Source organism: Confluentibacter lentus (genome assembly GCF_002806995.1).
GTDB lineage: Bacteria > Bacteroidota > Bacteroidia > Flavobacteriales > Flavobacteriaceae > Confluentibacter > Confluentibacter lentus.
Window position 1 is genome coordinate 1 of sequence record NZ_NIHE01000009.1, and the last position, 115,343, is coordinate 115,343.

Consider the following 115,343-nt stretch of genomic DNA (forward strand, 5'->3'; position numbering starts at 1 on the left):
ATCGAGAACTTGGGTTGTGTTGCTTCTCGATACAATTTTCTCATGCTTCGAAAATCACTCGAAGTGACATGAGGGTTGTTAATTATATGTGAGTTAGTTTGTCAGTTCGATTGCGTAGCGTATCGAGAACTTGGGTTGTGTTGCTTTTGGATACAATTTTCCAAAGCTCAGTGAAGTCTCCAAAATTGGTAGCCATTATTAATGATATAAAGTTACAAGCTTTGTATAGCAAGTTCTTTCAGCCTTTTATTTTAACTTTACAAAAAAATGAGTAAAATAATAATGAAACATATCATTGCATTATTGGTTATAGCCTTGCTATTAAGTTGCGGTCATAAAAAAGAAAAAGCAGTACCATTAAAAACGGAAAGCAACACCGAAAACAAGGTTGAATTAAAAACCGTTTCTGGTGAGGTTACGGACATAAAATTTGGGAAAGATGGTTATACGGCAAAAATAATAACCGCTAACAATAGCATTTATTTTGTAACCATTAGCCGTTCGAATTTAAATAATCCTGAACAATATAAATCTATTCAGATAGGGGAACAACTTAGCATATCAGGCGATTTTTGGATTATGGAAGGCGATAACCAAATGACTGTTAGGGAGATTTTGGAATAAAAAAAACCGCAGATAAATTTCATCCACGGCTTTTAAAACACACTAACATAATAAAATAAACGCTCACATCTGGGTTATACAGAAGATTTGGAATTCCTATTTACAAGATACCATTAAGACTATAAAACAGTTGTTGGCATTCTTGGTGCCTATAATTATAATTTTTGAAACGCCTTATCATATAAGGTGTTTTTAAGTTTTTGGTATTTTTCAAGATGGTACTGAAAACTTTTCCGAAGTTGTTCATACTCTCTTAAATAGGCCATGTCACATTGTATGTCTTCACATTCCGTTACTTTGGTGTAAGTGTTGGCATATGATAAAACGGTCTTTAAAAGTTGTTTATTCGCTTCTTTACGTTTAGAAAATAGGCTTAACGTATTTTTAGGAATCTCATTGCCATCAATGGATTGGGCATATAAGTTTAAGAGCTTATCTACTTCACTATCTATGTATTGAAGCTGATTTGCCCAGCCTTTTAGTTCTATAAAATTGTATTTGTGCAATACCTCTACATCGGAGTCGTGATTTTCAATTTTTTCCATTAGTAGTAAGTTAAATTTTTTTCTTGTGCCTGTTGGCTAACTTCAATCACCTTTAGTGCTATATCTCCACTCGGGAATTCCCAATGGACAATATCATTTACCGAATACCCAAACAAGGCGGCTCCCATGGGCGTAAGGATGGAAACCTTGTTGTTTTTTATATCTTTCTCTGAAGGTTGTACAATCTGAATGGTTTTTTCCCAATTGTCTGATGCCACTGTAACAATGCTATTTAAGCGTACCACATCATCAGGCATCTCTTCTTCGTCTAGAATGTGCGCCGTTTTTAACTCTTCTGTGAATTTTCGCAATGATTTTTGAATTTCATGATCTCCTACATATCCAGAAATGTTAAGAATGCGTTTAATATACACATACTCCTTTTTTTCTAACATTAGACTTCCGTATTTCATTTTTATCTTTATTTATGGGAAAATCCCGCGTTGTACATAAGCTTTTTCAATTCTTGTGATGGCAATGCAATAGGCCGCTGTGCGCATATCGATGCCTTCATTTTTGGCATATTCATAAACTTTATCAAAGGAATTTTTTAATTTCTTTTCCAGTTTATCCATAACTTCATCTATAGGCCACATGTCGCCACTTCGGTTTTGTAGCCACTCAAAATAGCTAGCAATAACACCTCCTGAATTACATAAAATATCAGGTATGATGGTGATCCCTTTGGCTAAAAGAATTTTTTCACCTTCTACATCTGTAGGCCCGTTGGCACCTTCAGCTACTAATCTTGCCTTGATGTTTGGCGCACTTTCTTTAGTTATCTGATTCCCCAGAGCTGCTGGAATACAAATATCACAGTCCACACCAAAGAAATCATGCTTGTCTATAATGGATGCTTCTGGAAAACCTGCAATGTTTCCTTTGTTGGATGTGCTATAATTATATAGCTTTTCAACCTGAATGCCTTCAGGGTTATAGAGGCTTCCAAAAACATCTTGAACCGCTACTAGTTTAGCGCCTTCTTGTTCTAAAAAGTAAGCCGCCCAATATCCAACATTACCGAAACCTTGTACAATAAAGCGTTTTCCTTGAAGAGTTTCATTTTTGCTGTTTAACCAGAATTTAATATTCAAATACACACCAAATCCTGTGGCTCTATCACGGCCTTCCAATCCACCACTTTCTATAGGTTTACCTGTGACCACATGTTGGTTTGCCGAACGTTCGGCCGGTGGTCTGGTACTCATATAGGTATCAGCAATCCAAGCCATGGTTTGGCTGTTCGTGTTAAGATCGGGAGCTGGGATATCGTGCTCTGGCCCTATATTATCTGCCAAGGCAAACGTGAACCTCCTGGTGATACGTTCCAATTCACCTTGCGAGTATTTTGAAGGATCTAACTGGATACCGCCTTTACCGCCACCATAAGGTAATCCGGCAAGCGACGTTTTCCACGTCATCCACATAGCAAGGGCTCTTGCGGCATCAATATCAACTGTTGGATGGTAACGTAAACCGCCTTTGTATGGTCCCAGTGCATTATTATGTTGCACACGATACCCTCTAAATATCTCAACGTCCCCATTATCCATTTTCACTGGAAAATGTATGACAAGCTCATTGTTAGTGATGCTTAAAATCTTACGGATGTTTGGGTTTAAATGAATGTGATTGGCTGCACGGTTAAATTGCTCCATCACATTATCCATCATCCCTCTTTTTAATATGTTTTTAGTTTTAGAATTTAATTCTTCTGTCATTATTTCCATGATGTTGTTCTTATAAATTTTAATTAATGTTACAGCAACTTAATTTCATTTACAGCCAAAGCTTTCTCCAAACTAATACTTATTGTAGGTGTGGTATTAAAAAACTTTTTACCATCTTTCCTTTTTACAGTTATTCTGGTATGGCCATCTTTTATTGCTTTTACTTCGGTTACGACAACTTCTTTACCCAAAGCTGCCTTATAATTGGCAACACCATTTCGGGTAATTACAAAATTGGCCCTTGGAAGTTTGATGTATTTATACTTTGTATTTGAAGGATTTCCTATTTCTATAACATCTCCTTTTGTTACACTTACAGTATTATTTGGTTGATTCTGTGAATGCATACTTAACGATACTAAGGCTATTAGCGCTGCCATTACATAATTTCTCATAATTGATTTTTTAAATTAAACTTAAATGTTATTATTACTTTTATTTAGTCAGAAAACATGTGTTGTTTTCCAGTCTTCTGTACATACAATTAGTTAACAATGAGTTAAAATCAAGGTTAACTTTTCTATTAATGATTTATCTGTTGTTGATAATCTAGGTTTTGACTTGTACCTATTTTAGTGGATGACTTAGGTTTTACTATCAATTCATCATATTCACTGCATGACCATACCAAGTTTTTTTGATCTGTAAGGACACAAGTTGCTACGTGCATACAGGAGGGACATATATTAAATTGTTTCGCCTTCATAGGTATATATTGTTTTTTAACCATTAGGACAATATATATGCCAGTGCGTGCCACAAATAGTGCTGAACACATTGAACGCCTTTAAACACAAGGGATTTAAAGTTTTTATGGTTTAAAAGAGAAAGTAAAGGAGTGGTACATAATTACCCAGTCGAGGTAATATGTTCCGATGATATGTCTTTAATAAGTTTAGGTTATTCTGAAAGCTTTTGACGGATTGTTTTTCTATCAATACCAAGAATTTCAGCAGCTTTGGTTTTGTTGTTATTGGTACTATTTAATACCTTTTGAATGTACTGTTTCTCCATGTCCTTTAGCGACATGAGTTTTTCACTTGAAAAATCAATAGTATACTTAAAGTAGTGGGGTAGATGTTCTACGTCTATTATTTTATCACACATAATGACGGCACGTTGAATCACGTTTTCCAATTCCCTTATGTTTCCGGGCCAATCGTAACGTTGCAGTATATTTAATGCTTCCGGACTTATTTTTACAAAGCGGTCTTTATATTCTACGCCATATTTAAATAGAAACTTATCTACCAACAACGGAATATCTTCTTTACGTTCCCTTAAAGGCGCTACATGGATTTCAACAACCGTAAGCCGGTAATACAAATCCTCCCTAAACGTTTGTTTTTTTATTAGGTCTCTTAAGTTGCTGTTGGTTGCTGCAATAATGCGCACATCTACTTTCTCGGTTTTTTGGGAACCCACTTTTACAACTTCTTTTTCCTGTAAAACACGTAATAATCTTGATTGAACTGCTAACGATGCATTGCCAATTTCATCCAAGAAAATGGTGCCTCCATGGGCGGCCTGAAAATAGCCATCCCTATTGGAGTCCGCTCCTGTAAATGCCCCTTTAACATAGCCAAAGAGTTCAGCTTCCAACAGGTTTTCGGGAATGCCCCCACAATTCACCGAAATAAACGGAGCTCTGGCATATTTACCTTGATAATGGATGGCACGCGCCACTAATTCTTTACCGGTACCACTTTCCCCATGTATAAAAACAGTCGCTTTATTGTCCTTGACCCGTTCAATGATTTGAATGACTTTATCAATTTTTTCGGATGAGCCTATAATGTCACCATATGCTTTTTTGTCTTCTGGCTTAAGGACGGTTTTAGAATGCCTCTCACTTTTAGATAGGCTGTTATCCATAGCAGACTTTAGCTCTTCTTTTGTAAAAGGTTTTGTAAGATAGTCCACTTTAGATTTTATGGCCGCTAACGAATCTTGTATGGAAGGGTATCCCGTAACCACAAGTTTAGGAAGCTGTGGGTAATGTTCGGACACAAATTTAATGAGTTCAAAACCATCAATCTCAGGCATTTTTAAATCCGTAATAAGTAAATCAATGGACGTATCCCTTAAAATAGCGACAGCTTCTTTTACCGAAACGGCTTTATAAGTATGATAATTCCATGATTGCAAATGACGATGTAATAACTCCAAAATATGGATATCATCATCTACAACCAATATGTTTTCTTTTCGGAACTGCATCATAGTAACTTTGGTAATGTGACTGTAAAGGTAGCCCCTTTAAGTGAATTATTCTCTGCCAAAATAGTGCCCTTATGGCTCATAACGATTCCATGAACAACACTTAAGCCTAGGCCTGAACCTTCACCAACAGGCTTTGTACTATAAAAAGGTTGAAATACTTTTTCTAAAGCCTCATCACTTAACCCTGTTCCTTCATCAGAAATTTTAATAATCACATCCTTTTTGTTTTGTGAGGCGGATATGGTTACCAATCCGTTTTTTGGTGAAAAATAGATAGCATTAATTAATAAATTAAAAATTATTTGGGTCAATTGAACTGAATCAGCTCGCAACATGATGACGTCGTCATCAATCGTGACAATGTATTTTACATCGTTTTTCCGAAACGTTAATTCCAATAAATTTATCGCATTTTTTATAATGGGTACAATGTTTAAACGTTTCATTTCCTGTGGCATTTCACAAGCAAAAAACATTAATTTTTTAACAACTTCTCGCGAAAAAATGGCGCTATTGATGATTTTGTCTAAATCAGCCACAGACGCTTCATCTGCTTCTAATTTTGACTTTAACAATTCTGAAAAGCCTAAAATATTAGCAAGAGGGGTATTAAGTTCGTGTGCTATACCGGCGGTTAGTTCCCCCAAAATAGCCAATCTATCGGCTTTCTCCATTTGACGTTTTAAGGCTATTTCATTATTCCTGATTTCAATACGTTCTAATAGATCACCGATTTTTAACGCCACATTATTAATTAAAAGTTGTTCTTCTTTTAAAAAAATATATTGGTTATTAGCTTCTTCTGCATAGGTTACAAAAATGCGTCCACTTTTTTTATTAAAAACCAAAATATCACTATGCATGGAAACTGCTTCCCTTTTGTCTAAAACCTGGCTGATGGGATGTTGCGTGTCAATGATAACTTCTATTTGTTCAGGAAACTGAAAGGCCTCCTTTAAGCACGAAGCGATGGCCTTTAATGTATTGTCAACACTTTCCGCATGGGCCATGGAAATAATGGATGATACTTTATAAAGACAGGTTAATTCTTTAATGCGCTCTTTTAATGCCGTTTCGGTTGAGTTCATGATGCCATAATTGAATAAGTCTTGGTACTGTAGTTGCTAACTTCAGGTTTTATGAAAATAATCAAAAAAAATGGGATGGTGTTTAAACTTTTATAGACTTTTTTTATTGATTGATACATAGTGCTTTCAATACTCCTGCAATTTATATGGTTTTGATGAATAGGTGTTTGTGTTAACTATCTGGAATTTAAGAATATATTAACGCTCTATGGGATATATTTTTTTATGTTTGCAACATAATCTTCTAGGTTTGCTATGGTATTTAGAAATTTTAAAAATAGTAGTGTTTTTCTAAAAAGCAGTCAGGCTTTTGGCTATTGTTTTACAAGTCAAAGATTCTTTCAAAACCATAAATTGAAAATCATCTTCCTGACTTTTTAAGCACGGCGAGGGTGCTTAGTACAGTCCGATAACCTTAATACATATTTTTTACGATACCAATTGTGGGAACAGTTGTTAGATACCTCGTGGTTTAAGGTTTGGTCTGCCATATAACAAAGTCATGTTTAACATTAAATTTTAAAAGTAATGGCAAGAGGCAAAACTTTAAAAGCTCCTAAAGTTGATTTAAAGACGAAGAAACAGGAGAAAATTAAAATGAAGCTGGAAGCTCAGCAAACTAGAAAACGCAAATAGACCTATTGGCAAACCAAAATAAGATTCAAATATAATAATGTTAACCCTGAAGTTTAAGTGTGTTAGCTTCAGGGTTTTTTATTGCATTCAATGTATATTTAAAGCTGTAAATAATATACTTTTAAAAACCATTTGGTTTAAGATAATATGATTTATATTTTTTAATTATCTTAGTTTTTGAGCCGTGAAACTAAATAGACGGATTCTTGTGCTAATCACGAAGAATATTCATTAAACATGTAAGGCAATGACAAAAGCAGAGATAGCAAAAGCCTTTTCAAACGGCACCTTTGATAAAACATACGACCATATTGCTGAAGATGCTATTTGGGAAGTTGTGGAAGAAAACATGTTTGTTGGAAAGAAAGCCATCGTTGAAAATTGTAATCTGGTAGCTGCTTATTTTAAATCCGTAACAACCAACTTTAAAACATTGCATGTTATTTCGGAAGAAAATAAGGTGGTTATTACTGGTACGGCAGAGTTTATAAGGGAAGGAAAACGTGTGTCGTTTGTGTCTGCTTGTGATGTACATGAGTTTAACGACCAAAATAAAATTGAAAGAATAACGTCTTATTGTATTCAAAGTCAATGATGCACACAATGACCTTACAATGGTAATAATTCAAAAAGCCTTCATTATGGAATAAAAAAAATGTGCCATTTCAATTAAGGAAATGACACACTTTTATTAACTAAATTTACTAACTCAAATTTTTGATTATTCCCAACCTGGTGTTTGGGTTAAACTACCACCATTTCTAAGAATTTCATTTGTTTCAATAGGTAACAAATACATTTCAGGTAAAAATGTTCTTTGTAACAATAAAACGGGTGTATAGGTTTTAACATTGCCATCTTTAAAGATATCCATGCCATAGATAGGTCTGTTTTCTATATCTTCTGCTATTTTCCATCTTTTAACATCCCATAGTCTATGTTCTTCAAATGCCAATTCAATTCTACGTTCATTATAAATTTTCTGTCTTAGATCATTACCAGTAACTGTTGCAGGTATATTGGGCATACCAACTCTATTTCTGGTTTTAGAGGCATATTCCCTAGCTGTCGCTTCGTCACCAAGTTGAAATTTAGCCTCTGCATAGTTAAGATAAATTTCACCTAAACGGAATATTATCCAAGGGTTGGTATAATTTGTTTGCCAACTAATAGGGGTATTATCATCTGGCATAAACTTTCTCATGATATAGTTTGATCGTGGATTGTCACTACTTTGTTTATAGTTATCATATCCGTAAGTGCTACCATCTGGTGATACCCACATTTCGAAAGTGTCTCCATGGTATTGGCTTTCGTCATGTATTATGGAAGCGTCTAAACGGGGATCTCTATTAGCATAAGGATTTTGAGGATCATATCCTGAAGCAGGGTTTATGGTTTTTGTATAAGAAGCACCAGAACCTGAATAGAAAAACGGAGGCTCTCCATTAGTCATTTCATAATCATCTACTAAGTTTTGAGATGGACCATTACTAGACCACCATCCACCATAAGCACCATATCTGCGTCCTAAATTGTGCATAGGCGCTTGGTGAAAGTTAGTCGTTGAAAACTGTCTAGAAAAAATGATCTCGTTATTAGCTGAGCCACTTGGTTGATTAAACAAAGTAGTGTAGTCTGGATGTAAAGTATAACCAGTTAACAAGTCTTCGGCAGCATCCGCTGCTTTTTGCCATTTTGCAAGATCATTGCTAGGGTTGAATAAAGGAGATGCAGCATATAAAAGCATACGGGATTTTAATGCTTTAGCAGCATCTGCGGTAGCTCTACCAAAATTACTGTCAGTAGATGCGTATTTAGTAGTTAAATCTGGAATAGCTTCGTTTAGCTCGTCTTCAATAAAGGCTACACACTCATCAAAAGTATTTCTTGTAAAGCTATACTCATCACCTAAATTATAGGTTTGTGTAATGATGGGGACACCACCAAACCTCTTGATAAATTCAAAATAAATATAGGCCCTTAAAAATTTTGCTTCAGCAACTAATTGTGCTTTATTACTAAATGTTAGAGTACTTTCATCCATTTTCTCTACAAAAAGATTGATTTTTCTAAGATAACTAAAACCAGTATTCCAATAATAAATGTTACCACCTCCTGTCCAATGATTGTTGGCTACACTACCAATATTATCAGGATTGATGTTACCTCTAGAATAATTCCCTATATCCCATGAAATACTATTAAATGCCTCATCGGTAGCTTTCGATTGCATGTGTATTTTGTACCCATGCTGTATGGAATTATACAATTCAGTATGGTATGCAGCTGTAAGTTTTGCATCATTCCATACTGCAGCTTCGCTAATTTGATCAATTGGCGCCAGGTCGAGAATGTCATCGCTACATGAATAACATGCGCAAATCACTGTGATTAATAAAATTAATTTTTTCATTTTCTTTCTTTTTTTTAAAATTTAACATTAACCCCTACGTTTATAGTTCTTAGTTGTGGATAAACCAAGGCACTTGTACCTTCAGGGTCAGACCATTTATTTTCTTTAGCCCAAGTAAGTAGGTTAAAGGCACTGGTGTAGAAACGTACGCTATTTACGCCCACAGAAGTCGATATTTTTTCTGGTAATGTCCAACCAAGTTCTAAACTTTTTAGCCTAACAAATGTGGCATCGTATAAAAAGAATGTATTGGTTCCTGGTGAGAAACCATCCGCTCTAGGCATGGTACCATTTGGATTGTCTGGAGTCCAACGATTAGCTGCTCTTGCAACAAAACCATTAGTAAAATCCGCATTCCCTAAGTTAGCAAAAGAACCATCATAATTGTAAACATTTGTTTGTCCTTGGAAGAAAAGATTTAAATCTAAATTACGCCATTCAAAATTCATGCTCATACCAAACACAATTTCTGGAGTGGCTGTTTTATCAAATCTGTATTGATCATCTTGGTTAATAACACCATCTCCATTATAATCAACAATTTTAATATCACCAAGTTGTGAACCATTTTGGTGAGGATATGAATCCAATTCTTCTTGTGTATTAAAAATGCCGTCTGCCTGATAAATTAAATTGGCTCCTACAGGATTACCAGTGACGCTTCTCCATGGGGCATTAGGGTTTGGAGTTTCATCTAAAAAGACTACATTACTTCTTACATATCCCATATTTGCAGAAACATTATATGTTAAATCTTTAATAGTGTTTCTATGACTTAATACAATTTCAAAACCTTTATTATCAACTTTTCCAATATTTTCAGGTGGTAATCCAGGAAACCCTAAAATGCTTGGTATGGAAAGATTTCTAGCTGTTAAAATTTCACTCCTTTTTTCCATGAAATAAGTAAAATCAAACCCTAACAATCCATTCCAAAGAGAGCCGGATAAGCCAACGTCTGTTTTCCTACTTACTTCCCAAGTTACATTAGGATTAGGTAACACATTGGATGTTACGCCAGGAGCATCACTGCTACCAAATACATAATTACCTCCTAGAGAAAACAATTGTAAATATTGATATTGCCCGATTCGGTCGTTACCAACTTCTCCATAAGTTGCTCTCACTTTTAAGTTGCTAACAAAAGGAAGTGCCTCTTGAATAAATTTCTCTTGAGATAAAACCCATCCACCTTCTATAGCTGGGAAGAAACCATAGCGTTTACCTTGAGGGAAATTTTGAGACCCTTCATAACGGAATGAGAACGCTAATAAGTATTTAGATTGAAAGTCATAATTAAAACGACCAAAATAGTTATTTCTAGCTGTAGCCGTAGCATTACCACTATTATTTTTGTCATCAGGATCTGTACTTCCCGCATTAATTTGGTTAATGGCAGGACTTACAAAATTTCTACGGTATGCCTCGGCAAAACTAGAGGTATTTTGTTGTGTTTCTTGACCAACCATAGCCGCTACATGATGATCTCCAAAAGTATTATCATACGAAATCCTGTAGTTGAACAATTTAGTTGTATATCTGGTATATCTATCCCAAAGTTCTACGGTTGAAGCACCTGTACCTTGTTTTAAATCGTATTCTTGTGTATTTACATTATACTCATGATACGTATATGGTAAATTAAATCTTTTTTGGAATACATGGCTTAAATCATAGTTGTATGATGCATCAACTCTTAAACCTTTTACAAATGGTACTTTGTATGTAGCAGTAAATGTAGAATATATAGGCTCATCATAAGTTCTATCATAACCTCTATTTTCCAATAACATTGGGTTTTCACCAAATCTACCTGGTGCAATCAATCCGTTTGGATATCGAGAAACCAACAACGGGCTAGCTTGTAATAAATTTACAAAGTTAGTATTATTGGGAACGATTGAATATTCTTTTTTGGTTAAAATAGCACTTATATTGGCACCAATACTAAGATTTTCATTAATATCAACATCAATCTTAGCCCTCATATTAAATTGTTTAAAATCAGTAGGCATGTATTTGAAATCCCCATCTTGCGTAATGGCTCCAAAAGACAGTAAATATCTAGCCGCTTCCGTTCCACCAGTGACTTGCATGTTAAGACGTTGTTGAAGTGAAAAATCTTTTAATACATCTCCCATCCAATCGGTGTTTGGAAATAAAACAGGGTCTGAACCATCGCTGTATTTCTGGATAGCATCAGCAGAATAAAAAGGAGTGTAGTTGCTAGTAGGTCTGCCAGCTCTGTAAAAGTGGCCTTCATTGTAAACTTGAGCATAGGTTGGAGCATCAAGCATATCGGGAACTTTTGTCGGGCGGCTAAAAGCACTGTTGTAAGTCACGGTAAATTCTGGTTTTCCTATTTTACCTTTTTTAGTGGTTACTAAAATAACACCATTTCCACCACGCGCCCCATAAATAGCGGCTGAAGCATCTTTTAAAACGGAAATACTTTCTATATCCTCTGGGTTAAGCCTACCTATTAAACTACGTTCTACACCATCTATAATGATAAGAGGTGAATTGTTACCTGTTGTTCCATTACCACGAATTAAAATGTTGGCATCATCTCTACCAGGCTCACCAGAGCGTTGTACTGCCACTAAACCAGGTAATCGACCTTGAAGTGTTGCTGTAACGTTTGGATTTGGTGATTTTGTTAGTTCTTCACCTTGTACATCAACAACAGATCCTGTAAGGGTTATTTTTTTCTGAGTACCATAGCCCACTACAATGGTTTCTTCAAGACTAACGGCATCACCTGCCAATACGACATTGATAGTAGTTCTGCCGCCAATATCTACTGTTTGGGTTGTGTAGCCTAAATAGCTTATTATTAATTGGCCATTGCTAGGTGCAGAAATTGTATAATTTCCATCAAAATCGGTAGTTGTTCCTGTTGATGTTCCAGCAACAATGATGGTGGCACCAAGTAATGGTTCGCCAAGTTCATCTTTTACTGTTCCAGAAACTTGAAATTGAGGAGTTTCAGTTTTTATAATTGGTTGAGGAATTTTTTCTATAGGCAATTCTTCAGAATAAGAAATAACTATTTGTTTTTCAACTACTTCATATTTAGTGTTTGTGTTAGCAAATAGCAAATCCAAAATGGTATTAATAGGTTGATTTTTTACTTTAATAGTTGTTAGCTTAGTAATGTCTAGTTTTTGCGGATTGTATAGAAATCGGAATTCAGTGGTGCTTTCTATTTCATCAATAACACTAGCAAGGGTTACACCTTTCATGTCTAGGGAAATTTTAGTGTTTTGACCATACGTGCTGCTAGCTTGTACTTGAAGCATGGTTATGATTAGAAACAGAAAAAAAAGATTGATTTTTAATTTAAAATTAGGAATAGACCAATAGTCAATTCCATTAGGATTGAGTTTTTTCATAATTAGTTAAATTTGTTTTAGTTTAGTTCGATTCAATTATTTTAATACTCAAAAATTGTGGTTTTTTCAGAGTATTATTTTTGGCTTAAGTTTTTATATCATAGGCAATTATTATTTAGTTATTGTTATAGTAGTTCCTTTAATGGTGTAATTAAATGGCATATAAGTTTGAAATGTTTTCAAAATCTGACTAAGGCTTTCAGTTTCAAATGTGCCAGTTAAAAATTCTTTATTTAGGGCTGTATATGTGTTATTGATGGAAACGTTGAAGTGGCGTTCCAGTTTTTTAAGAATTAAATCAAACCTATCCTCAACGAAAAATAGTTTGCCTTCTGTCCAAGCAGTATACTTTAAAATATTAACTTGTTCTACATTAATATTGTTTTCTTGAAAATGGGCACGTTGCCCCGGTTTGATACGTATGGTTTTATTAGGGTTATAATTTTCTGAAGCATTGTAAACATCAATAGCACCAGAAACCAAAACAGATGATGTGTTGTCCTCGTTTTTATAACTTGACACGTTGAATTTAGTTCCCAGAACACGCGTGTTCATTTTTTCGGTAATTACCGTAAATGGGTGTGCCGCATCTTTTTTCACTTCAAAAAAAGCTTCTCCATCCAGATAGACATCTCTGTTGAATTTATCCAAGAATTTGACGGGGTATCGTAATGAAGAGCCAGCATTTAGAAATACATGTGTGCCGTCAGACAGTACTATTTGGAATTTTTTTCCATAAGGAATGGTTAATTTATTATAAACAAGTTTTTCTTCCTCGTGATGGCCTTCGTTAGAATATAATAGAAGATTTTGCTTTTGGGCCCCAACTTTTTTACCTTTTGAATTAGTAATTGTTTCTGAGTTAATTTCGTTAAGGGTTTTAATACTGCCATCTTCTAATTCTAAAGTTATGAGATGATCCGTATTTATTACAGGTGTTTCACTTTGCTTTGTTGCTATATAATAACCTCCATAAGATATTGAAAGGGAGATTAATACGATGGCAACAAGTTTAAACCAATTAATGTTGAAACTCTTTGCAGGCTGGTTTTCGGGCCGACCCAAAACGGTTTTTATTTTATGATAAGCTTGTATTGAACTTGGTTCTTGCAAAGCAGCATAAGTGTCTCTAAGGTCCCGTAAATAAGCCTCAAATGCTTTTTTGTTTTTTTTATCTTTTAAAAAAAATTGTAAATCTTCCTCCTCTTCAGGTGTTAGGGAATCACTTAAAAATTTATCGTAAAGATTGTACATATACGTTTTAAAAAAATGATGGTTGTTTGTGTGTTTACGCATAGGGTTTTAAAATCCCGTAATTTTTTTAATATTTTTTTTTTGATAACAAGTACTAGGCTGTTGGATTTACTGATACAAAAAGTGGGTTTTTAAGTGTTATTTATTATGATTTATTTTTTTAGGGCAAAAAAAGTATCATTAGAGGTCAAATATTAGGAAGAAACACCTTTTGATAATTTGTACTATTGTGAATGTCTTCTTCTTGATTTATGACGATTAAGCAAATATTGTACAGACGTGAAGGTAAAATGTGGTGAAAATAAACGATTTCAATTTTCAATGGATTCGTCAATGGAAAACGAAAAATTAGTTACGGCTTTAAAGCAGGGTGATGAATTGGCCTTTGAGTTTTTATTTAATCGCTACTATAAATCTTTAGTCGCATTTATTACAACTTACACAAGGAACACAGAGCTGTCTGAAGACATCGTACAGCAAAGTTTTATTTTATTATGGAATAAGAAAGAGGATTTGCAACTTAAAGGATCTCCCAAAAATTATTTGTATACTATAGCATACAATCAATTTGTGGATCAGTATAGGAAATCTAAGCGTAATAATGATTTTTTAGAAGAATTTAGGCTTGAGTTTTTACGAAATTCAATTGACGAAAATGAAGAGCTTATGGAAAAGCGGATTGAAAAGCTAAAAACAATAATTGAAAAGTTGCCGCCTAAGTGTAAAAGGATACTTATTATGAGTAGGCAACAGGGACTTAAATATAAAGAAATTGCATACAAGTTGAATATTTCCCCTAGGACAGTTGAAGAACAAGTTCGCATTGCATTCAAAAAAATAAGAAAAGCATTTGAAGAAGATAACCTATTTTTGTTCTTTATGTTCAAAAAATAGAAGTATTTTTCGCGTATTGCAAAGCGCTGTTTTTTTAGTGTTAATTTTAAGTAAAAACCTTTATGAAACTTCATTTTTTAGATAGAAGTTGTTTAGATAATACGTCTTTTAGTACTCAGGTTAATAAAATGCCATATTTTTTAAAAATATGGCATTATCACCCAGAGCTAGAACTTGCTCTTAATTTAGAAAGTGAGGGGACCCGTTTTATAGGTGATAGTATAGAAAAATTCGAACCTGGTGATCTCATTTTAATTGGAGAAAACTTGCCACACATGTGGTTAAATGATGAAAAATATTTTAAAAAGGACTCCAACCTTTTAGCGAGAAATATAGGGGTTCACTTCAAAAAAAACTATTTAGGAAACACCTTTTTTTCAACCCCAGAAATGTCACATCTTTTGGAGCTTTTTAACAGAGCCCAATATGGGATTAAATTTTTGGGTGTAGACCAAGAATTAATTGATGAGATTCAAGAAATGGCCAGATTGGAAGGGTTTAATAAATCTATAAAGTTTTTAATAATTCTAGATAAATTGGCAAGGCATAAAGAGTATAAGTTTTTGGCCAGCCAAGGGTATGTCAATTCATTTAAGATAAATGAAAATGAGGCTCTAGATAAAGTATATGCTTATATATTTAAAAATTTCAATAAGGCAATTACTTTGCAAAATGTCGCTGAAATAGCCCATATGAATGCCTCTGCCTTTAGCCGGTTTTTCAAACGGGTAAACAATAAAACATTTTCTCAATATGTTGCAGAAATAAGAATTGGCTATGCCTGCAAACTATTGATAGAAAACAAATATAACATTACCGAGATTTGCTATGAATCTGGGTTTAACAATATTTCTAATTTCAACCGAAAATTTAAGTTAATTAAAAATTGTACCCCGTCAGTATATACCAAGCAGCATAATAAAGTAGAGAGTGCATTTTCTTGAAAATTATAAGTGTATGGGAATAGTGGATTAATGGGCTTCTTAATGCACATGAACATCCATTTGTTTTAGAGCTACCTGATTAGCCTTATATTTTCCAATAACTCGAAGCTTGTAGTTAATAATCTAGATTTAGCAGTGTTTTTTTAAACAACTTTATTTTAAACAAAATGCCTACAGGTTTTTGTTTACAATAGATATAAAATATGGCACTATAGCCAAGTGTTAATAAATTACTCGTAAGGTTTAAAACAAAAAAACTACTTTTACACTATTAAAAGAATTATTGATTATGGCAGAACATATTGAAAAAGTAAAATGCTTGATTATTGGGTCTGGACCTGCAGGTTATACAGCAGCTATTTATGCAGCAAGAGCAAATATGGCTCCGGTTTTATACCAAGGTACACAACCAGGTGGGCAATTGACCACTACAAATGAAGTAGAGAATTTCCCAGGATATCCAACAGGAATTACGGGGCCAGAAATGATGATGGAATTACAAAAACAAGCAGAGCGTTTTGAAACCGATGTGCGACATGGCTGGATAACCAAAGTTGATTTTTCAGGAGATATCCATAAAGTTTGGGTGAACGATGAAAAAGAAATACATAGTGAAACAATTATCATTGCAACAGGTGCATCAGCAAAATATTTGGGATTGGAATCAGAACAAAAATATTTAAAATTAGGCGGCGGTGTGTCGGCTTGTGCTGTTTGTGATGGTTTCTTTTATAGAAATCAAGAAGTGGTTATTGTTGGAGCAGGGGATTCAGCTTGTGAGGAAGCGCATTATCTATCCAAGCTTTGTAAAAAGGTAACGATGATCGTAAGACGTGATGAATTTAGGGCCTCTAAAATCATGGCAGACCGCGTTAAAAAAACGCCTAACATTGAGATTTTGTTTAATACTGAAACCGATGAGGTTTTGGGTGACGGACAGGTAGTCACAGGTGTTAGGGTATTTAATAATATAACCAATGAAAAACATGAGATTCCAGCAACTGGATTTTTTGTTGCCATAGGACATAAACCTAATACCGATATTTTTAAAGACTATTTAGAATTGGACGAAACGGGTTATATCATTAATGTTCCAGGGACATCAAAAACCAATGTTGAAGGTGTATTTGTGTCTGGAGATGCAGCAGACCATGTTTATAGACAAGCGGTTACTGCAGCAGGCACGGGCTGTATGGCGGCCTTGGATGCTGAACGTTATTTAGCGGCAAAAGATTCCACTTTTGAGGTGTCTACATCGACTTATAATTAAAAAGCATATTTTTTATATGTAAAAGCCGAACTATGTTTTCGGCTTTTATTTTTATAATTATTCTTTTCTTTACCTAATAATAAAGCTTTAATCAAATACAAAATTATAGGTCAGGGCAAATAGTGGACTGTTCATAATCGTTAGTTCATAAGAACCTAAAGGGCTTCCAAGAAAAATATTGGAATTTGCATCCCCATTTCTTTGCGTATAATAAATGTTATATGAATTTTTTCTAGCGTAAAGATTATAAATGGTAAATGTCCAATCGCCTACCCAACGTCTATTTAATTTTTTACTATACTTTACTTTCCATGAAAAATCAAGTCGGTGATAAGGTTTCATGCGTGCATTATTGCGCTCCAAGAATATAGGTATGTCAATGCCTTCTAAATCAAAATAACCATTGGCGACAGAGTAAGGACGACCAGTTTGTGCCGTAAAGTTGAAGCTCCAAGTATTATATTTATCACTTTCAAGATTTACGGTACCATTAAAAACGTGAGGCCTATCAAAATCAGAAGGATACCATTGGTTATCATTAATTCTATCACTTAATTTTGAGCTATTTGTTTTTAGAAGACTTCGAGACCAGGTATAGTTAAGCCAGCCATTAACTTTTCCATTGGGTTTTTTCAAGCTAAACTCAATACCATAGGCCTTACCTTGGGCTTGTACAACATCACGCTCTAAAAATTCTTCTAAAAAGAAATCGGCACCTGGTTTGTAATTCAAATTGTTTTGAATGTTTCTATAATAACCTTCAACACCAAGCTCCAAATTGTTATCGTCTAAATTTTGATAAACACCAAGACTGTAGGTATCACTTTTTTGGGGTTCTATATTGGGGTCTGTGGTTTTCCATCGAGATGTTGGCAATGGCGTGGTAGAGTTGTAAATATTTTGTAAATACTGGTTTAAACGAGCGTAGCTAGCTTTAACAGAAATGTTTTCGCCTAGTTTAAAATTAGCCCCCAATCGAGGTTCTATGGCACTATACGATTTAATCTTTTCACCTTTACCAAATTCGGTGATGTCTATGATTTCTTCTGTATTTTCATCAAAAGTAGCTTTTGTATATGGGCCAACAAATGAAAAATTAGTGAATCGCAATCCACCAGACAATGTTATATAATCAGTGGGGCTCCAATTGATATTGGAGTAAGCAGATAATTCATAACTTGTTTCATCGTCTAGGTTTACGGGTAGAATGCTGTTTCCATTGCCAGGATCCAGTTTGCCGGGTTTTATTTTGTATCTGTTGCCTTGAATGCCTACATAATAATTTAATTTATCATCTACTTTTTTAGAATATTCAGAAAAGAGACTTAGAAAGTTAATTTGCGATTCATACTCAATAACATTGTTATTATCCCTTTCGGGGAATAATGTTTTTGGCGTATATCTACTATGTAATAATACGGTTCTTAAATTAGAATTGTCAGTAAAAGAGTGTGTCCAGTTAAGTGTATTGTTGAAGGTTTTAAAATCATATTGATTGCTTTCGGCATTAATATTCTCTATTTGGGAAATCAAATCAAGCTGGTAAAAATCCTTACTGAAAAAATTAGTAAATGAAATTTGGTCCTTATCCGTTGGTAAGTAAAGTAACTTTATGGTATGATCATAAAATCGAGCTTTGGTGTTTTCTAGTCGTTCCGAAACAATAGGCAATAAAAAGTCGGTAAATCCAGCTCTTGTCCCAGCATATAATAAAAGCTTGTCCTTAATTAAGGGTGCTTCCACAGATAATCTGCTTGAAACAAGTCCTATACCACCACTTAGCTTTAACTTATCAACATAAGGGTTTTTTACCTTAACATCTAATACGGAAGTGATCCTTCCTCCATAACGTGCTGGGATATTGGCACGATACAAATCTGTTGAAGCAATGGCTTCGGGCGTAAATACAGAGAATAAACCAAATAAGTGGGTTGGATTAAATACAGGGGCATAATCGTATAATAGAAGGTTTTGGTCCAACGAGCCACCTCGAACGGATAAGCCGTTGCTCACTTCTCCAGCATTATTAACTCCAGGTAATAGGGTCATGCTTCTCAATAAATCTACTTCGCCCACGGCTGCGGGCATTTTATTGAGTTCTAGTGCTGTCATTTGTACAGCTCCCATTTGTGGGGTTTCCAAACGCTCGCTAACACGTTTGGCCTTTAACACAACTTCAGATAGTTGCTGTTCTTCCTCGGCCAGTGTTAAACGCAATCTTTTGTCTTGGTCTAGAGTGATTTCTCTTTCAACTGTTTTAAAACCGATGAAAGACACTTTTATAAAATAAGTATCTTTTGGCAGATTAATTGAAAATTCTCCATTGGCATCGGTAACACCTCCACATGCACAAGGTGTTATAATGATTTGGGCATTTTCAAAAGGTCTATTGTCGGTTTCATTTAATATTTGAAAAGAGAGTGTATTTTCTTGGGCTGAAAGCAACTGAGTTGTACCAAGGATAATTATTAATACAAACCAGCTTCGGATTTGATTAATCTGTTTTGGTATTATTCTATCCATCCTTCTGGTTCTGTTGAGGTTCTATATCTGCTTTCTTCACAAGGAGCCACTAACTGTATAGGCAATGGGATGCCAGGATCGCCTTCTTTTTCTTGTATTGCAAGTCTTTGACCGCCTACTGGTGTATCTACTATCATGGTACGATCTATCATAACGGTTTTTGTGGTGGCCGAGGATGCTGTAAATCGTCCTAAAACATATTCGTTTGGATCTTCTGGATTATACATGTTACCTATAAGCGCAGCAGGCAAAGGGGCATTAAAACCACTATTGTTATCAATTAAATCTTTAATGGTTTTGTAATAATTATAAGCCTTTGGAGTCAGTGAAAATTGTTGTATTTCTACTAGAATTTTTGTTTTTCTAGTTAATAGAACATTGGCTATAGGTAAAGAAGTCGTTGTGGTTCCATTTGAAAATTTATCTGAAAAAATCTGGATTTTACTCCCATAATCTATTTGCCAACAATCAGAATTACACCAATAGGTATAATAACTTGAGTATCCTGGTATAAATGGGTCAAATGCGATGCAACCATTTCTAAAATACCCTTTATCACAAACTTTACAAAATTGAGCTTTATCATAGGTTTTAAAGCGCCAGTAATAATAATTGGTTTCGTTTTCAGGATCATCAAAGGTTATTAATACCTCATGTCCGGGAACGTATTTATTATAATCTTCAACAAACTCTAATTGCTTATCGTATTTTACGTTCAGCTCTTTTATAGGAACCGAAGGATTTATGGTTTCAATTTCTGAAAGATATTGGCTTCCATTGGGTAAATTCACTTCTAAAAACCAATTTTCTCCTAATTCTCCCTTGAAATTAGGAGGTGGAATGTATTGTGCATTATCTTCAACCAAAGGTGTTTTTTCTTCAGTATTAGCGTTTACAAAATATACGTTAGCGCCACTGACAAAAAGATTTCTATAATATTGAGCTACATCTGATTCTGTAATTGTTACATAAGAAGAGCCCTCGGTAGTTCCAACAAAACCTTCGATATAAATTAATCCTTCAATAAATTGATACTCTGGACTAACTGGATTTGTACAGGTTAATAATGAAAAAGGGATAAAAAATAAGGCTATTTTTTGAAATAGGTTTGGTTTAGTTGGCATATAAAGAATAAATCAATTTTTCAAATATAGGAAAATAGAAATGAGATACTGTACGTAATATCTGTTAAAAAATTGATTTGCTTGTTTAATTTTTTTTTGAAAGAGTTTAAAAGTTAAAAATATGCGCTAATAAGAATAGAAATACTTTTTTTATTACAGTTAAGTTTTAATTTTTTAATAAAATGTGTTTTCTTTGAACCCAATTTTAAAATGGGATGTGGTCTTTCGACAAGCTCGGGATAAACTGTATCTAGAATAGTTGGGGCTTCCAAAAACCATGGTTGGCTATGTAATGTAGTTGCCATTTAAAATAAATTTCGGGATGTGGCGCAGTCCGGTAGCGTACACGGCTGGGGGCCGTGTGGTCGCAGGTTCAAATCCTGTCATCCCGACGATTAGGGTATCAAAGGATATCAAAAGAATGGTAATTAAATGAAATTCAGTATTTTAATTTTTTTTTTGAATTCATTTTTATCCATTTGAGTACAAATTTGAAGGTGTCCTATTAGGTGTCCTATTTTTAAGAAATAATTTTTTAAATTTGTATTAGAAGTATTATCTTAATTTCATCTTTACAGCGATTTGGCTTTCGTTTAACTGATTTATTCATTAAAAACGAAAGTAATGACATTTTTAAAAACCTTCAATGTCCATTTTTGGCTAAAGAAGACGGTCTTAAAAAAAGACGGAACATTCCCTATTTATGCGAGGATCACCATAGATGGCAAACGCGCCGATCTAAGTACTCAACAAACCACATTAGAACATAGCTGGTGCACAACTGCCCGTCGTATCAAACCTAAATTTTCAGGAGCCAAGGATATCAATGATGTCCTTGAAAATATCCATTCCAGAATAGTTTTATGCCATAAGCAACTATCTGACAGCGGCGTTGTTGTTTCGGCCCAAGCAGTTAAATTAAGATATTTGGGAAAGGACAAACCTGTTGCTACAATTGATGACCTCATATATTATCATAAGGAGAATGATTTAATCTATTTATCTCCTGGAACGGCCAAAAACTATCCCTCTACAGAAAAATACCTTCATAGGTTTATTTTAAAAGAGTTTAAATCATCAGATTATTATCTAAAGAACATCAATTATTCCTTTGTGGCCAGATTTGAAAGTTACCTGAGAAACTGTACCCCTTTAAGAAAGTCGCAGCCCCTAGGAAATAATGGTATAATGAAACACATGGAACGCTTTCAAAAACTGACGACCTTGGCTTTGAAACATGGCTGGATAAAGGAAAACCCTTTTTCCTTATATCAGTTGAAGTTTGAGGAATTTGATAGTGCATTTTTGGACCAAATAGAAATTGATAGGGTTAAATTGCTCAATTCGAGCAATAGTTCATTAGAAGATACCAAAAACATTTTCATCTTTTCTTGTTACACAGGTTTATGTTACATAGAGGTTAAGAATCTTAATACCAAAAGTATAGTTACAGGAATAGATGGTGAAAAATGGATAATGGTCAAGCGCCAAAAAACAAAAACCCCCGTAAAAGTGCCACTGCTGGATGAGGCAAAAAGAATACTGGAGATTTATAGGGATCATCCCTGTGAGCAGAATGCCCATCAGTTTTTACCCGTGCTTAGCAGTCAAAAGGTTAATAAGCATTTAAAGAAAATCGCGGGGTTATGTGGTATTGATAAAAAACTGTCGTTCCATGTTGCCCGTCATACTTTCGCTACCACAATTACTCTTTTAAACAATGTACCGCTGGTAACGGTTTCAAATCTTTTAAGCCATAAAAAAATTTCCACGACTCAGAAGTATGCTCGGGTTATTGAAACAAAGATTAGCAGAGATATGTTGAAGCTTAAGAAGACCTTAAAGGTAATTAATCTAAAAAGTGAAAAACGTAAAAAGTCAGATAGTATTGGGCATTTGAGAATTGTTTAGCAAATTAATAAAATTCTATTAGATATCCCAACCTGAAAAAAGCAGAAGAATAGGTTAATAAACCTTTCTTGATAAAGCTCTTGAAATTATCAGAACTTACAGTAAAGAGGTAGGAAATAGAATCTGTTTATTATATTCTAAACCAATCAACAGTTGGACGTCTATTTAAAAGAAATGAGTACTTTAATAGGAATAAAGAAGATCATATACCTAGGACTTAGCCAAGCAAAAGGCCAAAAAAAATTTAAAACGCCGGTGTGGTGGAATTGTTAGACAAGCCAGACTTAGGATCTGGTGCCACGAGGTGTGGGAGTTCGAGTCTCCCCGCCCGTATAAAAAAGCCGAAGAATTTCTTCGGCTTTTTTATTTCAAAAACGGACATCTTTTTTACTCGGGTACAAAATAGGTTCAACATTTTACGATTTTCCTATCCATAATTTAGTTTGCAATTATTTGATATTTTTTAATCGTAATTTATATTATGGATACTGAAAAAAATAGTTTCACACTGTTCTTTATACCTTTCCTTAGATCCATTTGTTTAAACTAGGGCACAAACAACTTGATTAAAATTTGTTATATCTTCTTCTTCTTCTTCTTCTGTTTTTGAACTGTTTTAAAAAGTTGTCGATTAAGAAATCTTCTTTCTACTTAAGTGAATAAAATTTAAAATTATAAAAAACATCGAGAGCTTCAACCCTTGATATTTTAAACTTTAAACATAAAGTAAGATACTACAGTTTAGTTTTATGTTGATAAAATTATTTTTTTGTTTAAGTACATTCCAAATACAGTATTAAAGAGAGAAGTAGTTTCTTTTCCAAATGTTTAATTATTAATTGTTTTTGTCTAATAATCCGTATCGATTATTTAGGATTAGACATTAGGGTTTATTTAATCTATTACAACCCTGAATTTCAAATCAGGTTAGCCAAATTATCTCTAAAAATGACAATCATTTTAGGTTTTTTTGCGCCTCTAAAAAAGAAAATAAGCAACATAAAAAATATAAACAACTCATAATTTATAATATTAAATAACAATAAATAATTGTAAAAATTATTTTAAATTATTACAAAACTATCCCATAGTATACTTAAACCAACAGGACGCTACAGGATGCGGTAAAAAAAATGAAAATGTAGTTTTGAATAGTTATTAAGTGAATTAATGAAAAGAGCCACTTATATTAATACTATTTCCTTTATGCGCTTCATTTGGAGTTAAAAATCAAACTTGTTTTAGTAATTTAAAACGTATGAATATAAAGAGTATTTTTTTTTTATAGTAACAGGATTATTGTTTTTTAATTCTATCTCAGCACAAATTACAGCAAAAATAATTGATGACACAGATAATTATCCATTAGAATACGCCACGGCAGCACTTTACAAACAAGAAGATAAATCGCTTGTTACAGGCGTTATTACAAATATAGATGGCGTATTTACTATCGAGAATGTGAAAAATGGTCGTTATTTTTTAGAGATGTCTTTTGTGGGTTATACTACTAAAACACTTCAGGATATTGAAATATCAAAAACTAATATACGTGTAGATTTAGGAATTGTTAAATTAACGTTGGGCAATCAGCTTAATGAAGTTCAAATTAGAGCAGAACGCGCCACTGTGGTTCATAAAATAGACCGTCAAGTTTTCGATTCTAAAAATTTTCAATCAAGTCAAGGAGGTACTGCTACCGATGTTATAAAAAATCTGCCATCAGTAAGTGTTGATGGGTTAGGAGATATAAGTGTGCGAGGTAGCAAAGGCTTTACTGTTTTAATAAACGGAAAACCTACCCAAGGCGATGCCAATACTATTTTGGCGCAGCTACCAGCCAATGCTTTAGAAAAAGTAGAGATTATTACAGCACCTTCGGCTAAGTACGACCCAGAAGGAAAAGGCGGTATATTAAATGTCATCACAAAAAAAGGAGCTACAAACGGTACCTTTGCACAAATTAATGTGAGAGGCGGTTTTCCATCCATAGAACCTTATGATACAAAAGAAGCAGCACAACGTTATGGTATAGATGCCACTTTAAATTCCAAAACAGATAGATGGAATTTGTCCTTTGGCACAAGCTATCAGCGCAATGATAAAACGGGTAGAAGAGAAGGGGCGTTGAATATTTTTAATCAAGCTGAAAACAAGCAGACCTTTACACCATCTAATGGCGAACGTAGTTCGGATGATATAAGTTACAATACTCGTTTTAGTGCAGATTATACACCAAATGAAAATGATGAATTTACATTAGGCTTTTTTGCAGGTAAACACACCATAGATAGATTGGCCGATATCACATATTTTGATAACCATGCTATTTCACCAATAGGAAGCAATAATAGGCTTTATACATTTTCATATTACAACCACAATTTAAGAACTCGTAAAGGCGATTTTGTTTTGGGTAGTTTCGATTATGCACATACATTTAATGATGCTTCTAAACTATCAACCTCTTTTTTATATGAATACACTTTTTTAGGAGGACCAACCTATAATGATAACGTAGATTCGCCAGCATACAATATTATTTATCAAAGTGAATTTAACACAAATGATAATCCATTACATGGTGTTAGATATAATTTAGATTTTAAATTGAAACCATCATCTTTTGGTGTTTTAGAAACAGGCTATCAATTTAGAAACCTAAATCATGATGGTGATTTCAGGTATGAGCGTGATGGTGTTATTGTGCCAGAATTTTCAAGTAGTATCAAATTGAAAAGAACCATCCATTCAGCATACACACAATTAACGGGTATTAAAGATAAATGGGATTATGCTGCGGGTGTTCGTTTAGAGTCTATGGATAGAACTTATACCGAATTATTACTTAGTGATATCAATTCTAACGAATATAACTACAATTTTGTAAAATTCTTTCCTTCGGCATCTTTACAATATTCAGTAAATGATGCTACTAAAATTAAAGCGGCATATAGTAAAAGAATAGAGCGAACTACTACTTTTAAAATGAATAGTTTTGCTGAACGCGAGCATGCCGAGGTTTTTGAACAAGGTGATAACCGCTTATTGCCAGAATTTATAGATTTGGTTGAATTAGGAATTACTAAAGATTTTAACAAAAATACATCTTTGTTTGCCACTGTGTATTACAGGCATGTAGATAATGTTATAAATCGAGTAAATACCTTAGCTTATGAAAGTAATGGTGTTGTAATTGATAGCATTTTAAACCGAGTATATTCCAATGTAGGAAAAAGCAACTCGGTAGGCTTAGAGTTAGGGGCACAATTTAAAGTAACTAAAAATTGGAGTAATTTTATAGGGGCCAATATTTATAATTATGCAATTGATGGATTGTTTGTTTTTAGACATCGTGATGGTATTGCCAGAAACTATAATGTGAATACTAAAAGTACAATCTATTCATTTAATGTAAATTCTATCTATTCATTTTGGAAAAATGCTACGTTACAATTTACATTTAATTATTTATCTGATGCCAATACGGCACAGGGTAACGACTCTAGGTTTTATTCTCCTAATCTAACCCTAAAGAAATCATTCTTAGATGGAAAGTTAGTAGGTACTTTACAATGGCAAAATATAGATATGGGATTATTGAATAGCAACGAGCAAAGCATTGCAACATCACGACCAAACCAGTTTTATACCTTTACAAACTACGTTTATGAAGTAGATATGGTTATTTTAAACTTTTCATACACATTTAATAAAGTTAAGAACAAATCTAAATTTATTGAAAGTGAATTTGGAAAGCGTGAGTTTTAATTTTATTTTAGAAAGTTAAAACAATTAACAACATATAGAAAACACATCACTATAATGAAAGAAAAAACACAGATTAACATTTTAATTTTATTAATTATGATTCTATTTGTTTTTATGAATTGTAAAAATAAAACGAAATCAATTGAAAAAAAGCTAGAGCCAAATAGACCTGTAATTGAAAAGCCATTGAGTATGAAACCGCCCGATGGCATGGTTTGGATACCTGGAGGTACTTTTTTACAAGGTGCGGTGCCGCAAGATAACATGGCGATGAAACATGAAAAGCCTCAACACCCAGTAGCTGTAGATGGTTTTTTTATGGATATTACAGAAGTAACCAACGCACAATTTTCAAAATTTGTTGAACAAACAGGCTATTTAACCATAGCAGAACGTGAGATAGATTGGGAAGAAATGAAAAAACAATTACCAGAAGGCACCCCCAAGCCACATGATTCTATTTTACAGCCAGGATCTTTAATGTTCAAAAAGACAAAAGAATCGGTGCCTAATTTATATGATTTTTCACAATGGTGGCGATGGGCAATTGGTGTTAATTGGAAATATCCAAATGGACCAGACAGTAATTTAGAAGGAAAAGAAAACCACCCTGTAGTACATATTTCATATCAAGATGCACTAGCCTATTGTGAATGGGCAGGAAGGCGATTACCAACAGAGGCAGAATGGGAATATGCTGCCAGGGCAAATAACAATGCCATATTTTTTTGGGGAGACGAACGGGATAAAATATCGGAAAAGGCAAATAGTTGGGAAGGCGAATTCCCCGTGAATAACACTTTAGTTGATGGGTTTGAAAGAACGGCCCCTGTTAAATCATATCCACCTAATGGTTTTGGCTTATACGATATGGCAGGTAATGTTTGGGAATTCACATCAGATTGGTATAATACTGACTATTATAATACATTAGCATCTAAAAAAGATACCATAATAAATCCCAAAGGGGCCGATAAGGCCTATAACCCTAATAATCCATATTTGGAAGAAAAAATAATAAAAGGAGGATCCTTTTTATGCAGTGATTCTTATTGTGCCAGCTATAGAATATCTTCCAGAATGGGAACAAGTATGGATTCTTCTACAGAACACGTTGGCTTTAGAACAGTTGCTACTCCTGAAATGCTAAGCTTAAAGTAAAATTATGATACTAAACTAAGAATACTTCCTAATTTTTTTCCAAATGTTTAATTATAAATTATTTTTGTTTAATAATCTGTATCGATTATTTAGAGCCAGACAGTAATTTGGAATGCCTTGGGATGGGACAAAAAGCAATACTTCAGAAAGCCATTGGAAATGACAAATATGATAGTGATGGTGCCATTGGCATCCTTAAGCGGCTGGACGAACTGACAAAGGATGACATGGTCGTTATCATCAACAATGTTGGTTTTGACACCTTTAAATCAGCCTTACCAACGTATAGTGAAGCTATCGCGCTCAGAGGTCTTTCGGAAAGTTTCGATATCATCCCAATTGAGTATTTTGAAAATGAACAAAAGGCTATTGCGGATAAAAGATTAAGCTGACAGATGGAACGGATTTCAAAACTCAAAAAATCAGTTAAGTAAAAACCAAAGCCACTAATGGTCATTTATGGGATTATTCGTGGCTTTTAGATTGGATTAAAAACCATTGCATCCCATTTCCACTCCATTCCGCTGAGCTACATTTCGGAAAATGCGCTTCATGGCAAAGTCTTGGACACCATGCTACGGTTTTGCATCTTCGCTTTGCTAACCCCTGCCGAAAAAGGCAGGAACGCACGCTCCCAATACAATACCGTAACATGAAGTCCGCTTCCCCGGAACTGTAATGAAAGTTTGGAATTAAAAAGATTATGACAGAAAGCCAAGCCTTGGTTTTTTTAAACAGGATTGTCGGCAACACCTTCCCTGGGCGTTGCTTGCCAATCCTTTAAAACCCAATGCTTGTCCGGGGCCATTTTAAGGGGTTTATAATGGGTGGCGCCCTTGCTTGTTTTTCGGGGCATCGAAAAACAGGCAGGGTATAAGCACTGCTAATATAAACCCATGTGCTCCCGTCGCTTAACTGCTTGTACGCTCGGGTCGCAAATGCGTTTAAAAGAATTGCTAATGCCCTAGTGGAACTTGTCAAGACCTTACGGGGTTTTGAAAAAAAATAAGGTATCTACTTCCTTGAAAACCTAAGGATTTGCCTGCCGGCAGGCAGGTTTTGATACGTCATAGGCACTCCTGATTTTTTTCCAAAAGTCTTGACAAAACCCACGCCATCCATGGTGCTGCGCTTGAGGAAATCGAACAACGCACCCCTTAAAATGTAAAACCGTTTTGGAACAATAGGGGCATAGTATGGACCTTTAAATTTTTTAATCATGAGTACATTAAAAAACAAAGTACAGTTAATCGGGAACGTTGGTCAAGAACCGACCTTTGCCACCTTGGACAACGGTAAAAAAGTAGCCCGCTTGTCTTTGGCAACCAATGAATCCTACAAGGATGCTAAAGGCAAAAAGAAATCAAACACCGATTGGCACAACCTTGTGGCATGGGGAAAGACCGCAGACATTATTGAGAAGTACGTAACCAAGGGCAAGGAGATAGCCATAGAGGGCAAATTGACCTTACGAAGTTACGAGGACAGGGAAGGCATAAAACGCTATGTGACCGAAGTGGTAGTGGATAAACTGCTCCTTTTGGGAAATGCCGATTAATTAAAAAGGAAAAGGGTGTTTCCTTTTACCTAACACCCTCTTTTTTAACTATTTCACATTACTTAAAAATGGAATCAATGAACGACAAAAATAAAGCATTACAGGAAAGCTTGCAACAATTTTGTGGCACGGAACAATTTTTCAAATTGCTATTGATACGGGCTGGGGTTTGAACCTATTATGCCTATACCAGATATATCAAGGGATCTATTAATTGATATAATTCTTGTTGACCATTTGTGAACCTTAGTTTGTTTTAAAAAATGTTAAATAAACTTTCGTTGAAACAAATATAATAATTTCAGTATAAAATAGATTTCTTTTATGGTACTTGGATCTTTTGGAAAAAAGAATAAATTGACATTTATACTGGAACTATTCATTTAAAAGAAAAGATTCTAATTTCTCAACCATTTCTGTATTCTCATAATAAAAAGGAATACGCTGGTGAATATCTGTAGGCAAAATATTCAAAATACGTGTATGACCATTGGTTACTTTTCCGCCAGCTTGCTCAGCAATAAATGCAATTGGGTTTGCTTCATAAAGCAATCGTAATTTACCCTCTTTGTTCTCAGTGCTGTTTGGATATAAATAAATATCCCCTTTTAACAATGTTTCTATGAAAATTGAAGACTATAGAACCAATATATCTAGCAGAATATGGGGGTTCACCTTCTTCTTTTTGGCAATATTTAGTGCAGTTTTTTACGCCTTGAGGAAAATGTGAATAGTTTCCCTCATTAACGGAATAAATGTTTCCTTTAGCGGTGATTTTAATATTTAGATGTGATAAATAATAAGAGCCAATAGCGGGGGTTTAGTGTTAAACCATTTTCACAATTTCCTGTGGTGTATACAAGCATGGTTGAAGTGACATAAATAATATATCCTACCGCGATTTGTGCGCTGCCTGGTTCTAAAAAATCCTTTAGTTCTACAGGGTTTCAATGAGTGTAATTCTTCTGGAAACAGAAAAAATAGTTCCAATAGATACATTAACATCAATATTTGTTGAACCATCTAAATTATCCATTAAATCAACGTATTTTCCGTTATTTGATGCATCGCTGCCATGTAGAGGGATAAAATCTTTAACTTCTTCAGAACCAATACCACAGGCTATATCTCTGTTTTTTATAGCTTGAATGAATTTTTCGTTGGCAAATACATCAAATTTTTGTTGATTTTATCCCTGTATGTTAACATCGCCTGCACCTCCAATAATATCAACCAAACCTGCTTTATTAACTTCGTAGTTTACCATTTTTGCTGCTAACCTGATGCTATTTAACAGCTTGGAGAGCTCTCCAGTTGAGTAAGGAAAAGACGCTTGATTTTTAATAATAAATTCACCTAACGTTGTAATCTTTTCCATAATAATATGTATGTTTTTTGCTGAAAAGAATTATCGTTGAAATTGCTTACTAAATACAAGAAACATAACACCACATAGTAACCATGCTGGCAATGTTACAAATGATAAAAACACATCAAATTGAACCGATATAAAATAGAATAAACCAAAACTTATAGCCCAAGCAAACAATACTGATTTATTGAACTTAATATTGGCAACTTCAGCATAATTTTTAACAATACCTGCTTGTTCATGAAAGAAATGTTCAAAAACTATTACAGCTCCAAAAGGCGCTAAAATAAAACCGTAAAGAGCAACAAAACCTAAAAGTTTCATGGCAAAAGCAGGGAATAAACCAGCAATTGTAGCAATTGTCCCTGCTAGAATAGTAACCTTTGCTGTTGATAGTTTTGGTAAAATAGCTTGGAAGGCTAAACCCGCTCTGTAAATGGTTGGGTTTGCAGTTGTCCAACCTGCCAATACCACAGCAATAATCCCAAAAACACCAATGGCATTATAAGCTAATGGACCTGGTGCTACTGGAGGTGCTTCACCGTTTGATAAAAAGGCTTGTGCTTCGGGGGAATTTAAATATACTGCATATAGTAAACAGGCTGCTATCCACGCGATGTAATGACCTATATACATCCCCGCAGCGGTAGTCCATCCTGAACTTGCTTTTTTTGCAAAACGGAATACTGATAAATCGGACATCCCAATATGCATGGCAGCATTGGCAAACCAAGACCAGATAACAACATGCCAAAACGTGTATTTTATTTGACCAGGAAAAGGATCTCTACCTTGACCCCAAATATCCCAAAATTGAGAATAGCTAGACACACCCAATTGGTTTAAGGCAACAACACCACAAGCTAAAAAAGCCAAAACAATAATAGGGGACATCCAATTGGCAGCTTTAGATACCGTATCATAACCACGTGCTGCGATTATAGATATTACAGCGCCAATAGCTATTACAATAATAACCCAAGTAGCACCATTGGGAAGTGTATCTTCTAGTTTTGGCATAGGCATATCAAATGGGATACCGACAGCGGTAGCAGATACCGTTATCATGGAACCCGCTAAAAAACAAAACAAAATACCGTTAGCTAAGTTGTAGCCAGTAACTAAGTTTTTTCCACAAATTTTTTCTAACTGAAAATATAAAGTCAATCTATTTTTAAAAGCAATTTCAGCAGTTAAATACCTCCAACATAATACGGCCAATAAATTCCCTAATAATAACCCGACTATCAAGTCAAAGGCACTAACACCTGCCGTTAAGAACAGTGGTCCAATCATGAATTCCGTACCAGCAGCATGTTCTCCAGCATACATACCTAAAAAGCTTTTCCAACTTTTTAATTTTGATTGTGGTACGGGTGTTCTTTCAAATTCGCCTCCCGCATTTTCTTCAATTATCTCTTTTTCAATACTTACTTGGCTCATATAGTTTGGTTATATTTAGTTAATTGGATATTGTTTATTTTATTAAATGATTTGGGAAATCTTTTGTGTTTTCGCAACAAAGTTGCTCCATAACTTGTTGTAATTCTGTTTTTAATAACGATATGGTATGGTTGCCACCTTTTTTTCCCAAAGCTGAAACACCATACATAAAGGAGCGCCCCATAAAGGTGAACTTTGCACCACTCGCCATGGCTCTTGCTACATCAGGACCAGAACGGATTCCACTGTCCATCATGACTTCTATTTGATCACCATATTTTTCAGCAATTGTAGCTAAAGGTTTAATAGTTGATTGTCCTGCATCCAGCTGTCGGCCTCCATGATTAGAAACAATAATACCATCTATTCCCAAGCCAATAGCTTCCTCAGCATCATATTCAGAGGCTACTCCTTTTAATACGAGTTTTCCCTTCCACATATCGCGAATGGGTTTTATTTTTTCTTCATTCAACCTGCCGCTAAAGGTTTGATCCATAAATTTACCTAGCTGTTTTAAATCCAATCCTTTGGGCATATATGGTATTAGGGTTTCAAAATTTGGTTGTCCGTGTTTTAAGGTTTCTAGTGCCCAATTTGGTTTGCCTAATACTTGTAATATATTATTTAAAGACATTTTTGGAGGCATTGCCAAACCGTTTCGGATGTCTCTAGGTCTAAAACCAAAAGTAGGCACATCGCATAAAATAACAAGTACAGGGCATTCTGCCGCAGCTGCACGATTTATAATATCGTCTCTTAATCTGTCTTCGGTAGGGTGATACAACTGAAACCAAGCTTTCCCTTCTGTAAGTTCACTTGCTCGCTCAATGCTTGTTGTAGTAACCGTACTCAAAATAAAGGGAATGTTGTGCTCAAATGCTGCCTTTGCTAATATTTCTGGCGAATTGGGCCACATTAAGCCTTGCAGGCCCACTGGAGCTATACCAAATGGTGCATCATATTCAATACCAAATAATTTAGTTTTAAGTGATGAGCCGTTATGTGCCTTTAAGTAGTTTGGCCTTAGTTGTACATCTCTAAGTTCAGAAGTGTTTCTAAGTAAATTTACATCTTCGTTACAACCTCCATCTAAATACTCAAAAGCAAATTTTGGGATTTTCTTTTGAGCTCTAGAACGTAAATCATCAATAGAAGGGTATCGTGTATCAAATTTCCTTGCCATACGCTTATTTTATTATAAAAGGCACATGCTTTTTTAGTGAATAGTTCTTTTTAAGGAATTTAGAACTCAATGCTTTATCTGAAATTGAAATGGCAGCTCCTAAAGCAGAGCCCAATGAAGAATCAGTCGTTCTTAGTTTCATATTCCTAAAATGGTGTGATAGTAGTTTTACAAACAAATCGTTGTCGCTAAAACCGCCATCTATGTATAATCTTTTAATCTTGTCGTCTCCAATAACTTCTTTGATGCTTTTTATTTGTAACAGCACCAGTTCCGTCATTAATTGATGGTAAGCATCTTTAAATTTTGAGTAAGGTATTTTAGTTTCAGAAGGCATATCGCTATCCGTTAAACTTTCCCATTTGAACATATGTTTGAAATCTTTATTAATTTCAGCATAGGTATCATAATCAAATTTCACATGGCGGTGAAAATCTTCAGCAACACCAAAATGCTTATCTAATTTTTTAACCTGAATTTTATATTCATTCCCTAAAAACAAGCGGGTTGCTTTTACAGGTTGACCATTGATACGCATGTAGTTTATAGAATCTTTATCATGTGTATCTTCAATAATTGGATGGTCTGTAAAAGGGTTTAAAGTGATGCTCCAGGTTCCTGTAGAAACCAAAACGAACTTTTTCTTAACACTTCTTGCATAAGGTAATAATGCCGAAGAACTATCGTGAATACCCACACCTATATTGATGCGTTTTCCATTATAGTTCATGTTTACACTTGTTTCACTAGAAACGATAGTGGGCAATATATTGTTCAGTTCTTCTTTGTAAACCCATGCATGGTAATCTTTTTTAGTATAATCCCAAAGTGCCGTGTGGCAACCAATACTGGTATATTCACTTAATGGAATACCCGTAAAAACATAACTAATGTATTGTGGTAGATGCAATGAATATTTGATTTTTTTAAAAACTTCTGGTTTGCTATATTTTAACCAATAAAGTTGTAAGCCTGAATTCAAAAGACTTAAATCGAAACAACCTGTCTTTTTTAAGAATTCTTCTTTAGGACCATATTTTTCTAAAAAGGAATCTATGATACTTTTATCGATAGGTTTTGTATAATTGTATAACGGTGTAAGGACTTCGCCATTTTCATCTAAATGAACAAAACTAGCACCATAGGTTGAAAAGTTTATGGCTTTTACATTGAATTCCGATGCTTTAAGAATGTTCTCAAACACACTTTTTAACCAATGTTGAAGTGCTGGTAAGTTTTCGGTAGGAAAACCATCTTCATCTTCAATTTCATCAAAGTGAATGTATTCTTTATAAACCTCTTTATAATCTTTATCAAATAGAAAGAACTTTTTGTTGGTTTTCCCTATGTCAAATACAGCTGTTACGTATATCATGCCAAACTATTATAAACCTGTTGCTACGCTATTTTTCCCTCTTTCTTTTATTAATGAATTTCTAACATCTAAAGAACGATACGCTTGAATCGGGCTTAACGCACCACCTCGTTCCAATCTCGCTTTTGATAATAATGGACGTACATCGGTTCTATAAGCATCTTGCAAAATTTCCTGGCATTTAACCACGTCATTATTTAATTGCGCCGTTTTCAATAAATCTTGATTAACTAAAAGTGCTTTCGCATAAGCTTCTTGAATGGCTTCTAATGATTGTATTAAATCTTCCAAAGGATCTTTTACGTTGTGACTGGCATCAATCATCCAAGCCAAATCTGGGTTTTGTGGATTGTTTTCCATACCATAAACCAATTCATTAAAAATAAGGAATAAGGCATAAGGTTTGATGCTTCCAACGGTTAAATCGTCATCACCATATTTACTATCATTAAAGTGAAAACCACCTAGTTTTCCTTTTAATTGTAAAATAGAAACAATTTGTTCTATGTTGCTATTTGGAAGGTGGTGTCCTAAATCGACCAATGTAAATGCTTTTTCTCCACACTCGTTGGCCAGCATTAATGATGCTCCCCAATCTTGAATAACGGTACTATAAAAGTTTGGTTCGTATGGTTTGTACTCAATTAATAACTTCCAATCATCTGACACCCCTTGGTAAATAGCTTTTAAACTATCTTGTGTATTTTGAAAAGCCGTTTGAAAATTGTTTTGACCAGGAAAGCAAGATCCATCTGCCAACCAAACGGTTAAGGCTTTTGAACCTAATTTATTTCCAATGTTTATAACATCTAAGTTATGCTGAATGGCTTGTTGCCTAACCGCTTCACTTGTACTACTTAAAGAACCGTATTTATAACTTTCTTTAGCATTTTTCTGGTCTTGAAAGGTGTTGGAATTTACAGCATCAAATTTAATATCCAACGCACTCGCTAATTCTTTAATTGCGCTGTAATCTTGAGGAATGTCCCAAGGGATATGAAGTGAAACGGCACCTGCAGTTTTAGTTAAAGCATGTAAAATACCAACATCTTCAATTTTTTGTTCTAAGTTTGAAGGTTCTCCAAAAAACGAAAAACGTCCAAAACGTGTTCCACCTGCACCCAATGCCCAACTTGGAATGGCCACTTGAAAGTCTTGTAATTTTTTTATAATTGAATTAACATTCACGCCTTTTTTTGACAAGCTATTTGATAAAAAATCGAAATGTTCTTGGTGCGATTGTAAGTCTTTACTATTTGTATCTTGTATTTGATTCGGTACTATTTTCATGAGCTGGTAATTTTATTTTAAATGATAATTACATCTGTATTGTTTAAAAATTTCTATGATAACAAGAAACCCTTTTTAGAAGTTTTTTTAAAAAACTCCCATAAATACTTTTAAAAATATGCTAAGGAAGTTTTCAACAAACTAAAACTAACTCAAAATGTTTTATCTAACAAATGCGTTGGCCATTCCACCATCAACATTTATTATGTTTCCTGTAGATTTATCTAGAATTCCCACGAAAATAAAAACGCCATTTGCAATATCAGCAGGGGTAATAATTTCATTTAATAAATTACGTTTTGCGTAAAATGCAGGTAATTCTTCAACAGTAATACCGTTTGCTTTGGCTCTACCTTCTGCCCAAGCACCTTCCCAAATTTTGCTACCTACAATAACGCCATCAGGGTTTACGGTGTTTACACGTACTTTATCTTTTGCTAATTCTGCAGCCAATAAGCGAACCATGTGTTGTTGTGCCGCTTTTGCGGTTCCATACGCCACATTGTTAGGGCCTGCAACTAATCCGTTTTTACTTGCAATGGAAATATAATCGCCACCTAAGCCTTGTTTACGTGTAATTGCAGAGAATTGCTTTGCCAAATCAAACTGACCTTTTACTAAAATACTGTGTAAAATGTTCCAATCTTTATCAGTTGTATCTTCTAAAGCTTTAGAAATCGCTAAACCAGCACTGTGCACAACTATATCAACACCACCAAACTCTAAACATGCTTTTTTGTAAGCAGAAGCGATAGAATCTGTATTTGTTACATCACAAACAGCATACGTAGAAACGTCTCTTTTATAAGTTGCATTGGCTTCAATTAAACTTTGTTCGTTAATATCGGTTAATACAACAACAGCACCTTCAGCAGCTAATTTATCTGCAATTGCTTTACCAATACCACCACCAGCACCAGTTACAAAAGCAACTTTGCGAGATAACGGTTGTTCTTTTGGCATTCTAGAAAGTTTTGCTTCTTCTAGTAACCAATATTCAATATCAAACGCTTCTTGTCTTGGTAATGATGTATATGCTGTAATAACTTCAGCACCACGCATCACATTGATAGCGTTTATGTAAAACTCACTTGCAACACGTGTAGTTTGTTTGTCTTTTGAAAAACTAAAAATACCAACACCCGGATAAATAATAATTACAGGATTCGGGTCGCGCATGGCAGGACTATTCGACTTTTTACAAGTGTTGTAATAGTCTGCGTATTCTTTTCTATATTGTTCAAAAGCTGGCACTAATTTTTCAAGAATGGCTTTTGAATCGGTTAAATCTTCATTTTTATCTAAAGTAAGAACCAAAGGTTGAATTTTTGTTCTTAAGAAATGGTCAGGACAAGACGTACCTAATGGTGCTAATCTAGCCAAATCATGACTGTTTATAAATTCCAGAACAACATCACTATCAGAAAAATGACCAATCATTCTTTTTTCAGAAGAACATAAACCTCTTAATAAAGGCATTAACTGAGCTGCTTTTTCTAAACGTTCTTCTTTAGGAAGACTTTCTAGTTTTTTGCCTCCAAAAACAGAGCCTTTTTCTTTTATTTTGTTTTCAATATAGTCTGAAGCCATTTCAATAACTTCTAAACTATTCATATAGCATTCATAAGATGTATCACCCCAAGTAAATAAACCGTGGCTACCTAAAACGATGCCGCGAATTCCTGGATTATCAGCTAAACATTTTTCAAGTTGTAAACCTAAATCAAAACCAGGACGTTGCCAAGGCACCCAACCCATATTATCACCCCAAATCTCTTTAGTTACTTTTTCACTGTCTTTAGCGGCAGCAACAGCAATTAAAGCATCTGGATGTAAATGGTCAATATGGGCAAATGGTAACAAACCATGAAGCGGTGTATCAATAGATGGTGCTTTACTGTCTAAGTCATAAATACAATGGTTAAATAGTTCAACCATACGGTCTTCATCACTTAAACCTCCATAAACTTTCTTTAAATCTCGCAATCTATCAGTATACAAACCAGCAATTCCAGAACGTGTTAAAGAACCAATATCACCACCGGAACCTTTTACCCACATCACTTCAACGTCTTCATTGGTTAAAGGATCTTTTTCGATGGTTTTACAGCTGGTGTTACCACCTCCATAATTTGTGATTTTTAAATCGGCTCCTAAAATGTTTGAACGGTATAAAAATAAAGCAACTTGGTCATCACCGAATGCATTTGCTCTTTCATTATCCCAAAGATAATCTACGTATTTAAATTTTTTTTCAAGTGTATTCATGAGAATTATTAAAATATTTCAAAGTAAAATTAAATTATGAGAATAATGTTTCTATCCTGTACTGTACTGTTTATTAATATTTATTTACTATTTATTATTTTCATAAAAAATAACAATATACATACCTTTATTAGTCAAGTTGTATTTTATAAAAGTTTTAAAATTCCATATCTGATAAATAATAATGCTCAATGGTTTAACGCCTTTTTGTATTTCTAGATTTCTTTTAGAGCGCACTAAATAATCAATATTGGAACTTTTGAACACCATATCTCGTATGTTTTAACTCTTAGTTAATTCTATATTGCACTCGATATTTTTCAATAAAATAATACTGAAACTTTATGGAAACTATAAACTACCTAGAAATTAACAAAAATTCAAGAATTCCAATGTATCAACAAATTGTTGATTCAATAATAAATAACATTTCAAATAGGAACATTGTAATTAACGAGAAACTTCCATCTATTAATTTGATTAATGAGGATTTTTATTTGTCACGAGATACCGTTCAGAAAGCCTACAACATATTGAAAGAACGAAACATTATTGTGTCTATTCCACGAAGATGCTATTATGTTACAAATATAGTAACAGCTCCTAAATTAAATGTGCTATTTTTAATTAATAAATTGAGTACATACAAGATGAGAATTCATAATTCTTTTCTTAACAAAATTGGCTCTGGTTATTTAGTCTATTTTTAATCATTTCACTTTTTAATCAGGATAGAGCAGGATAGAGCAGGATAGAAATTGGAGTTGTAACTTTTAATTTTATCACTTATCTATCTTATTTTTCAATTATTTATTCCAAATCAAAAGAAAATATAAATTATATATGTATCAAAACATTTTTTTAAAAGACCTATTTATTTGTTTGTGTTGTATAAATTTTGCTTATGCTCAAAATAATAATAGCCAAGAAAGGCCAAATATTATATTTATACTTACTGATGATCAACGTTTTGATGCTATTGGATATGCAGGTAACAAATATGTTGAAACTCCAGAAATGGATAATTTAGCAAAGTCTGGAACATATTTTAATACTGCAATAGTTACAACTCCTATTTGTGCGGCTAGTAGAGCAAGTATATTAACAGGTCTACACGAGCGGACTCATAACTATAATTTTCAAACTGGGAATGTGCGTGAGGAGTATATGGCGAATTCCTATCCGGTAGTTCTTAAAAATAATGGTTATTATGTGGGGTTTTACGGAAAATACGGAGTTGGGTATGATGGTTTAGAGAAACAATTTGATGCCTTCGAATCATTTGATAGAAATAATGGTTATAAGGACAGAAGAGGTTATTACTATAAAACCATAGGTGAAGATACAGTGCATTTAACCCGATATACTGGACAAAAGGCTTTAGATTTTATTGATAAAACTTCTAATGAAAAACCGTTTTGTTTGTCGTTAAGTTTTAGTGCGCCTCATGCACATGACGGGGCGACAGAGCAGTACTTTTGGCAATCTGAAACAGATAACCTACTATCTAACACAACAATTCCTGGACCTGTACTTGGAGATATTAAATATTTTAACGCACTGCCTAAGGTTGTAAAGGATGGGTTTAATAGATTGCGTTGGACTTGGCGCTATGATTCATCAGAAAAGTATCAACACAGCCTAAAGGGATATTATAGAATGATTTCTGGAATTGATTTGGAGATCAAAAAAATTCGTGATAAGCTAAAGGAAAAAGGTTTAGATAAGAATACGGTTATCATATTTATGGGTGACAATGGATACTTTCTAGGAGAGCGTCAGTTAGCTGGTAAATGGCTAATGTATGATAATTCCATTCGTGTACCTCTTATCATTTATGATCCTCGAGTTCATGACCATCAAGATATAAATGATATGGCTTTAAATATCGATATCCCATCTACTATAGCGGATATTGCGGGTATTCAGGCTCCAAGTACTTGGCAAGGTAAAAGTTTAATGCCAATTGTAAATAAAGAAACAAAATCTATTGAAAGAGATACAGTTCTCATTGAACATATTTGGGACTTTACCGAAATACCTTCTAGTGAAGGAGTTCGGACTAATGAGTGGAAATATTTTCGATATATAAATGATAAAACCATTGAAGAACTTTACAATTTAAAGAAAGATCCTCAAGAGATTAAAAACTTAATAAATGATAAAAAGTATAAGGAAGTAGCTGATAACCTTCGTGCAAAACTTGAGCAATTAATCAAAAAAAATAGTGATAAGTATCGTTCTTCACCAACAGATTTAACTGTAGAGCTTATAAGAGCCCCCAGTAAAGATGTTAAAGTGTTGGATGCTAAACCAGAATTTGGTTGGACGGTACCTTTAACTTCAAAAATTCAATCAGCATACCAAATTTTAGTAGCTTCAAGTGAGAAAATAATAGATGCTAATAACGGCGATGTTTGGGATAGTGGGCAAGTGCGGTCAGGTGCTTCAACAAATGTAGAATATCAAGGAAAACCTCTTGAAAATGGAAAGAACTACTTCTGGAAAGTAAGAATTTGGGATGATGAAAATCGACTTGTTGAATATTCTAACTCTCAGGAATTTTCATTTGGAGAGCACACTAACTACATGATTTCTACCAAAAATAAGTTTGAAATAAGTAAGATTAATCCTGTAATTTTTGAAAATTGCGGTGATTTTTATTTTATCGATTTTGGTAAGGCAGCATTTGCAACCATGAACTTTAATTACAAAGCAAAAAAGCCACATACATTAAAAATTAGAATAGGCGAGCAGCTAGAAGGAAATAGTATTAATCGAAAACCGTTTGAAAGAAGCCATATTCGCTACCAAGAAGTGTTAGTTTATGTAACACCAAATAAAACCAAATATCAAATTAGCATAAAACCAGATGAGAGGAATACTTTACCAGGGAAACCTTTGCCTAATGGTTTTCCTGTTTTAATGCCATTTAGATATGCTGAAGTTGAAGGAGCTCAAGAATTAATAACGATAAATGATTTTGAACAGTTGGCTTATCACACTTATTGGGATGAGAAGGCGAGTAGTTTTAAAAGCTCTAACGATATTTTAAACCAAGTTTGGGACCTGTGTAAGTATTCTATAAAGGCTACAACATTTAATGGTTTGTATGTTGATGGTGACAGAGAACGTATTCCATATGAAGCAGATGCATATTTAAATCAACTTAGTCACTATACTACTGATAGGGAGTATGCCATAGCAAGACGAACTATCGAGTATTTTATGGAACATCCAACATGGCCCACTGAATCGCAACAGCATGTTGCTTTAATGTTTTATGCTGATTATATGTACACAGGTAATACAGAGTTAATTGAGAAATATTATGATAAATTAAAGCATAAAACACTTTACGAATTATCAAATGAAGAGGGTCTTATTACTTCACAAAATGTATCTCATGAGTTTATGTTAAAGCTTGGGTTTAAAGAAGATTATAATAGACCAATTGAGGATATAGTCGATTGGCCTTCTGTTGGATTGGGACAAGATCCTGAAAATTTAGGTGAACGAGATGGTTATGTCTTTAAACCCTATAATACGGTTATCAATGCGTTTTTCTATGAAAACATGAGAATTATGGTAGAATTTGCTAAAATATTGGGAAAAACCCAAGAAGTTTTAGACTTCGAATTGAGAGCTGCTAAAGTTAAAAAAGCACTGAATGAAAAAATGTTTGATAAAGAAAAGGGATATTACATCGATGGAATAGGAACAGATCATGCATCATTGCACGCTAATATGCTGCCTTTAGCTTTTAATATGGTGCCCGAAGAATATATAAATGGCGTAGTAGATTTTGTAAAATCACGAGGCATGGCATGCAGTATTTATGGCTCTCAATATTTAATGGATGGATTGTATAATGCAGGAGAAGCTGATTATGCTTTAGATTTATTAGTGAGTACCAATGAAAGAAATTGGTATAATATGATTCGAGTAGGTTCTACTACTTTAGAGGCCTGGGCATTAAGATTTAAGAATAATTTAGACTGGAATCATGCTTGGAGTGCAGTACCTGCTAACGCAATAACCAGAGGGTTATGGGGAATTCAGCCAAAAACACCTGGTTTTGAGGTAGCTTACATAAAGCCTCAAATGAGTAAGCTAAAATCTAGCGAAATTGAAGTTCCTACTGTTAGAGGTAGTATTAAAGGGCGATATACTTACAATGGAGCAAGCCTTGAAACATATGAGATAGAAATACCAGGCAACATGGTGGCAGAATTTTCATTAAATAATTTAAAAGGTAAAGACATTATACATAATGGTCAAAAAGTAGCATTAGCCTTTAAAACAATTAGGTTAACACCAGGACAGCATACAATTAAATTGGTTATAAATTCTTTTTAATAAGGATTAATTGAAAAGAAGTAACATTTTAGTCAAACGTAAAATGACATATGAATACATAATAAAATTTTAGGTATGAATAAAAATAACTTAGTAAAAGTAAGCCTCATTTTATATTTAATGTTAGCTAGAGGTACTTTTTTATTGGCAGGTAGTGAAATATTAAAACTTTTATAATGATCTTTAAAAATTAGAAAATTGGATTTATTTTTTTTGTTTTATCAGTATCATTTTGTGGAAGCAATTTAGAGGCACAAAACAAAAAGCTGTCTCTTTTAGATTATGATAGATTAATAAAAGTAAAAGAGCAACTGCATACATCAAATTATACTTATGCCTATCCTAAATTAATACATTCAGCTGATGGTATATTAAAAGAAGACCCTTTTTATGTGGTAAACAAAACTCAAATCCCAGTGAGTGGCGATAAGCATGATTATTTAAGCCTCGACCCTTACTCGTGGACAGATTCTGCAAAAACAGATGGGTTACCTTGGATTCGGAAAGACGGTGAAGTAAACCCATTGACAAGAGGCGATAATGTGGATGAACCCAGAAAAGATAAGATGTTTGGCAATGTAAATAAGCTATCTAATGCAGATTTTTTTCCTGATGATGAAAAGTATGCGAAAAAATTAATAGAGCTTCTTGAGTTATGGTTCTTGAATCCTGAAACTAAAATGAATCCTAATCTCAATTTTGCTCAAGGAATTCCAGGAATAAATACTGAACGTGGTATAGGTATCATAGAGTTTGGGGGTGTTTCCAATGTTGCAAACGCAATTGAGATCTTAGAATTGAATAATGCCATAAACAATGAAGATTCAAAAGCATTACGAAATTGGATTGCAACATATTTAGATTGGTTACAGTATAGCGAGTTTGGTGTTTTCGAAAGAACACGTTTAAATAACCAAGAGACACAATATTATGTTCAAGTAAGTAGTTTACTATTGTTTTTAAATAAAGAGGATGAAGCTAAAAAGTATTTAGAATCATTACAAATCCTAGAATTAAAGGTCAAATAGAACCAGACGTTAAGCAATCACTTGAACTTGCAAGAAGAAATCGTTGTCATATAGACTATGAATTTAAAAGGGTTTATGCAATTAGCATATTTAGGAACAAAAGTAAATGTTGATTTATGTCACTAGAAAGCAGAAAATGGTGCTAGCATTCAAAAGGCTTTTGAGTTTTGATACCATATGCAAAGGAAGAGAAAGAATGGACATATAAACAAATTACAAGCCTAGATAAGTCTATTGAAAATCTAAAAGAAACATTTGCTAGAGCTGGAAGTTTTTTAGGTATTGAAAACTATTGTGAAATAGAAAATCTAGAAAATAAAAAAGGGAATGACTTATTCTGTAACTGTAATTAAAAAAGAAACCACTATGCAAAGATTAGCTTTTAAAATGAAACTAAATACTGGACAAAAAGAAGTCTATCAAAAGCGACATGATGAGCTTTGGCCAGAATTAAAGAAATTGCTAAAAGATAATGGCGTAAGCGAATATTCCATTTTTTTAGATGAAGAAACCAATACACTTTTCGCTTTTCAAAAAGTATCTGGTCAAGGTGGCTCACAGGATTTAGCATCTAATCCTTTTGTAAAAAAATGGTGGGATTTTATGGCCGATATCATGGAGGTAAACCCAGATAATTCGCCAGTATCAATTCCTTTGGAAGAAGTTTTTTATATGGAATAATTAAGAATCACAAATATGAAAAAATATATTTTAAAACCTATTAAATTCTTTTGCACATTAATATTTTTAGCTGGAATGTCTTTTAGTTTAAATTCTTGTTAAGATGGTATTCCTAATAAAAACAATATTGGTTTTTCCAAGGCTTAAAAAAACCTCTAGACGAAGTAAAGCAATTTGGAGGTTTGCCTAAGTTATGAAGTAAAACAAAGGTTGACCGATTGAATATCAACAATAGATTTTCGGAAATTGAAGAAACAAATGTAATCCCACAAAACATTATGATTCACACTTTTGATAGCAGCAGAGTAGAACAAAACGATTTTTCTAAATACACGAACTGGTATTTAGAAGAAGGCGACACTCAAATTTTAAACTTCATCCGGGGGATTGTAATACAAGAAATTCGAGGAAGTATTGTCGCATTGAATCACATACAAAGATAAAAATGAAACAAGGCGAAAAGCATGAGTTCACAGGAACTTATAACCTTTTTAAATGTGAAGAAACCGTGTGTGTTTTTCAGGTTTTTAATAGTTCGGTTGTTCATCCGCATATGATAGAAAAAATTGAAGAAGCCGATAATCATTTACGAACAGGGTTTTTAGGAACAGCATTATTGTCTAAAGTTTCAGATAATATAGGTAGAGTAGATTTAATGCATAAGCTATTTTTTAATGAAACTAATCTGTCATGGTTTTATTCTATAAATCAAGGGGCTACTACAATATGGGAGCGTTGGAATAGTTACAGTAAATCAGAAGGGTTTAGTAAAGAAAAAATGAATAGCTTAAACCAATACGCTTATGGTGCCATAGGACAATGGATGTATGAGCGTATCGCAGGAATTGCTCCTCTAGAACCAGGGTATAAAAAAATACTAATTGCTCCACATCCTTGTAAGCCGCTTACTTCTGCTTCAGGGTCACTTAATGCGCCTTATAGAAAAGTCACTTCTTCATGGAAGCATATGGATGGGAAATTTACTTTGGAAATAACCATTCCTTCAAATACAACAGCATTGGTAACGATACCTTTCAAAGATTTGAATGATGTGGCATTAAATTGTTTAAAAATAAGTAATGACAAAAATATAAAAATAAAAGACCAAAAGGTGATGAAGTCACAATAGAAGTTTCTGCTGGAACGTATAATATTAATTCTAAATTTTAATAAAAATGAAATCAACAATTTTTTTATCGCTTTGTTTTTTTAGTTTATGTGGATGCTTATCTTCAAAAAAAGAAGAGAAACAAAAGGTTTTAAATAAGCCTAATTTATTAATAGTGCTTTCAGATCAACATTCCTATGATATGGTGGGAGCCTATGGAAACACACAAGTTATAACACCTAATCTTGATAAGTTTGCCCAAGAAGGCATGTTATTGAAAAATAGTTTTTCAAATCAGCCAGTATGTACACCATTTAGAGGGATGCTTATGAGTGGAATGCATCCTTTAAAAAATGGTGCTTTTTCTAACGATTGTCCTTTATTGCCTAATAATAGTATCCTATTGGCACAAAAGTTAAAAAATGAAGGCTATCAAACCGCGTATATAGGAAAATGGCATCTGCTAGGTGGAGAAAGAGATAGACCTATTCCGCAAGGAGATATGCGTTATGGATTTGATAAATTATTGACTGATAATTGCCATCTAGATTTCAGACCTCACAAATCCTTTTTTTGGAATGAAAATGGAGAAAAAGAGTTTTTTGACGAATGGGAAGTATTTGGACAAACTAAACAAGCCATTTCTTATTTAGATACTATAGATAAAACTAAACCATTTGCACTTATAGTTTCTTGGCATCCACCACATGATTGGGGCAAGATAGAAGGAGAAGACGGAAAAATGCATTATAGATATGAAACCCTTGACGAATTTACGTCACTTTACAATCCAGATTCCATTAAAGTAAGACCAGGGATTAATCCATCGCCAGATTTAATGAAAATGTATCATGGGCATATGTCTATGATTAGTGGTATAGATAAAGCCTTTGGTATGCTAATGACTAAACTTAAAGAAAAGGACTTAGTAGATAATACAGTAACGGTTTTTACCGCAGATCATGGTGATATGTTAGAGTCACACGGTGCTATTTTACCTAAGCAATATCCCTACGATTATTCAAATAGAACGCCTTTTATTATTAAATATCCAAAGAAAATAAAGCACAATACTCAGTCTGATGTGCTCTTTGGTGTTTTAGATTTTTTGCCAACGGTTTTAGGTTTTATGGACATTTCAAGTAAACAGAAATACGATGGAAAAGACCTCTCAGATGCATTACTCACTAACAACACAGATGCTGTAGCATATATTCCAATTTTTAATTTTGAAAGAGGAACTGTGAAAAAACACAGCTGGCGAGGTGTTATTACTAAGGAGTTTACATATGCAATTGCTGGAGGGGAAAACCCATTAGAAATGAACAATGTTTTGTTTGACAGAAAAAATGATCCCTACCAATTGAACAACTTATTTTATAACCCAGAATATAAAAATAAAAGAGAGGAATTAGAAAAATTAGCCTATGATTCTATGAATACATTTAATGACAAATTTTATGTTGAAGCAGATTTTAAAAGGGTTGAACCCAAAGAAACATGGGAATACAATTATTCAAAAAGGCCAATAGATTTTTTTGACAATAATAATTAATACAGATTAAAAAAAATTAAGTCTTATAGTATGTTCCTTTTTTGCTTTGTAATTTTAACAGCTTGTCATGTAGGTAAAGGCAAAAAAGAAGAAATTGCACAGTTAGAAACGTATCAAAGAATATCAAATCAAAACCAAATATTCTTTTATAGCTGTAGATGATTTAAAACCAGAGCTCAATTTTTATGGAGCGACTCATATTAAATCGCCTAACCTCGATAACCTGGCGTCACAAAGCATGGTTTTTGAACGTTCTTATTGTAACATTCCAGTGTGTGGTGCTTCTAGGGTAAGCATTCTTACAGGGCTGAGACCAACCCGAAACCGCTTTGTTGATGCTTACACTAAAAAAGATGACTAGGTACCTAATATTGTATCGCTTCCATTTACTTTAAAAAATAATGGATATACTACTATTTCCACTGGAAAAATCTATCATCATGGGGATGATGATAAAAATGCTTGGAACGAAATTTGGCATCCAAATACGAAAGGAGTAGCTATGCATTAAAAGAAAGTACAAATTTGAAAAGTGAGGACAATAGAGGACCTGCATATGAATTTGCAGAAGATGCTGATTTTGTTTACTCAGATGGTAAAATAGTGAACATAGGCATTTATGATTTAAATAAACTTAAAAAAGCGGGAGAGCCCTTTTTTTTAGCATTTGGTTTTATGAAACCCCATTTACCATTTAATACTCCAACAAAATATTGGAATATGTATGATGAAAACACCATTGATTTATCAGAAAGTTACCTGCAACCAAAATCCATTTCATCTATAGCTTTTCATAATTCTGGAGAATTGAGAGTTTATTACGGTATTCCAAAAAAAGGAGATTTAAGCAAAGAAATAGCCATTAAAATAATACATGGTTGTTATGCATGTGTTAGTTATTTGGATGCACAAATTGGGTGTGTTAGATGAATTAAAAAACCTAGGATTAGATAAAATCACCATAGTTGTTTTATAGGGAGATCACGGTTATAATTTTTGTGAATACAAAATGTGGTGTAAACATTCTACCTTCGAGTCTTCCATGAGAACGCCATTAATAGTTAAAGTGCCTGGTGTTACAAAAGGATTGAAATCTCAAAGCATAACAGAATATATAGATATTTACCCAAGCCTTTGTGAGTTGGTAAATATTAAATCACCTACTCATCTTGAAGGAGAGAGTTTTATAAAACTTATAAAAGAATTAAAAAGAAATAAAGATTTTACGAAATCAAAATATAGAGATGCCATAGCCCTTATTAAAGGAAATATGATTTATATGGAATGGGCTGATGATGAAGGAAAATCTTATAATAGAATGTTATTCGATCATTCAATATACCCGATGGAACTTGATAACCTTGCTGAAAAATCAGATTACAAAGAGGTAGTTTCTTCATTGTCAAATGATCTTCATATAAATGGGGGGAAGATTTTCTAATAAAATAAATATAGCGAGATGTTAAATAGAAAAGATATATATGTATTGGTGCTTATATTAACAATTTGTAATAATATAATAGCACAAAATCTTAAAAGACCAATAATCTTAGTTAAATCAAGTGACAAACCCACTATTCTAAAAAAAATAGAAACTCAACCTTGGGCTAAAAAAACCTATAGCGATTTTATAGAAAAACTTAATCAAGATGTCAATCTACACGAATCTAATGCTGATGCATTTCTTAGAGGAATGCACTTGATTGGGATGACGGAAGAGCAGGAGAAATGCCCCCTTTTATCTTATTTATCATAACATTGGAGATAATTTGGAGTTTTTAAATAAAGATTTGTCCCTAACAACAGAGCCTGAACGCTATAAAGCCAACGCTAGCAATGAATGGATTCAGAATAAAAAATTTAGGCATCCAAGGGGCATTTTTTTGAAGAAGTAAAAACTTCTAAAAATTATTCATGAAATGTAAGAGCACAATTTTTAATTGAGAAAATTTATAATTCACCAGTTTTTATGGGATTACCTATTCCAGGATTTCCTAATAGAGAATACACCAAAGTTAAGGCCCTTCATACTTTTGAAGCACCAAAGCCATATAATGAACTTCCAACTCCAATACTAGTTGCCAGGAAAAAGGGAGAAGCTTGGAAAAAGCCCCTTGTTGTTGCATATGAACCTTTTGATACAAGAATTAATAAAGCAAGTATTATTTCAGTAGAAAAACTAGAGAAAAATGGTGTTTATAAAGGTTTAAAAACACTATTTATACAACAGCTGGGAGTGGCAATAGAGGCGGGTAAGGCAGAGCTGTCATCCTTAGGGCAGTTCTCAAAATAAGGAGTTATTATTGAATAGAAAAAGTATAACCAATAAAATAAAGATATAAAATTTCAGTTGTAATATACGATTGTTACGAATGTAAATTTAGTCTCATTCGGTTAAATTAAATAGTGTTATTTTTTGCTAATAAATTACAACGAATCTCTTTCAATTAAATTAAAAGGTACTTTTAGCTTGTACTTTTTCTTATTTAAAATAATGTTTGCAGCAGTTTCCCCCATTATTTTAAAATCAGTAGATATTACTGTAATTCCCAAAAGCTCTTTAAGAGGTGTGTCATTATAAGAAATAATGCCGATATCATGCCCTAATTTAAATTCATCTTCTCTTACCTGTTTAACCAAATTAACTAAATCAGCTTCTTCAATAGTAATAAACAAATCTCTTTTTTTTAATATCATATCGTCATATACCTTGTCTAATATTTCAAAATCCAATTTGTGTTCGATACAAAATTTTCTAAATCCATGCAAAATGCGTTTAGGGTAAGGATAAACAGCTTTATCTGGAAAAACTAAAATAATTTTTTGATATTTTTTTATTTTGGAAATTCCTTCAGTTAAAGACCAATATATGTCATTTTCAAAATCTTGATAGACTTGTCCTATGGCGTTGTTTAATTCGGGTTTAATATTGTCTAAAATAATTAATCTTTCTTGAGCTATTTTTTCTAAGGCCTTAATGGCTTTATCAGTAAAACTAATATGTTCTAATGAATCTGTTTTGAAATGAGGCATAATTACAAAGTAGTCGTACGCCAACTTGTTTTTTTCTATTAAATTTAAAAACAGTGATTCGTCACAGTGATAAACGTGCAAGTCTGTATGAGAATTAGCTCCAATACTGTTTATAAAATGATTGTAGGTTTTAAGTTTGTAGTTGCTTAATTTATTTATAAGAAATAAAATATTAACTTTAGAAATTAGCTTAGTTTGAGAGATATAATAGCCTTTGCCTCGTATAGAGGCGATAACGTTTCTGTCCTTTAAGATGCTATATGCTTTTTCTACGGTATCTCTCGAAAGATAAAATTCCTCACTGAATCTATTTATCGAGGGTATTTTTTGATCCATTTTGAAATTTCCTTTCGCAATATTATCTATTACAGAGTCAACAATTTGTTGGTATTTTGGCACCCTTGAGTTTTCATCAATATTAACGTGTTTAAATATTTCCATTGTTTATTTGTAAAAATTAAAAAAGAATACTCAAATTTATAAGTATAACATGTAACATATAATAAATAGGATTATTAAAGTTAAATATCAATTTTAGAATTATGTAAACTGATTGTCCATTTGATGTCATAATCTTGTGATGTTAGCAATTAACAAGCCTATCGAATAGTTTTTTTTCAAAATATCTTATGTTTAGTTTGTAAACAAATTCACTGAGATATAATTGGAGGTATTTCCATTTGATTTTATGATGATTTTCTTAAAAAATTTCTCTTCGCATTACTGTTGCTTATATGTACCCGTTTTAGTGCTTCTTCCGTTGTTTCCTTATTTGATTTTTTAGTAATAGGAAGCTCAATAAAGTTTGATATATCAATATGTGACGCGCTTTTATCTGTGAAAACAATACTTTTTTCATTGATTGACTCCTGCACTGTTTGATTCATTTGTTCAGATGTTTTATTAGTTAATACTTTAGCTTTAAAATAGCGACATTGTGTTGACTTTTTACCACTATCTACATCTTCTAAAACCTTAGATTCAGCTATAATAGCTATATTTTTTACCAACTGAACACGACCACGAATACCTATTTCTTCTTCAATTTCAGAGGATTCGACTGTAAAATAACCTTCACCAAACTCTATCATTCCTTCCAAAGTATAGCGAGCATCTCTATTTTCCATAGCTTTCTAAATTTATGCACCATTGCCTAAACTGGCTCATATCGCTACTGCCCAAGTTGCTTTTGAATTTCTTCACTTGAAAAACCTTTTTTTGCAGCATTCATCAAAAACATAGTTTTATACTAATTAAAAGCGCAACTTTGGACTTTGCATGATAGTTGCACTTAGTAATAATACCCTACCCCGATATCTTTTGCATTAAAAACTCCATCTGCTTTAAATCCAAAAAGGCTCTTTAGAACCACATTTATAGATAATCCCTATCTATCTCTTTCCTCTTAAAAGTGAAATCTGCAAGCCTCTTCGCTGCCAAAATTTTCCTAGTTCATTTCTCATGATTTTTGATAAAAATAAGAATCTTTTTTGAAATATGTCACGTCCTGAAATAAGGCTACATAATTTTAAACATTATGTAGCCTTATTTCAGGATGGGTCACAGCTTTTGTACTATTTATTGTTTCTCCAACGGATGAAGCTGTAAATTTTGTAAGCGACAACGAAATCACTATTAAAAGCCAGAAGGTTTAGTATCTGTAAAAGCCAATGTGCATATAAGATAAAAAAAATTTCTGGAAATAGAACGTTTAAAATGGTGCCAGGGGTAGAAGCACTTCCCTTTATAGCAAGTTTCCTTAAATCTGTACAAGAAATAAGTTGTATAATTAAAGTGCTATAATATTTAACAAATAAATCAAATGTATTAAGATTCGTTACTCCTAATTTTGTAATAAAAGTTTTTCTATTTAGAAAAAAAGTCGGGTATTTATAATTATGGTATAGTTGTAAATAATGAATTAAATATAACCACCATGCATGATAGTACAGGATAGTTAATTTAAATTTAAAAAATAAATTTGCGAGTAAATCATCAATGGTTATTGTCTGAAGTTTAAGATGGGTAATCATTTAAATTAATCTTACAAAAAATAAAAATATAAATGAATAAAAATTGTAGTATTAGAAGGATGTACTCTTAATCCTTAATCCAGGAGGTTTAAACTGGAAAGGAATACAAAAATATGGAGATATTACAGTAAATGATCGTACTGACTTTTTTCCGAGGAATGTGATAAAAGCAATTGGTGGTCCCAAAATAATTTTCACCAACAAAACACCGCTTCCAAAGGAAGTTTTTGATAAAACGACTTCGGTAAAATATAATGATGTTCTTGAGACAGGTTATAATGATATTCACACTCGTGTGGCTTAAGAAAAAGGAATAATAGTTACAAATACTCCAACTTTTGGGATTACTGATGTGGCACAATTTACTCTTGCATTGGTGTTAGAAATTTGCCGCCAAGTTGGAGCTCATAATGTTGCTGTTAAAGAAGGCGAAAGAGTCTGAAGAATAAAGTTTTCTCTTTAATTATTTTTCCCAGAATAAATAGAACAATCTAAAAACTAAATATTTTTAAATTAATACAAATATAAATTATTAATAATGAAACATATAACTACAAAATTGCGAAATAAAACATTTTTTTGTATTACTTTTAGTATCATTCTATTTGTTGGATTGACTATTTATTTGTCCTATACTTATGCTGATTTGCCAAAAACAAACACCGATAAAGTCAGTTTAATTCCGCAGACATATGCCCATGCCACCGTCAAGCCGTTTGATTTGTCGGAAGCGAAGATTACTGGAGGATATCTAGGTTCTTATGTGGAACGTACCCGCAATATCGGTATACTCGATCTTTTTGAAAAAATGAAGAAACACGGCAGCTTTAAAAACTTTAAGGTTGTGGCTGAGGGATTGCCTGATAGGCATGTCGGTGGTTTTAATGAGGATGAATGGGTTCATAAGCTGCTGGAAGCCGCTGGTTATTTTGCCCCTAAAAGTCCATTGATCAGCGATACCTTTCAGCCGCTGATTAAGGATATTCTGGCCTCGCAAGATAAGGATGGTTATCTACAGTCTTACTATCAGAATCCAGCCTATCTGAAAGAGCATGGGTCGAATGTCCGTTTTTTAAAAGGAGGGCGCCACGAATTCTACGTATTTGGACATTTAGCGCAGGCGGGTATGGCCTGGAAAAATGAGGTTGGGGATGACCGGCTTTTCAAAGCATCGCTTCGCTATGCCGATCTACTCTGCGATCTCTTTGGATCAAAGCCACTTCCTTACAAGTATGATTCTGATCGGGGCGACCGAAAGTATGAGCATCCGAATCACGAGATGGCGATGGTGGAACTGTACCGCATGACTGGCAATCGCCGATATCTCGATTTTGCAGCACACACCCTCGACGATTATGGCTTCTGGTCGTTCTCCGAAGTTTCGGGGCATTGTGTTCAGGAAAATCTGCTACTCTGCGGTGGTGCAGATGTCTATCTGGAAACCGGAAAACCCGAAATGCTCAAACACCTTGAAGCCATGTGGATGGATGTGGTTGAACGAAAATCCTATGTGACCGGTGGAGTCGGCAATGGGGTGGATAGCGAAAATTACGGAAAACCCTATGTGCTTCCTAATCAGCAGAATTATTGTGAAACGTGCGCCTCCATTTCTAAGGTCTTTTTTGATTGGCGCATGCTGCTGGCCACGGATCACTCTAAGTATGCCGATGATATGGAAAATACGTTTTACAACGCCGTCCTCAGTGGGGTCAGTCTCTCCGGTACGGAGATTTTCTACACGAACCACGTAGAGGAGGATGGCACCAAAACGAAACAACCTGACGGTCTGCTCGTGGGATGTGATATAAGAGACAGTCAACGTAAACCCTATTTTGACGTTAGCTGCTGTGCACCCAATTTTCAGCGGTTGATAGGTTCTCTTCAGCAGTACCTCTTTACTTTAAGCCCGGACGGTGTACAAGCGCAACTCTATGGTAATGCGGAGCTTAAAACTTCCACGGTGCATCTGCGTGAAACGACCGATTATCCGCGTGACGGACGAATCCAATTTGATATTCTTGCCGATGCAAAATTCGAACTCTCGCTGCGCATTCCGAAATGGACGGAAAGTACCAGAGTTTTTATTACCGTAAATGGGAAGGAAGTACCACAAGTTAAAGCAGGGGAATACGTAAAGCTAAATCAATTTTGGAAAAAAGGCGACAAAATTATTCTCGAATTCGATATGAAACCTAGGCTTATAAAAGGACGTGATCAGGTAGCTGCCGAAAAGGGAAAACTTGCAATTATGCGTGGTCCTTTGGTATATTGTATAGAAAGCCCTGACAATAGAAATATCAATATTTCAGATGTTGCATTACCGCTAAATACAATTATTAAAGAAGAAAAAACAAACGATCTTAATGGTACTGTACGTCTAAGTGCTCAAGCTTGGGACGTTGTGAATCAAAGAGAAGTTCAAATTTCGACAATTCCCTATCATCTTTGGGCAAACCGTGGAGAATCAACAATGAAAATTTGGATACCTTGGAAAAACTAAAAGTGATTCCACTCCGAAAAAGTGGATTTATTTTAACTAATTAATAAGTATGAATATGTATTGTAAACCGTTGTGCATTATGGTGACTATCGTTCTTTATCTTAAATTTTTCAAGAATAATATAATTAAAACTTAATGAAATGACAAAATCCAAGATAATTATTTTAGCTATTACAATACAATTTGCTTTCTTATCTTGCAAAACAGATAAACAAGAAAACCTTAGACCAAACATTATTGTTATTATGTCAGATGATATGGGATATTCTGATATCGGCTGCTACGGTGGTGTAATAAACACACCTGTTCTTGACGGGCTTGCAAAAAATGGTTTACGTTTTAAACAATTCTACAATACAGCCCGTTGCTGTCCATCAAGGGCATCACTTTTAACAGGACTTTACGCGCATCAAGCAGGAATTGGACACATGATGAACGATAGTGGAACTGACGGTTACCGAGGAGACTTAAGTAATAAGGCTGTTACTATTGCCGAGGTATTGAAACAGGCTGGTTATTCTACTTATATCTCAGGAAAATGGCATATAACACCCTTAATGCCTTCAAAAGAAAATCCTTCAAAACACAACTGGCCACTTCAAAGAGGATTTGATAAGTTCTTTGGGACCATACATGGTGCAGGAAGTTTTTACGATCCCAATTCTTTAACCCGAGATAACGAATTTATAGTCCCGTCAGAAGGTTTTTATTATACAGATGCTATTTCTGACAATGCTGTAAAATTCATAGAAGAACATAAATCAGGAAATCCATTTTTTCTTTATATACCATATACTGCCGCTCACTGGCCAATGCATGCTAAGCCTGAAGACATCGCAAAATACACAGGCAAGTTTGATGAAGGATGGGATGTATTACGCGAGAAAAAATATAAGAAATTATTAGAAATGGGACTTACCAGGTCTGAATGGAAACTGACTGAAAAAGACGATATCCCTGATTGGGAAGATGTGGAATTAAAAGACTGGTATAGCTCACTTATGGAAGTGTATGCCGCAATGGTTGATTGCATGGATCAGGGAATAGGAAGGGTAATGAATATACTTGACAAGAAAGGAATAAAAGACAATACTTTAGTTTTCTTTCTACAGGACAATGGCGGTTGTGCCGAGGAATGGGGTTTTAGCAATGATATTAAACCTTATTATAAAGATGTAGAGTTCGATAGGATAATACCAATGGGCAAAGATGAGTTTCAAACTAGAATGGAACCTAAGTATACACGAGATGGAAGACCCGTGCTTAAGGGAAAAGGTTTGAAACCAGGTGGTGAGGACACTTACCTTGGATATGGAAAAGCTTGGGCTAATGCCAGCAACACCCCATTCCGGATGTATAAAAAATGGGTACATGAAGGCGGAATATCTACCCCACTAATTGTTCATTGGCCCGCTGGAATAAAAGCTAAAAATGAATTCCGAGAACAACCTGGTCATTTAATTGATATCATGGCGACTTGTATAGATGTTGCAGGCGCTACATATCCACAGACATTTAATAATAACAAAGTTATTCCTTTTGAGGGTCAAAGCCTCACCCCAGTATTTGAAAACAAAGATTTACAAAACAGGGCTATTTTTTGGGAACATGAGGGAAATAAGGCTGTGAGGCTTGGAAAATATAAATTAGTATCCATTTATAAAAAAGATTCTGAATACAACTGGGAGTTGTATGATTTAGAATCAGACAGAAGCGAAACGATTAACCTGATTGGAGGAATGCCATTTAAAGCTAAAGAGATGGAAACTTTATGGAAAGATTGGGCAAAGAAAGTAGGTGTAAAATCTTGGCCTATATCTAAAATCAACAATCAATGAAACACTTTAATGTATACATATCATTTTTGATAGGTATTCTAATAGTTGCTGTAGGATGGTGGAATTTCTCACCATCAGATATAGCCAAGAATAGTCCTCCCCAAAAAAGACCTAATATACTTTTTCTGTTTGCAGATGATTGGGGAAAATATGCGAGTGCATATGCTCCTTATGAGCAGAGTCACTCTATTAATAGTTTGATCGAAACACCAAATTTTGATCGTATTGCTTCAAATGGAGCTTTGTTCACTAATGCTTTTGTACCTGCACCGAGTTGTACTCCTTGCCGAAGCTCTATTTTATCTGGACAGTACTTCTATAACACTGGTAGAGGTGCCATACTCCATGGGGCTGAATGGGACAAAACTATTCCAACTTATCCTTTGTTATTGGAAAAATACGGATATCATATTGGCTTTACCTATAAAGTATGGAGTCCAGGAAACCTTCTGGATGCTCCTTATGGTGGCAAGTCTAAAGCATATGAAAAGGCAGGGACAAGGTTTAATAGATTTTCACAAATTGTTAGTGAAGCTAAAGATAAAGATATAGCCAAAAAACAACTTTATGATGAGGTTAGACAAAATTTTAAGTCTTTTTTAAACGATAATGATGATAACGCTCCTTTCTGTTATTGGTTCGGTCCCACTAATACTCATAGACCTTGGGCCAAGGGCTCGGGCAAGGAACTCTGGGGCCTAGATCCAGATAGGCTTCAAGGCAGATTGCCTTCTTTTTTGGCCGATACTCCTGAGATAAGAGAAGATTTCAACGATTATCTAGGAGAAGTGCTAGCTTGGGACGAAGCGGTATGGGTTATTATGGACGTTCTGAAAAAGGAAGGAGAGTTAGATAATACTATAGTCGTAATTAGCGGAGACCACGGAGTTCCTGGAATTCCAAGGGCTAAAACTAATCTATACGACCTTGGTACGAGGGTAGCCATGGCCATATCCTGGCCCGGTCATATAAAAAAAGGAAAGGTTATTGATCAGATGGTCAATCTTATGGATCTTGCTCCGACATTTCTAGAAGTTGGAGGCGTGGAGGCTCCATCCGTGATGAATGGACGGTCACTGATACCTTTGGTTACCGGGAAAATGGAAGAATCAACCCGTGATTTTGTGATAACAGGTAGGGAACGCCATGTAGCCCAGGCTAGGGAAGGAAATTTACCCTACCCTCAACGGGCCTACCGTACTAATGATTATTTGTATATTAGAAATTTAAAACCAAATCGTTGGCCGATTGGTACTCTTGAAGATGGATTAAGGGATATTGATGGCGGACCGACTAGAGATTGGTATATTGTAAATTATGACAGTATAAAAAATATGGATCTTTGGAATATTTCATTCGGGAAGAGACCGAAAGAGGAATTCTATAACGTAAGAAAGGACCCCGACCATATTCAAAATCTTGCATACAATCGGGCTTATAAGGAACTTAAGGAAATATATTCCGATAAAATGGATTCAGTATTAATCGCTACTAAAGATCCGCGGATGGTTATTGATCCTGACTATTTTGATAAAATGCCATTTATTAATGAAAACGAATTCAATATTAAGCAGCATGAAGAAAACAAGAAAAGAGTGAATGAGATCTATAACAATAGTCGGTTCGATTAATAGATTCTAAAATTTTAAATCAATAATAAAACTATTACAAATTTTTTCATTCATGTGTTATCTACAATTTTGTTGAGTTGTAAATCAAGCAAAAAATCGAATGAGACTAATAAACCAAATATTATTTTAATTTATACGATGACATGGGCTACTCAGATTTAGGATGTTATGATGGAGAAATTGAAACACCTAATTTAAATCAACTGCCATCAATGATTGCTTCAGGAAACGAACATCCACCTATGCTAAGTTAGATTGGGGAGTAGCAACAATATATTTGCAATGGTACAATTATTTGTTTTATGGCGATGATACCTTGGTAGAAGAGTATTATAAAGACATGAAAGCATTAACTAATTTTTATCTATCATTTAAAGATGAAAATGTTATCATTCAAGGTGTTATGGGTGATTGGTGTCCGCCAAGTTGGGATAGACGATTAAATCCGTATGCTTTGGAATGCGACCCCATTATTTCGGTGAATGCTTATTTTTATCATGTTTTTGGTATTATGGAAGGCTTTGCGAAAATGAAACAAGACACAACTTTTGAAGCTCAAATGAAACAAGAAAAAGAAGCTTTAAAACAAGCTTTCAACAAATTTTTTTATTGTCCATTCCAAAAACAGATTTTAAATGGTATGCAAGTCAAACGGCCTCGGTAAAGGCGCTTCAATTTGGAATCGTTCCAGATGCCGAAATAAAAACCTTAGTGAATGGCGTAGTTTATGATATTACTGAGGTAAAAGTTGAGCATCATTCTACAGGAATTCATGGTATCAGGTATATTTATACGGGTTTAACAAAATACGGAAAAGGCGATTTGGAATATCAAATATTAACAACACTCAAGTTTCCTAGCCAATTCTAATATTTGAACAGTGGTTTTACCACATGGCCAGAGCGTCAATTTGAATAGGAAAATATGGCAGCAGCAACCAACTTACTTAACAACCCTATGCATAGTGGTTTTTCAGCGTATTTTTATGAATCTCTTGGAGGTATAAAATCATCTGTAGATGCTGTTAGGTATAAAGTTTTTACGGTGAATCCGCAATTTCCTACGCAAATTATCCAAAAATCAGTAAAAGTACCCACATCGTTTGGCTATATTCATAATAATTGTGAATTAAAAGAAACTAATTTCACCATGAATTTAGTAGTGCTGTTTAATACCCAAGCACATTTGGTTTTAACTGAAAAAGAATTAGCTTCTTTAAAAATCAATGGTATAGCTTTTGAAACTTTTCAAAGAGAAAATAAAACTCAAATTATTAATAATTCTACTATCATTATTGGTTCAGGAGACTATAAGATTGAGTTTTTTAAAATAAAGGTATGGCGTGTAATTTATGGATTATAATTTTTACTGGATATTTTAAAAGTTATATGTTTTAATGATGAAAATAGATTTAAAAAAAAAGAACAAAAATTAAGTAAAAAATCAAAAATATTCTATACCTATTTTTTTTCTGGGTGTTTATAATAACTGTAAAAACTCAAGTTAAAATCATTCAAAAAAATATTTCTACGGTAAACTCTAAAGAATTAACTATCGGAAGTGCCATTAATGGACGAACGTATTAAAAAGATGCGCTTGCTTCACATAATGTTTACCAATACATTAGTTACTACAATGAAAGTCGACGTGTTTGTATTCAAGAAGAAAGCTTCCTTTGGGAGCGTGGGAAACCATTGAATTTTTAGATTATGATTTTCAAAGTGACGATTTACATAATGTCGTTTCAATGGGTATTTGTCTGAATGATGGAACTATTCATTTAGCCTTTGACCATCATGTACATCCTTTGCATTCCAGAGTTTCAAAAAAAGACTTAGCAACAAATCCTGAAAGCGAGGCGTGGAGTACTGCTTCATTCGGACCTATTATAGATGAACTAGAGGAAAATAATCCTATTAAATAACCTACCCAAAACTTTTGCAAACGACTGAAGGCAATCTTCAAATGAACTACAGAGTAAGAGGTTAGGGTAATGGTGACTGCATGTTGGTGGACTACAATGTTTCTAATGGTATATGGGAAAATGCCCGACAAATAGATTCAGCTTTAGGATTGTTTGAAGATGAATTAGATAAAAGCGAAACACGTTGTTCGTACCCTAATGGTTACGAATATGATGCCAATGGAAGACTCCATGTAACCAGGGTGTGGCGCGAAGATAGTCAAGGTGCTAATCACGATTTAATATGTGTTATAGTGACGATAGTGGATTTACATGGCATAACAACGATGGTGATTTGCTAGAGGATATTCCAAACGTTAATTCTCTAGGTATTGTGGTGCAAAATATTCCAAGAGTGTTGGGTTTAATGAACAATCATGGGCAGGTTGTTGACTCAAAATGGCGTGTGCATGCTGTTTGTATCATGGCACTAAAGAAACCATTGAAGCAGCTGGAAGCATATTGGGAGCTACCCGTTGGGGGCCAAAATTCGCAAAACGCTATTTCCATTATTGGCGCGATGAGAAAGGTATATGGAACAATTTACAATTACCTATGAAAGTTGGCAATCGCCCTAAAGTTTTTGCTGATAAAAATGATAACCTCATTTTAATTTATGTTGGTGAAGCTGATAAAACCATAAATGGAAAGAATAAAAGTGACAAAAACCTAATAATAGCAGTAGCAACAGCAAAAAACAATTGGCAAGATTGGCACATAGCACATTCGGTAAAAGTGCCTTTTATGAATGACATGTTAGCAGATATTTACCGTTGGAAGCATGAAGTATTTTATCCAACATGCTTCAAAATGAACCTACTGGAACTCGAAAACCAAATTCATTACAAGTTATTGATTTATCTATTCAATTTGAATAGCATAGTGCCAATTATGTCAATTTTTAAAATCATGCAATCAGTACGTTTCTCTAAAATTTTTACAAAAGAAGTAATAAAAAAAAATGATCTAATCAGATCGATAGAGAATTCTGGAATTATTGAAAATTAATAGAACAAACCCTTTTAGATTAACTAATACTACGAAGAGTTTCGTCCTGAAAAAAATCACTTAAAATTTTTATAAATAGCAGTGCGATTCATTTTTCTCGCACTAAAACTAAATTTAAAAATAAACTCAATTCAATTCAATTCAATGATTTTTTTAATTACACACAACGGGTTTTAAATAATATATTATATCCTTTAATTAGAATGTAGTAGTTTAAAAAAAATTATTGCTAAAAATGCCTTAATTAAATAATCGTAGCTTTTATCTTAATTTCATTTTAAGTACCCGCTTTAGTTGGTGTAATATTTAGGTTTGTTTTAATAACTAAAACCAGTTTAAATTATGAATATGGCAATTAAAACAGGATGGTACAGGATAGATTGCAAAAAAGCATTACATAATTTTGATATTATCAACTAATTTAACTCAATAAAGATGAATTTAAAATCAATACTAAAAATCTTTTCAAGTTTAAAGAAAACTTGCATGTGTGCTATTTTGATATTGTCATGTGTGGCAATGTCGAATGCCCAATCGGTTTCAGGTACTGTAACCGCAGAAGGTCAACCACTACCAGGTGCTTCAGTATTAATAAAAGGTAGCTCAAAGGGAACAAGTACCGATTTTGATGGTAATTTCACCATTGAAGCAACCGCTCAAAATTTCCTTATTATTTCTTATATTGGTTATGCAACTAAAGAAGTATTGGTAGGAAATCAAACAAAAATTAATGTAGCATTAGAACAAGGCAACGAACTTGATGAAGTGGTTATCATTGGTTATGGTACGCAACGTAAATCTGACTTAACGGGTTCGGTTTCTACTGTTAGCGCAGAAGAAATAGCCAATATTCCAGTTTCAAGGGTGGATCAAGCATTGCAAGGTAGAGCTGCAGGAGTGCAGGTAACACAAACCAGTGGTGCACCAGGAGCTGGTACTTCTATTAGAATTAGAGGTGGTAACTCCATTACGGGGAGTAATGAGCCACTTTGGGTAATTGATGGTATTGTTGTGGGAACTAATTTTAATTTAAACAATATCAATGCTAATGATATTAAATCGATTGAGATTTTAAAGGATGCATCCTCTATTGCTATTTATGGTTCCAGAGGTGCCAATGGTGTTGTTTTAGTCACAACCAAAAATGGTACAAATATTGGTGAAGGCAAACCACAGGTAAAGGTAGGTGTTCGTACAAGTACGCAAATAGTACCAGAACGGCCAAAGTTTTTAAATCAAGCACAACAAATATCTTTCACTAATGAAGATGCACGTTATAGAGGGGTATCAGAACCTTTCCCTAATGATCCATCGACGTATCCTGATAATGATTATTTCGATCTCTTATTAAATCCATCACCTATTTATAATGCAGATGTGTCCATTGCAGGATCTTCTGAAAATGGAAGTGTAACCTATTATAACTCGCTTAACTTTTTTAATCAAGATGGTTTAATAGAAAATTCAGGCATTGAGAAATACATTTTTAGATCGAATTTGGATTTTAAAATAAATGATAAATTAAAAGCAGGTGCACGGTTTAATTATTCTAGAATAAAGCAAGATAACGGTGTTGTAGGCTATGGAGGTCTTTTAAATATTTTGCCAACACAACCAGTTTACAATGCTGATGGTTCTTATAGTGGTTTTGACGATGTTATTGGAGCACCATTCAATAACCCTGTGGCCACTGCAAAACTGGATATAGATGAGACATACTCAAATAATCTATTAGGAACCATTTATTTAGAGTATAGTCCTATTGAAAATTTGACTATACGTTCAACATTTAACCCTGAAATTAACAATTTTAAAAGAAATGAATTTACTTCAAGTCAAAGACCTGATCTTACTGTAGTTGGAGAAACTGGTAATGCAAGCATATCTGGGGCTTCATTTTTTGGGTGGAACAACGAAAATACCATTCAATATTCTACAGACTTTGGTGAAGATCATAGTTTAACGGTTCTTGGTGGGGCATCTTTCCAAAAGTCAACTAATGAATCTTTTAGAGCTAGAGCTTTTGGAATTACAACAGATGCTACTGGATTTAATAATTTAGCATTGGGTACAAACCCAACAAGAAATGTAGTTGGTAGTGGCTTTAGCGCTTTTCAAATTGCATCGTTTTTCGGAAGGGCTAATTATTCTTATAAAGATAAATACCTTTTAACTCTAGTAGGTAGAAGTGATGGTAGTTCTGTTTTCGCGCCAGGAAACAAGTATAATTTCTATCCATCAATAGCAGGCGCTTGGAAAATAACTGGAGAGCCATTTATGCAAAACCAAAGCACGTTTAAAGATTTAAAATTAAGAGCCAGTTACGGTAAATCTGGAAATCAGGCCATAGGTCCATATAATACGCTTGGTGTTTTGGAAGAAGCAAATACAACACTCAATGGTGTTGAACAACCGGGTTTGACATTAGGTAGGCCAGCAAACTCAGATTTAAAATGGGAAACTACCACTTCCTATGATATAGCTTTTGAAGCATCATTGTTTGGAGGTAGACTTTTTACTGAATTTAACTACTATTATAAAAAGACGGAAGATTTATTATTGGATATAACTATTCCTAGACAAACTGGTTTTACAAGTCAACTACAAAATGTGGGATCTTTAGAAAATAAAGGTTGGGAATTTTTAGTAAATTCTACCAATATAAGAAATACGAATTTTAATTGGAATTCCACTTTAACCTTATCATCCAACAAAAACAAAGTGCTTGACCTTGGAGGCCAGCAGTTTATTGATTCTGTAATTGATCAACAGGTGGGTGCTGGTAACGTAAGAATTACTGTTGGAGAAGCAGTACCGGTATTTAGAGGTGCGAATTATTTAGGCACATGGAAAAGTCAAGCAGAAATTGATGCTTCTGGATTAAACCCAGGCACACAAGTCGTTGGAGGACCTAGATATGAGAATTTAAATGGCGATAGTATTATCTCTAATGAAGATTTTGTGACGCAAGGCAGTCCTTTTCCAGATTTAATTTTTGGCTTTGAAAATAACTTCTCTTACAAAAATTTTGATTTGAATATTTTCTTTCAAGGCACCGTGGGTAACGAGGTATATAACTTAAGGACAAGAGGAAATTTCTTTCAACGTGGAGAGAACACTAAATATATTGAAATAGCAGATAGATGGACGCCAGAAAATCCAACGTCAGATATACCAAGAGCTGGTGCTTATGCTTTTAGCACTATATATCCAAGTTCATATGATGTGGAAGATGGCTCACACCTACGTTTAAAAACAGCTACATTAACTTATAACTTCCCAATTGATAAAATGGGGTTGAAAGGTATAAAAAGCCTGTCGGTTTATGCTTCTGGAACTAATTTATTGTTAATCTCAAATTTCAGATTGATAGATCCTGAAACTAGTGCATACGGTAGAACTGGACTTGGTAATGTTTATCAAGGATTTTCTAACGGTGAATATCCTAATGCCAAAGTTTTAAGCCTTGGACTTAACGTAACTTTTTAAAAAATAAACTTATGAAAACAAAAATTAAATATTTATTAAGCTTCTTAATCATAGTCTCATGCTTTAGTTGTGAGTCGTTTTTAGAAGAAGAAATACGCGACATTATAGCACCAGAAAATTTCTTTGCTTCAGAATCTGATGCACGGCAGGCGATTAATGGTGTGTATGCCATATACAAGAATAATTCTATGTACGGTCAACTAGGACTAGATACCTTTTACGAAAATGGCGCCGATACTGTTGAGCCAAGCCGTCCTGCTTTAGTAGACGCTATAGGAAACTATACTATGGATGAATCTGTGGCAGATGAATCCGTTCAGAGAATGAGTGTCTCTGATACTTGGAAGGATTGCTATAAAATTGTTTTAAACTGTAATATTATTATCGACAGGGTAGACGGAAACACTGCCATTTCTCAGGCTGTGCAAACAAATGTTATAGCAGAAGCTAGATTTTTACGCGGTCTAGCCTATTGGAATATAACCAACCTTTGGGGAGATGCGCCTTTTTATACTGAAAACCTTAAACTAAGTGAAATTAGAGAATTAGGTAGAACGCCTAAGGCGACTATTATTGCGAGTTTATTAGACGATTTACAATTCGCTTACGATAATCTAGCTCCTTCGTATCCAGTTGCTCAAAGAGGGAGAGCCACAAAATGGGCAGCTGCGGTAGTTATGGCTAAAACGTATATGGAGCAAAAACAATGGCAAAAAGGTTTAGACATGTGTCTTGCGATTATAAATCAGTCTTCGCATTCTATTTTACCAAACTATGCAGATGTTTTTGCTCTTGGAAACGAGTATAATGACGAGATTATTTGGTCTTTAGATTTTGCTAAAGATATTAGATCACAATATGAAGAAGGTTTGGTTAATCAAGCCGGTGGTGTTTTAGATGCTGTATGGGGTAATGGTAACTGGAGACCTAGTATTTTTGCCCCTCGATTAAGAGACGAACCAAAAAACAGCGTTAATAGACAGGCATTATCTTCGGCACTTACTGCTAGAGGTGAATACTTTAATGGAACAGGCGTGCAAGTAGCAGGAAAGGACTTTGCAGCCAAGTTTCCCTTGAATGACTTAAGAAAACCTTTTAATGTTTTGACTAACTATTTAGGTTTTGATTTAGTATTCCCATATATGCAAAAACTTTGGAATCTAAATATAGCAGCTTCACCACGTTTTAACCATGCAGATAATAGAGTGGTTTTCCGTTTGGCTGATGTAAAATTAATGGCTGCGGAATGTGAAAATGAACGACCAGGTGGTAGTCCTTTGGTAGCTTATGAATATATTAAAGAAATAAGAAACCGTGCTTATACAACTCTAGGAGAAGCAGAGGCTATTAGGGGGCTTAGTCAAGCAGCTTTTAGACAAGCTATTTATGATGAACGTAAATGGGAATTAGCAGGAGAAGGCTTTAGAAGATATGATTTAATTAGATGGGGTATTTTATTAAACGTAATGCAAAACATTGAGTATCGTTTTTGGCAACCTGCACAAAATATAAAACCTTGGCATGTAAAACTTCCTATACCTTTAACAGAGTTACAACTAAATCCTAAATTATTGGAGTCAGATCCAACAAATAATGGATATAGACAATAAATATTTTTAGTTAGTTTAGTTTAGTTTGTAAAAAGACCGGAATAATTTTATTTCGGTCTTTTTTTAATGTCTTTAATAAAGAAGTACAGTACAAGGTACAAAATAAATCAATAAAAATTTTTTTGCTACAAAATTCACATTTTGTATCTCTTGAAAGAGATTATCAATGTTTTTCTAGATGTTTTTTAGTGTCCTTTATGGTTTTCTATAGATTAAATATAGCTACTAAATATGTGATTAATAAGAAAATTATATAAGTCAAGGATTAATTTATTCTACTTTTTGTAGTAATACCAGGAATTGCAGCTTATGTAATGGTAAAAGACCCTTCTATTATGGCAGGATTAGGAGAAGCTGACCAATTAAGTATCCCATCTGCAAGGCAAGCCGATAAAGCGTATCCGTGGTTATTACAATTTTCACCAACAGTACTAAAGGAGGTAGATTTTGCTGCTTTAGCTGCGGCTATTGTATCATCATTGGCTTCCATGTTAAACTCAATGTCCACCATTTTTACAATGGATATCTATAAACAGTACATTGATAAAATGCCAATGATAAAACGACTGTAAATGTGGGTCGTGTATCGGCTGCAGTTGCTTTAGTAATTGCTGTTATTATGGCTCTACTTTTAGGGGGTGTCGATCAGGCTTTTCAACTTATTCAAGAGTGGACAGGTGTTGTAAGCCCTAGTATTTTAGCGGTATTTATTCTAGGATTATTCTGGAAGAATACAACCAACAACGCGGCTATTTGGGGTGCCCTTTTATCTATTCCAATAGCTATGGTTTTAAAATTTCTATCTATTGAAGCCCTAAAACCATAGATGCATCAAATGGGCTTTACTGCCGTAGTTACCATATTAGGGATAGAGTAGTTTTAAGTTATTTTCAAAACAAAGGAAAAGATGATGAAAAAGCCATTCTATTATCTAAAGAATTATTTAAAACATCGCCTTTGTTTAATATAGGTTCGTTTATTATGTGCGTCGTTACTGCCGCATTATACTGCCTATTTTGATAGGAAATTTAATAAAAAATTTTAATTAAAAAATGAATAATAAAATCATATATACAGGAGGATGCGGATATATAGTTCTCATACAGTTATTGCCTTGATAGAAAATAATTTTGAAGTTGTAATTGTAGATGATCAATCCAATTCCAATAGAGAAGTACTTAATCGAATTAAAAAATAACAGGTGTTAATCCTCAATTTTTAAATGTTGATTTAAAGGATAAGTTTTTAGCCGATAATGTATTTCGTTATGTAAAAGGTGCAGATGCTGTAATTCATTTTGCAGCCTATAAAACGGTTGGTGAATCTGTTGAAAAGCCACTCATTTATTATTAAAATAACCTTGGGATCTGAATAAATACGCTGGTGGTTATGGAGAAATATGACGTTAATAATTTTATATTTTCTTCTTCAGCTACTGCTTATGGGAAACCAGAAGTTTTACCTATCACAGAATCCAATGAAACACAGCGTCCGTTTTCACCATATGGAAATACTAAATAAATAACTGAAGAAATTATAGAGGACGTTGTAAAAGCAAATTCAAGATTATCTGCAATTTCGTTGCGTTATTTTAATCCTATTGGCGCCCATGATTCTGTATTAATTGGGGAACATCCCAATAGAATTCCAAATAATTTAATGCCCTTTATAAGCCAAACAGCAATTGGTATACGTGAAAAGCTTATGGTTTTTGGAAATGATTATACAACTAAAGACGGTACTCCAATTAGGGATTATATTCACGTTGAAGATTTAGCCGAAGCGCATGTTATTGCTCTTAAAAGGCTTCTTAATAAAAGTCGAAATAAGGCCTTCGAAATTTTTAATTTAGGAACTGGTATTGGGTATTCGGTTTTGGATATTATAAACGAATTTGAATCTATTACTAAAACAACTTTAAATTACAAAATCATTGATAGGCGTCCTGGAGACGTTCCTGAATTATTTACCGATGTGAACGTGGCTAAAGATGAACTACACTGGAATGCCAAAAGAGACTTAAATACTATGATTTCTTCAGCTTGAAAATATGAGCAGCAAGCAAAAAAAAAGGATTAGACTAATATTAATAAAATTAAAATTTATCATTTAACTAGGCAAATCCAAAAATTAATTTTTATTTTGTTTATATTAATACTACAACATTGAATTTTTTAGAATAGAGCAAAGAACTATTGAGGATAAACGAATTAGATGATAGAAAGAACGCATTACTAAACTCAAAAATTCGGATAAATCATAGTCCTAGCCACTAATTATCCCTTTGATGATTAGTGGTTTTTTTATATTATTATCTCTAAAGCCATTCAGCACATTCCCCTGCATTCCGTGAAAAACTTCATTTAGGGAAAAGAGCTTCTTTAAAACAGTCTTGGACACAATCCCAAAGTTTTAGATTTTCACTTCTCTTTTTCCTGCCGCAGAAGGCAGGAAACCTCCGTTCCCAATATAAAACTTTGAAATAGCGTCCGCTTAATAGGAAAATGTATTTGCATTTTGTTCCACTTCCTATGCTTTTGTATTTCACAAAGAATTTAGACCCACATCCGAAAGCCTACACCGTCATACCTTTTTTTGACAGCAAAATAACAACATTCAGCTTTGAATGACAGCATAACCAGGCTCATGCTTCGCTCTTTTTATATGTCTATACAAACCTGAATATTGAACATCACCGAGCAACAAAAAGAAGGTAACAGTGACGGCTCTATGGGAAGTAAATCTAAAATGAATCTTTTGAAATCTTACAAAATCAATAAAAAGGTAGCGGAACAAAAGTTAAAAAAACAAAAAAAGGAAAACGCTCTGGATATAATAAGTAAATCAATTTTTTAAGCCTTTCTGAAGGGTTCAGAGAGGTCAATATTAATCTTTAAATTTTTAAATTATGAGTACTCTAAAAAACAAAGTACAGTTAATTGGCAACGTAGGAAACGAGCCAGAAATCACGAACCTAGACAGCGGAAAGAAAGTAGCTAAATTTTCAATCGCTACCAATGAGTTTTATAAAAACTCAAAAGGCAAAAAAGAACAGGACACCCAATGGCACAATATTGTGGCTTGGGGCAAGATTGCCGAAATAGTTGAAAAATACGTAGGCAAAGGAAAAGAAGTTGCCTTAGAGGGCAAATTGACATCACGCTCTTATGAAACAAAAGAGGGAGAAAAAAGATATATTACCGAAGTGGTAGCCAATGAAATCCTGCTTTTGGGAATTAAAGGCGATGATAACGCCATGGAATAACTAAAAATTAAAAGAGAGCGTTCCTGTGGAAAGATGCGCTCTCTTTTTCATTATTAACTTCTAAAAAGAAAATCACAATGAATACACAAGTTAACAAAATAAAAGCGGAACTGCAACATTTTATAGGTTCAGAAACCTTTTATAAAATTCCTTTAATAGGAACTAGATTTACAGATGGAATAAAATATTTGGCAGATACCGCTGAGTGTTTTTGGTTAGTAACCGATGCTTCAGTAATAGCAAAAAGTTTAATGAACAAAAGCTATTTTGTAACAGTCGATTTTAAACGACTTTCTGAAAAAGAAAGAGCAGAAAAGCAATGCGAGGCTTTAATTAATTATAGTGACGGAAATGGCAATATCTACGAAACACATAGATACCATGTGACGGATTTTCCATTGGATGAATTGCGGCTGTTTTTTGTAGATAATACGTTGATGCTTCCGAGTGAATATTGATTTTCTATCATGGTATATCTCAATTATTTTAACCTCGATAACGAAACCCAAGAACGTTTGGTTTCGGTTTCCAAAAAAGATGTAGAACATAAATTTGGAAATGAATTGAAACGATACGCCAAAGAACATCATATTGAATATGAGACACTTTTGGAAGAAGAAGCTTTAAGAAACTTGTATTCTTACGATTATGTTTTTAATATTTAGAATCTAATTTTCAACTCAGGACCTTTAAGTTTTTAAAGGTCTTTTTTTTGTTCTGCTATTTTATATTTTGCAACAAAAAGAACGGTTTACTAAAGAAAGTTTTAAACTTCTAAAATAACACTCTTAAAAAATCGAATTTCAATTTGTATTTCAGAAAAAGCCATTACATTTTTGGATGTAATGGTATTTTTTTGTCCCGATAAATCGGGACGAAAAGGAATAGCAAGAGGGTAACACGCTAAAGCGATGTTTCAATGTTCAGTTTTTGCAAAAAACTAGCAAAATCAATTGTTTCCAGAGAATTATAGTTTTTTAAATTGAATTTGTAACATCATTTTTTCAGAAAAAACGCGCTCAGCCCAATAAAAACAACAAATTTTTTCAGAAAAAATGGATAAAGGATATGAAAAAGAACGATTTGAGATGCTAGGAATCAAAGTTTCGGTAGCAAAAAGATTTCGGAAATTTTGTAAAAAAATGTCAAAGTCGCAATCCATGACATTGCTTCTGATGCTTGACTTTTTTGAGGAGAATGGGATTTCGCCAAATGAAAAAATCGGTCCAAATATGCAAACATTGGAGAGTGAAATTAAGAAACGAATTAATGCTGTAATCGCCATCATAAAAGACATCGAAAAGAACCATGACAAACCTACAACCGCTATGTTGCAATCTTTGTTTATGGAGTTTGAACCAAAGCAACAGAAGCTCATTTTAGAGAAAGAAATTAAAGAAAATAAAGTTCAGTTTGTAGAAAAAAAAAGATTTAAATAATCAATTATAAATTAATGTACATAACAATCACAGCACAAAAATTAGGAGGTAACTATTCACAAAGTTCTGCGGATTTTATAGACTATCTAGAGAAAGAAAATCAGGGTTTGGAGCAAGAAGATATAGAATATTTTTTTAACCAATATGGCGATGAAATAGATGCTAAAGAAGTGGTCAAAGAAATTGATAGTAATACTGCAAAACTTAAAAATAGAGAACCTAAGTTTTATTCAATTACTGTAAGTCCAAGTCAATCTGAACTTCGAAAATTGCAAAACAGTTCTGAAGATTTAAAGACATATACCAGAGCCATCATGAATGATTATGCAAAGTCTTTCAATCGAGAAATTAATGGCAAACCAATAACCGTAGACGATATAAAATATTTTGCAAAAATTGAACACCACCGTACGTTTAAAGGTACTGACAAACAAGTGCGGGAAAACCAACCTTTTGCTACTAAGATACTTGAGCTGAAAAATGACATTAGGAAAATGGAACACCAACAAATGGAAGGAAACATAAAGCAATTGAAAACTCAAATCGCCGAATTAGAAGCCGATGCACCACACAAACAAAATGGAAAACGTATTGTTCAAGGGATGCAAAAAGACGGCAACCAAAGTCATATCCATATCATTGTGAGTCGAAAGGATGCTTCTAATTCTGTGAGCTTATCACCAGGATCCAAACACAAAGCTTCAGAAGTAGAAATGCATGGTAAAATAGTAAAACGAGGATTTGATAGAGATGTATTTTTCACAAAAGCAGAAACCACCTTTGACAAAACCTTTGGCTACAAACGCAACTATGCAGAATCGTATAAATCGAAAAAAGATTTTATTAAAGATCCAAAGTTGTATTTCACGACATTATTAGGTTTGCCAGCGAGTGAAAAAGCAATTGCTTTTAAAATTCTGGCGAAATCGGGGGTTCCCATGGCGAGTATTCCAACTAATCAAGTGCAATTGGCACTTAAAACGATAAGATACTTAAAAAGGGGTGTGGGTATCGCAATTAAATCGGGTTCAATAGGAATGTAATGGATTTAGAAAGCATCATTTTTACAATAGGATTATTTTTTGGAATGATTTTGGTTTTTTCAAGTCTATTCAAATTGACTAGATATGGCTATGCGATAAATCTAATTTTAATAGCTATTTGCTTTTGGATACTGTCTAAGCTAAATATTTTTTTGGATCAATGGATTACAAAGATACTTTATATAGGTTGTCCACTATTGCTAATCAATACGGTTTTATATGTATTTCTACACACTGAAAATGAAGCTTTCAATTCCAATAATAAATACCAAGTTCAATTTAAAGTTATGCGAAGAAGTTTTAAAATAGACAATATCAAACGTGGTGCTTCCATTATTGGTTCTGCAGGTAGCGGAAAAACAGAAAGTGTCGTTTATAATTTCCTTCAGCATTTCAGCAAGCATAAATTTTCAGGGGTGATTCACGATTACAAGAATTTTGAAATTACTGAAATGGCATTCCCTTTATTTGAAAAAAGTGAGATTGATTTCAGAGTGATTTCATTCGATACTATTTATGATAAAGTCAATCCTATAGCACCAAGATATATGACCAATGAAGAAAGCGTCAATGAAGTTGCCAGGGTTCTTATTGAAAATCTGTTGGAACAAAGGGAGTCAGGAAGCATCGGAACAACCAGATTTTTTAATGATGCTGCAGAAGGGCTTATAGGAGGGTTAATTTGGAAACTTAAAACCAACTATCCTCAATATTGTACATTGCCCCATCTCATAGCTATTTACCAGTTTTTGGATACAGATAGTCTCATTGCTTTTTTGAGTTCTAACACAACATCAAGAGCCATGGCAGATGCCTTTATAAGTGGTAAGGATTCCGATAGACAAACAGCTGGTGTGAAAAGTACCTTGGCGAATGCGCTGAAGAAGATATCTACGCAGCGTATTTTTATGACCTTATCTTCGGATGATGTGTCACTTGATATCAATAACCAAGAACAACCTTTAGTGATATCAGTTGTGAACAATCCAAAATATGAAACCGCCTATTCTCCAATTATAGCCACAATAATCCATACCATTACTAAACAAATGAGTATAAGAAATGCTAATCCCTCATTTTTGATGATGGAAGAAGCACCAACTATTAGGCTGTTGAATATGCACCGTATTCCGGCTACTTTAAGAAGCTATGATATTGCGACTATTTATGTGATGCAAGACAAAATCCAAAACGATATGATGTACGGTGATAAAGCAAGTAAAGCTATTTTGAGTAATCTGTCCTATCAATTCTTTGGAAAGGTAAATGATCCTGATACCGCCAAATATTATGAACGTTTTTTTGAAATCGTAAAGAAGGAAACCACAAGTGTGAATCGTGGTCATAATCTTAATTTTGATACTCGAATTACAACAGGCGAACGTGAAGTTGCTAAAATTAGAGCGGATGTTTTTTTTAGATTAAAGGAAGGCGAATTTATCACTTTTGCTGACGGTGAAGATAAAAAAGTTCAATTTAAACTTTCTAAAATTGAAAGACGCTTGCCAACCAAATCCCAAAATTATACAGAAGCTGATTTGGTGGAAAATTTTGAGAGGATTTATAATGAGGTTCGGTCGATTTTTAAATAGTTCATGAATTTAATCTGAGATATACTAAAACTAATAATGGAACAGTTATTATATCCGATAGTCAAGTAAATAGTGGAAAAAACTTGACAAATAATATTTAAAATGATTATCTTTGTACTATTAGAACTATGAATATAACAACATCCATAAAAACTAAAGTTGCTCGTATAGATACTGGAGAAGTATTTACATACGATACTTTGTCTATTCCTCAAAGTGAATTTTCTGCTGCAGCTAAAGCTTTAAGCCGATTGGTTGCTAATGGAGTTATAAAGAGATATAAAAAAGGGATGTACTATAAACCCAAGCAAACTGTTTTTGGAGAACTAAAACCAGGAGAAGATGTATTGCTTAAAAATTATCTCTTTGAAAATGATAAACAGATTGCTTACGTAACAGGAGTTAGATTATATAATCAACTTGGTCTAACCACTCAAGTTCCTAACGTTGTGAGATTGGCAAGTAAGGATAAAGAGATAAAGACAAAAATTGGAAGCTTAGTTATAAAACCTGCCAAAAGTTACGTTTCGGTTACAAAAAAAAATGTACCATTATTGCAACTATTGGACGTCATAAAGGATTTTAAGAACATTCCTGACATGGATAAAAGGAAAGGTGTTTCTTTTCTTAAAGAAAAGATAGAAAACCTTTCGGCTGACGATAAAGAGAAGTTGACCAATTTTGCAAAAGCCTATCCACCAAAGGTTAGGGCTTTATTGGGAGCCATTCTTGAAGCTCTTTTACTTGAAGATTTGAGTGAATCACTTAAAGAAACCATTAATTATTTGAGCAGTTACGAATTTGGAATATCCGAAAAAACTTTACCTTCTGTCTCAAACTGGAACATTACTTAATGAAACGAGCATGTTAAAAATTTTAACACACAACCGAATGATTAATAGCGAACAGCATCTGACCATTAAAAAACAATAAGTAGTAACAGATGAAATTACACAACTATAAAGATGCCTTTGAAGGTGCCATTGTCGCAGCTGCACAACATTTTGGGATTTCCGAAGTCTATATTGAAAAAGATTATTGGGTAACCTTAGCTCTCAAACAAATATTTACGGATGCTAATTCAAAGAACATAGCAGTTTTTAAAGGCGGAACATCCCTTTCCAAATGTTTTGGTATTATTGACCGATTTTCTGAAGATATAGATATGGTGGTCATTAAGGAAGATGGCGAAACAGACAATTCTTTGAAGCGAAAACTAAAAAAAGTAACTAGTGCTTTAGAAGTTATTATGACTGAAATTCCCAACCATATATTGGAGAACAAACGCGGCAAAATTAGAAAAGTGGTCTATGGTTATGATAAGGTAGGTGTTAAGGGAACGTATGGCCAAGTGAGGGATCAAATTATATTGGAAGTTTCAAGTCTTGGAAATTCGCAGCCTTCTGAAAAAGTCAAAATACATTCAATGATTACACAATTTATTGGCACAACCAATAATCCAGACCTTATCAAAGAATACCAACTTGAACCTTTTACTGTAAATGTCATTAGTATTGAACGTACTTTTTGTGAAAAGATCATAAGTTTGGTCAGGTTTTCATATACCGATAACCCTTTAGAGGATTTGGCTAATAAAGTCCGTCACACCTATGATTTACATCAATTATTACAGGAAAATAGAATATCTACATTTTTAAAATCAGATGATTTTGAAACGATGCTTATTCAAGTTGGAAAGGACGATGATAAAGCCATCCCTAATGATAAAGAATGGTTGTCCAAGCATCCATCAGAATCGTTGTTTTTTAATGAAACGGAGAAGGTATGGGAAACTTTGAGCAAAACTTATTCAAGCTCTTTTAAGGAGTTACTTACTGGAGAACTTCCAGATGAAAAAAAAGTACTAAAATCTTTGCTGATGATTGGGAAAAGGATAGAATCCATTAAATGGAATATTATTTAATACTTCAAAAAGGCGATTTCTCCCTCAATCCTTTTTCAGTTACCTTCCACTGTTCTTCTGATTTTACGAGTTTAAAAGTTTCGGGTTTTTCTTCATAGGATGTTGAGAACTTTACCCAAGCAACATCGCCGTCAACAGTTTCTTGAATCAATTTAAAGTTTGACGGACTATCATTACCAGTTGCAATCATAGCCTGAATAGCCATAAATGAAGCGTAACTTTCTGGAGTGGCGTACTTTTTTAGTTTGAAATTGTCATTTTTATAAAAACTCTCAATAACAATTTTTGCCGTATCGGTATGAGATAATTGGGTTTGACCGCAGCTCAATACTAACGAAATCAGTAAATAAATTATCATCTTTTTCATGGTATTTTAATTTGGGTTATTAATGGTTTTATCTGATATGTTAAGTTTTATATTGCGCTCTCCATTTTTTTCATTGAATTCTAAAATGACCTTTCGTTCATCACTTATAGAAAACTTTGGAACTACATATACCAACTTTGCAGTTTGGTTTTCTTTAATTTTTAATGGAACATTGTATTCAAAAACAGGTTTTAAATAAAGACTTTGTAATGATTTTTTCTTGCCTTTCTTGAGGGTTTGTATAGTTAAATTTAAGAAATTCACATCATAATCTAAAGTCGATTTATTTTCAACAGTCATTACAAAATATAATTCCTCTTTGTCAAAAACGATATTTTCAATCTTCAGAATAATACCATCATGTCGTTTTTTAAGCTTACCAATGAGTTGTCTTCTTTTAACCAGATAAGAACAAAAGCGCTCATAATAATTGGTTTTAAAGTCAAAGAGCTCAATCGGTTTATTTTGGTTATCAGCTGCTCTGGTAAATGGTTTTTCATTACCAATAGATGTCGAATCTGGTATGAAATAATTCAAAGTTTCAATTTGCTCTTTATACCTTACAATATACGAAAAAATTGAACCATTATTGTTGATTATCAGTAAATTACTTTCTTTTCCTGGTGTTGCTTGGAGCAATCCAAAATACTGTTCTTTGTCTCTATTATAAGTAAAAACGAAATTTTCTGAACCCGTAATGCCTTGACGGATTGGGTTAGGGAAGAATAAGGCAACATTTTTATGGTCATTGGCATAAATGGTATCTATAACTGTTTTTGGTTGTGCTTTTACAAATGTAGAGACCAAAATAAAACTGAATAATATTAAGTGCTTTTTCATAATTTTAAATTTATAATTGTGGTTTTAAAATGAGTTTGTAGTTATTAACTATGGTAACTTTTACTTGCCGATTACTACGCTGGAATATTTTCTTCACACCCGTAACTTGAGGCACTCCAGCAATGTTAATATCGTCAACAGCATCTTCAATAACTTCGCTTGTAACATCAGCCCTAAAATTGTTTTCTACATAAACGCCCTCACTGCCATCTTGAAAGTCGAATGCTTTTAATTTTACGGGTTGATGTAATATATTTTCAATGTCTATTATTACTCTATTGGGTTTAAAACTAATGAAGCCATAAACAGCGGTGTTCTTTGGAATAATCTGGTTATTGATAAATGCATCTCTTTCCAAACGCATTTTTAAACGAAAATCTTTCTTGACTATTTGGTTTCCGTTCACTACAACATATATCGTGGAATCTGTTTTTAAAATATTTGAACTTGTATTCTTTTTAGGATTAGATGCAAAGAATAGTTGATGCTCTAATCCAATTTCTTTTGGGGCAGTGGTTTTATAATCAATGGAAATAATGGAATCAGTTTTCTTTTCAGAAGCTATATCAGAAGCCTTTGGTTTTGTTTCTCGATATTGGTTTTCAGTATAGTTTATCCTTCCTAAATTATAAATGCTATCAACAATACGTATTTTGTCCTTCTCCAATAAGTCTGGGTCATAAAATCCTAGTGAATCTATTAGTTTTTCGTCATAAATACTTGGAGCATTGGTTTCGCGTACTTCTTTCAGGTCGTCAATAGCTTTTAACCTTGATGTGTAATTTTCCTGTTCTTGTTCAAGTTCTGGTACTTGGGTCTGTTTAAGATTATCATTTTGCTTTTCATCATCTCCCATTAGTAAAACAGAATAGGAAATAAGAAAGATTAAAATAACAGCTAATACAGATCCAAAAACGATTTTATTCTTTTCTATTTTCATAATTATTGGTGGCCATTTTGGACCTTTTTTAAAGTATTTTCAAAGTAATTTGTAATTAATAAGCCATGAGTGTTATTCGGATAGTTACGATCAACAACCAACAAGTTTCCAGTTGAAACCAGCTCGTAAGTATCAACAATAGTTCCCCGGTTTATTTCAAAAACAGTTGTTGTTTTAAATTGATAAGGTTCAGTTTGTGTATCTAGCTGCGATTCAATACTCAATACTTTTTGTACTAATGAATATTGCAGTAAACGATTATAAACACCGTCTGCTTTTTTTTGACGATAAAGATTATCGACAGAACTATTTCCCAACCATAAAGCTTTCTCCAAATTCTTTTCATAATTGCTAGCATCAATATTGTAGAAGTAAGTATGAAATAATTCTAAATGTGCTAATGCTTCCACTTGAAAATTTTCTTTTTGAGTGACCCATTTTAAAGGGATAACAGAGCCATCCGTGTTGATTGCAAAGGCGTTATTGAGTGCTTTTTTATGAATATCATAAACGATCCATCCTGAAAAAGCACTAGAACCTAATGCACATAAAATAACAGAAACAACAATGAATCGATTGATGTTCAAAATAGTATATATGTTTTTGTATGATGTTTTCATTTGAATTGAATTGGTTTTTAAGAAGTAAATAGCCTTAAAGTAAATGAGGTAGCACGCTTGTAGAGTTTAAATTTTAAAAACACAATAAATACCACTGAACCGAGCTGTACTACGGGTGCAAAAAATCGACTCCCAACATCTGTCCCGAAAAGGTTCACCCAAAAATTAGTATTAATTTCTGTGTATATGGCATTGATAAAAACATTCACTAAAAAGAAGGCCGGGACTAACATATAGACCGCCGCATAAAGTTTAAAAAAAGAGTATGCCATAGAACGAAACTTTTCAAAAACGGCTAGACTTAGTATTAATGGAAAAAAGGCTTGCATAATACCCAAAAGAAAATAGCGTTCAGCTAAAAACAAGGGGTAAATGAATAAGTCTAGAATCCAAAGTCCAAGGCTGATAATAAAAGATATAATCTTCCAGCCATATAGCGGTGTCACTAAGGCATCATATAGGAGTGCCATGGCTTTTTTGGTGGCTTCCAACACGCCCACATCTTCTTCAAGAGGCATATCTTGCATTTGAAGCGGAAGGAGCGCGGGAGCCGTGTTACGGTATTGAGATTCAATGGCAACAAGAATCCCATCGAAAACACCCAGAATCTGTGTTGAAAAAATGACTAGGAGAACCACAGCAAAATTCTTCGAAAGTTCTCCCGGACTCAATCCCCAAGTGTAGCCATCTTTATTGGCAATTCCTTCATTGTACTTTTTAAGGATGTTGACTAGAAAAAACAGAACAGCAAGTGTTTTCATTCCTGCAATGGTGTATTGTGAAAAATCACTGTTCTTTATGGTTTGAAATACCGTATCGATATATTCAAGTCCAATGCCTAAAAAGAATGTGGCTGCCATTTTTAATAGTTTGTTTCTCGATTATTTATTTTATCCTGCATTTTTCTGAAAGAAATAATATCACGATAGCGTTCCGTTTTCTTTGTGATTTCGGCTACCATTTCTTTTGATGATTCTTCTTTTTTAGTTAGAACATCGGCACGTTCAGCATCAGTCATTTTCAAAAAATCGTTAGACAGTATTTGCTCTATAAAATCCAGATCTTCCAATGAGCTTTCAATAATAGAGTTGAACGAATCTGAAATTCGGGTAACTTCTTCAGGCTTGATATAAGGCGAGTTTAGAATATCTCGTAAATCATTTCTAACTATATTAAAAAGCTTTTGATTGTTTTGGGACAATTCTCTAACTGCTTTCAATTGTCGAATGACATTGTTTACTTTCTCAATATTTTCCTTTTGAGTTTTTAAAAACTCCACTGTTTTTAATAATTGTGACGTTTGTTTTGCCGATTCAATAAGTGATTTGGAAAGACTTATAAAGTTCGTGTTGTCATAAACTGGCATACCTTGAGCGCTTATTTTGAAGCTAAAAAAGATTGCCATTACTAGAATTAAGATTGTTTTTTTACTCATAGCTAAAAATTTGTTTTGGTATTCGTGAATCTTCGATTTCATAATTTTTTGTTTTAAGATGTGTATTCAGTGATTGCTTTTTCCATGTTTTGATGTTTTTCATAGAGTTGCATGATGTCTTCATTTTCCTTACCATCAGTGAGGTAAGCAGCATAAACTTTTTTGGGTACTTCCAACCGGAAAATGTTGCTCTCTTTGCCAATTTTGATAAACATTTCAGTGTACTTACGTGGTCCAGTTAAGTTGTTCTTAATGGATTTTAATTGGTTTAAATCATGGCTGGAGAGATTCAATCGGTTTTGAAGTTCATGGTAACCTTTTTCATTATTAAGGCTGTAAATAACTTGCGTGTTTTCAAGTATGCTTGCAGATGTCGAATTATTGGGTAATTGGTTGATAGATTGCAGTATGATGCCAATTGCACCATTTTGTTTTCTAATAGCTTGATAATAGAATTCTACACTTTCCAATACATTTTCGAACTTTAATTGTTTAGCAAACTCATCAAATAAGATGATGCCCTTTTCAGCTCTGTTTTTCCAAATGGTACGTTGGATGGCAGATTTTATGAGTTTTAACATGACAGACAATATCTCTTTATTGTCCTTAACTTCATCCAACTCAAAAACAATTAAGCGTTTGTCTTCAATTTTATAAGTTTGGTCTTCACTTACTTCAAAAAGAAAACTGTACAAGCCATCACCAACATATTCAGACATAATGTGCAGAAAGTTGGTAATATTGAAATAATCCTCATGGATTTTTAATTGCTCTAAAAGGCTGTCTTTATTCGTTTCAATAAACTCATAAAAACTATTTAGTGAATAAGCTTCAGGTATTTGGTGATAGTAATGGCGTAATATTTTCTTTACCGAAACAGATTGTGCTTTTGTTACTTTTAAATCGGAAGCAAATAATTCAAAAAGAAACACAGATAAATCTTCAAGACGTTCCGGAGTGAGGTCATTTAGGTTGCCAATGTAAAAAGGGTTGATGCCTAAATTCTTGCCACTTTCATAACGTAAAACGGTGTATTGCTCAGGGTATAATTTTGCAAATTTGGTATAAGAACCACCTAGATCAATAATTACCAAGCGCACACCACTTTCAAAATATTGACGCAGAATGTTGTTGGCTAAAAAGGATTTTCCTTCCCCAGTAGGTGCGAAAATGGCAAAATTTCTAGCTTTAATACGTTTCTTTTGTTCGTCCCAAACATCCTTTAAAACAGGAATGTTGTGTTCTCTATCATTAAAAATAATACCCGTTTTATCAGACTTATAATTGCTATTGTTGATTAATAAACATAGGGCGTGTTTTAAATCAGTCACATATAAATCATCATTTGAGAAATTGGATGAGAAACAGAAATAACTATTTAGAATATAATTTTTACGTTCTTCACCGCGAGGGTAATAGGGGATGATATCCAATTCCTTAAACTCAGTCTTGATTTTAGAACCAATGTGCTCTAAATTTTCTGGTTTTTTGTCCCAGTAGATAATATTGAGATGACCTCGAATAACTCGTGCTTTATCATCTGCATTAATTTGGTCGAGTATATGCTGAATTTTTTTCAGCACCACTTTATTCTGCGACCCAAAATTGGAACTCTTGTTTAATTCTTCAACTTTCTTGTCTAGTTGTTTACGCCATTTTTGTCTATCGTCTAAATAGATAATTTGGTTCACAATATGGTTTTCATTCAGTGTTAAACCCATACCATCTATAAACCCTTGATGAAACACAAAATCGTCTGAAGTAAACTTTTCGTTCGTTTTGCTAGTTTGGACACTCTCCCCAAAACATAATTCGCTATTGACTGAAAGTACGTCAAAATAATGTTCTCCAATATTGGTGCTATTTTTTTCCAAAAGAATGTCAGTATCAAAGCCATGATTAAAACCGTTAAAAAAGTTATTTGTTAATGTGTGAATACCAACGGCATCCATGGGAGTAAAAGTCATTTTCCGACTGTTATTTATAAAAGAAACAGAATCACTTACAGAGCTTATAAAAGTGTTTATGGTATCATCCATTTCTTGAACAATACTTTTTGATACTTTTCTAAAAGGATTTTCATATTTACTATTATTTAGAGCGTTGTTCTTGGTTAGAATGAAGAACAAGTAGCATTGATGCTCCATAAATTCACGACCTTTAAAATGCTGATGTGTTGCTTTTTCTAAGAAGCTTTTGTTGGGTAATTGTTCCGAAGTATATTTCTTTTTTAAGTAAACATCTTGTTTGTGAACCACACACCCAGTTGGTAGTGATTTAATGGCTTGAAACCAGGCACCATGCATATCTTCAAAATCTTTTTCTGAAAGGGAATATATTTCTGGTAACGAACCTTTAAAGCATAAAACAACATTGCCATTATTAGCAAAAACAACATGTTCTTGAATATCTACAATAGGGTAATATGACAGCAGATTTATTTTATTCATAAGTTGTTGATTTTTTATTGCTGATTATTTTAGGAAAAACTTTAGCAACTTGAAGTAGTTGTGGATTGTGGGCAAACTTTGTTAATGCTATATAAAGTGTTGCATTGCATATTAAAACACCAATAACAACTATAAAGCTGAACGAGAAGATGATAACCAAAAGTGATGCTACAATGGCAATCATCATAAGAGCAAACAGTGAAATAGGCAATCCAAAAATAATCGCCTGTTTTCTTATGTTTTTATAGATTTCGTATTTCTTCATAAAGCTATTTCAATAAAGCCCTCGATGAGGGTCATTATACCACGATGCTTATCAAGTAAGTGAAAATGCCTACTACCGCACCTGCTATGAGTACAAATACTAATACACGTGTAATGCCTTTTTTAAGGTCAGCGTTCTCACCAAAAAAGTGACCAGCATTAAATAGAAACCCAATTAGGAAAATAACGCCCAAGATGATTGGGAAAATGGTTCTAATGGTGTCTGAAACATCATTTACGGAGTCTTCAATACCTCCAATTTGCGCGAAGCTTGGTGCAGATAGTAATAACAGAAAAGTTAATAGTAGAATTGATTTTTTCATAAGGAATAGATTTTAAATTTTTAGTATCCGTGCAGTACGTCATACTTCGCCGTCTGCTAAGACTTTTGCGAAATCTATTATGAATTGAAGCTTATGGAAGAAAAAAACTAAACTTTAACGCAACTTCCTGTTAAACTTTGGAAGATTCTTAATGTTGCGATTGATTTCTTGAATTTTGTTCAAACAACTATCAAGATAAGCACTTTGAAACCATTTTATAAAATACTATTGACCATGAGTTTATATCTCATGGTTTTATCTCTCAATTGCCAAAATATTGAAGGCAAAAAAGTTGTGGTTATTGATCCTGGGCATGGAGGAATCGATTCTGGAGCTGAAGGCATTAATGGCATACAAGAAAAGGATATTGTGTTAAGTATAGCAAAGGAGATGGTTCGATTAAATGCAAATACCAAAAGTGATTTTGAAATCTATTTAACACGCTATGAAGACACATTAATATCATTATCGGACAGGACACGATTAGCAAAAACACTAAAAGCGGATTTGTTTATTTCTTTGCATTGTAATAAGTCTGAGAACCTAAAGGCCAGGGGTGTAGAAGTTTATGTTAATGCAAAAGGGGGTAACTTTTTAAAAGAATCTGTGCTGTTGGCTTATGCTTTACAAAAGCAAATGAAAACCAAGCTTGGATTTGAAAGTAGAGGGGTTAAGTTTGGAAATTTTCAGGTTTTGCGAGAAACTATAAATTATTGTCCAGCTTTTTTAGTAGAGTTAGGGTTTTTGAGTAATTGGGATGAGAATAGAGCCTTAATTTCTAAAGAAGGGCAAAACGTAATAGCTATAGAGTTACTAAAATTAATTCAATTAATAAATTCTTTTAATAAAAATAAATTCAGAGATTAATGAAATTAATATTTTTAAAAGCCTTTATTTCATTCTTGTCTGCATATGAAATATAAATACCTTTTCTGCCTAAAATAAGCATAAAAATTATCTTAGAATTAAGAATATTGCCTCTTATTTGTTCTAAAATCGATTTCTTATCAAGACAAGAGGGAGTAGGATAATCTTCGGGATGAGTGTGCCATTCACCTAAATATATTTTCTTTCCTTTACTGTCTTTAAAATTTTTATTAATTATTTTTTGCGAATTCTTTTTAGATCTAGTAAAATTATATCTACTTGATTTGTCAAATCTACTAGGTGAAGAAGAATCAATAATTGAATAATTATTATCTTCTAAATAATAACCAATTAGAATTCCGCCAGCTTCTGGCTTGTGGTTTTCATCTTGAATAAATGACTTCATTTTTTCGAATACTTCTTCGGATATTTTGATAGATAAATTTCCTAACTTAAATTCTATCATAAATCATTTATTACTAGGTCATATAAATTATTATCATTGGCAAAATCTGTAATTACTAATCCCTTACTATTTAGTAATTCTTTATTTCCAATCCAAGAATAAACTTTCGAAACGTTATCGTTATTGACAATATGTCCCTTTATATATGGAAAAATGGTTGAAAGAAATTGAATTAAATATGAAGCCGAATATGGAAAATAACCCGTTTGACAACTTCCTTCAATCAAATATGTTTTGTCATGTTGTTTTTCTGAGTTTGATAAAACGCTATAAGGGTAATTTTCTTTTTTAATTAAACCTAAAGCCCTCTGTGCATCATTTGGCATTATGAATAACATCTGTCCACTTGCTAAAAAAGGTTCTACCCAAAAAATAAATAATGGCCTCGTTAATTTTTCTTCAATTGAAGCTTTTAGTATAAATTCCTCAATCATTGTTTTGCCAATGGCTACAATATGAAAATCACAATCATTTATAAAGTTTACCTCGTTTTGGATAATTGTTGTTACCGATTTTTTTCTGACTTCTACTTCAATTAAAGGGTTAGAGTTTTTTAATTCATATTTTATTGCATCAACTTTGTTATTTTTCAAAAATGAAAATCCTGATAAATGTCTATTAATATTTTCTGATGATAAAATTTCCTTATCAATTAGGTTGAATTTGTTGATAGGCAAGTTTTTTAAGAAGAAAATAAGATTAGAACCAATACTTCCTAAACCGCTGATTACTAAGCTTTTTTGAGATTCTATGTATCCTGTTGTTCTTAATTGTAATCTATCTAGACTTAAGTTGTCAAACGTTATTCTTGTTGCATATTTTTTTTTATTAATGAGATTGGATAAATGATCTATTTTTGAATTGATTTTTCTAGGCCCTCCTTTTTTTCTAGACAAAATCTCTAAATTTTTATATGTCCATCCATAGTATTCGTTAGATGAATTGCTATTATTTGTAAAAATCACTAAAACACTATCAAAATCATTACTTCTACATAAATCTTTAAATTTATTGTAGTTAATATTATCTTTTTTTATAATTGTTAAAGTTTCTGTAAAAGTTAATTCAAATGGGGGTTCAATAAAATTATTTTCAATAATCAATATGCCAATTTCTTTGAAATTGCATTTGTATTCTTTTGCATACTCTTTGATTTTTTTAAAATCATTAGCATTATTACTGATAAAGTACTCATAATTTGAAAGGTAATTATTTGTAAATTTTATACCTTTTATTTCTTCATCACTGCTATTATTAATAGTATGAAATCCTAAATTTAATATAACATCAGTTTTAGAATAAGCCAGTTCCCAATATGCTTTAAATTCTTTTTTAAATTCTTTTTTTCGATACTCAATATCTTCGGCGTCACGAATTATCTTTTTTGCTTTTGAAACTATTAACTCAATAAAAACAACAAAATTAGTTTTCGGCAAAATCAAATTCAGCCCTTCATCAAAAACACAAATACTTAAATCCTCGTTTATGTGAGGAATGTATTTTAAATTATGATAGCTTTCCTTACTAATAAAGATCTTGGGCGTTACAAAAGGGAAATCGTTTGGAAAGTTCAGATATAATTTAACATCAACATTTTTATGGTTAAATGTTATTTCTGTCTCAATCTCCCAAACAATACTTTCTTTAAAAAATTTATAATCGAGTGCTTTTAATTCCTCACATTCTAAATTTTTACAGATTTCAATTTTGCTAAATTCTTTTAAAAGTAATCCGTAATCAATCATTAAGCAGATTTATTATCATATCGCAATTGGTCCGGAGATGCGAATGCTTTAGCCACATCTTCATCCTTTTCATTAATACTAGAGCAAGGAAACCTATCTCCTATATGTTTTTGCCATTTTGCACAAGCGTCTTTTTTACTTTTTACTTCGACAGCTTGTTTTCCAGAAGTTATTAAACTGTTTAAAGCATCAAGAAAATCTTTTTTTCTCGTTTCGGATGAATACTTGTCTAATAAGTTTTCTAAAGTGTCAACAGTAGGTCTATAACATTCGTATTTTGCCCAGATATGTCTTGTGTCATCTATAGATTTTTGAATTCCTTGTAAAGTTTCTAAAAATGATTCATCGTCTCTATCCTTTGAAACATAATTATTAACTGCAAGAATTGTGAACACCATACCACTCGGGAGGTTCAAGTGACTTTTATTATCTGTCCAAGCCTTTAAATAACGCACTATTCTCTTTAATTGATTTTTATCCTTCGCTTTTTCATCAAACCATTTTTTGAAGGCATAGGGATCACTTTCTATCCATCCTTTAGTTTTATGAGCAAGTTCTGGAATATCTTCACTATCAAAGAAATTCTCGTTATCAGTATCAGTTGTTTTATAGTAAATAGGCAAATCAACATGATAGCTTTTAGCATACTGAACTCTAACACAAGTGTTTTTATCAATTGTTTCTTGATTTGTACGATTTTCAACCGCTTTGAAAATCCAATTATGAGCAGTATTAGGTGTTGGTTTATCTTCTTCCTTTCCAAAAATATAAACTCCATCATCAACATCATATTCTCCACTTATTGGTAAAATTGTAGTATTCATAGCAAAAGAACCTTGTCCTTTAAACTTTACAGTATGTTTATCTCTGTTTTTATCAAAATAAGTTTCAATATCTTTTCTTATTGAATTTCTAGAAGTTCTCAACTCATTCTTTTTTGTTGAACTTAATGCAATTATTCTATTAAATTCTGTAAAAGTTTCATGTAAATCAGCCATAATTTATCTTATTATAAATGTTTTTTTTGTTGTAAATAATCTTTCTATTTCTTCTTTTTTCTCAAATATCAGTGCCTGATCTTTTGCTTTTATTTTCATTAAATTATATGCCTGCTTATTAGCGACATCAAGTTGGATTAAACTTTCTTGTTCAGTTGCAATTGAAACACTTGGAATTCTAATATATTTTATATCTACATTATATATCTCTGTTATTTTGGATAAGAAAAAATCTGTAAAATAACTTTGACCATTCATTGAAGTTTCAAATAAATCAGCTCCCCAATCTTTAAATGACCGCTCTCGTTTTAAGCCAATTTTTTTGCCTCCAGTAATTGTAAGACTACTCAGAGATAGTATTTCAATAGAATCATATTCTTTACTTTCACTATTTCCAACAAAATAATTTAGAGCCTCTAATAAACCAACCAGGGCTGGATTATTGGCCCAAACTCCCCCATCAATAAACTGTTCGTTATCGTAAAATTCGGATTCTGCTATTGGAAAATATGTTGGTGCTGCAGTTGTTGCTAAAGCAATGTCTATGATTGGAGCTTCATTATCTCTTGATAGTTTCCCTTTTAAATGATCAAACTTAAATACTTTTGGTTTAGCTTCTGTTATAGAATAACTGGGTATGCATAACAAATTGGAACAATCTTTTATTTGTTTTTTTCCAAAAATTTCAATCAATGCTTCTTTTAATCCTTTGTCAGAATACTTTCCCCCTTTTGCAATCTGTTTTAAAAACCCATAATCGATTGTGCCAAAAAATGGAATTTTTCTCTTTTTATGCTTTGGGAAAATTAGTTCTCCTTTATTTTCATAAAATTCACAGATATTTTTTGCTGATATTTTTAAAGATAAAGCCAAGGCTATTAAACCACCAGTTGAAGTACCACAAATCATATCAAAATGATCACTAGTTTTACAATTAAATTTTTCTTCAAATTTTTTTAATATTGATGCGGAGTATAAACCTTTTATGCCACCACCATCTATTGATAGAATTTTAAATACTTTTTTCATAATACCATAAAAATATGTAATATATTTCTTAAAAACTATAACTTTTTTATAAAAAATAAATATTACAATTTGGTAAGAATATTTCTAATAAATTTACATGTTTCTTTTTAATAAATATGAATATTTAATTAAACTTTAATTTTCCCCCCAAACCAAAGGATGCTCACTAGCAGCAACATTTTTATTAGTTACAGATTTATAAACAGACCATTGCGGTCGCTTTTCTGGCCACACGGCTTTTCGGTTTAAGCCACTATCTTTCATGGTTTCAAATAGGGCAGGAGAAAGTAACATATAATCTTTTTGCTTGATGTTAACCCCTTTTCTATACGCTCCTAACCTATGGTAAGTAGCATCATTTCCAGCATCACACTCAACCTCAAAAGACAAGTGTTTAGTAATGTCTTTTAAATTGGTTTTTTGAATTAATGGCGATAAAGAATCGCAATAGGACGGTGCATTAAGTGTTCCTGCAACTATGATATTGGTTTTATCTTCAGCTATCCTTTCCTGGTAGATGTTTGCAATGTAGCTTGCTTGTTTTTTTCTTATAGCATCCGTATAATCCTTGTCTTTTGTTTGTTTTTGTAACTGGGTTGATAAAATATGAATGGTTAAATTAGTTGGAGTTAAAACTTCGTATTCAACAAGGCAATTTATGGGATGTATTTTTATTGAAACTAGTTTGTAATCTTTACGGAGTAAAATACCCAATTCCAAACCTTTAAGTGTATCACTTTGTACAACAAAAGATTGTGCATAAGGTTTGCAATTAAATTTTGGCAAAATCAATTGGTTGAATTCTTCCAAAGACGCTCTATCTTCAATTTCTTGAAGCAATAATATATCCGGATTAACAGCTGCAATAACGCATGCTTTGTTATCAGTAGCTTCAGGTCTAATTGGAGTGGTTTGCAATTCTATCCAACCATTCCATTTTGTGAGGTCACTGGCCTTGGAATCGGTGGAATAGTTTAAGCCTTTCATATATAAAAAACCTGCTTTTCTACGCAAAACAGCATAAGGTCGCGGACTGGATTTTTCAAAACCTGTTAAAAAAGAGAGTTCCCTAATACGGGTTTGATCTACTAAAGAAATGGATGGTTTTCGCATTAAATCATCAAGCTCGTTTATCCAATCGGTTAAATTTTTTCCGAAAGGTTTTTCTAATAAGCTTTTATCCCGATGGAATAAATTCTGGATGTTAAAAGTTGCTATTTTCATGATGTTTTGGTTTTATTTTCGTTTATCATTTGTGTGCTTGTCAAAGGCAATGAGGTTGAATAATTGGCGCATTCTACTCCGTACCCTATTTCCGTACAGATCTTCCAATTCCTCGGCATTCAAGTTCGTTGTGGCATGTGTTTTTATGTTGTGTTTTAGGAAAATTTCATATCGGGATAAGAGTATTTCTCCCATGACATTGCAATCTTTTCCATAATGTCTGCCAATGGGTTCAACACCCAAATCATCAAAACAAAAAAACTGACCGTTGCCATAATCTTCAATGGTTTTGTAGCCAATATGGTTAAACCCGAAAACGATGTTACGAGAAGGTACTACAATGTATGGACGTTGATGTGGGACAATGAATTTTAAAAGTCGCATCAAACTGGTTTTGCCACAACCAACTGGACCAGAAAGTAAGATGCCTTTGTTTGGATCGATATCATGTCGTTCGCAGTTCTCAATGTCTTTTATAAAATAATGGCAAAGTTTCATAATGACGTTATGGTCTTCTTCGTATATTTTAAAATGCTTACCAAAGAGTAGTTTTCCTTTAGCATCCAGATAAATTAGTATTTTCCCAAAATCATAGGTAACAGCTTTTCCATCGAATGTACCAATGGAAAATTCTACACCACCTTCGGTTATTTTAGAGGGGTTGACCATAATCTTTGATTTTAGTGGTTTTAAGGTTGTCCTTGTTTTGAGACACTGCTTCAACCTTTTCTATATCGTTTGCTTTCAGCATCCAATTTTCAGCTGTTGCGTGCCAGTTGACAATTTTTATTTTACCACCTAGTTTCCATCCAATAGAAGTATAATGATTATAGAATTTTTTACCTTCAATAACAGTCCATCCTTTTTTTATAAAAAAATCTAAAACTTCATTTTCATTTTTAGGTAGCTTAGTTTTAATACTGTTTTCTATTTGTTTATTAATGTTTATATTAGGTACTATTGCTTGTACACTACTTGTTTCAAGCTTGTTCACAACTTGTTCAGGAGTTGTATCAAAAATGAGCATCTTCACCCGACTCCCTTTATAAGGATTATGGGATGGTAAATATTTGATATATTTCCAGGCATCGAGTGCTCTAAGGCATCGATGATAAGTTGCATACGAGCCAATCTTGGATAACTGCATTATTTCTTCCCGATTTATAAAGAATTCTTTGGGAAAACGACTTAAGTTCCAGTATTGGAACAGTGACATATATAAGCTTACATGCGTGGGGTTTAAACGACTATCTTTTATAAATTGCTGAAACACAGAATTAAGGTGTTTTATGTAATTGACATGATTCAAAACTTATTTGGAGATTTTATTTTGTTCAAACAAGGTTGAAATCTCCTGATGGTCGTAGTAAATAACACCACCTATTCTAGAGAAGGGCAACGTGCCATTATCGCGAAATGTTTGCAGTGTTCCTTGAGAAATACCCATCATCTTTTTAACATCTGATGATTTTATCCATTTCTTTGGTGTGCCTTTAGATGAATTATTTAGAAGTTTTTTAATATCCGCAAGGAGTTCTAACTTAAACGCTCTCAAATCTTCTGTTGTAATTATGTTTGCAGGCATCTTCTAGTGATTTTAAAAAAGCAAAACCGTCGGAAATTAAAATTAAGCGTTGACGGTTTTGCTACAAATTGGCTTTCGTTTTACAAAACTGTTGCAATCTTTCATTCTTTCATCACAAGTAGTCACCTAATAAGGTCAAATTTTAACATTTATAATTTGAGCAGGGTTTTAAAGCAAATACATATGAAAACGTAGCTTTTTATTCACATAAAATCACTAAAATCTGATTGGTAAACTAAAAAATCATCTAATTTTAAATTTTACCTAATAAGGTCTTTGTGGTATTTTAAAAGTTGGATTAGCCGTCTTGGTTATCCATTTCTTGGATAAGCCTTGAAGATAGGTCGTCCAAGAATTTGGTGCGGCTTTTTTTTCGGGATTTTATTTCAGAATATATTCTATAAAAATCAATATGTTGCATATTGAAAACCTGCTGTAGAGCTGTTGCGATTTCTTTTATACCAACTTTACCTTCATTAATAATATCACTATGATAAAGCGCATAGGTTAGCTCAGTAAATGCGGACTGGGATGCTGTCCATTTTAGCTTGCTATGTGAGATTGACATTGGTTTATTATTGCTATCTATGAGGTGTTCTAGATACGTGATGAGTCGTTTATAAGCATGGAATTTTCCTAAAAGCAAATCGTGTGATGTGTTGAAATCCATATCAAAAAAGTAAGCTTCTGAATCGATTACATGTACATTGAAAGTGGTTTGACGAACAAAGTATTGGTTATCAAAATGTGTATTCCCGAGCGTAATGTAATTGGCAAAATTCATATGATGCACAAAAAACGAATTCAACCTATTGATTTTTTCATTGATAAAATCAATTTGAATGGTTTTGCCCCCTTTTGGAAATTCGCTTTCAAAGGCGAATAGTTCTGTGTAGTAGATTAGGTTCGAGAGTGGTATTTGTTTAGAGAATTTAAAAAACTCGATTTCTTTTGCGTTAGAATCAAATTTGTGTGAAACTATTGAAGTCCTGAACTTAGCAAGCAAATGTCTGCATAATATAATCGATTGACTTGATTTTTCTATACGCTTCATATCGGACAACTCCATTTGTTGTAGTTGCAAGCTTAAATTATGCGATAGTGAGGAATAATCCATTTTTGAAATGTTATGTAGCCTTTTGTGCGCCTTTTTAAAATAAGGCATTAAATACCAACCAAAAAAACAAAGAGTGTAGTAATTTATAAATCCTTATAATCTTAAATAGTGAATTTGTAAATTCCGAGTTATTGACATAATAGATATAACTTTAAAATTTAACCAAATTGATATTCACTTCACAAGACAGCAAGCTAAATGAAGTTCAAGACTTCTTTAACTTATTATAATCATGATAATCCCATGTCTTAAGTAAACAAATCTGTGTTAAACATTAAGTTTATTAAAGTAGGAATAAAACTTAATTTTTGTGGTGAAAATAATATTTTAATTAAAAATTATTAACTTTATTGTAATTAATAAGTTGAAAAACAACGATTTGCTTTTTCTACAATTAACTTTTAATAATGCTGGAAATTCATAGTGTAGATTCATACCATCCATTTTTATCTATTTTTTTTAAAAATTTATTATTTTTTCTTGTGGCTTTAATTGGGACATCCCAAGAAAAGAACTATTTCTTAAAAAGTGATACACTCCAAAACAAAACTTATGAACAGTTAAATAATTTATCGGATAATGCCATCCAAAGTAATAATAGCATTTCTTTAAGTGCTTATAGAAATTATCATCTTAAAAAAGCCAAAAACGAGAATAACCATTTAGAAATAGCACGTGCCTATTATTCATTTATAACTTGGGAAAATTTGAATAAAGATTTGGCATATTGTGATTCTATAATTGATATAACAAAAAATAGTGATCATCAAGCTTATCCAACCAATGGATATTTACTCAAAGCACAATTATACTATAAAAATTCAGATTTTGTCAAAGCTTTGGATAATTATATAATAGCCAATGACTGGGCGATAAAGAAGCAATTTGAACCTTTACAAATTGAATCTGTTTTAGGGATTGCCGCTATTAAAAATGTTTGGGGTCAACATGAAGAAGCTTTGGGTATGTACAGGTCGAATTATTTCGAGATCATACAATCACCAAACTATATGGATGATTTGTATTTTGAATATATCGAGCTTGCTAGGAATTTTTCGCTTTCTCTAATTAGAAATAACGAACCAGATTCTGCATTGTTTATTGTTAAAAATGCCATGAAAAATGCTCATGAGGCACAGGATTTGATCTCTTATTACGATTTGGGAAAGGTTCATGCCACGGCTAATTTTTATTTGAAAAAGTACCCCAACACATTAGACTCTCTTTTGAAATTTTCACCAAAATACTCCGATATAGTTCTTGCTGACAGTTATTATATGATGGCTAAAATGTACCAATATAAATACAATCATTTATTGGCTGAAAAGTATTTTAAAAAAATAGATTCGATCCATCAAAGCCTAGGAGATCCGTTTCCTGAATTAAAAGATGTTTATAATGAACTGTACAAATATTCAAAAAAACGAGGTGAAAATGAAAAGCAGTTGTATTATTTAAATCAATTATTAGCGGTTGACAGTATTTTGGACTTAAATTATAACAGCGTAAATGAAAAAATGCGACTGGATTATGATATTCCCCAATTTAAAAAAGTAAAAGCCAACTTAACAAGAAAATTAGCCATGAAGGAGCAACAATTGTGGTTATATATCGTTCTTTCCATCCTTATAATATCAATATTACTTTTCATTTACTTTAAACGTCAACAAAAACTAAAAGATAGGCTACATAAATTATTGCAAACAGATGTTATTGAAAATACGGAAGTAATATTTAAAGATACAAAGACTAGTTCCATAGAAATGTCAAAAGACACCATTAATGATATTTTGGAGCAACTATCATCTTTCGAAAAATCTAAAGGATACCTATCAAAAGATATAACCCTTCATTCTCTTGCAAAGGAGTTTAACACGAATTCATCTTATTTGTCAAGCATTATAAATCAAGTCAAACAAATTAATTTCGCAACTTATTTAAAAAATATGAGAATAATCAATGCCATTAATGAAATCAAAAAAAACAGAGAATTGCTGAAATACTCCATGAATGGGCTAGCGGATGAATTCGGCTTTTCTACTGCAGAATCATTTTCTAAAGCATTTAGAGAAAAAACAGGAGTAAAGCCATCTTATTTTCTTGATGAGCTAAGAAAGGAAAAGATGTAAAAAAAAATACACGTTATTTATAAATGACGTGTATAAACCTGTGGTTTGAATAACACGCTTTTTTACTTTTATAAAAGTTATTAATCCATAAAAACTTTTAATTATGAAATCAAAAACAGAGAAAAAAGCAAAGAGTCTAAGCAAGTTTTCAAATAAGAAAATTAAAAATCCAGAGGCTATAATCGGGGGTGGAGATGGTCCCATTGATCGAGATAAGATTAGAACATCAGAGAGAAGGTGATTTCCAAACTAATCCTAAAAAAACCTTATTCAAAGTGTTTTTTTAGGATTAAAATCTGATATATATGAAATATGTTTGCCTAGTATTATTAGGTATTATCATTTTAAAATGTGATAGAAAGGAAAATATTAAAGCTTTTCTGAATTATCCTCATATGGTTAAATATGCTGTAAAGGATAACTATTATAGCGTCACAATAGAGGACGAATACCGCCATTTGGAAAATCTTCATGACTCCACAGTCATAAATTGGTTCAGGGATCAGGATGATCATGCTGAAAAGTTTTTAGGAGAGTTAGAAAATCAAGTGTTGATTGCAGGTCAGATTAGATCCTATTACTCAAACGAACACCAACTTATTTCTAATGTAAAATCCACAAAAAATGGAAGAAGTTTTTTTCTTAAAGGAAGCAACAAAGGTGATGTTGAGAAACTTTTTTATAAAGAAAATATAGATTCTGATGACATTGAACTGTTTGATCCAAGAACATTTCAAAAGGACCTAAATCGAGAATACACCATCAATTATATACAACCATCTTGGGAAGGGGGCTATGTATTGGTTTCTTTAGGGTATGATGGACTTAAAGGTTCTAGTTTGGTGATTATAGATATGAGGACAAAAAAATTACTTCCAGAAATAATAACCAATGCAGCCCCGGACACCTATCTAGGTGTTTCATGGCTTCCAGATTCAAGTGGTTTTTTGTACTTATATATTCCAGTATTGGATTCAAATGAGGGAAATTATATGTTGAATTCAAGCACAGTGATGCATAAATTAGGAGATGATCCAGATAAACGACATATTGTTTTTTCATCGCGGTCAGATAAAGGAATAACAAAGGAAGATATTCCCATAGCAAAGGTGCTTTCAAATAATGATGAGTATATAATTGGTTATAAAGCTTCGGTGGAAAATTATTGGTCGGCTTATTATGCGAACATTAGTGATCTGAATAAAGATGAAATTATTTGGAAACCGTTTTATTCAACAGAAGATAAGATTTATGCTGATTATGGTTATTTTATGGGAGATGAATTTGTCTTCGTCTCTGGAAAAGATGCTGATAATCGATGCGTTTCCAGTTTTAATATAAAGTCCAAGGCAACTTCAACGACAAAGCAATTGGTTCCTGAAAAAAAAGATGAAGTAATTACATCGTTATATGCTGCGAACAACAAATTATATTATACAACTTCTAAATTTGGAGTAGAGGCCTTTTTGTATGAATACAAAGAAGGGGAGGAATCGAAACTAAAGTTGCCTTACACTTCAGGAGCTATCCACCTTTATAGCAGTTCTAATGAAAGTCCCAATTTGTATATTGGTATCGATGGATGGACTATTGATTATAAAAGATTTATTTTTAAGGATTCTCAATTTAAACTTGACCCTTTGTCCAGTCATCAAAACTATCCTGAATTTGATGAACTAGAAGTGAAAGAAATTCAAGTTTTATCGCATGACGGTGTTCAAGTACCTATGTCTTTAATTTATAGAAAAGATATAAAGATGAACGGATTAAATCCAACATTTATATATACTTATGGCGCTTATGGAGAAACTATCGCTCCCTATTTTTCACCTATTTTTTTAAATTGGGTACAAAATGGAGGTGTATTTGCTGTACCCCATATAAGAGGGGGCGGAGAAAAGGGTGATTCTTGGCATAAGCAAGGTATGAAATCAACCAAATCGAATTCATGGAGAGACATTATTGCTTGTACAGAATATCTAATAGAAAATAAATTCACTTCCAAAGGAAAAACAGTTTTATACAGTAGCAGTGCTGGCACAGTTTCTACAGGCATGGCTATTGTGGAGCGCCCAGATTTGTTTAAGGTCTTTGTAGCTGTTGTACCCATGCTAAATCCATTGCGCAGCGAAGCACGTACCAATAATGCATCCAACTATCTTGAATATGGTTCTGTAAAAGATTCTTTGGAGTGTATGGCTCTTATTAAAATGGATCCTTATGTTAACTTAAAACCCAATGTCGATTACCCTGCCTCTTTAATTATATCAAGTTTCTATGATGCTCGAATTGATCCCTGGATTCCTGGAAAATTTGCAGCTAAATTACAAGCCTATTCAACCTCTGGGCTTCCTGTTTTTTTGGATGTTATATACGATGCTGGCCATGATGGTGGCGATACCATGGAAGAGCGTATACAAGAATATTCCAGAGTATTTGCCTTTGCCTTTTGGCAGACCAATCACAGTTTAAAGTAATATAATAAAGGTGTTTCCAAATTTTAAACAAGTAGATACTAAAGATTGTGGAGCGACCTGCTTAAAAATTATTGCAAAATACTATGGCAAGAATATTTCAATAAATGTGCTACGAAACTATTCAGAGACAACGAGAACAGGGAGTAATCTTAAGTTTTTGGCAAGAGCTGCAGAAGCTATTGAATTAAAATCCTTGCCTGCAAAAATTGATTTTGGACAATTAAACCAAGTACCACTGCCGTGTATATTGCATTGGAATAAAAATCATTTTGTGGTGCTTTATAAAATCAAAAAAGAGGTATGCTTTATCTCTGATCCTTCACTAGGACTTATAAGGTATAAAAAATCAACGTTTTTAGAACATTGGATAGGAAATAACGCCAAGGAAAATTTAGAAGAAGGCGTTATTCTTCTCTTAGAACCAACATTTAATTTTCATTCAAACAGTTCGGAATATAAAAAACAAGCATTAAATATCTCTTTCGTAGCTAAATATCTAATACCATATAAACCTTTCATATGGCAATTAGTCTTTGGGCTAATAGCGGGTAGCATTTTACAACTTATTTTTCCGTTTTTAACTCAAAGCATAGTTGATGTGGGAATTAAAAACCAAGATATAAACTTTGTGTATTTGGTATTGTTAGCACAATTATTTTTGTTTATCGGTAGGACAGCCATTGAACTTATAAGAAGTTGGGTTTTATTGCATTTAAGTAAGCGCATTAATATATCCATGCTTTCTGACTTTTTCATCAAGTTGATGAATTTGCCAATTGCTTTTTTTGATACCCGACTTACGGGTGATATTTTACAACGTATGAGAGATCATGAACGTATTGAGAAATTACTAACATCCTCATCCCTCCAAGTATTGTTTTCATTGGTGAATCTGTTAGTGTTTGGACTGGTTTTAATCTATTATAACATATCAATATTTGTAGTTTTTCTTTTAGGGAGTCTGTTATACTTCAGTTGGATTCTCTTATTTCTTAAAAAACGCAAAGTAATAGACTACAGAGAATTTTTAGAAACCTCTAAAGAAAGGAGTAAGGTCATTGAACTTATAAATGGTATGCAGGATATTAAATTGCATAATGCAGAACAACAGTTTCGTTGGGATTGGGAACACATCCAAGCAAAATTGTTTAAAATATCCATAACCCGAATGAAATGGGATCAATATCAAGATATTGGATCAGGGTTTATTAATGAGTTAAAAAACATTCTAATAACCGTTTTAGCTGCTAAATTGGTCATCGAAGGGCAAATAACATTAGGGATGATGTTAGCGATAAGTTATATCGTAGGACAACTAAATAGTCCATTATTACAATTAATCGATTTTTTGAGTGACTTCCAAGATGCTAAAATATCCATAGAGCGACTTTCTGAAATCCATTCTAAAGATGATGAAAATAGTGTCGTTAACCGTGTTTTAGATATTAATGAAAAATCAGATATAGTTTTGAAAGAGGTCGCATTTAGATATCAAGGGGTGGAAGCCCCGACGTTAAAAAATCTGAATTTAACTATTCCCCATAATAAAGTCACAGCTATTGTAGGTTCTAGCGGAAGTGGTAAAACGACATTAATGAAATTGCTGTTAAAATTTTATGAACCAGTTAATGGAAAGATATTAGTTGGAAACACCACACTTCAGGCGGTTTCATATGACTGTTGGAGAGATCATTGTGGTGTGGTTATGCAGGAAGGACATATTTTTAGCAATACCATAGCAAGAAACATCAGTATGACTGGCGAAGATACTAATTCAAATAAATTACACATGGCCGTCAAACTAGCCAATATTAAAGATTTTATTGAATCACTGCCATTATCATATAATACTGTGATTGGCGCTGAAGGTATGGGGCTAAGCACCGGTCAAAAGCAACGTATTTTAATTGCCAGAGCCATATACAAAAACCCAGACTATCTATTCTTTGATGAAGCCACGTCTGCTTTGGATGCCAATAATGAAAAGATAATAATGGAAAACCTAGGGGCATTTTTTCAAAATAAAACGGTTGTTATAGTAGCACATCGCCTGAGCACTGTAAAGCACGCAGATCAAATTATTGTTCTAGAGGATGGAAAAATTAAGGAAGTAGGGAACCATAATTATTTATCAACTCTAAAGGGATGTTATTACCATTTGGTTAAAAACCAATTGGAATTAGGAACTTAAAAAAATGGAAAACCCAAAAAAGAAATTAGCACTTCGGAGTGAAGATGTCAATGACATTTTAAATAAAGTGCCATCAAAATTGATACGTTGGGGAAGTGTACTATTTTTAACACTAATAATTTTGATTATCGTACTTTCCTGGTTTATTAAGTACCCTGATGTAATTAATGCCCAAGCATATTTAACCACTGAGATACCGCCACAAAAAATATATGCAAAAGTAGATGCTAAAATTGATACAATTTTAGTTTCAGATAAAATGCACATAAGTGAGAACACGATATTGGCTATTTTAGAAAACAATGCAGATAATCAAGATGTATTGCTTTTAAAATCTTTTCTCGATACGATTTTAATAAATCAAGATAACATCATTTTTCCATTTGAACAACTGCCCATACTGTTTTTAGGAGATATGGAAACTCAGTTTTCATCTTTTGAAAACCATTATTTTCAGTATGTAATGAATAGGGATTTTCAGCCATTTAATAACAAAATACAGGCTAATAAATCTTCAATATTAGAATTGAGCAATCGTTTGGATAATATTAGGATTCAGCATAGTATAAATAACAAAGAACTTGATATTATAAAAAATGATTTGAGCCGGAACAAAACCTTATTGCAAAAGGGAATTATAGCCCAACAAACCTATGAAAGCAAAGAAATTACTTATTATGCAGCTTTGAGAGAAAATGAAAACCTAAAACTTTTGATCTCACAATTAAAGGAAACATTGAATAATGCCAAAAGCAGCTCCAAAGGTATTGGATTTGATAAACATCAGGGAGAAAACCAATTGCTAAAACAGATGTTTCATTCTTACAGGCAACTTAAAAGGGCGGTTAGGGATTGGGAATTACATTATGTCTTAAAGTCAAAAGCTAGTGGAACATTGTCCTTTTTAGAGTTTTGGAATACAAACCAAACAGTATCCAAAGGAGATCTAGTATTTACCATTTCCCCGAACGATATACCTTACTACATAGCTAAAGTAAAAACACCTAAAACGAATGCAGGAAAGATAAAAATAGGACAACGTGTTAATCTAAGATTAAATGATTATCCGGAATATGAGTTTGGTGTTTTAAGAGGATCTGTTCACCAAATCTCTAGTGTTTCAGATGATGGCGGCACCTATATTGTAGAAGTTAAAATATCTAAAGGACTGAAAACATCTTTTGGTAAGCACATTGAATTCAAACAAGAAATGCAGGGAACGGCAGATATCATCACTGAGGATTTAAGGCTTTTAGAGCGTTTCTTTTATCAGTTTAGAAACCTATATTCAAAATAACTACTAATCTTAAATATCATAAACCATTTTAAATAGGTCTATTCAAATCAATTTGCATGCCTTGTTTCAGTATTCAGTGGTTCATTTTAAAAAAACCACAAAAGCATTATAAAAAAAATTATTTTAGGCTACTTTAGGTTTATTTAGTTTACATTTATGGTTGAAAGCTTTAAAAACTGTAATTAGGTGTCTAAAAAGGTGTCCTACATCTGTGATTCAATATTTAATATATTGACTTTCAATTATTTGAAACTCATTCATATCAATCCTGTCATCCCGACAACATAAAAGTAATTTGCTGATGCAAGTTGCTTTTTTTTTTGTTTCTTGCATCAGATACAGGGATTCTATAAATCCAATCATCAAGTGGTGCAATCGAGTAAATTTGCATTAGTATTTTAAGACTATTCACCAAGCTTGTGGTCAAGACAATTGTAATTGATGAAACTGAAACTTGGCCAAAATTTAAATATAATTATTAAATAGATGTTTTTTCGCATAAATAAAATCAGTCAAATATGTAAATCTATCCAAAAACTGTGTAACAAAATTTATAATTTCCTAATTATCTTTACAACTGTTAATCAATTGGTTGGTTAGTTGGTTAGTTTGTTAGTTAGAAAAATTCAAATGAATAATCTAATTTGACATTAGTTAAGAAGCAGGCTTTTAAGTCTGCTTTTTTTGTTCTTTAATTAGATATCGCATTTCTAATTAGTATAATTGGTTATTAGAAATTCTTAATTTTATTAGTTAAAAATATCAAACTCCCATATATGCAAACTAATATAAATATCATTTTGTATGGTGTTTAATTGGAGATAAAGTAAGAGAAGTAGGTTTATAAAAGAGGCCCACTTAAAAGAACATATCCAAAAATATATCTGTAGATTATGTAAGGATTAAAACATTTTATATAAGGATTCCAGAGTACTTATGCACCACCTTTGCTTTATTAATAATCTTTAAATATTACTTGATACATCGTATTGCATTTTAGGTGAATAACAGTATTAATATACTGTTAGTTAAAACAAGTAATTGATTATCGTTTAAGTAATGTATAAAAAACAAAAACCCTCAATGGAATCAATCTTTTTAAAATACAGAATAATGAGATTTGTTTTAATAGGTTTAACTATAACAACCCTTATTTTGTTATTTGTTGTTATTATTAAAAACATTAAAATTTAAAATCGTAGTCTTACCTATGCCAATGCGGTAATTCCAGAGGCGATGTTGCTTGCTGGAGAGTGTACCAATAATGAACTATTTAAAGACATTGCTCATAAAACCTTTAATTTTTTATTGAAAACCACGCTTGATGGCGAAGAAATAAAAGTAATTTCTAACAGAGGTTGGCACCATAAAGGAAAAGATAAAAACCATTTTGGTGAACAACCTATTGAAGTAGCCTATACCATTCTAGCCTTAAATACCTTTTTTAGTATAGATAATGACAACGCATATCTAGATAAGATGAAAACTGCTTTTAATTGGTTTTTGGGCGAAAATCATTTATACCAAATCATTTACAATCCTGTAACTGGTGGCTGTTATGATGGACTGGAAGAGCATCAAGTCAACCTTAACCAAGGTGCTGAAAGCACCATAAGTTATTTATTGGCAAGATTGGTAATTGAAAAAAATATGTGTTATTAACTAGTTCCTACAGTTTACTTATTGTTTTTATTTATATAAAAACAGGTAATCATTAGCGCATTATAACTTCAAAAAAAGCACACAAATCTTTATAACATTTCTTGATATGACGAAAATCATAGTTTGACTTGTGCTTTGTGTTGAAATTTGTCCCATAATTAAAAAACAATACCGATATGAATACCTATAAAAAAGTAAGCGCTAGAGTTTTAAGTATCATGGTTCTTTTTGTGATAACAGTTAATTCAATTCAAGCACAAGAGTTCAGTTTAGCAAATGGAGAATCAACTTTAACCGTTTTAGGAACATCTAGTTTACACGATTGGCACGTTGATGCAGAGAATCAAAGTGGAAAAATAAGTTTCAAGAATTTGGAAGCTGGTCAAATCGAAAAAATAACGATAGATATCGTGGCCGAAAGTTTAAAAAGTGGAAAATCTGCTATGGATAAAAACACATATAAAGCTTTAAAAACCGATAAGCATAAAAACATATCATTTCAATTGGCTGAGGTTAAAAATGTAGTTAGTAAAGGAAACGGAGCATTCTCTGTGTCGGCAACAGGTTATTTAACCGTTGCAGGAACCAAGAAACTAATTCCATTGGATTTTACCATTACCACAACAAAATCCAGTGTAAAACTAACAGGTGAGAAAAAAATTAAAATGACCGATTTTAATATTGATCCACCAAAAGCATTGTTAGGCACCATAACTACAGGCAATGATATCACTATTAAATTTTCAACCATATTTAAATAAATCAATTAATCAAATAAATAATAAACCTTAAAAAACAGAAATTATGAAATCAATTTTAAAACAAGCAATAATATTAGTCATAGTACTAACTGGGTTCAGTTTTTATGGACAGAATAGAGATTTAGACAATTACAGGCAACCGGACAAAAGAGGCATTAACGTATTTGAAGCACCTAAAGATTCCATTTCAACCTTTGATGGTGTTAAAGTAAGAATAGGTGGAGCTTCAACGCTTCAATACCAAGCAATAGACCATGAAAATTCAGGTGCGGTAGCTTTAAAAGAAATAGGTTACAATTTTAACTTAGCAACAGCCAATTTAGATTTAGATGTGGCATTGGCACCAGGGGTTAGAATGAACTTACGTACATACTTATCTTCTCGTCACCATCCAGAACCTTACGTTATGGGAGGCTATTTCCAAATAGATGGATTAGACTTTATTAGTGAAGGATTTGCAGAAAACATAATGAAATATGTAACCATTAAAATTGGGCACATGGAAAACAATTATGGTGATGCACACTTTAGAAGAACTGATAATGCTCAAGCTTTATACAACCCATTTGTTGGAAATTTAATCATGGATTCTTTTACAACTGAGGTTGGTGCCGAAGTGTATGTTCAAAAAGATGGTTTTATAGGAATGTTAGGCTTTTCAAATGGTAAATTAAACCAAGCAGTTAATAAAGTGAATGGTACTTCAGGCGGTGCTTCGTTCTTAGCCAAATTAGGCTATGATAAACAGCTTACTGAAGATTTTAGATTCAGATTAACAGGATCTCTTTACAATACTGGTTATGTGCAAACTTCTTATTTGTATAGTGCCGATAGAGCAGGGTCTAGATATTATTTGGTTATGGAAAATACAGCAGCTACCCCATCAGCACAATTTAGATCTGGACGTTACAATCCTAATTTAACAAACCAAATTACTGCAATCATGGTTAACCCTTTTGTAAAATATAAAGGATTGGAATTCTTCGGAACTATAGAAAACTCAAAAGGCAATGCACTCGGAGCTGACGAGAGAACTGCTAAACAATTTGCAGGAGAACTTATCTATCGCTTTGGGGCATCTGAAAACTTTTATTTAGGAGGACGCTATAATAAAGTAGATTCTGAAGAAGCTAGTGGTGATAACATTGAAATCACTAGAACTCAATTGGGTGCAGGTTGGTTTATGACTAAAAATATTTTAATGAAAGTAGAGTATGTTAATCAAAAATATGATGGATATTCTCCAGCAAGTATATTTGATGGAGGTAAATTTAAAGGACTAATGGCTGAAGCAGTTATTAGTTTCTAAATACCTAAAGCATGATGAAGTAAGTCTGAAAATATCATTGAGCCATTAATATTATAAACTCATATATTTTTAGACTTACTTTCATTAACTTTAGAAAGGCATTGGTTATATAAATTAAAGAACATGAAAAGGATATTGATTTTTATTACGGTTATAACAGCGTTGGCTTTTACAGATTCGTTTGTAGGTAGTACTTCGGTAATCATTGCACCTAATAGTAAATTACTTATTAATGTAAAAACCAATGTTAATAGTTTTAAATGCCAATACGATATCTTAAAATTGAACAAGCCAATACCGATTTTTTTTAAAAATCATGGTAAGAAAATTAGTTTTGAAAAAGCGACCTTAATTTTAGATAACGTAAATTTTGATTGTGGCGGTCCCGGTATAAATAATGATTTTAAGGAATTATTAAAAACAAAGACTTACCCCAAAATATTTATTAACCTAAGAGAGATAAACAAAGACCAAAATAATGAAGGTCTTATTCATGCCTTGGTTAATTTAGAAATTGCTGGTGTAACAAAATCATACACCGTGCCTGTAGAATTAAAGGATGAAGGAACATTGTCTATTAAAGGTGTCTTAGCCTTAAATATTCGCGATTTTAATTTAGAGCCTCCCAAAAAAGCATTAGGACTTATTGTTGTTAAAGATGTTATAGAAATTAATTTTGAACTAGCGGTTAAAAAAAGTTGACATTAACTTATATTTAAACTTAAAAGCCCTGTTGAATTGAAACAACAGGGCTTTTTTTTTGCTATGTTTTTTTGATTGGCTATCTCTTTTTAATGCTACCAGATGCACTGTCATTTTTTTCTACTTTTTCTGGATTTCCAGAATAGTAAATGCCTCCACCACTTGTGGCTTTGGCTATAAGTTCTTTCGAAGTGTTTATTGTGATATTTGAACCAGAGCTGGCATCTGCCCAGCTGGATTCAGAAATTAAATCGCCCGCTTTTATATTGCTACCGCTAGATGCTTCGGCTGTAAGTTTTGTGGTTTCTCCTGTTAACTTAATATTACTGCCGCTGGATGAGTTACATTGTAAAACTTTAGTGTTCAATTGTAATGACATATTGCTTCCGCTTGAAGTGTTGCATTTTATAGCTGGTGCTTCCACATTTAATGTCATGTTGCTGCCACTACTACTATTCAATTCTAAATTTTCGGCAGTAATTGTATTTGTGGAATATACATTGCTGCCACTATTAGAGATAATATTTGATACATTTTTAAAGCTTACCATCACTTTCTTTGAAGTGGCGTTTCCAATATTCTTTTTGGTATGGATTTTTAAAATATTGTCTACCACTTCGGTAATAATAAGATCTTGTAAATTCTCGTCAGCTTCAACAATTATGGATTCATTGTCGCTTTGGGTTACATACACATCAAGCCCTTCACTAGCCTTTATCGCGTTAAAAGATGCATTGATGGTTCTGGATTCTTCTACGACATTTCCATTGCCTATAACGCCTCCTAAATTGATGTCAAAATTGCAAGAGAAAAACAATAGGCTTAAAAGTGTTGTTACAATAATTTTTGTTAGTGTTGTCATAACTATTGGTTTTATTTGATTGATTTTAATTTATAGTCCAAATATCTGGTTACAGGTTGTTTATTTATAAATTAAATATCTGATTTGTTGTTTTTTAGTGATGAATTGTAATTACTCTTCAGATTTCACACTAACGCCATCAGAATTAATGTTTACTTTCACTTTTTCTGATTCAGCCTTAACGCCATTCACATCTATTTTTATGTTATTTTCATCGCTTTGGATTTGTATGCCATCTTCATTTATTTGAATGTTAGGCGTATCAATATCTATTTCAAAGTCTTCAGCAGTGCAATCGTCACATGTAACGCCATCTTCGGTTAGTTTTACGTAATGATTGGCGTATTTAGATGAAACTAAATTATCATCATAATAACTTAAAAAATCCTCTGTACTTTTATCAAAATAGACTACCGAATTTATAGGTAAATAAAGGGTAACAAGAACTTCTTGATCACTCATTTTATTTTCTGTAGCAGTGGATAAATAAGAGTCTAATACCAATTCATTATTATTAAAAATGTAATTATAATTGATGTTTTTAGCGCGTGTTATGGCTTTTTCATAATTTCTACCGTCAGCACTTTTTTCAATACTTATAGTTGCTATAGAATCTGTGGTAGATTTTACCAAAATGGTTATATCTGATCTGTAAATAGTTTTCACGCCGTTTTCATTGTTGGCAATTTTAAAACCATCATTTCTGTGGAGGTTACTTGAATACACATCATTTTCAGCCATTTTAATTCTTAAAGTATCATTAGCCCTGATTTGAAGTGTGTTTTTTTGTACGCTACGTTCATTAATAGCATGTTCACTGGCTTCTCTAATGCCAATAACAACTAAAGCAATAACTGAGAACAGCCACAAGCCTAACAATGTGAATTTTGCTATGTTACCAATGGATTTTAGGTTATTGATTAAGATTTTCAATCCTACATAAAAGAGGAAGAAAAATGGTATGCCAACTCCAAAAAACACGAATAAAGACACTAGCCATGGTGGCGTATTTCCAGAATTTGAGATGTCTACAAAATCCATCCATGGGAAGTGAACAATATCTACAATGTTAAAAGAGATAAATGCTATAATTAACGCAATTAGAGCAGAAGCACCAATGATTATAAATAGAATACCTATAAATTTTGCTATCACTTTAAAGAAAAACATAATGATATCTGCAATCGTATCAAAAAAGTTTTTAGAACTCGATTTTATGGAGCTACTTCCTTTTTTTGCGGCACCAGAAACCGATTTAGAGACATTTTTAGCAGCTTCAGAAACATTGTCCGCAACATTTTCAAAACCGTCCTTGATTTTTTTTTCAATGTTGCTAATGTTGACAGGTTCGCCCGTCATCATTATTTTTTCGGCTGTTGTGACGGCTGCTGGAACTAAAATCCAAAATAGAATATAAATAACGATGAAGGTGCCTCCAGATGCAATAGTAAGAACAATCCATAATAAACGCATCCAAACAGCATCAACACCCAAATAATGCCCTAATCCAGACGACACGCCGCTTATGTACGAGTTATCGGTATCTCTAAATAATTTTTTACTAGGCGCGGATTTTTTGTATGAAGTCGATTGCGGTTCATCCTCAAAAATGTCGTCATCAACAAGGTAGTCTTCGGGTTGTCCCATAATGGCAATGACCTCATCAACCTCTTTAATACCAATAACTTGTTTATCGTGTTTAACACGCTCGCTAAAAAGTTCGGCAATACGAGCTTCGATATCAGAAATGATTTCAGAACGCCCTTGAGAATCTGTAAATGAACGTTTTATGGACTCCAAATAGCGTTGTAATTTTAAGTATGCATCTTCATCAATATGGAAGAATATACCAGCTAAATTTATGTTGACAGTTTTATTCATTATTTCGGTGTTTTTTGGCTTGTTACTAAGTTAACTGCGTTTTGCAGTTCACTCCAGGTTGTGTTTAATTCTTTTAAAAATAGTTTACCGGTTTCGGTTAAACCGTAGTATTTTCTTGGTGGACCTGATAAGGATTCTTCCCATCTATAATTTAAAAGTCCAGCGTTTTTCAATCTTGTTAGTAGTGGGTAAATCGTGCCTTCTACAACAAGCAACTTGGCGTCTTTAAGTGTGTCTAGAATTTCGGCAACATACGCGTCTTCATCTTTTAGGACCGATAGTATACAGTATTCTAAAACACCTTTGCGCATTTGTGCTTTTGTGTTTTCTATTTTCATAAGTTCTTTCTATTTTTTGTTAATGGTCTTATGCGGTTCGCATAAAATGCATTAAGATTGATTGATGATTTTGGAAATGCTCGTGTCATAGTCCTTCGTTTAATTTGGTGAAACTGTTCATTTTTTGATTGATGATTGATGATTTTTGTTGTTTGTTGTTAAGTCGTTTGTTGTTAAGTTGTATCAACTAAACCGCTTAACAACAAACAGCTCAACTTTTTTTACTTGATGAAATTTATGCTTAATGGATATTGATAATATTCACCATCTCTCGCCTTTAAACTGGCTTTAATTATTAATACAAGTTCTATTATGAATCCTACAACGGCGATAACTCCTAATCCACCACCAATATATAATAGAGGGGAAGGTTTGCCTAAGCTGATATGAAAATCATTAAAACCATAAAAATCTATAAAATCCATACCATGAAATAGTTTAAAAACAAAAAATGGTATGGAAATGATTCCTAAAATAATCGTGTAAAGTAAAACACTCAATTGGAAATTAATGGCTTGCTTCCCGTGATTATCTATAAATTCCGATTTTTCCTTGTTGGCTATCCAAAGAATAATAGGTGCTATAAAATTTCCTAACGGAATGATAAACCTACTAAATGTCGATAAATGTATAAATGTGGCGATGTTTTTTTGATGTGTGTCTAACATGATTTTTTCTTGATTGATGTTGTTTTTTAAAATCGTATAATAGTTTCTTATGCAAATATATGTCTTTAAAAAGGTATTGTGTTACGCATAGTAGTGTAATTTAACATAAAATTAACAATTATAGATAAATAATATTTTTATAACTTAGTAAAAATTATACTATTTAAAATGACAATAACACCAAGTAAGCTAAATACATTTTCTATGTTTAAACTGCCATCAGCTTATTTATGTGGTGTTCGTGCAAGACATATTGATAATGATAAATGCGTTGTAATTGTAAAGCATCGTTGGATTAACCAAAATCCTTTTAAATCCATGTTTTGGGCAGTGCAGGGTATGGCCGCAGAATTTTCAACAGGAGCTTTAATGATGATGAAAATTAAAGAAAGCGGTAAAAATATATCGATGCTTGTGATTAAAAATGAGGCGACTTTCACTAAAAAAGCAACTGGATTAATCACATTTATTTGTAATGATGGAAGTTTGATTGATGAAGCCATCAAGAAAGCCATTGAAACGGGAGAAGGTCAAACTCTTTGGATGACTTCTGTTGGAGCGAATGAAGAAGGCTTGGAAGTATCAACCTTTAAATTTCAATGGAGCGTTAAGGTTAAAAGTTAAGTCGTTTGTTTTGAAGTTGTTTTAGTTGACTCAACTTAATAACAAACATCTCAACAACTAACAAAAATTGTAACAAATATTTGAAACCGTCAACAAATAGGAAATTAAACAATTTAACGAATAAACAAATCAACAACAATATGACAGCACACGAAATTGACTATGTAATCTACGGCGAAGAAATGCAATATGTAGAAATAGAATTAGACCCACAAGAAGGAGTTGTTGCCGAAGCAGGCAGTTTTATGATGATGGACGATGGCATTAAAATGGAAACCATTTTTGGCGATGGTTCGCAAAATGATTCTGGCTTTTTAGGGAAAATTTTGGGAGCAGGAAAACGTATCCTTACAGGTGAGAGTTTATTTATGACGGCTTTCTACAATAATTTGGTAGGCAAACGAAAAGTGTCGTTCGCATCGCCTTATCCCGGAAAAATAATTCCCATAGATTTAACCGAGTATCGAGGTAAGTTTATATGTCAAAAGGATGCTTTTTTATGCGCAGCCAAGGGCGTAAGCGTTGGTATTGAATTTAGCAAACGTTTGGGTCGCGGACTTTTTGGTGGTGAAGGATTTATTATGCAAAAATTGGAAGGCGACGGTATGGCATTTGTACATGCTGGTGGTACCATGGCCAAAAAAGTATTGCAACGTGGTGAAATCTTAAGAGTCGATACGGGTTGTATAGTTGGCTTTACCCAAGAAGTGGATTACGATATTGAATTTATTGGAGGTATTAAAAATACGGTATTTGGAGGAGAAGGTTTATTCTACGCTAAACTTCAAGGTCCTGGGACTGTTTATATTCAATCCTTACCATTTAGCAGATTAGCAGGAAGGGTATGGGCATCAGCCCCGCAAGGTGGCGGAAAAGATAGAGGAGAAGGCAGTATTTTGGGTGGTTTGGGTAATATTTTAGATGGTGATAACCGTTTTTGAAAGTTATGATATTTTATAAAACAAAAAGATTGGAAATCATTTCCAATCTTTTTGTTTTTAATGGTTAAGCATCTATTAATGTTTTGCAAATTTAATGCTTTTTGAATTTTCATTATATTTAGTATTTACTTTAAGAAAATAAATACCGTTTGGTAAATTAGATACGTTGATACTCTTAGATTCTGGAGCTTTTATATTTAAAATGGCTTGTCCCAATATATTATAAATTTGAAAACTGTCTATATTAGCCAATGCTTGTTTGGTATGAAGTTCTAAAATTTTAGTGTTAGAATCATAGGATACAAATATTTTGTTGTCTTCAACGGGCGTTATGCCCAATGATTGTTCCGCTTTAAACACAATTGAAAACTCATCAAAAATCCCAGAATTTAAAAGAAGTTCAGCTTCAGCATCTTTTAAATTATAATAGATGTTTTGATTTTTATCGAATAGATAAATAGTTAAGTCACTTGGAACATTCTCCATTTTGTCAATTGAGAATTTATATAAACCAGCATCTGAAATTTTTAGCTCTAAAGGCAGATCATCTTCAATGTCTATGTTTGGCAAGGCTTGAATAACTAAGGTATCATCATTTGATAACCAATAAAAATCATTGTTTAAGTTATCATAAGATTTGGCATCATAGCCTTTATCATAACCGCTTGTTGCCTGATTGTCATAACCCAATCCTATTATTTTGACTTGACCTTTCGGAGTTGTAAATGAAAACCAAATTTTAGATCTTTCATCTGTTGCTGTTTCTTTGTCATTAACCGTTTTATAGTAAATAGTCTGACCAAGAGATTCTCTAGCAAATGCACGTTGGGCATTATTGAAAGTTAATGTCCCCGTATTTGTTATGGTTGTGAAAAATCCTTGACCAACATTAATATATTGTGTTGGGGCTGGTTTGATTGCCGTTCCTCCGCCACTTGTTAGTCCGGAAAAATCTGCAACCGCGGGTAAAGGCATCATTAGATTATAAATGGCATAGCCACCTTCATAATTTTCTAAATAATGACTATTGTTAGTTGTAAACGATTCCCAGAAATAGAGCGAACCATCAATAACGGGCAAATTATTTGTAATAAACAAATTAGCATCTAAAGTTGAAGGATAAGGGTTTCCTGTTAAAAAATCTGTACCAGCTGTTACGGAAATGTTGTAAGTTCCGTCGTTAGGTATGCCTCTAAAAATATATTCCTCTTGGGGAGCTACTCTTCCAGAACCTTTCATGGAATAGCCAGTTCCAGGAGATAAATTAGTTGTCGGAGTTAGTTTTGTCCAAGAATTATAATTTCCAGAAGGTCCTTTAAAGCTATACAACCATCTACTGCTTAATGTTATTGGTGATGTTGCAGGATTCGGGTTTGCAGCTGTTGTGAAATTTAGGGGTCCAGCTGCATCTTCCAAATAACCAATTTGCCAGTTGCCAGCTCTACTAACAGGAGAACTCCAATAGTTATAGTTAAAGGCGTTTGTGGTGCCTTGTTGTCTAGCCGTTAAACTTCCAGTGCCAGAATTTAAACTAGTCCCTGTATGGTTTTGAATGAGTTGTGCTTCACCTAGTAAATTAATATTTCCATTTATAGCAACTTGATTTTCTACTCTTAGTAGTGTGCCGTTAGCAACATTGAGTGTAGCACCTGCTTCTATTTCAACTTCCCTAACATAAGCGTTAATATTTATGGCACCATTTGCCTTTACTGTAAACTTTAAACAAGCATTTGTGTTATTTGGAGCATTTCCTGCACCTGCACCATTATAAAAGTTAGTGCCGTCCCAAACAATTTGGTCGGTATAACGTAAGGTGAAATAACGGTTATTTTGGAGGTCAACACCAGTTGCTGTTGCGGTTGTACCCACAATGGTTAAATCATAAACATTAGTAGGGGAGGAAAAATCATAATTGTTATCAACTACCAATTGTAATGGTGAACAACCTGGTTTTCCTGTTAAATTCATGCTACTAATATCAAAAGACACCGTAACATTGCCAAGGTTTCCTTGTCTAGCTACACGCCATCTAGAATTTAACTGTTCAGTATAATTGGCGGTATTTGTAGTAAAGCTATAGACAGGATTTCTGGTTTCCTCTCCCCAAAATATGAATCTATTATTACCTGTTATGGAGGGATTGCTTATGCGTACAATACCAGAACCACGAGAATCGAAATGATTTGTGCCATCACTTGCTTGCCCTATGCCAGCAACGTTATAATCAAAATTACCATTACCAGGAGTGTCCTGATTATATATATCATTAGCTGCTAAAGCTAAGCCGTATTTGGCAGAAAGGTAATTATTAACAATGATAGTTTGAGCTGTATTAAGGGCGAAATTGTAAATAATGAATTCATTAATAAAGCCTCTTAGTCCACCATTTGAGGTTGTTGCATGCCTTCCTATCCTTGGGTTTGGAGGCGTTGTAGCACCATCGGCATCTGCTGAAGTAGATTCTAAATTGTTATTGTAAAATAATTGATAATTGACATTGTAATCTCGTCTCATCTCAAGTATTTTTCCATTGGTATTAATAGCTGTAGTAGTTAATGGACCGCCAAGACCGCCACCAGCATTATTTCTTTTTTGGTAGCCATAAAAGTTTCCTGTTACTGGTTTTAGGGAAACCAACTCATTTGTAGCAGTGGTTCTGTCCAATAAATAATGACCCGCACCATCCGTCATGAGACCGGTGCCAGTTGCAGTATCTCTAAACGCCATGATGTATGTGTAGCTATTGGTGCCAGCAATTCCTAAAGCTGGGCCATCTATAAATGTGTCTCCTGTAAATCGTAATGCTGGCATCCCATTATCTGCAGCAGCTTCAAAAAGGGGTCTGTTTCCCAAAGTCGCTTGGGTTGCGTGTCTGTTGTTTCCAGAAGCATCGTTCCATTGTCTAATTGGTTGACCATTGGTTGCTTGCGTAATTCCAGCATTAGTGTAAGCGCCACCATCTCCTTTTAACCATAACATATTATTTGTAGCATTGCCTACACCACCAGGGCCTAAATGACCAGCAGGAGGAGGAACAAAATAACAAAGGTTAAGTGTAATACTAATAATGGTTCCGCCATCTCCACCAGCGTCGTCAATAACTCTTAAAACCCAATTACCGTTTGAATTTTGTCCATTGAAACTAGCTAAAGATCCTTCGGGACGGTAAAAGCCAGAAAGGGTAGTGTTACCAGTAGGTAATATATTTCCTGAGGCATCATCAAAAGTAACATTATTGTAATTATCTCCATTTCCTCCATTATCTGTAGATAATTCTACGGTTGTGCCTAATGGTGATATTAAATAAATATCTAAATCAGCATTCCAAGTGTGAGGAATATTAACGGTAACATTTACATCCGTTAGTACATAAGAGTCGGGTACATTTATAGTTGTATTGTAGGTATTCGTCCCAATATGGGAGATAGTTGTTCCTGGTGTAACTGTATAATTTGTACAAATGGTTTGTCCGTAGAAAGCTATTGGATTAAAAAAAAATATAAAAACAAAGAGTGTTGAAAATATTTTAAAAATTTTCATTGAATGAGAGACGTTGAGAGTTGAGAGACAATACTGGTTTACTTAGCAATTTACTATTTGAGAGATTAAAAGTGCAAAACTATAGATTTAGTGGCATTATTAAAAATATTTACTGAATCGAATGTTACTAAAACGGCTAAATCAATTACTAAAAAGCTTAACTCATTTAAAATATCATGTAAAAAGGACTAGTTTAGCCTTAATTTTAGCTAATTAATCCAAAAGTTAATTTTAATTAAAATTTAAAATTCTTTAATATTTTTCATTAAATTTAAGGACGGAATTTTAAATTTACAGCATATAAAACAATTATACTCTTTATTGTAAACCTAAAACCGACAAATAAACATGGCTAGAGCAATGCTTGAGTACACCAAAACAGTACTTCACAAAGTTAGTTTTGATGCGACACTGTTCTGTAAAGAAGTTCAAAAAGCAGTGGAGCGATTGTTACCTTATGAGATTGAAGAGCTCAAAGAGTTTATTCTATCGTTAATAAGACAGAATCCAGAACTTGATAAATGTTTAATTTATCTAAAACAATAAGAAAAGCGACCAATTGGTCGCCTTTTTATTTTTCATGAAATTTAACAGTGATCATTTTAAGTTGAATTGTATATTTGCGAAAAACTAACAGCAACTGAAAAAGATTATTGTCATATTACTTCTATTGGTTTTTTCCTTACGGCCTATATATTACTTAGGGTGTTTGGGGTATTATGGGTTGAATATAGATTCCATTATAGAACAATATTGCATTAATAAAAATAAGCCCGAGTTACAATGTGATGGTAAATGTTATTTGGCACAACAGTTAAATAAGGCTTCAGATACTGATGAAAATAACGGTGATAAATTCTTAAATGTTATATTTGAATCCTTTATTCCTGTATATATTTCTTCGCAACCAGATATTAAATTCAACAATTTTTCTGCCCAAGCTTCTACTGAAAAAATATTTGGGCATCACAACAATTACACGTTTCTACCTGAATTCAATAACTTCAAACCTCCCATTTCATAAAATTTAATATTTAGTTTTTCACAAGGCTTTCAAGTGCTTGCCCATAAAGGCACTATAATATTAAATTTTATAACAAATGAAAATTACAAAAATAGCATTGGCATTATTGCTATGCATATCTATCATATCATGTTCTTCTGATGACGAAGAAGACTTAACAGGACAAACAGGAAGTTTAACTTTGAAATTTGATAACGGTGTAGGAGCCCAAGATTTTATTTTTGGAACTTCTTATAATAAATCAAATAACGAATCCTTTAAGCTTACTACTTTAAAATATATCATAAGTAATATTAGGGTTAAAGATTCTAAAGGAAATATATTTACTTATCCAACAGCTAATAATGTATTCATTGTTGATGAAGCAAACGGAAATACAGCAGGTGAAATTCTTATAACACTTGATGATGTTGATGCTGCCGATTATGTTGAAATCACGTTTGGTATTGGTATAGACCAATCCAGATTTTTGTTAGGTGCAGCTGGACAAGGCGATTTCTTGGCAGAAGCACAAGCAGCAGGAATGATGTGGTCTTGGGCAACTGGTTACAGATTTATGCGTTTTGATGGCACATATACTAACGCTACCGTTACAGATGGTGCTTTAAATGTTCACATGGGCAGCGTTGGAACATCGTTGGATAATTATAAAGAAGTAACCCTAACATTCCCGAATAGCGTGAGAGTTAGAGAAACTGCAAGTCCTGAAATTCATATTGAAGCAGATATTGCTAAAGTTTTTGATGGCGAAACATCTGTGAACTTTTCAGATGGGTATAATCAAGTACATACCAGTGCAACAACTACGCCTGTTATAGCAAATAACATGAAAGGTATTTTTGAGGTACACCATGTGCATAATAACTAATTAAGGGATATAGTTAGAAAGCAGTTTTTAATTGCTTTCTAACTATCTTAATTGTAATTGGTAAAATACTCAACTATGAAAAAAATACTCATCATCGTTATTTTTAGTCCGTTTATTTTTTTGTCATGTTCAAAAAATGATGCAGAGGTATATATTCCCAAGCCATTAAATTTTGATATGCCTTCAAATTTTCCGGATATAGTTTATAACCTAGATAATAACCCGTTAACCGAAGCAGGATTTGAATTGGGAAAAAAATTATTTTATGATGGTAAGCTATCCGCAAATAATGCTATTCCGTGTGCCTTTTGTCATGAGCAAGCGTTTGCTTTTACACATCATGGGCATACATTAAGTCATGGGGTAAACGGGGGCATCGGATTAAGAAATTCACAACCCATTCAAAATTTAGCATTTCAAAAGGATTTTATGTGGGATGGAGCTGCCTCTCATTTAGATTTTCAACCCATAATTCCAATTACAAGTGATTTAGAGATGGGTGAAACTTTAAGCAATGTTATTGAAAAGCTTAAGGCTGATAGTTATTACCAAAAACAATTTGGTCTTGCTTTTGAAGATGGTGAAATTAATGCTGCCAATATGTTAAAAGCCTTATCCCAGTTCATGGTGATGATGGTATCTTCAAATTCTAAATATGATAAATATGTGAGGAATGAAGACAACGTAACATTATCACAAATA

General features: G+C 33.3%; 97 protein-coding genes, 2 tRNA genes and 5 pseudogenes (1 of these 104 running past the window's edge). 62 read left to right on the forward strand and 42 right to left on the reverse strand.

Translation table 11 applies throughout. The annotated features are described in order from the left end of the window. The first annotated feature begins 267 nt into the window (after positions 1 to 267). On the forward strand, positions 268 to 624 hold the full coding sequence (locus CDH50_RS13135) for a hypothetical protein (RefSeq protein WP_157804990.1): 357 nt from the start codon (positions 268 to 270) through the stop codon (positions 622 to 624). 155 nt (positions 625 to 779) lie between these two features. Here CDH50_RS13135 and CDH50_RS13140 read toward each other — a convergent pair whose 3' ends face one another. The 6 genes from CDH50_RS13140 to CDH50_RS13170 form a co-directional block, all read right to left on the reverse strand. Further along, positions 780 to 1,169 carry a hypothetical protein gene (locus CDH50_RS13140; protein ID WP_100612753.1) on the reverse strand — a complete coding sequence of 130 codons (390 nt, stop codon included), beginning with the start codon at positions 1,167 to 1,169 and terminating at the stop codon, positions 780 to 782. Continuing rightward, on the reverse strand, positions 1,169 to 1,582 hold the full coding sequence (locus CDH50_RS13145) for a GreA/GreB family elongation factor (RefSeq protein ID WP_100612754.1): 414 nt from the start codon (positions 1,580 to 1,582) through the stop codon (positions 1,169 to 1,171). Before CDH50_RS13145 ends, CDH50_RS13140 begins: the two co-directional genes overlap by 1 nt. 12 nt (positions 1,583 to 1,594) lie before the next feature. Further along, positions 1,595 to 2,899 (reverse strand): Glu/Leu/Phe/Val family dehydrogenase, encoded by a 1,305-nt coding sequence (locus CDH50_RS13150; protein ID WP_100612755.1) that lies wholly within the window; start codon positions 2,897 to 2,899, stop codon positions 1,595 to 1,597. Positions 2,900 to 2,928: 29 nt separating this feature from the next. Continuing rightward, positions 2,929 to 3,294: a hypothetical protein gene (locus CDH50_RS13155; RefSeq protein ID WP_100612756.1), complete on the reverse strand. Its 366-nt coding sequence runs from the start codon at positions 3,292 to 3,294 to the stop codon at positions 2,929 to 2,931. Between the two features lie 505 nt (positions 3,295 to 3,799). Next, positions 3,800 to 5,119 (reverse strand): sigma-54-dependent transcriptional regulator, encoded by a 1,320-nt coding sequence (locus CDH50_RS13165; protein WP_100612901.1) that lies wholly within the window; start codon positions 5,117 to 5,119, stop codon positions 3,800 to 3,802. Then, positions 5,119 to 6,210: a sensor histidine kinase gene (locus tag CDH50_RS13170; RefSeq protein ID WP_100612758.1), complete on the reverse strand. Its 1,092-nt coding sequence runs from the start codon at positions 6,208 to 6,210 to the stop codon at positions 5,119 to 5,121. Before CDH50_RS13170 ends, CDH50_RS13165 begins: the two co-directional genes overlap by 1 nt. Before the next feature lie 883 nt (positions 6,211 to 7,093). Between CDH50_RS13170 and CDH50_RS13175 the strand changes: the two genes are divergently transcribed. Next, positions 7,094 to 7,441, forward strand: a complete 348-nt coding sequence (locus CDH50_RS13175) for a nuclear transport factor 2 family protein (RefSeq protein WP_100612759.1) — start codon at positions 7,094 to 7,096, stop codon at positions 7,439 to 7,441. Between the two features lie 126 nt (positions 7,442 to 7,567). On the opposite strand, the gene CDH50_RS13180 is transcribed toward CDH50_RS13175, so the two are convergent. The 3 genes from CDH50_RS13180 to CDH50_RS13190 all read right to left on the reverse strand — a co-directional run bounded on the left by CDH50_RS13180 (position 7,568) and on the right by CDH50_RS13190 (position 13,953). Then, a complete protein-coding gene (locus tag CDH50_RS13180; RefSeq protein WP_100612760.1) occupies positions 7,568 to 9,262 on the reverse strand; it encodes a RagB/SusD family nutrient uptake outer membrane protein in 1,695 nt (564 codons plus the stop codon). A 14-nt stretch (positions 9,263 to 9,276) separates the two neighbouring features. After that, positions 9,277 to 12,657: a TonB-dependent receptor gene (locus CDH50_RS13185; RefSeq protein ID WP_100612761.1), complete on the reverse strand. Its 3,381-nt coding sequence runs from the start codon at positions 12,655 to 12,657 to the stop codon at positions 9,277 to 9,279. 111 nt (positions 12,658 to 12,768) lie between these two features. Then, entirely contained in the window at positions 12,769 to 13,953 is a 1,185-nt protein-coding gene (locus CDH50_RS13190) for a FecR family protein (protein WP_100612762.1), read from the reverse strand. Between the two features lie 291 nt (positions 13,954 to 14,244). Here CDH50_RS13190 and CDH50_RS13195 point away from each other — a divergent pair, with 291 nt between their 5' ends. The 3 genes from CDH50_RS13195 to trxB all read left to right on the forward strand — a co-directional run bounded on the left by CDH50_RS13195 (position 14,245) and on the right by trxB (position 17,019). Further along, positions 14,245 to 14,805 carry an RNA polymerase sigma factor gene (locus CDH50_RS13195; protein WP_157804991.1) on the forward strand — a complete coding sequence of 187 codons (561 nt, stop codon included), beginning with the start codon at positions 14,245 to 14,247 and terminating at the stop codon, positions 14,803 to 14,805. A gap of 62 nt (positions 14,806 to 14,867) precedes the next feature. Further along, positions 14,868 to 15,749, forward strand: a complete 882-nt coding sequence (locus tag CDH50_RS13200; protein ID WP_100612764.1) for an AraC family transcriptional regulator — start codon at positions 14,868 to 14,870, stop codon at positions 15,747 to 15,749. Positions 15,750 to 16,038: 289 nt separating this feature from the next. Beyond that, a complete protein-coding gene (gene trxB / locus CDH50_RS13205; protein WP_100612765.1) occupies positions 16,039 to 17,019 on the forward strand; it encodes a thioredoxin-disulfide reductase in 981 nt (326 codons plus the stop codon). Positions 17,020 to 17,106: 87 nt separating this feature from the next. Here the strand turns inward: trxB and CDH50_RS13210 are convergent, their stop codons facing one another. Together CDH50_RS13210 and CDH50_RS13215 are read right to left on the reverse strand one after the other, a co-directional pair. Next, on the reverse strand, positions 17,107 to 19,542 hold the full coding sequence (locus CDH50_RS13210) for a TonB-dependent receptor (protein ID WP_100612766.1): 2,436 nt from the start codon (positions 19,540 to 19,542) through the stop codon (positions 17,107 to 17,109). Next, positions 19,530 to 20,666 carry a DUF4249 domain-containing protein gene (locus CDH50_RS13215; RefSeq protein WP_100612767.1) on the reverse strand — a complete coding sequence of 379 codons (1,137 nt, stop codon included), beginning with the start codon at positions 20,664 to 20,666 and terminating at the stop codon, positions 19,530 to 19,532. Before CDH50_RS13215 ends, CDH50_RS13210 begins: the two co-directional genes overlap by 13 nt. A 318-nt stretch (positions 20,667 to 20,984) precedes the next feature. Between CDH50_RS13215 and CDH50_RS13225 the strand changes: the two genes are divergently transcribed. From CDH50_RS13225 to CDH50_RS13260, 7 genes are all read left to right on the forward strand, one after another. Then, positions 20,985 to 21,058 (forward strand) — tRNA-Pro (locus CDH50_RS13225). Between the two features lie 232 nt (positions 21,059 to 21,290). After that, positions 21,291 to 22,577 carry a site-specific integrase gene (locus tag CDH50_RS13230; RefSeq protein WP_100612769.1) on the forward strand — a complete coding sequence of 429 codons (1,287 nt, stop codon included), beginning with the start codon at positions 21,291 to 21,293 and terminating at the stop codon, positions 22,575 to 22,577. A 249-nt stretch (positions 22,578 to 22,826) separates the two neighbouring features. Beyond that, positions 22,827 to 22,910: transfer RNA gene (locus tag CDH50_RS13235), tRNA-Leu, on the forward strand. Positions 22,911 to 23,876: 966 nt separating this feature from the next. Next, the gene (locus tag CDH50_RS13240; protein WP_232732014.1) at positions 23,877 to 26,348 is read left to right on the forward strand and encodes a TonB-dependent receptor domain-containing protein; all 2,472 of its coding nucleotides are present in this window, start codon (positions 23,877 to 23,879) and stop codon (positions 26,346 to 26,348) included. 96 nt (positions 26,349 to 26,444) lie between these two features. Next, complete coding sequence (locus CDH50_RS13245) at positions 26,445 to 27,509, forward strand: formylglycine-generating enzyme family protein (RefSeq protein WP_232732015.1); 1,065 nt, start codon at positions 26,445 to 26,447, stop codon at positions 27,507 to 27,509. 122 nt (positions 27,510 to 27,631) lie between these two features. Then, the gene (locus CDH50_RS13250) at positions 27,632 to 27,901 is read left to right on the forward strand and encodes a hypothetical protein (protein WP_100612772.1); all 270 of its coding nucleotides are present in this window, start codon (positions 27,632 to 27,634) and stop codon (positions 27,899 to 27,901) included. Between the two features lie 827 nt (positions 27,902 to 28,728). Continuing rightward, positions 28,729 to 29,067 (forward strand): single-stranded DNA-binding protein, encoded by a 339-nt coding sequence (locus CDH50_RS13260; RefSeq protein WP_100612774.1) that lies wholly within the window; start codon positions 28,729 to 28,731, stop codon positions 29,065 to 29,067. A gap of 375 nt (positions 29,068 to 29,442) precedes the next feature. On the opposite strand, the pseudogene fbp reads toward CDH50_RS13260, so the two are convergent. The 6 genes and pseudogenes from fbp to CDH50_RS13290 all read right to left on the reverse strand — a co-directional run bounded on the left by fbp (position 29,443) and on the right by CDH50_RS13290 (position 37,998). Next, positions 29,443 to 30,445 (reverse strand): annotated as a pseudogene (gene fbp / locus CDH50_RS13265) (class 1 fructose-bisphosphatase). A gap of 30 nt (positions 30,446 to 30,475) precedes the next feature. Continuing rightward, positions 30,476 to 31,882: a purine-cytosine permease family protein gene (locus CDH50_RS13270; protein WP_100612775.1), complete on the reverse strand. Its 1,407-nt coding sequence runs from the start codon at positions 31,880 to 31,882 to the stop codon at positions 30,476 to 30,478. A 34-nt stretch (positions 31,883 to 31,916) separates the two neighbouring features. Then, positions 31,917 to 33,065, reverse strand: a complete 1,149-nt coding sequence (locus tag CDH50_RS13275; protein ID WP_100612776.1) for an alpha-hydroxy acid oxidase — start codon at positions 33,063 to 33,065, stop codon at positions 31,917 to 31,919. A 4-nt stretch (positions 33,066 to 33,069) separates the two neighbouring features. Beyond that, positions 33,070 to 34,440 carry an FGGY-family carbohydrate kinase gene (locus CDH50_RS13280; protein ID WP_100612777.1) on the reverse strand — a complete coding sequence of 457 codons (1,371 nt, stop codon included), beginning with the start codon at positions 34,438 to 34,440 and terminating at the stop codon, positions 33,070 to 33,072. Between the two features lie 9 nt (positions 34,441 to 34,449). After that, positions 34,450 to 35,730 carry a sugar isomerase gene (locus CDH50_RS13285; RefSeq protein ID WP_100612778.1) on the reverse strand — a complete coding sequence of 427 codons (1,281 nt, stop codon included), beginning with the start codon at positions 35,728 to 35,730 and terminating at the stop codon, positions 34,450 to 34,452. A gap of 162 nt (positions 35,731 to 35,892) precedes the next feature. Then, a complete protein-coding gene (locus CDH50_RS13290; protein WP_100612779.1) occupies positions 35,893 to 37,998 on the reverse strand; it encodes a bifunctional aldolase/short-chain dehydrogenase in 2,106 nt (701 codons plus the stop codon). Positions 37,999 to 38,390: 392 nt separating this feature from the next. Here CDH50_RS13290 and CDH50_RS15415 point away from each other — a divergent pair, with 392 nt between their 5' ends. From CDH50_RS15415 to CDH50_RS13360, 13 genes are all read left to right on the forward strand, one after another. Further along, positions 38,391 to 38,708 carry a GntR family transcriptional regulator gene (locus CDH50_RS15415; RefSeq protein WP_394337015.1) on the forward strand — a complete coding sequence of 106 codons (318 nt, stop codon included), beginning with the start codon at positions 38,391 to 38,393 and terminating at the stop codon, positions 38,706 to 38,708. Between the two features lie 133 nt (positions 38,709 to 38,841). Continuing rightward, entirely contained in the window at positions 38,842 to 42,357 is a 3,516-nt protein-coding gene (locus CDH50_RS13305; RefSeq protein WP_100612782.1) for a sulfatase-like hydrolase/transferase, read from the forward strand. Between the two features lie 392 nt (positions 42,358 to 42,749). Beyond that, positions 42,750 to 43,385 (forward strand): alginate lyase family protein, encoded by a 636-nt coding sequence (locus CDH50_RS13310; RefSeq protein WP_157804992.1) that lies wholly within the window; start codon positions 42,750 to 42,752, stop codon positions 43,383 to 43,385. Positions 43,386 to 43,552: 167 nt separating this feature from the next. Next, positions 43,553 to 43,738 carry a hypothetical protein gene (locus CDH50_RS13315; protein WP_100612784.1) on the forward strand — a complete coding sequence of 62 codons (186 nt, stop codon included), beginning with the start codon at positions 43,553 to 43,555 and terminating at the stop codon, positions 43,736 to 43,738. 13 nt (positions 43,739 to 43,751) lie between these two features. Further along, entirely contained in the window at positions 43,752 to 44,066 is a 315-nt protein-coding gene (gene rhaM, locus CDH50_RS13320; protein WP_100612902.1) for an L-rhamnose mutarotase, read from the forward strand. A 278-nt stretch (positions 44,067 to 44,344) separates the two neighbouring features. Next, positions 44,345 to 44,509 carry a hypothetical protein gene (locus CDH50_RS13325; protein WP_157804993.1) on the forward strand — a complete coding sequence of 55 codons (165 nt, stop codon included), beginning with the start codon at positions 44,345 to 44,347 and terminating at the stop codon, positions 44,507 to 44,509. Positions 44,510 to 44,511: 2 nt separating this feature from the next. Next, complete coding sequence (locus CDH50_RS13330) at positions 44,512 to 45,195, forward strand: alpha-L-rhamnosidase-related protein (RefSeq protein WP_100612786.1); 684 nt, start codon at positions 44,512 to 44,514, stop codon at positions 45,193 to 45,195. Positions 45,196 to 45,241: 46 nt separating this feature from the next. Then, positions 45,242 to 46,729: a sulfatase family protein gene (locus CDH50_RS13335; RefSeq protein WP_100612787.1), complete on the forward strand. Its 1,488-nt coding sequence runs from the start codon at positions 45,242 to 45,244 to the stop codon at positions 46,727 to 46,729. Positions 46,730 to 46,877: 148 nt separating this feature from the next. Beyond that, a complete protein-coding gene (locus CDH50_RS15420) occupies positions 46,878 to 47,090 on the forward strand; it encodes a sulfatase-like hydrolase/transferase (RefSeq protein ID WP_394337016.1) in 213 nt (70 codons plus the stop codon). Between the two features lie 101 nt (positions 47,091 to 47,191). After that, complete coding sequence (locus tag CDH50_RS13345; RefSeq protein ID WP_100612789.1) at positions 47,192 to 47,659, forward strand: alkaline phosphatase family protein; 468 nt, start codon at positions 47,192 to 47,194, stop codon at positions 47,657 to 47,659. A 79-nt stretch (positions 47,660 to 47,738) separates the two neighbouring features. Then, positions 47,739 to 48,170 carry a sulfatase/phosphatase domain-containing protein gene (locus CDH50_RS13350; protein WP_100612790.1) on the forward strand — a complete coding sequence of 144 codons (432 nt, stop codon included), beginning with the start codon at positions 47,739 to 47,741 and terminating at the stop codon, positions 48,168 to 48,170. Between the two features lie 18 nt (positions 48,171 to 48,188). After that, positions 48,189 to 48,485: a hypothetical protein gene (locus tag CDH50_RS13355; RefSeq protein ID WP_100612791.1), complete on the forward strand. Its 297-nt coding sequence runs from the start codon at positions 48,189 to 48,191 to the stop codon at positions 48,483 to 48,485. A gap of 213 nt (positions 48,486 to 48,698) precedes the next feature. Continuing rightward, positions 48,699 to 49,022, forward strand: a complete 324-nt coding sequence (locus CDH50_RS13360) for a hypothetical protein (RefSeq protein WP_100612792.1) — start codon at positions 48,699 to 48,701, stop codon at positions 49,020 to 49,022. Positions 49,023 to 49,156: 134 nt separating this feature from the next. On the opposite strand, the gene CDH50_RS13365 is transcribed toward CDH50_RS13360, so the two are convergent. Both CDH50_RS13365 and CDH50_RS13370 read right to left on the reverse strand, forming a co-directional pair. Then, positions 49,157 to 50,203: a GntR family transcriptional regulator gene (locus CDH50_RS13365; RefSeq protein WP_198513498.1), complete on the reverse strand. Its 1,047-nt coding sequence runs from the start codon at positions 50,201 to 50,203 to the stop codon at positions 49,157 to 49,159. A 126-nt stretch (positions 50,204 to 50,329) separates the two neighbouring features. Continuing rightward, positions 50,330 to 51,206: pseudogene (locus CDH50_RS13370) on the reverse strand (IS1595 family transposase); the annotation flags it as partial. 749 nt (positions 51,207 to 51,955) lie between these two features. Between CDH50_RS13370 and CDH50_RS15135 the strand changes: the two are divergent. The 22 genes and pseudogenes from CDH50_RS15135 (at position 51,956) to CDH50_RS13485 (ending at position 75,097) form a co-directional block, all read left to right on the forward strand. Next, positions 51,956 to 52,099 (forward strand): hypothetical protein, encoded by a 144-nt coding sequence (locus CDH50_RS15135; RefSeq protein ID WP_157804995.1) that lies wholly within the window; start codon positions 51,956 to 51,958, stop codon positions 52,097 to 52,099. A 234-nt stretch (positions 52,100 to 52,333) separates the two neighbouring features. Beyond that, positions 52,334 to 54,295, forward strand: coding sequence for a glycoside hydrolase family 127 protein (locus CDH50_RS13380; RefSeq protein ID WP_100612794.1), 1,962 nt, complete (start codon positions 52,334 to 52,336; stop codon positions 54,293 to 54,295). Between the two features lie 140 nt (positions 54,296 to 54,435). Beyond that, complete coding sequence (locus tag CDH50_RS13385) at positions 54,436 to 56,133, forward strand: arylsulfatase (protein ID WP_100612795.1); 1,698 nt, start codon at positions 54,436 to 54,438, stop codon at positions 56,131 to 56,133. Then, the gene (locus CDH50_RS13390) at positions 56,130 to 57,764 is read left to right on the forward strand and encodes a sulfatase family protein (RefSeq protein ID WP_100612796.1); all 1,635 of its coding nucleotides are present in this window, start codon (positions 56,130 to 56,132) and stop codon (positions 57,762 to 57,764) included. The genes CDH50_RS13385 and CDH50_RS13390 overlap by 4 nt, the downstream gene beginning before the upstream one ends. Before the next feature lie 295 nt (positions 57,765 to 58,059). Continuing rightward, a pseudogene (locus CDH50_RS15285) lies at positions 58,060 to 58,634 on the forward strand (alpha-L-rhamnosidase-related protein). A gap of 54 nt (positions 58,635 to 58,688) precedes the next feature. Further along, positions 58,689 to 59,126 carry an alpha-L-rhamnosidase C-terminal domain-containing protein gene (locus tag CDH50_RS13405; RefSeq protein WP_100612799.1) on the forward strand — a complete coding sequence of 146 codons (438 nt, stop codon included), beginning with the start codon at positions 58,689 to 58,691 and terminating at the stop codon, positions 59,124 to 59,126. 289 nt (positions 59,127 to 59,415) lie between these two features. Then, entirely contained in the window at positions 59,416 to 59,688 is a 273-nt protein-coding gene (locus CDH50_RS15350; RefSeq protein WP_100612800.1) for a BNR-4 repeat-containing protein, read from the forward strand. Positions 59,689 to 59,768: 80 nt separating this feature from the next. Next, a pseudogene (locus CDH50_RS15355) lies at positions 59,769 to 60,088 on the forward strand (BNR-4 repeat-containing protein); the annotation flags it as partial. A 38-nt stretch (positions 60,089 to 60,126) separates the two neighbouring features. Next, positions 60,127 to 60,735: a hypothetical protein gene (locus tag CDH50_RS13420; RefSeq protein ID WP_232732021.1), complete on the forward strand. Its 609-nt coding sequence runs from the start codon at positions 60,127 to 60,129 to the stop codon at positions 60,733 to 60,735. Between the two features lie 435 nt (positions 60,736 to 61,170). Next, positions 61,171 to 64,224: a SusC/RagA family TonB-linked outer membrane protein gene (locus tag CDH50_RS13425; RefSeq protein ID WP_232732016.1), complete on the forward strand. Its 3,054-nt coding sequence runs from the start codon at positions 61,171 to 61,173 to the stop codon at positions 64,222 to 64,224. A gap of 11 nt (positions 64,225 to 64,235) precedes the next feature. Further along, a complete protein-coding gene (locus CDH50_RS13430; RefSeq protein WP_100612804.1) occupies positions 64,236 to 65,834 on the forward strand; it encodes a RagB/SusD family nutrient uptake outer membrane protein in 1,599 nt (532 codons plus the stop codon). Positions 65,835 to 66,169: 335 nt separating this feature from the next. Then, positions 66,170 to 66,406 (forward strand): sodium:solute symporter family transporter, encoded by a 237-nt coding sequence (locus CDH50_RS15360; RefSeq protein ID WP_262496141.1) that lies wholly within the window; start codon positions 66,170 to 66,172, stop codon positions 66,404 to 66,406. A gap of 2 nt (positions 66,407 to 66,408) precedes the next feature. Further along, positions 66,409 to 66,660, forward strand: a complete 252-nt coding sequence (locus tag CDH50_RS15365) for a sodium:solute symporter family transporter (protein ID WP_100612806.1) — start codon at positions 66,409 to 66,411, stop codon at positions 66,658 to 66,660. Positions 66,661 to 66,886: 226 nt separating this feature from the next. After that, positions 66,887 to 67,880, forward strand: a pseudogene (gene galE, locus CDH50_RS13445) (UDP-glucose 4-epimerase GalE). 862 nt (positions 67,881 to 68,742) lie between these two features. After that, a complete protein-coding gene (locus CDH50_RS13450) occupies positions 68,743 to 69,099 on the forward strand; it encodes a single-stranded DNA-binding protein (RefSeq protein ID WP_100612807.1) in 357 nt (118 codons plus the stop codon). Positions 69,100 to 69,176: 77 nt separating this feature from the next. Then, positions 69,177 to 69,557 carry a DUF6876 family protein gene (locus tag CDH50_RS13455; RefSeq protein WP_100612808.1) on the forward strand — a complete coding sequence of 127 codons (381 nt, stop codon included), beginning with the start codon at positions 69,177 to 69,179 and terminating at the stop codon, positions 69,555 to 69,557. Positions 69,558 to 69,566: 9 nt separating this feature from the next. Then, complete coding sequence (locus tag CDH50_RS13460; protein WP_100612809.1) at positions 69,567 to 69,764, forward strand: hypothetical protein; 198 nt, start codon at positions 69,567 to 69,569, stop codon at positions 69,762 to 69,764. A gap of 390 nt (positions 69,765 to 70,154) precedes the next feature. Next, positions 70,155 to 70,538 carry a BfmA/BtgA family mobilization protein gene (locus CDH50_RS13465; RefSeq protein ID WP_100612810.1) on the forward strand — a complete coding sequence of 128 codons (384 nt, stop codon included), beginning with the start codon at positions 70,155 to 70,157 and terminating at the stop codon, positions 70,536 to 70,538. A 14-nt stretch (positions 70,539 to 70,552) separates the two neighbouring features. Further along, the gene (gene mobB, locus CDH50_RS13470; RefSeq protein WP_100612811.1) at positions 70,553 to 71,581 is read left to right on the forward strand and encodes a MobB family relaxase; all 1,029 of its coding nucleotides are present in this window, start codon (positions 70,553 to 70,555) and stop codon (positions 71,579 to 71,581) included. Next, positions 71,581 to 73,173: a type IV secretory system conjugative DNA transfer family protein gene (locus CDH50_RS13475; RefSeq protein ID WP_100612812.1), complete on the forward strand. Its 1,593-nt coding sequence runs from the start codon at positions 71,581 to 71,583 to the stop codon at positions 73,171 to 73,173. The genes mobB and CDH50_RS13475 overlap by 1 nt, the downstream gene beginning before the upstream one ends. A gap of 128 nt (positions 73,174 to 73,301) precedes the next feature. Further along, a complete protein-coding gene (locus CDH50_RS13480) occupies positions 73,302 to 74,027 on the forward strand; it encodes a DUF6088 family protein (RefSeq protein ID WP_100612813.1) in 726 nt (241 codons plus the stop codon). 89 nt (positions 74,028 to 74,116) lie between these two features. Further along, positions 74,117 to 75,097 (forward strand): nucleotidyl transferase AbiEii/AbiGii toxin family protein, encoded by a 981-nt coding sequence (locus tag CDH50_RS13485; RefSeq protein ID WP_100612814.1) that lies wholly within the window; start codon positions 74,117 to 74,119, stop codon positions 75,095 to 75,097. 4 nt (positions 75,098 to 75,101) lie between these two features. On the opposite strand, the gene CDH50_RS13490 is transcribed toward CDH50_RS13485, so the two are convergent. From CDH50_RS13490 to CDH50_RS13530, 9 genes are read right to left on the reverse strand one after another with little or no spacing between them, the layout of a single operon-like run. Beyond that, positions 75,102 to 75,464 (reverse strand): hypothetical protein, encoded by a 363-nt coding sequence (locus CDH50_RS13490; RefSeq protein ID WP_100612815.1) that lies wholly within the window; start codon positions 75,462 to 75,464, stop codon positions 75,102 to 75,104. A 6-nt stretch (positions 75,465 to 75,470) separates the two neighbouring features. Then, positions 75,471 to 76,304 carry a DUF4138 domain-containing protein gene (locus CDH50_RS13495; protein WP_100612816.1) on the reverse strand — a complete coding sequence of 278 codons (834 nt, stop codon included), beginning with the start codon at positions 76,302 to 76,304 and terminating at the stop codon, positions 75,471 to 75,473. 10 nt (positions 76,305 to 76,314) lie between these two features. Further along, entirely contained in the window at positions 76,315 to 77,244 is a 930-nt protein-coding gene (gene traM, locus CDH50_RS13500) for a conjugative transposon protein TraM (RefSeq protein WP_100612817.1), read from the reverse strand. Between the two features lie 2 nt (positions 77,245 to 77,246). Next, a complete protein-coding gene (locus tag CDH50_RS13505) occupies positions 77,247 to 77,864 on the reverse strand; it encodes a conjugal transfer protein TraK (RefSeq protein ID WP_100612818.1) in 618 nt (205 codons plus the stop codon). A gap of 17 nt (positions 77,865 to 77,881) precedes the next feature. Further along, a complete protein-coding gene (locus CDH50_RS13510; RefSeq protein WP_100612819.1) occupies positions 77,882 to 78,724 on the reverse strand; it encodes a hypothetical protein in 843 nt (280 codons plus the stop codon). Between the two features lie 2 nt (positions 78,725 to 78,726). Continuing rightward, positions 78,727 to 79,341: a conjugal transfer protein gene (locus CDH50_RS13515; RefSeq protein WP_394337014.1), complete on the reverse strand. Its 615-nt coding sequence runs from the start codon at positions 79,339 to 79,341 to the stop codon at positions 78,727 to 78,729. An 11-nt stretch (positions 79,342 to 79,352) separates the two neighbouring features. Next, positions 79,353 to 81,749 carry a TraG family conjugative transposon ATPase gene (locus CDH50_RS13520; protein ID WP_100612821.1) on the reverse strand — a complete coding sequence of 799 codons (2,397 nt, stop codon included), beginning with the start codon at positions 81,747 to 81,749 and terminating at the stop codon, positions 79,353 to 79,355. Further along, complete coding sequence (locus tag CDH50_RS13525) at positions 81,742 to 82,014, reverse strand: hypothetical protein (protein ID WP_100612822.1); 273 nt, start codon at positions 82,012 to 82,014, stop codon at positions 81,742 to 81,744. The genes CDH50_RS13520 and CDH50_RS13525 overlap by 8 nt, the downstream gene beginning before the upstream one ends. A gap of 34 nt (positions 82,015 to 82,048) precedes the next feature. Beyond that, entirely contained in the window at positions 82,049 to 82,336 is a 288-nt protein-coding gene (locus CDH50_RS13530) for a hypothetical protein (protein ID WP_100612823.1), read from the reverse strand. Positions 82,337 to 82,570: 234 nt separating this feature from the next. Between CDH50_RS13530 and CDH50_RS13535 the strand changes: the two genes are divergently transcribed. Continuing rightward, positions 82,571 to 83,203 carry an N-acetylmuramoyl-L-alanine amidase family protein gene (locus CDH50_RS13535; RefSeq protein WP_100612824.1) on the forward strand — a complete coding sequence of 211 codons (633 nt, stop codon included), beginning with the start codon at positions 82,571 to 82,573 and terminating at the stop codon, positions 83,201 to 83,203. Here CDH50_RS13535 and CDH50_RS13540 read toward each other — a convergent pair. From CDH50_RS13540 to CDH50_RS13580, 9 genes are all read right to left on the reverse strand, one after another. Next, complete coding sequence (locus CDH50_RS13540; RefSeq protein WP_100612825.1) at positions 83,193 to 83,669, reverse strand: Mov34/MPN/PAD-1 family protein; 477 nt, start codon at positions 83,667 to 83,669, stop codon at positions 83,193 to 83,195. The genes CDH50_RS13535 and CDH50_RS13540 overlap by 11 nt on opposite strands. After that, entirely contained in the window at positions 83,666 to 85,414 is a 1,749-nt protein-coding gene (locus tag CDH50_RS13545) for a ThiF family adenylyltransferase (protein ID WP_100612826.1), read from the reverse strand. Before CDH50_RS13545 ends, CDH50_RS13540 begins: the two co-directional genes overlap by 4 nt. Next, positions 85,414 to 86,412, reverse strand: coding sequence for a CBASS cGAMP synthase (locus CDH50_RS13550; RefSeq protein WP_100612827.1), 999 nt, complete (start codon positions 86,410 to 86,412; stop codon positions 85,414 to 85,416). Before CDH50_RS13550 ends, CDH50_RS13545 begins: the two co-directional genes overlap by 1 nt. Positions 86,413 to 86,415: 3 nt before the next feature. After that, complete coding sequence (locus tag CDH50_RS13555; protein ID WP_100612828.1) at positions 86,416 to 87,441, reverse strand: CBASS cGAMP-activated phospholipase; 1,026 nt, start codon at positions 87,439 to 87,441, stop codon at positions 86,416 to 86,418. A gap of 135 nt (positions 87,442 to 87,576) precedes the next feature. Next, complete coding sequence (locus CDH50_RS13560) at positions 87,577 to 88,665, reverse strand: exonuclease/endonuclease/phosphatase family protein (RefSeq protein WP_100612829.1); 1,089 nt, start codon at positions 88,663 to 88,665, stop codon at positions 87,577 to 87,579. A gap of 12 nt (positions 88,666 to 88,677) precedes the next feature. Continuing rightward, positions 88,678 to 89,334: a P-loop NTPase family protein gene (locus CDH50_RS13565; RefSeq protein ID WP_100612830.1), complete on the reverse strand. Its 657-nt coding sequence runs from the start codon at positions 89,332 to 89,334 to the stop codon at positions 88,678 to 88,680. Beyond that, entirely contained in the window at positions 89,318 to 89,938 is a 621-nt protein-coding gene (locus CDH50_RS13570) for a hypothetical protein (RefSeq protein WP_232732017.1), read from the reverse strand. The genes CDH50_RS13565 and CDH50_RS13570 overlap by 17 nt, the downstream gene beginning before the upstream one ends. 39 nt (positions 89,939 to 89,977) lie before the next feature. Next, the gene (locus CDH50_RS13575; RefSeq protein ID WP_100612832.1) at positions 89,978 to 90,250 is read right to left on the reverse strand and encodes a helix-turn-helix domain-containing protein; all 273 of its coding nucleotides are present in this window, start codon (positions 90,248 to 90,250) and stop codon (positions 89,978 to 89,980) included. Between the two features lie 298 nt (positions 90,251 to 90,548). Continuing rightward, positions 90,549 to 91,367: an RteC domain-containing protein gene (locus tag CDH50_RS13580; RefSeq protein WP_157804997.1), complete on the reverse strand. Its 819-nt coding sequence runs from the start codon at positions 91,365 to 91,367 to the stop codon at positions 90,549 to 90,551. Between the two features lie 407 nt (positions 91,368 to 91,774). On the opposite strand from CDH50_RS13580, the gene CDH50_RS13585 reads away from it, so the two are divergent. The 8 genes from CDH50_RS13585 to CDH50_RS13620 all read left to right on the forward strand — a co-directional run bounded on the left by CDH50_RS13585 (position 91,775) and on the right by CDH50_RS13620 (position 103,895). Next, entirely contained in the window at positions 91,775 to 93,496 is a 1,722-nt protein-coding gene (locus CDH50_RS13585) for a helix-turn-helix domain-containing protein (protein ID WP_100612834.1), read from the forward strand. 305 nt (positions 93,497 to 93,801) lie between these two features. Further along, positions 93,802 to 95,973: a prolyl oligopeptidase family serine peptidase gene (locus CDH50_RS13590; protein ID WP_100612835.1), complete on the forward strand. Its 2,172-nt coding sequence runs from the start codon at positions 93,802 to 93,804 to the stop codon at positions 95,971 to 95,973. A gap of 4 nt (positions 95,974 to 95,977) precedes the next feature. Next, complete coding sequence (locus CDH50_RS13595) at positions 95,978 to 98,164, forward strand: peptidase domain-containing ABC transporter (protein ID WP_100612836.1); 2,187 nt, start codon at positions 95,978 to 95,980, stop codon at positions 98,162 to 98,164. Positions 98,165 to 98,168: 4 nt separating this feature from the next. Next, complete coding sequence (locus CDH50_RS13600) at positions 98,169 to 99,461, forward strand: HlyD family secretion protein (RefSeq protein ID WP_100612837.1); 1,293 nt, start codon at positions 98,169 to 98,171, stop codon at positions 99,459 to 99,461. A gap of 1,236 nt (positions 99,462 to 100,697) precedes the next feature. Beyond that, entirely contained in the window at positions 100,698 to 101,123 is a 426-nt protein-coding gene (locus tag CDH50_RS13605) for a hypothetical protein (protein ID WP_100612838.1), read from the forward strand. A 176-nt stretch (positions 101,124 to 101,299) separates the two neighbouring features. Beyond that, entirely contained in the window at positions 101,300 to 101,884 is a 585-nt protein-coding gene (locus CDH50_RS13610) for a YceI family protein (RefSeq protein WP_100612839.1), read from the forward strand. 43 nt (positions 101,885 to 101,927) lie between these two features. After that, positions 101,928 to 103,193, forward strand: a complete 1,266-nt coding sequence (locus CDH50_RS13615) for a hypothetical protein (protein ID WP_100612840.1) — start codon at positions 101,928 to 101,930, stop codon at positions 103,191 to 103,193. A 123-nt stretch (positions 103,194 to 103,316) separates the two neighbouring features. Then, positions 103,317 to 103,895 carry a YceI family protein gene (locus CDH50_RS13620; RefSeq protein WP_100612841.1) on the forward strand — a complete coding sequence of 193 codons (579 nt, stop codon included), beginning with the start codon at positions 103,317 to 103,319 and terminating at the stop codon, positions 103,893 to 103,895. A gap of 79 nt (positions 103,896 to 103,974) precedes the next feature. Here CDH50_RS13620 and CDH50_RS13625 read toward each other — a convergent pair whose 3' ends face one another. From CDH50_RS13625 to CDH50_RS13640, 4 genes are all read right to left on the reverse strand, one after another. Continuing rightward, positions 103,975 to 104,757 carry a head GIN domain-containing protein gene (locus CDH50_RS13625; RefSeq protein WP_100612842.1) on the reverse strand — a complete coding sequence of 261 codons (783 nt, stop codon included), beginning with the start codon at positions 104,755 to 104,757 and terminating at the stop codon, positions 103,975 to 103,977. 111 nt (positions 104,758 to 104,868) lie between these two features. Next, positions 104,869 to 106,638: a PspC domain-containing protein gene (locus CDH50_RS13630; RefSeq protein WP_100612843.1), complete on the reverse strand. Its 1,770-nt coding sequence runs from the start codon at positions 106,636 to 106,638 to the stop codon at positions 104,869 to 104,871. Beyond that, positions 106,638 to 106,976, reverse strand: coding sequence for a PadR family transcriptional regulator (locus CDH50_RS13635; RefSeq protein ID WP_100612844.1), 339 nt, complete (start codon positions 106,974 to 106,976; stop codon positions 106,638 to 106,640). Before CDH50_RS13635 ends, CDH50_RS13630 begins: the two co-directional genes overlap by 1 nt. Positions 106,977 to 107,197: 221 nt before the next feature. Further along, positions 107,198 to 107,644 (reverse strand): DUF4870 domain-containing protein, encoded by a 447-nt coding sequence (locus tag CDH50_RS13640; protein ID WP_100612845.1) that lies wholly within the window; start codon positions 107,642 to 107,644, stop codon positions 107,198 to 107,200. Positions 107,645 to 107,812: 168 nt separating this feature from the next. Between CDH50_RS13640 and CDH50_RS13645 the strand changes: the two genes are divergently transcribed. Then, the gene (locus CDH50_RS13645; protein ID WP_100612846.1) at positions 107,813 to 108,268 is read left to right on the forward strand and encodes a DUF4442 domain-containing protein; all 456 of its coding nucleotides are present in this window, start codon (positions 107,813 to 107,815) and stop codon (positions 108,266 to 108,268) included. Between the two features lie 140 nt (positions 108,269 to 108,408). After that, a complete protein-coding gene (locus CDH50_RS13650) occupies positions 108,409 to 109,209 on the forward strand; it encodes a TIGR00266 family protein (protein WP_100612847.1) in 801 nt (266 codons plus the stop codon). 75 nt (positions 109,210 to 109,284) lie between these two features. Here CDH50_RS13650 and CDH50_RS13655 read toward each other — a convergent pair whose 3' ends face one another. Further along, positions 109,285 to 112,749: a proprotein convertase P-domain-containing protein gene (locus CDH50_RS13655; protein ID WP_100612848.1), complete on the reverse strand. Its 3,465-nt coding sequence runs from the start codon at positions 112,747 to 112,749 to the stop codon at positions 109,285 to 109,287. Positions 112,750 to 113,097: 348 nt separating this feature from the next. On the opposite strand from CDH50_RS13655, the gene CDH50_RS13660 reads away from it, so the two are divergent. The 4 genes from CDH50_RS13660 to CDH50_RS13675 form a co-directional block, all read left to right on the forward strand. Next, positions 113,098 to 113,295 carry a hypothetical protein gene (locus CDH50_RS13660; RefSeq protein ID WP_100612849.1) on the forward strand — a complete coding sequence of 66 codons (198 nt, stop codon included), beginning with the start codon at positions 113,098 to 113,100 and terminating at the stop codon, positions 113,293 to 113,295. A 163-nt stretch (positions 113,296 to 113,458) separates the two neighbouring features. Beyond that, complete coding sequence (locus CDH50_RS13665; protein WP_100612850.1) at positions 113,459 to 113,773, forward strand: hypothetical protein; 315 nt, start codon at positions 113,459 to 113,461, stop codon at positions 113,771 to 113,773. A 76-nt stretch (positions 113,774 to 113,849) separates the two neighbouring features. Further along, positions 113,850 to 114,641, forward strand: coding sequence for an MbnP family protein (locus CDH50_RS13670; protein ID WP_100612851.1), 792 nt, complete (start codon positions 113,850 to 113,852; stop codon positions 114,639 to 114,641). Positions 114,642 to 114,716: 75 nt separating this feature from the next. After that, on the forward strand, positions 114,717 to 115,343 hold the 5' portion of the coding sequence (locus tag CDH50_RS13675) for a cytochrome-c peroxidase (protein ID WP_100612852.1). 420 nt of this gene lie beyond the right edge of the window; 627 of the gene's 1,047 nt are visible here — the first part of the coding sequence; the start codon lies at positions 114,717 to 114,719; its stop codon lies beyond the right edge, outside the window.

What these genes read in the sequence shown, in the direction of transcription:
- CDH50_RS13210 (WP_100612766.1), bottom strand. Translation starts at nt 19,542, where the DNA reads ATGGATAGAATAATACCAAAACAGATTAATCAAATCCGAAGCTGGTTT.
- CDH50_RS13175 (WP_100612759.1), top strand. Translation starts at nt 7,094, where the DNA reads ATGACAAAAGCAGAGATAGCAAAAGCCTTTTCAAACGGCACCTTTGAT.
- CDH50_RS13615 (WP_100612840.1), top strand. Translation starts at nt 101,928, where the DNA reads ATGAAATCAATTTTAAAACAAGCAATAATATTAGTCATAGTACTAACT.
- CDH50_RS13535 (WP_100612824.1), top strand. Translation starts at nt 82,571, where the DNA reads ATGAGTTTATATCTCATGGTTTTATCTCTCAATTGCCAAAATATTGAA.
- CDH50_RS13575 (WP_100612832.1), bottom strand. Translation starts at nt 90,250, where the DNA reads ATGCCTGCAAACATAATTACAACAGAAGATTTGAGAGCGTTTAAGTTA.
- CDH50_RS13270 (WP_100612775.1), bottom strand. Translation starts at nt 31,882, where the DNA reads ATGAGCCAAGTAAGTATTGAAAAAGAGATAATTGAAGAAAATGCGGGA.
- CDH50_RS13565 (WP_100612830.1), bottom strand. Translation starts at nt 89,334, where the DNA reads ATGGTCAACCCCTCTAAAATAACCGAAGGTGGTGTAGAATTTTCCATT.
- CDH50_RS13355 (WP_100612791.1), top strand. Translation starts at nt 48,189, where the DNA reads ATGTTAAATAGAAAAGATATATATGTATTGGTGCTTATATTAACAATT.
- CDH50_RS13290 (WP_100612779.1), bottom strand. Translation starts at nt 37,998, where the DNA reads ATGAATACACTTGAAAAAAAATTTAAATACGTAGATTATCTTTGGGAT.
- CDH50_RS13580 (WP_157804997.1), bottom strand. Translation starts at nt 91,367, where the DNA reads ATGGATTATTCCTCACTATCGCATAATTTAAGCTTGCAACTACAACAA.
- CDH50_RS13390 (WP_100612796.1), top strand. Translation starts at nt 56,130, where the DNA reads ATGAAACACTTTAATGTATACATATCATTTTTGATAGGTATTCTAATA.
- CDH50_RS13670 (WP_100612851.1), top strand. Translation starts at nt 113,850, where the DNA reads ATGAAAATTACAAAAATAGCATTGGCATTATTGCTATGCATATCTATC.
- CDH50_RS13360 (WP_100612792.1), top strand. Translation starts at nt 48,699, where the DNA reads ATGGGATTACCTATTCCAGGATTTCCTAATAGAGAATACACCAAAGTT.
- CDH50_RS13425 (WP_232732016.1), top strand. Translation starts at nt 61,171, where the DNA reads ATGAATTTAAAATCAATACTAAAAATCTTTTCAAGTTTAAAGAAAACT.
- CDH50_RS13485 (WP_100612814.1), top strand. Translation starts at nt 74,117, where the DNA reads ATGAAATTACACAACTATAAAGATGCCTTTGAAGGTGCCATTGTCGCA.
- CDH50_RS13600 (WP_100612837.1), top strand. Translation starts at nt 98,169, where the DNA reads ATGGAAAACCCAAAAAAGAAATTAGCACTTCGGAGTGAAGATGTCAAT.
- CDH50_RS13460 (WP_100612809.1), top strand. Translation starts at nt 69,567, where the DNA reads ATGGTATATCTCAATTATTTTAACCTCGATAACGAAACCCAAGAACGT.
- CDH50_RS13145 (WP_100612754.1), bottom strand. Translation starts at nt 1,582, where the DNA reads ATGAAATACGGAAGTCTAATGTTAGAAAAAAAGGAGTATGTGTATATT.
- rhaM (WP_100612902.1), top strand. Translation starts at nt 43,752, where the DNA reads ATGCAAAGATTAGCTTTTAAAATGAAACTAAATACTGGACAAAAAGAA.
- CDH50_RS13530 (WP_100612823.1), bottom strand. Translation starts at nt 82,336, where the DNA reads ATGAAAAAATCAATTCTACTATTAACTTTTCTGTTATTACTATCTGCA.
- CDH50_RS15360 (WP_262496141.1), top strand. Translation starts at nt 66,170, where the DNA reads ATGGCAGGATTAGGAGAAGCTGACCAATTAAGTATCCCATCTGCAAGG.
- CDH50_RS13635 (WP_100612844.1), bottom strand. Translation starts at nt 106,976, where the DNA reads ATGAAAATAGAAAACACAAAAGCACAAATGCGCAAAGGTGTTTTAGAA.
- CDH50_RS13520 (WP_100612821.1), bottom strand. Translation starts at nt 81,749, where the DNA reads ATGAATAAAATAAATCTGCTGTCATATTACCCTATTGTAGATATTCAA.
- CDH50_RS13350 (WP_100612790.1), top strand. Translation starts at nt 47,739, where the DNA reads ATGTGGTGTAAACATTCTACCTTCGAGTCTTCCATGAGAACGCCATTA.
- CDH50_RS13250 (WP_100612772.1), top strand. Translation starts at nt 27,632, where the DNA reads ATGGGACAAAAAGCAATACTTCAGAAAGCCATTGGAAATGACAAATAT.
- CDH50_RS13560 (WP_100612829.1), bottom strand. Translation starts at nt 88,665, where the DNA reads ATGAAAATAGCAACTTTTAACATCCAGAATTTATTCCATCGGGATAAA.
- CDH50_RS13405 (WP_100612799.1), top strand. Translation starts at nt 58,689, where the DNA reads ATGGCAGCAGCAACCAACTTACTTAACAACCCTATGCATAGTGGTTTT.
- CDH50_RS13540 (WP_100612825.1), bottom strand. Translation starts at nt 83,669, where the DNA reads ATGATAGAATTTAAGTTAGGAAATTTATCTATCAAAATATCCGAAGAA.
- CDH50_RS13625 (WP_100612842.1), bottom strand. Translation starts at nt 104,757, where the DNA reads ATGACAACACTAACAAAAATTATTGTAACAACACTTTTAAGCCTATTG.
- CDH50_RS13135 (WP_157804990.1), top strand. Translation starts at nt 268, where the DNA reads ATGAGTAAAATAATAATGAAACATATCATTGCATTATTGGTTATAGCC.
- CDH50_RS13385 (WP_100612795.1), top strand. Translation starts at nt 54,436, where the DNA reads ATGACAAAATCCAAGATAATTATTTTAGCTATTACAATACAATTTGCT.
- CDH50_RS13545 (WP_100612826.1), bottom strand. Translation starts at nt 85,414, where the DNA reads ATGATTGATTACGGATTACTTTTAAAAGAATTTAGCAAAATTGAAATC.
- CDH50_RS13180 (WP_100612760.1), bottom strand. Translation starts at nt 9,262, where the DNA reads ATGAAAAAATTAATTTTATTAATCACAGTGATTTGCGCATGTTATTCA.
- CDH50_RS13450 (WP_100612807.1), top strand. Translation starts at nt 68,743, where the DNA reads ATGAGTACTCTAAAAAACAAAGTACAGTTAATTGGCAACGTAGGAAAC.
- CDH50_RS13150 (WP_100612755.1), bottom strand. Translation starts at nt 2,899, where the DNA reads ATGGAAATAATGACAGAAGAATTAAATTCTAAAACTAAAAACATATTA.
- CDH50_RS13490 (WP_100612815.1), bottom strand. Translation starts at nt 75,464, where the DNA reads ATGAAAAAGATGATAATTTATTTACTGATTTCGTTAGTATTGAGCTGC.
- CDH50_RS13230 (WP_100612769.1), top strand. Translation starts at nt 21,291, where the DNA reads ATGACATTTTTAAAAACCTTCAATGTCCATTTTTGGCTAAAGAAGACG.
- traM (WP_100612817.1), bottom strand. Translation starts at nt 77,244, where the DNA reads ATGAAAATAGAAAAGAATAAAATCGTTTTTGGATCTGTATTAGCTGTT.
- CDH50_RS13190 (WP_100612762.1), bottom strand. Translation starts at nt 13,953, where the DNA reads ATGCGTAAACACACAAACAACCATCATTTTTTTAAAACGTATATGTAC.
- CDH50_RS13285 (WP_100612778.1), bottom strand. Translation starts at nt 35,730, where the DNA reads ATGAAAATAGTACCGAATCAAATACAAGATACAAATAGTAAAGACTTA.
- CDH50_RS13260 (WP_100612774.1), top strand. Translation starts at nt 28,729, where the DNA reads ATGAGTACATTAAAAAACAAAGTACAGTTAATCGGGAACGTTGGTCAA.
- CDH50_RS13645 (WP_100612846.1), top strand. Translation starts at nt 107,813, where the DNA reads ATGACAATAACACCAAGTAAGCTAAATACATTTTCTATGTTTAAACTG.
- CDH50_RS13655 (WP_100612848.1), bottom strand. Translation starts at nt 112,749, where the DNA reads ATGAAAATTTTTAAAATATTTTCAACACTCTTTGTTTTTATATTTTTT.
- CDH50_RS13455 (WP_100612808.1), top strand. Translation starts at nt 69,177, where the DNA reads ATGAATACACAAGTTAACAAAATAAAAGCGGAACTGCAACATTTTATA.
- CDH50_RS13660 (WP_100612849.1), top strand. Translation starts at nt 113,098, where the DNA reads ATGGCTAGAGCAATGCTTGAGTACACCAAAACAGTACTTCACAAAGTT.
- CDH50_RS13195 (WP_157804991.1), top strand. Translation starts at nt 14,245, where the DNA reads ATGGAAAACGAAAAATTAGTTACGGCTTTAAAGCAGGGTGATGAATTG.
- CDH50_RS13305 (WP_100612782.1), top strand. Translation starts at nt 38,842, where the DNA reads ATGTATCAAAACATTTTTTTAAAAGACCTATTTATTTGTTTGTGTTGT.
- CDH50_RS13650 (WP_100612847.1), top strand. Translation starts at nt 108,409, where the DNA reads ATGACAGCACACGAAATTGACTATGTAATCTACGGCGAAGAAATGCAA.
- CDH50_RS13165 (WP_100612901.1), bottom strand. Translation starts at nt 5,119, where the DNA reads ATGCAGTTCCGAAAAGAAAACATATTGGTTGTAGATGATGATATCCAT.
- trxB (WP_100612765.1), top strand. Translation starts at nt 16,039, where the DNA reads ATGGCAGAACATATTGAAAAAGTAAAATGCTTGATTATTGGGTCTGGA.
- CDH50_RS13280 (WP_100612777.1), bottom strand. Translation starts at nt 34,440, where the DNA reads ATGATATACGTAACAGCTGTATTTGACATAGGGAAAACCAACAAAAAG.
- CDH50_RS13590 (WP_100612835.1), top strand. Translation starts at nt 93,802, where the DNA reads ATGAAATATGTTTGCCTAGTATTATTAGGTATTATCATTTTAAAATGT.
- CDH50_RS13325 (WP_157804993.1), top strand. Translation starts at nt 44,345, where the DNA reads ATGATTCACACTTTTGATAGCAGCAGAGTAGAACAAAACGATTTTTCT.
- CDH50_RS13420 (WP_232732021.1), top strand. Translation starts at nt 60,127, where the DNA reads ATGGCGTGTGCATGCTGTTTGTATCATGGCACTAAAGAAACCATTGAA.
- CDH50_RS13200 (WP_100612764.1), top strand. Translation starts at nt 14,868, where the DNA reads ATGAAACTTCATTTTTTAGATAGAAGTTGTTTAGATAATACGTCTTTT.
- CDH50_RS13140 (WP_100612753.1), bottom strand. Translation starts at nt 1,169, where the DNA reads ATGGAAAAAATTGAAAATCACGACTCCGATGTAGAGGTATTGCACAAA.
- mobB (WP_100612811.1), top strand. Translation starts at nt 70,553, where the DNA reads ATGTACATAACAATCACAGCACAAAAATTAGGAGGTAACTATTCACAA.
- CDH50_RS13380 (WP_100612794.1), top strand. Translation starts at nt 52,334, where the DNA reads ATGAAACATATAACTACAAAATTGCGAAATAAAACATTTTTTTGTATT.
- CDH50_RS13480 (WP_100612813.1), top strand. Translation starts at nt 73,302, where the DNA reads ATGAATATAACAACATCCATAAAAACTAAAGTTGCTCGTATAGATACT.
- CDH50_RS13585 (WP_100612834.1), top strand. Translation starts at nt 91,775, where the DNA reads ATGCTGGAAATTCATAGTGTAGATTCATACCATCCATTTTTATCTATT.
- CDH50_RS13525 (WP_100612822.1), bottom strand. Translation starts at nt 82,014, where the DNA reads ATGAAGAAATACGAAATCTATAAAAACATAAGAAAACAGGCGATTATT.
- CDH50_RS15415 (WP_394337015.1), top strand. Translation starts at nt 38,391, where the DNA reads ATGTATCAACAAATTGTTGATTCAATAATAAATAACATTTCAAATAGG.
- CDH50_RS13505 (WP_100612818.1), bottom strand. Translation starts at nt 77,864, where the DNA reads ATGAAAACATCATACAAAAACATATATACTATTTTGAACATCAATCGA.
- CDH50_RS13605 (WP_100612838.1), top strand. Translation starts at nt 100,698, where the DNA reads ATGTTGCTTGCTGGAGAGTGTACCAATAATGAACTATTTAAAGACATT.
- CDH50_RS13365 (WP_198513498.1), bottom strand. Translation starts at nt 50,203, where the DNA reads ATGGAAATATTTAAACACGTTAATATTGATGAAAACTCAAGGGTGCCA.
- CDH50_RS13495 (WP_100612816.1), bottom strand. Translation starts at nt 76,304, where the DNA reads ATGAAAAAGCACTTAATATTATTCAGTTTTATTTTGGTCTCTACATTT.
- CDH50_RS13630 (WP_100612843.1), bottom strand. Translation starts at nt 106,638, where the DNA reads ATGAATAAAACTGTCAACATAAATTTAGCTGGTATATTCTTCCATATT.
- CDH50_RS13640 (WP_100612845.1), bottom strand. Translation starts at nt 107,644, where the DNA reads ATGTTAGACACACATCAAAAAAACATCGCCACATTTATACATTTATCG.
- CDH50_RS13155 (WP_100612756.1), bottom strand. Translation starts at nt 3,294, where the DNA reads ATGAGAAATTATGTAATGGCAGCGCTAATAGCCTTAGTATCGTTAAGT.
- CDH50_RS13515 (WP_394337014.1), bottom strand. Translation starts at nt 79,341, where the DNA reads ATGAAATCGAAGATTCACGAATACCAAAACAAATTTTTAGCTATGAGT.
- CDH50_RS13620 (WP_100612841.1), top strand. Translation starts at nt 103,317, where the DNA reads ATGAAAAGGATATTGATTTTTATTACGGTTATAACAGCGTTGGCTTTT.
- CDH50_RS13215 (WP_100612767.1), bottom strand. Translation starts at nt 20,666, where the DNA reads ATGCCAACTAAACCAAACCTATTTCAAAAAATAGCCTTATTTTTTATC.
- CDH50_RS13430 (WP_100612804.1), top strand. Translation starts at nt 64,236, where the DNA reads ATGAAAACAAAAATTAAATATTTATTAAGCTTCTTAATCATAGTCTCA.
- CDH50_RS13510 (WP_100612819.1), bottom strand. Translation starts at nt 78,724, where the DNA reads ATGGCAGCCACATTCTTTTTAGGCATTGGACTTGAATATATCGATACG.
- CDH50_RS13465 (WP_100612810.1), top strand. Translation starts at nt 70,155, where the DNA reads ATGGATAAAGGATATGAAAAAGAACGATTTGAGATGCTAGGAATCAAA.
- CDH50_RS13335 (WP_100612787.1), top strand. Translation starts at nt 45,242, where the DNA reads ATGAAATCAACAATTTTTTTATCGCTTTGTTTTTTTAGTTTATGTGGA.
- CDH50_RS13185 (WP_100612761.1), bottom strand. Translation starts at nt 12,657, where the DNA reads ATGAAAAAACTCAATCCTAATGGAATTGACTATTGGTCTATTCCTAAT.
- CDH50_RS13245 (WP_232732015.1), top strand. Translation starts at nt 26,445, where the DNA reads ATGATTCTATTTGTTTTTATGAATTGTAAAAATAAAACGAAATCAATT.
- CDH50_RS13275 (WP_100612776.1), bottom strand. Translation starts at nt 33,065, where the DNA reads ATGGCAAGGAAATTTGATACACGATACCCTTCTATTGATGATTTACGT.
- CDH50_RS13550 (WP_100612827.1), bottom strand. Translation starts at nt 86,412, where the DNA reads ATGGCTGATTTACATGAAACTTTTACAGAATTTAATAGAATAATTGCA.
- CDH50_RS13330 (WP_100612786.1), top strand. Translation starts at nt 44,512, where the DNA reads ATGAAACAAGGCGAAAAGCATGAGTTCACAGGAACTTATAACCTTTTT.
- CDH50_RS13475 (WP_100612812.1), top strand. Translation starts at nt 71,581, where the DNA reads ATGGATTTAGAAAGCATCATTTTTACAATAGGATTATTTTTTGGAATG.
- CDH50_RS13610 (WP_100612839.1), top strand. Translation starts at nt 101,300, where the DNA reads ATGAATACCTATAAAAAAGTAAGCGCTAGAGTTTTAAGTATCATGGTT.
- CDH50_RS13555 (WP_100612828.1), bottom strand. Translation starts at nt 87,441, where the DNA reads ATGAAAAAAGTATTTAAAATTCTATCAATAGATGGTGGTGGCATAAAA.
- CDH50_RS13170 (WP_100612758.1), bottom strand. Translation starts at nt 6,210, where the DNA reads ATGAACTCAACCGAAACGGCATTAAAAGAGCGCATTAAAGAATTAACC.